Genomic DNA, 115,343 nt, shown 5'->3' on the forward strand with positions numbered 1-115,343 from the left:
TACTGCAAACGCGGGAGAGTAGGTAGCCGCCGGTTTTTTAAAAGAGAAAGCTTTGTATAGGATTATACAAGGCTTTTTTTGTTTTTGATTGGGTTGTTTTTTTTGATAACCTTCTTTTTACCTGTTTATTACCATCTTCTTATTTATTAATTTCAAAAACTATCCTGGAAGCGGTTTTTTTATTTATATATTTGTTACTATAATAATAAATAAATGGATAAAGCTTTTCAATACCAAATAGAAAATAAACAAAGATATTTAGACGAATTATTTGATTTATTACGAATCCCATCTATCAGCGCGGATTCAGCATATGCTAATGACATATTAAAATGTGCCAATAGTATTTCTAATAATTTAAAAGAATCCGAATTTGAGAATGTTGAAATATGTAAAACACAAGGGAATCCGGTAGTTTATGCCGATAAAATTATTAGCTCCGATTTACCAACAGTTTTAATTTATGGTCATTACGATGTACAACCTGCAGATCCATTAAATCTTTGGGAAACCGATCCTTTCGATCCTGTAATAAGAAAATCAAACATACATCCGGAAGGTGCAATTTATGCTCGAGGATCTGCTGATGATAAAGGTCAATTCTTTATGCATGTAAAGGCTATTGAGTCTCTTATAAAAACAAATACTTTACCATGTAATGTAAAATTAATTATTGAAGGAGAAGAAGAAATAGGTTCAGTCAATTTGGGGAATTTTTTAAAAGAAAATTTGAGCAAACTTTCATGTGATGTTATATTGATATCAGACACACATATTTTTTCAAATCAAGTTCCGACCGTTACAACCGGATTAAGAGGTCTAAGTTATGTAGAAGTTGAAGTAGAAGGGCCTAATCGAGATTTACACTCCGGTTTATATGGTGGTGCAGTTCCTAATCCTATTAACGTGCTTTCTGATATGATCGCTTCGTTAATTGATAAAGACGGCAAAATTACTGTTAAAGGATTCTATGATAAGGTAATAGAAATATCTCCTGAAGATCGGGCAGAATTAAATAAAATTCCTTTTAATGAAGAAGAGTTTAAAAAATCAATCGGTTTAAAAGGGACGCAAGGGGAAAAAGGATATAACTCGTTAGAGAGAACATCTATACGACCTACCTTAGATGTAAATGGTATTTGGGGAGGTTATACAGGAGAAGGAGCTAAAACTGTTATTCCATCAAAAGCTTATGCTAAAATATCCATGAGGTTAGTTCCTGACCAAAATCCTGAGGAAATAACTGAATTGTTTACAAAACATTTTTTATCCATTGCTCCGGAAAGTGTTAAAGTAAAAGTCACCCCTCATCACGGTGGAAATGCATACGTTTTACCATCCTCAGATCCCGGATATAAAGCAGCTAAACTGGCTATGGAAAAAACCTTTAATAAAGAAGTTTTACCCTACAGAACCGGGGGGAGTATTCCCATTGTTTCTATATTTGAAGAATTATTGGGAGCAAAATCCGTTTTAATGGGATTTGGATTGGATAGTGATGCTATTCATTCTCCTAATGAACACTATGGTTTATTTAACTTTTATAAAGGAATTGAAACCATTCCCTATTTTCTCAAATTTTATACAGAAAACTTACGAAGTAAAAAATAATATTTAAAACGTAAGTAGAACTTGATTTTTCAAACATCCTTTTTTGTACTATTATATTTATGATTGAAATATTTTTGGTTTTACTATTTAGTATCATTTTTTTATTAATAGGAATATATATCGGAAAAAAAATTAAAGATTCATCCATTAATTCCGAAAAAATTCTTTTAAATGAAAAGATAAAAGTTTTACATGCCGGTTTAAGTAAAAGTGAAGAACTAAAAGAAAAAGAGTTGTTTGAAAAGGAAAAAATAAAAAAGGAAAGAGAACAATTATTGCTTGAATTAGCTCGTAAAGATGCCGATTTTGAAAACCTAATGCATAAAAATAAAGAGCAAAAATTGGAGATTGAAGAAATTCAAGATAATTTTAGGAAAGAATTTGAGATAATAGCAAGTAAAATACTGGAACAAAAAACTGAAAAATTTACAGAACAAAACAGGCATAATATAAAAACACTTTTAGATCCCTTACAAGAGAAAATTTCCGTTTTTGAAAAGAGAGTGGAAGAAAGCCAAAAAGAAAATATAGGGATCTATGCATCTTTAAAAGAACAATTACATTATTTACAAAACCAAAATTTAAGAATCTCTAAGGAGGCTGAAAATCTCACTAAAGCTCTTAAAGGAGATACAAAAATTCAAGGAAATTGGGGAGAATTAGTTTTAGAAAGGGTTTTAGAAAAATCGGGATTAGAAAAAGGAAGAGAATATTTTATACAAGAACGCTTATGTTCTGAAGATGGAAAACGGTATATTCCCGATGTAGTCATATATCTTCCTGATAATAAAAAGATGATTATAGATTCCAAAGTTTCTTTAATAGCCTATGAACGTTACATAAACAATGATAATGAAGAAGAAAAAAAACTTCATTTAAAAGATCATATAAATTCTATTAAAAAACATGTTAATCAACTTTCATCGAAAAATTACCAGGGGTTACATGCAGAAAATTCATTAGATTTTATATTACTTTTCATCCCCATTGAAACGGCTTTTTCTTTAGCTTTAAATTATGAATCATCTTTATATAACAAAGCCTTCGAAGAAAATATTGTTATAGTTACTCCATCTACTCTTTTAGCAACCTTGAAAACTATTGATAGTATGTGGAATAACCAAAAGCAACAAAGAAATGCATATGAAATAGCTAAAACTGCCGGTAATTTATACGATAAATTTGAAGGATTTCTACAAGATTTGTTACGTATAGGGAAAAAAATGGATGAGGTTAAAAATGAATATGGAAACGCTATGAATAAGCTGGTAGAAGGGCGAGGTAATATTGTCTCTCAAATACATAATTTAAAAAAAATGGGTGCAAAAGCTAAGAAAACTTTGCCTGAAGATCTTATATCAAAAGCTGAAATTTTTGAAAGTGAATCTTAATTTTCAAAAACACTCTAAAAAAAATTTATAAATAAATTGAATGAATTCTCTAAGTAATAAACAATAAAATAAATGAAAAGCAAAAAATTATTTTTGATTGTAGCACATTTTTTATCATTAACATTAATTTTTGCCGGTACCAATGAGCCTGTAGAAGAAGAGAATGAAGAAAAAAACAACAAAGAATTCAGGGCCGTATGGGTGGCAACATTTTTAAATATAGATTGGCCTTCAAAACCCGGTTTACCTGCTGAACAACAAAAAGAAGAATTTATAACCTTATTGGAGAATGTTAAAAAATGGAAAATGAATGCCATTATTGTTCAGGTAAAACCCGCATCTGATGCATTATATCCATCTAAATTAAGTCCCTGGTCGGGTTATTTGTCAGGAACGCAGGGTGTTGATCCGGGATACGATCCCCTTGAATTTATGGTTAAAGAAGCACATAAAAGAGATATAGAAATACACGCTTGGTTTAATCCTTTTAGACTTTCTGCAGCCAATGCCAATTGGAGCTCATTGGCTACTGATAATATTGCATTCAAGCATCCCAATTGGGTGGTTAGATATGCCAATCAATTATATCTAAATCCGGGTCTTCCGAAAGTACGCGATTATGTAATACAGTCCATTATGGAAGTAGTTAATAATTATGAAGTAGATGGTATTCATTTGGATGACTATTTTTATCCCTATAAAGTAGGTAAACTCGATTATCCTGATTTTACGGCTTACACTAAATATGGGGTAACTTTTGCCAGTAAAGCAGATTGGAGAAGAGACAACATTAATACTTTTGTACAAAAATTATATAAGAGCATTAAATCCAAAAATAAAGATATAGAATTTGGCATTAGCCCATTTGGTGTTTGGAGAAATCAAAATAATGATCCTTTAGGATCGAAAACCAAAGCATTACAAAATTATGACGATTTGTACGCTGATGTTTTACTTTGGATGAGAAAAGGGTGGTTAAACTATATAGCTCCTCAATTATATTGGCATCGAGGACATAATCTTGCCGATTATGCCACTTTAGTGGAATGGTGGAGCAGCATGGCTAAAGAAACAGACACCAAACTGTATATAGGAATGGCGGCCTATAGAGTCAATCAATGGAAAAATCCGAATGAACTTGTTGAGCAAGTATATTATAATCGTGAGTTTCCAGAAGTTAAAGGAAGTATATTTTTCAGTTATAAATCACTAGTAAATGATCCTAAAGGGGTTCTTACCAATCTAATATCCGGACCTTTTGCAGAATAAATTCTTTAAAGTATTAAAGTGTAGGTTTCGATAAAATCTTAATTTGAGTTGAGCAGTTTACATATCATTTATAAATCTATATAATTTGACGATAATTATGAACGAAATATATTCAAAAGCTTGGTGTTGGCAGCATAGAGGAGAACCGGAAGATTTAATTTGTAAAGAATATAAAATCAGAGAAGTTGAAGATGATGAAGTACTCATTAAAAATACTGTCATAGGACTTAATCCGGTTGATTGGAAACTGATATCATCCGGCAATCCTTCATGGGTAAAAGATCAGATTCCCGGAGTAGATGGAGCCGGTATTGTTATTAAAACAGGAAAGAAAATGAAGCGTATACAAATCGGAGCAAGAGTATGTTATCATTCTGATCTTACCCAAGCAGGCAGTTTTTCCACTCATACTATTCTTAAAGGAAACCGCATTATGCATATTCCTGAAAAACTTAGTGATTATGAAGCTGCAGCATTTCCTTGTCCCTCCTTAACCGCTTGGCAGGCTATGCAGAAAATTCCGGATATACGTAATAAAAATGTACTAATAAGTGGAGCAGGAGGATCGGTAGGATATTTTCTTACCCAATTAATTCTGAATGCAGGAGCTAAGGTTTATATAACTGCCGATCTCCAACATCATAACGAATTTTATAAGATGGGAGTTAGTAAAGCAGTCGACTATAAAAATGATGATTGGAAAAATGAAATAAAAGAGGCTCTACCCGGAAGTAACTTTGATGTTATTTTTGACACGGTTAGTGGAAATCATGCTTCTCAACTTTTAGATCTAGCAGCCTATTATGGACATATAGTTGCCATACAAGGAAGAGTAGATACTAATCCTTTACCTCCATTTTCAACTTGTGTTTCCTTACATGAAATCGCTTTGGGAGCATTTCACCGATTTGCATCGGAAAAACAAACGGTTCAATTAATGACTGATGGTGAGAACCTTTTACAACAAATCAGTACAGGTAAATTAAAGTTGAGAGATCAAAAAATCAGCAGTTTTGACCGTTTACCTTCTCATCCGGCCGAAATGAAACATACTAATTCCAGTTATAAATATCTTATTGAAGTATAGATAATTTTTTATAATAAAATAGTGTAATAAAGGATGCACACCTATTGATAAGAATATATGACAAACTATTGGTGATTATTAATAAATTATATCTTCAAGAAATATTTATTATATATAATTTCATGTTTTTATAAATATTAAGCATGTAAATTTAAATATGTCTACTATGAATTATTGCTATAAATTGTCTATAAACTATAAATAATACATCGTAAAAAGAATACGTCATCATATTTGTGTTAATTGAAGCAGGATAAAAAGTTACACATTTAAGGGAAATGCCTAAATTTGTACATTCACTAGTAATTAAAAACAATGAACCTAAAGTCTTATATAAAAGAACAAAGTATACAAGCAATTGAAAATTTATTTCAACAGAAAGTTAAAGATGTTGAAATACAAATAACTAAAGATGAATTTGAAGGAGATTATACTTTAGTGGTTTTTCCCTTTGTTAAGCTAGTGAAACAGAAACCGGAGGAAATAGCCAATAAAATAGGATCATATCTTACAGCTAAGGAAGAATTTATTGCTTTTAATGTAGTTAAAGGCTTTCTTAACCTCTCTTTAAATCCGACCGTCTTTACTAAACTATTAAAAGAAAAATATTCAGTTAAAGATTTTAAGCTTACGAAAAAGCATACTGAAAAAATAATGGTTGAGTATTCCTCTCCGAATACCAATAAACCAATTCATTTAGGACATATAAGAAATAATTTATTAGGATTTTCAATTAGTAACATATTAAAAGCAGCAGGAAATGAGGTGTTGAGAGGACAAATAATTAATGATAGGGGCATTCATATTTGCAAGTCCATGTTGGCATGGAAAAAATATGGAAATGGTGAAACTCCACAAACAACAGGAATCAAAGGAGATCATTTGGTAGGAAAATATTATGTTATTTTCGATCAAAAATACAAAGAAGAAATACAATCTTTAATTTCCTCGGGAATGGATGCAGATGAAGCTAAGAAAAAAGCTCCCATTCTTTTAGAAGCTCAAGAAATGTTGAAAAAGTGGGAAGACGGCGATGCGGAAATAAAAGCTTTGTGGAAAGAGATGAACAGTTGGGTGTATTCAGGTTTCGAGAAAACATATCAAAGATTAGGAGTGTCTTTTGATTTAGTCCAATATGAAAGTGACACCTATTTGCTGGGAAAAGATGTTATTGAAGAAGGACTTAAAAAAGGAATTTTATTTAAAAAAGAAGATGGATCTGTTTGGGCAGACTTAACAGAAGAGGGATTAGATCAAAAATTATTGTTGAGAGGAGACGGAACCTCTGTCTATATCACACAAGACTTAGGAACAGCCGTTGAAAGATTTACCCGTTATCATCTTAATGAATTAATCTATACAGTAGGAAATGAACAAGATTATCATTTTCAGGTATTGTTTCTAATTTTAAAAAAATTAGGGTATCAATGGGCAGATAAATTATATCATCTTTCCTACGGAATGGTAGATTTACCAAGTGGAAAGATGAAATCAAGAGAAGGTACGGTGGTTGATGCAGATGAATTAATGGAAGAAATGCATCAAGAAGCAGTTAAAAAAACTTCCGAATTAGGAAAATTAGAAGGCTACACCGAAAATGAAAAAGAACAAGTGAATGAACTTATTGGCTTAGGCGCATTAAAATATTTTATATTGAAAGTTGATCCTAAGAAACGAATTTTATTCGACCCTAATGAAAGTATCGAGTTCAATGGAAATACCGGTCCGTTTATCCAATATACATATGCCCGGACTTGTTCCGTGCTTAGAAAAGCCGCAAAGCAAACCTTAGAAATTAAAGATAAAGAATTAAATAAGGCAGAACAAAAATTAATCATACTTTTATCCTCTTATGAGGAACTGATTGAAAAATCTGCTGCAGATTTAAATCCCGCATTAATAGCCAACTATATATACGAAGTCTCTAAAGAATATAACTCTTTCTATCAAAGTAATCGTATCTTGGATGCCGAAAATGAATCAGAGCAACAACTGCGTTTGGCAATAACTCAATGGACCGGAAATGTGATTAGACACGGGTTAAGTTTATTGGGTATCGGGGCACCGGAAAGAATGTAGTATGTTGTATGATTTAGAAAACATATTAAAACAAAAAGATATAAATCCCACAGCCATGCGTTTATTGGTTTTAGATTATTTTCTAAAACAAAATACCGCTTTATCCTTATCGGATTTGGAGTCTGGTTTTGATTATTCTGACCGAACTACTCTATTCAGGACTTTAAAGACTTTTGAAAAAAAAGGATTATTGCATACTATAAATGATGGGCATATAACTGTTTATGCCTTATGTATGGATAATTGTTCTGAGGAGCAACATGCTGATAGCCATATGCATTTTTGTTGCAAAAATTGTAAAAAAATATACTGTATGCGGACTGTAAAAACGCCGAACATAAATATTCCTGAAGGATTTATCGCCGAAAAATTAGATATTGTTATTCATGGATTATGTAACGATTGTGCAGAGAAACCTATCTAAAAATTAACAGAAAAAGCAGAAAATTAGTAACTTTGTACACTCATGGAAAACTTTGTAGTTTCAGCCCGAAAATATAGACCTTTAGAATTTGATGCTGTTGTAGGGCAAAGTCACATAACCAATACTTTGGAACATGCCATTGATAATAATCAATTAGCTCAGGCATTGCTTTTCTGTGGACCTAGAGGAGTAGGTAAAACTACATGTGCCCGTATTTTAGCTAGAAAAATTAATGAAAAATACGGAGAGACTGATGAGAATGATTTTGCATTCAATATATTTGAATTAGATGCAGCTTCCAATAATTCTGTAGACGATATACGGAATCTGATTGAACAAGTGCGTTACGCTCCTCAGGTAGGAAAGTATAAAGTATATATTATTGATGAGGTGCACATGCTGTCTAATGCTGCTTTTAATGCTTTTTTGAAAACATTGGAAGAGCCACCTGCACATGCCATTTTTATTTTGGCAACAACAGAAAAGCAAAAGATTATTCCTACCATTCTTTCAAGATGTCAGATTTACGACTTCAAGAGAATTGAAGTTAACGATATAAACAATCATTTAAAAAAAATAGCTCAAGAAGAAGGCATTCAATATGAAGAAGATGCTTTGTATATTATCGCCCAAAAAGCAGATGGGGGATTACGCGATGCTCTTTCTATGTTTGACCGACTCGTTACTTTTACTCAAAAAAACTTAACAGTTGCATCCGTTACAGAAAACCTAAGCATTCTTGATTATGAATATTATTTTAAAATTACGGATTTAGCTTTAAAAAATGATATACCCGGATTACTATTAGCTTTTAATGATATTATAAAAAAAGGATTTGATCCACAATTATTTATTTCAGGATTAGGAAGTCATTTTAGAGATTTAATGGTAGCACAGAATCCTCAAACAATTTCCCTGTTGGAAGTAGGAGACAATACCAAGCAAAAATATTTGGAACAAGCTCAAAATTGCTCATCCAGATTTTTGATAGACGCTATTGAAATTTGCCATCAGGCTGATATAAATTTTAGGAATAGTAAAAGTCCTAAACTATCCATTGAAATAGCCTTAATGCAATTGGCATCTTTAACAGCTGGTGAATCTCCTACAACTAAAAAAAAAAGTTTAGGATAATACCACCACCTAATCATCTTCCTGCTAAGCAGGAAAATAAATTATCACCCCAAACCATAAAATCCGAGGAAAAGAAACAGATAGAAAAAGTTGGTAATTCTCAGGTGAAAGTTGAAAATAATTTACCTTCAAAACCAATTGTAAAAAGTGGAATACCTCTGGGAAATCAAACTAAAAAAGGATCATTTCTTTCAATAAAGGGATCACTTCACACGGCTTCTCAAAAAGAAGAAAAGGTAGCTAATTTAGATTTTTCCGAAAGAGATAAAGATGATTTTACTGAAGATCAAGTAAAGACTTTTTGGAATACCTATTTGGAAACTTTAAAAAACCAACCGGTTTTATATAGTGTTTTAAATACGACCCAATGCAGTGTTAAGCCGCATCATACTATTTTTTTTGAATTTCCTTCGAATTCTGCTTATGATGAATTTGAACACTTACGTGAAGATATTTTTCAAAAACTGAAAAAAGAGGTGAATAATTATTCCATTAATTTTAAATATCGAGTTAAAGAAACTCAAAGAACGATCCTTTTAACAGATAAAGATAAATATGAAAAAATGGTAAAGGAAAATCCATTATTAGAGAAATTAAGAAATGATTTTCGATTAGATTTTTAAAATTACTAAAAAATATAATGAACAATACTTATTTATAAGATTTTTACCTATTAAAAAAGAATAAATTCTTTTTTATGGAATATTAACTAAAATTTATATTCGTGTTTCAATAAATTATCGGATATTTGCAGGGTACTTATAATATTGGAAAAAATAATTTAAAAGTTATATTATTCAGTATAAAAATTAGAAGGTCAATAATAAAAATAATTAATTTTAAACGAATGAAAAAAAATAAAATCGTTACATTATTAGGTATAGTTTGCTCATTATCACTCTCTGCACAAGATAAAATTGAATTAAAAACAGATAAAGAAAAATTATCGTATTCTTTAGCGTATAATATTGTTCAAAGTTTAAAGCAACAAGATATGTTAGAAGATATAGATATTAATATATTTAATCGGGCATTTAGGGATGAATTAGCCGGTAAACCATCGATTTATCCTATGGATTCTGTAAATTCCTTTATGCAGAAATATTTTTTTAAAAAAAGACAAGAACTAGAAAATAGAAGAAAAGAACAGGGAGAAGTTAATAAAACTCAAGGCTTGGCTTTTTTAGAAAAAAATAAAAAGAAAAAAGGAGTAATTACAACTGCTTCAGGGCTACAATATGAGGTTATAGAAAAAAGCAAATCCACTGAAAAGCCCAACGAAAATGATATGGTAAAAGTTAAGTATACCGGTAAACTTCTTGACGGAAAAATATTTGATTCGACTGATAAAAATAATTCTGGTAACCCAATTGAATTTCAATTAAACAGAGTAATTAAAGGTTGGACTGAAGGAGTATCCTTAATGACCAAAGGTTCAAAATATAGATTTTTTATCCCTTCCGAACTTGCTTATGGAGAAAATGGAGCGGGTATGGATATAGGACCTAATTCTGTATTGATTTTTGATATTGAATTAGTGGACTTTAAAAAACCGGAAGATAATACAGAAAACTCAGCCAATTAAAAAAATTATATATAATTATTTAACACAATGATAAAGAAAACAATTTTGCTGGCATTAGCAGGTATCAGCCTTGTTGCATGTAATAAGGAAGCACGAAGAGTTACAAAATTAAATACCGATGATGAAAAAGCAGCCTATGCAATTGGCTTAGATCTTGCTCGTAATTTTAAAATTCAAGGGTTTGATAAAGATTTAAATGTAAATATTATTAAACAAGCCATGGAAGACAAATTTGAGGGTAAACAATTATTATTCTCAGAAGATTCCATACAATCTTTTATGACTGTTTATGTTCCTAAACATTTGGAAAAAATAGCTAAAAGAAATGCAGAAGAAAGTAAAAAATTCCTAGAAGAAAATAAAAAGAAAGAAGGCGTTAAAACAACAGCTTCAGGACTACAATATAAAGTTGAAAAAGAAGGAAACGGAGCAAAGCCAACCGATGAAGATATGGTATCCGTAAATTATGTATTGAAAACAACCGATGGTTCCGTGATTGAAGATTCTAAAAAACAAACTGAAGGTAAACCGGCTGATATTCCTTTAGCAAGAGTGGTACCCGGATGGAAAGAAGGGGTTAAATTGATGTCTAAAGGAGCCAAATATATATTATATGTACCTTCAGACTTAGCCTATGGGGAAAATGGTCCTGCGGGTCCTAATCAAGCTCTAATATTTGAAGTGGAATTGGTAGATTTTAAACCAATGCCTAAAGATATAAAAAATGAAGTGCCTATGCAGATTTCACCTCAACAAATAGATCAAATTAAAGAACAAACCCAACAGAAACAAAAGTAAATTACTCTTATAAAATAGTAGATGAGGTAGAAAAACTCTTATTTTTAATAAGAGTTTTTCTTTTTATAGAAGCGGCATTACAAATTCATTTAGTAAATTTGTGTTCAAAATTTTACATATGAAGAAAATTCAAATGGTGGATTTAATCAACCAATACCAGCATATAAAACCTACTGTAGATAAAGGATTTGAAGAAGTATTGAACACCGCTTCTTTTATCAATGGACCGCAAGTCAATTCATTTGCTCAAAATTTAGAAAAATATTTAGATGTAAAACATGTTATTCCTTGCGGTAATGGTACAGAAGCATTACAAATAGCTCTAATGGCTCTGAATCTACAACCCGGTGATGAAGTCATAACCGCTGATTTTACTTTTGCAGCAACCGTGGAAGTAATTAGCTTGTTAAAGCTAAATTCTGTTTTAGTAGATGTAGATTATGATACTTTTACTATAAGTCCGGATGCCATAAGAAAAGCCATTACACCTAAAACAAAAGCTATTATTCCTGTGCATTTATTCGGGCAATGTGCAAATATGGAAGAAATTATACAGATTGCAAATGAACACAATTTATATGTTATTGAAGATAATGCCCAAGCTATAGGTTCAGAATATACTTTTAAAAACGGAACTCGTAAAAAATCAGGAACAATGGGGATTATAGGAACCACTTCCTTTTTTCCATCTAAAAATTTAGGTTGTTACGGCGACGGAGGTGCCCTTTTTACAGATAATGATGAATTAGCACATAAAATACGCGGAATTGTTAATCATGGAATGTACAAAAGATATTACCATGATGAAATTGGGGTAAATTCACGATTGGATAGTTTACAGGCTGTGGTCTTGAACGCAAAATTACGTTTATTGGATTCCTATAATGAAAAGAGAAGAAAGGCTGCTGACTATTACGATCAAGCTTTTTCCAATCACCCTAATTTAGTTATTCCTGTAAGAATGGAAAATTATTCCACCCATGTGTTTCATCAATACACGTTAAAAGTGGTTAATTCAGATAGAGATGCTTTACAGCAATATCTTTCAGAAAGAGAAGTTCCTGCAATGATATACTATCCTGTACCTTTAAGAAAACAAAAAGCTTACGATAACGGAAATTATAAAGATGAAGATTTTCCGGCAACCAACAAGCTAATCAATGAAGTAATTTCTTTACCTATGCATACGGAATTGCAAGATGATCAGCTAAAATATATTACAGAAACGGTCTTAAGTTTTTTTAAATAAAAACGGTAAAGATCCTAAAAATAGAAAAAGCCTGAGAATATTCTCAGGCTTTTATATTATAATAATTTTTTATTGTTTAAACTTATAATATCTGGCACCCAGTAATACAGGATTTTCATGTTCAATACTTTCCAACATATATTCATTTTTAGGCGCAAGTACAGATGTTTTTAATTCTTTTTTATATAAAGCATGATAAGTATCCATATCAATAGCCTGAGTATGTTCTAATGTTTCAAACAAGTGAAGCTTTTCAGATTGAGTTTTCCATTCCTTTTCAATCATACCTTCAAACGCCTTCGATTTTGAACCGCTACCATAGGCTAAAAAGCCAAATTTTTCTCCGATAATTTCGGAATTGTTTTTTACATGATAATACAAGGTAGATAATAATCCCATAAAAATTGATCCGGTATACATATTTCCAATATTGGAAGATGCAACTTCGGCAGGAGCAAACTTTTCTTGTACAAAAGATTTATATTCCGGAGTTTTACTTATTTCCTTGAGTTTATCGGTGTATTCCTTTTCTTGAGTGGGTAAAGATTCTTTTAAATCGGAATCTAAGGCATATATTTCAGAAAACATTCTTCTCCCTTGAAAAGAATAAGGAGAATGCACAATTATATTTTTCCACTGTTGATAAAGAGTGGTTTCAATGCCTAATAATTTTTTAAGATGAAAATAGGCACCTTTTAGTCTATTCTGATAACAGGTATTCGAATATTGACCGTCAAAAATAGGTTGTTCCTTAAAAAGATTGATTTCGTCTTCTTCTATTCCGAACCAAATCGGATTATTATCTTTTTCAGTGACTTCTTTTTTAGATAAGCTTCTTTTAGGCTTAAAAAAGTCAAAAACCCCTTTTGTACTAATTCCAATTTTATTTTTAATAGAAATAATTCTTGGATTTGCAGACAATAATAAAGCTACTGCACCTGCTCCTTGTGTATATTCTCCGGTAGAATTCAGGTCATATTTTGCATAATCCGTACCTATGACTATCGCTTTTTTATCAGGATTCACTCGAATATAATCTAATGAATTATGTAGGGCATCTACCCCTCCAATACAGGCAAAAGTAAGGTCTACCACATCGCAATGCTCAAAAGAACCTTCCCCATAAAGATCTTCCATTAGGGATACCAGAAAAGAGCCGATAGGTTTGGAAGAATCAATACCGCTTTCTGTACCTATATAAATTCGGCTAATTTCTTCCGGGCGCAATCCTTCTTGCTCCAATAACTTTTTTAGAGCGTTAGCGGCAAAAACTATTACGTCTTGATGAACATCAGGAAGCGACATTTTAAGTAAACCTAAACCCTTTTCAAGCTTTGCAGGTTCAATGTCCCTAGCAATTGCTAATTCTTTTATAGGTAAATATATTTTCGGGATATCAAAAGAAAACGCGTCAATACCCACTTTTACATCATAATTCATAATATCAATAAATTCTTCACAAAAGTAGTAAAAACAAATGTATTTTAGGTTGGTATAAAGTTTTATCAAAAGGAAAAGTAACGAGTGTTTATACTGTTTAAGTTGAAAAATTTAAATTTATAAATCTTAAATATTTTCATAAAGTACCTATACAGAATAATTTATTTAAAACTATAATAAAATATCTTAAAAATATTGTATAAGAAAAGATATACAAAAAAAATAAAGTTGAATCGTCTTGGTGATATTTATCATATAATAATAACCAAAAATCAGAATAATAAAAAGAATTTTTTAAGTAATAATTATTAAAAATTTACCATTTACAAGCTGCAATATATTCCGTATTTTTGCGTGTAAAAATCATTGAGAAATGGGTAAATTACAAGAGGATTTTTTTAAATATCAAGCAAAAACAACTTTTTATGCCTCAGGTTTTGAAGTAGACAAAGCAGTAGGAAATTATATTTACGGAAAAGATGGCAAGGCATATCTGGACTTTGTAGCGGGAGTTTCGGCAAATACTTTAGGTCATTCCCACCCGAAAGTTATTCAAGCGATTAAAGATCAGGCGGATAAATACTTACACGTAATGGTATATGGAGAATATGCCATGGAAAAGCCGGTGCAGATATGTAAAATGTTATCGGAAAATTTACCGGATCCGCTCCATACAACCTATTTGGTCAATTCCGGAACGGAAGCCATAGAAGCATCCATGAAGTTAGCTAAACGATATACAGGCAGGCAAGAAATCATATCGTTTATTGATGCTTATCACGGAAACTCGCAAGGTTCCTTGAGTTTAGCAGGTAGGGATACTAATAAAAAGCCTTTTGAACCTTTATTGCCTCAAATTAATTTTATACGTTTTAATAAAGAAGAAGATTTAGCTAAAATAACCGAAAAAACAGCGGGAGTAGTAGTTGAAACCATTCAAGGGGCGGCAGGATTTATAACCCCTGAAAACAATTATTTGAAAAAATTAAAAAATAGATGTGAAGAAGTTGGAGCATTACTAATATTAGACGAGATACAACCCGGATTTGGCAGAACAGGTAAGTTATTCGCTTTTCAGTGGTATGACCTGGTTCCCGACATCTTGGCCATGGGAAAAGGTATGGCCGGAGGAATTCCGATAGGAGCCTTTATGGCTTCGGCTGAAATGATGGATACTTTAGCAGATCATCCTAAACTAGGCCATGTAACCACTTTCGGTGGTAATCCTATTCCGGCTGCAGCAGCTTGTGCGGTTATGGAAGAATTATTGACAACCGATTTGATGGATCAAGTTCACAGCAAAGAAAAATTATACAGAGAAAAATTAAAACATAAGGAAATTCTCTCCATTAACGGAAGAGGTCTAATGTTGGCTGTGCAACTGAGATCACCTGAATTTAGCTTAAAAGTTGCTGAAAGATGTATGCATAAAGGATTAATCGTTTTTTGGCAATTATACAGAAATGAATTCTTACGAATTTCGCCTCCATTAACCATTACTCCGGAAGAGATTATTAAAGGATGTGATATTATTTTAGAATCCATCGATGAAGTAGCTAAAGAATTTTAAATGGTACTAAGTTCTAAACGAATAATAATTCAAGTTTTAATTAAACAAATAACTAATCAAGTAAAGATAGTATTCTTATCTTTACTTCACAAAAAAACTAAAATTAAATAATATGGCAACTGCACACATTCAGGCAGAATTCGGAGAAATTGCAAAAACAGTATTGATGCCCGGAGATCCATTAAGGGCTAAATATATAGTGGATAAATATTTAGAAAATCCAATACAATTTAATTCTGTCAGGAACATGTTTGGATATACCGGTCTTTATAAAGGAAAAAAAATATCTATTATGGGATCCGGTATGGGAATGCCAAGTATAGGTATCTATTCTTATGAGCTATTCTCTCAGTACGGAGTTGACACTATTATACGAATTGGTTCAGCAGGTTCGTATGTTGAAGACATTAAAATATATGACGTAGTATTAGGAAATAGCGCATATAGTGAATCCTCTTATGCAAAAGTTCAGTCAGGATACGACAAAGATAAAACCTATCCGTCAGAAGAATTAAATGTATTTATTGCAAAGAAAGCAATTGAATTGAAAATCTCAATTCATGAAGCTTGTATACATTCCAGTGATGTTTTTTATGTAGAAGGAGGAACTGATTATAAAAAATTAATTCAAGATCATGGTTGCGGTTGCGTAGAAATGGAGAGTTTTGCTCTATTCCATAATGCCCAAGTTTTAGGTAAGAATGCAGCTTGTTTATTGACCATCTCTGATTCATTCATTACAAAAGAAAATATATCAGCACAGGAGAGACAATCCTCCTTTGATACCATGATGGTTCTAGCTTTGGAATCAGCTATCGGTTTTCAATAAAAATTCATGATAAATAAAGTTAAAGGCAAGTAATTTTTACTTGCCTTTTTTATGAATAGATTATAATACATTTATAAATTTAGTTAGTAGGGCCACCAACTTATCGAAGGCATACAGAGAAACTTCTATATCGTATATATCATGATATCCGCTTTTTCCCCCTAAAGTATAAATATAAAAAGAAGGAATTCCTTTTTCATAAAAAGGGCAATGATCGCTATTACAGGCACTTCCTCTGATTTTAACCTGTTTTAAATAATTATACATGTAACTTATATTGTCAAGCTTAGTAAATTGCTTAAAATACTCTTTACCGTTTACAACTTGAATTCCATCTTCTCCCGTACCTACCATATCAAAATTTATTAAAAATTTAATTTTCTTTAGATCGAACAAAGGATAATCTACAAAATATTGAGAACCTTTTAATCCTGCCTCTTCTCCGGCAAAAGCGATAAATACTATATCAAAATTGGGTTTATTTTTTTCAAAAACTTTAGCCATTGAAAGTAGCAGAGCAACACCACTGGCATTATCATTTGCACCGGGAAATATAACGTCATTAATTTTACCCAGATGATCATAATGAGCAGTTAATACAATAAGGCTGTCTGAACGTTTGCCTTTTATATAACCTACTACATTATTAGCTTCAAAATTAGGTTCAAAATGGGTTTTTATATCTAAAGTGATGGATGAAATAGTATCAGATACGGATTGATTATTAATAAATAAATTAACGGTTTTAGTCTGTTTAGGACTTAAAGAATGTATAAATTTTGATGAAGTTTGCTGTATTACCAATGGAACTGAAATATCCCAAACTTCATTGCAAATAAGTTGCGGAATCTCACGATATAATTGATTAGCCGATTCCTCCTGTAAAATCAGGTTATCCGGGAAAATTTTATTCGGAAAAACCACTGAACGGGTATTTATTTTTTCCAATTCTTTATCAATATAAGAACGGTCATTCCACTCAAATAAGCTGTCAATTACCCCCGTATTAAATATAACAGGAGAAAATGTTCCCTTTAAAGATGGCGAACCGGCACCAACCAAATAATCTGAACCTAATTTCAGTTCTTTGCCATTCACAGAAACAAAACTTTTGTCTATGATATTAATTGGATAAGAAAAGGATTGGAAATACGAATTATGAATTTTAGATAAACCAATTTTTTCAAATTGTGCAGCAATTTCTTCCGATGTTTTTTTCATTCCGTCTTCAACATAGCCTCGACCGGCAAATTCGGAAGATGTTAGTTTTTTTATCACTTGTTCCGCATATACTTTAGGCGTTTGCGCTATGGATAAATTAAAGAAAAAAATAATTAAAACAATATAACTTTTTGAAATCAGCTTGTTAGTTATTGGCATCTTGAATATAAGGTTTTGATTGATTGGATGGTATTTCAAAATTAACTCGTAAAGTATAATAAGAACGAACATGCTTTTTATTTAATATGGCCGAATTCCATCTGGCTTGTGTTTTCTTTAAAACACGAATAATTTCATCGGCACATCCGTATCCTATATCTTTTAAAATTTCAAAATTAGTAATTGTGCCGTTTTTTTCAATAACAAATTTCACAATCACTTTTCCTTGAATATGGTTGTTAATGGCTTTAACAGGATATTCAAGATTGGAAGATAAAATTTTGAGTAATTGCTTTCGTCCTCCTTCATATTCTCCTTTTATTTGAACCTGATACGGTTCATAAATGTTACTTTTAGGTAACGATGGTTTTTCTTGAGCAGAAACAGTATTATAAAATAAAATAATGACAATAAATGATAGAAACGTGTGTATGTTTTTTTTTAACATAAAAAGTGGTTTTGTTAAAATTTAAACGTATTAAATATTTATACGAGGTAAATTGGTAATAATTTTTCAAATATACGGGATAATTTTTTTTAGGTTTAAATAATTTCAAAATTTAAATTCAATCGGTGGAGAGATTTTTTGTTAACTTCTGGATCATAGGTTCATTTAGATGAATAAGCCTGATTTTTTTATCCTAAATTTATAATGAATGTAAATAATATTTTACTATAGAATTCATTATTCTATGAATGAAATTCAATATCTGACCAATGACTTTGTCACTAAAGACAGAATAAACTAGTAAGCAAACAACTATTCATATTCATTACCAATTTAAACACCATAAATAAAATTTAACTTAATTAAGTGTTAAAAGAATCTAAATAAAAATGAAATTCTTATTTTTGAGAAAGATTACTATATCATAATACATAAAGATGATTATTTAAAATTTCCCATGAAAAAAATAGCAGTAACAGCAGCCCTACTATTCACGCTCTTATCCCATTCACAGAATTATCCTAAAAATTTTGCATCCCCTTTAACAATCCCTATTTATTTATCTGCTAATTATGGAGAACTACGAAAAAACCATTTTCATTCCGGTTTGGATATGAAAACCCAACAGAGAACAGGATTATCTGTGTTGGCTTCTCAAGATGGTTATATTTCTAGAATTAATATTTCACCCTATGGATATGGTAAAGCAATTTATATAGATCATCCCAATGGATACACAACCGTGTATGGTCATTTAAGCGAATTGAAAGGAGCCATTGAAGAAAGAGCACGTAAAGAACAATATAAAAATAAAAGTTTTACAGTTGATTTTTATTTGAAACCGGGAGAACTTCTGGTTAAAAAAGGAGAAATTATCGCACTTTCAGGAAACACCGGAGGATCCGGGGGGCCTCATTTACATTTTGAAGTTAGAGATACCAAAACAGAAGAAATATTAAATCCGTTTTTATTCGGATACGATGTTAAAGATCAAATAAAACCTTTACTAAGAGGCACCTGGATTTATCCCGTAAAAGGACAGGTAAACGGTAGCAATTCTAAAATTATAGCGTCTGAAGGTGGAAGTTATAATGTATCAGGAGAAATTGGTTTCGGTGTAAAAGCATACGATCAACAAAGCGGATCTCAAAATTTAAACGGAGTTTATTTTATTAAAACTTGGGTTAACGGTCAGATTCTATCCATATTTCAAGCGGATAAGCATTCTTTTAGTGAAACCCGTTCTATTAATGCTTCCGTGGATTATCCCGAATTATTGGCTAACAACAGTTGGATATATCGTACTTATTTATTGCCGGGTAATTCTTTGCAGATGTATGAACAAAAGTTTAATCGAGGAATTTTAAAAGTAGAAGCAGGAAAAACGTATCAAGTTAAAATAGAAGTGGGAGACTATGCCGGTAATGTTACCGCACGAAGTTTCACCATGAATGGTATTGCTTATAAAAATACAAATGATGCGGAAAAAATAAAATCAGGAAATGAACTTTTAAACATAAATTTTAAAAATCCATATTCATTTAAACAGGACGGATTGTTTGTAAACTTTGAAAAAGGATCTTTTTATGAAGATTTCATTTTTAATTATAAAAAAATCGGAAGTAATCAATATCAAGTGCATCAATCATCAGTTCCTATTAACAAAAAATATGAAATCACCATAACACCCGATTGGAGCAATTTGGATAAATCTAAAGCAGATAAATATGTTATTATCAGAGAATCTAATTACGGTCCATTAAAAAAAGAATATTTAGACACCTCTTATGAAAACGGAATATATAAAGCAACTCCTAAAGATTTTGGAAAATTCTATCTGGCCTTAGATGAATCAATACCTACAATTAGCTGTCCGATGCTCACAAAATCAAAAAAAATAGGAAATAAATTATCATTTAAAATTAAAGACACAGGATCGGGAATTAAAACCTTTGATGTTTTTATCGATGGAAAATGGGTACTTGCTGAATATGAATATAAGCAAAACAGCCTTTTTATTTCTAACTTAGAAAAAGAAGGAATTCGATCAGGTAAGCATCAAGTTGAGGTAATAGTTACCGATAAAGTAAATAATAAAAAGATATATACGAGCGACTTTGAAAAATTATAAAATTCTAACATTTCTAGTCTTATGGACGATCTCCTATAGTGTATGGGGGCAGACCATAACTATTTCGGGTAAAATACAAGATAATCACGGTAAGCCAATATCCGAAGCTAAGATTTATGCAAATCCGGAACCATTTTCCATATCTTATAGAAATGGAAATTATGGATTACAAGTACCTTCCCACACTACTATAACTTTAACCGTTGAACATAAGGGGTATTTATCAGATACAAAAACTTTTATAACGTCTGATCAAGATATCAAGATGGATTTTAATCTTATGCTCGATAATGAAAAAGAAATTCCTGAAGTTGTGTTTAAAGGAACTCGAAAAAAAACGGCTGATATAACTATGCAGCAGATTGATGTACACAATCTTGATAATACACCTACTCTTTCCGGAGGAGTAGAAGAAATTTTAAATACGGTTTTTGTAAGTACGGCCAGTGAGTTAAGTTCACTTTATAGAGTTAGAGGTGGAAATTACGATGAAAATTTAGTCTATATAAATGGAGTAGAAATATATAAGCCCTTAACCGTGCGAAGCGGACAACAAGAAGGAATGAGTATCATAAATCCGGATATGGTTTCTTCCATTAATTTTTCTGCCGGAGGATTTGAGTCTCGATACGGAGATAAAATGTCGAGCGTGTTGGATATTCAATACAGGAAACCTCGAAAATTTGAATCTAGTCTGGAAGCAAGTTTATTAGGGGGCGGAGCAACTGTTGGGTATGCAGACAAAAAAAATAAATTTTCGGGAATTGTAGGTGTAAGATATAGAAATACGGATCTCATTTTAAATACTTTTGATGGAGATACGGATTTCAACCCGCAATATTTTGATGTACAAAGTTATCTTCAGTATACCTGGACTCCTCAATGGAAATTGTCATTTTTAGGAAATTATGCTTCCAATGATTATACAATGGAACCCAAAAATAGAGAAGTAGAATTTGGAACTTTACAACAGCCTATCAAGCTAAATGTTGCCTATAATGGGAATGAAAAAGATAAATATAGAACGGCTAACGGAACGGTCTCTTTAGAATTTAAACCTTCAAATAAACTAGCCTTTAATTTAGATGGATATGCTTTTCATTCTAAAGAACAGGAATATTTTGATATTTCAGCCGGATATAGGTTACAAGAAGCAGATCAGGATACAGGCGATTTCTTGCCTTCCTTCAATTCAGGAGGACAAATAAATCACGGGAGAAACAATTTGGATATGTTGGTATTAGGTACACAATTGAAGGCTAAATATAATTTAAACGTAAATTCAGCATTTGAAGCGGGTTTTCAATACCAACATGAAGATATAAGAAACCTTAAAAACGAATGGCAGCTCATTGATTCGGCAGGATATGCCATACCAAGACCTTTAGTACCGCCGGGAAATTTAGATGAATCCGATTTGATTTTAATAAATCATGTATCAGCTAATAATAAGTTAAAATCCAATCGAGTTAATGGATACTTGCAATATTCAACTAAATTCATGTGGAATACCACTCGTGTATTAATTAATGGAGGAGTTCGAGCAACCCATTGGGATTTCAATGGAGAAACCAATGTGAGTCCTCGAGCACAAATTGCTTTAAAGCCGGATTGGAAGATAGATATGCTTTTTCGTTTTGCTACGGGTTTCTACTATCAACCCCCTTTTTATAAAGAAGCTTTACGGTTAGACGGTACACTTAATGATAAAATTAAATCGCAACGTTCCATACATTTTATTTTAGGTAATGACTTTGAGTTTAAAATGCTCAACAAACATCCATTTAAATTAACAACGGAAATTTATTACAAGAAATTAAATGATTTAATTCCCTATTTTGTAGATAATGTAAGGATAATTTATACCGGAGAAAATAATTCCAAAGGGTATGCCTATGGAATAGATGCCCGATTGAATGGTGAATTTGTAGAGGGTGCCGAATCGTGGTTATCGATTTCTTACGGTAAAACCGAAGAGAATATTGACGGAAGAGGTTATATACCGCGTCCGACAGATCCGAGATTTAAAATTGGATTATTTTTTCAGGATTATATGAAGAAATATCCTCGATTTAAAGCCAATGTAAATTTAGTCTATGCATCCGGTCTTCCCAACGGAGCCCCTTTATATTCAGATCCGTATAACTATCAAACCACCTTATCGGATTATAAACGAGCCGATGTTGGCTTGACTTATGTTTTTGTGGATCAAAAAAAGAATAAAGCTCGTATCGGTACCGCTTGGGATAAGTTTAAGGAGTTGTCGTTGGGGTTAGAAATATTTAATGTTTTTGATGTCAGAAATACGGTCAGTAATGATTGGATCAGAGATGTCAATTCAACTTCTTATTATGCAGTACCTAATAAACTAACGGGAAGGTTTTTTAATGTAAAATTAAATGTAAAATTATAGACTAGAATCTCCTAATCAGGAAACCTATGATCTGTTGCTATTTTAGGTACTAAGTTAAACAAGTTATAATGTTGAATTATTATTATACGATTATTGATATAAAATATATATATTTGGAATTAAGTATTTAAATTTTAATCAGATGGAAAGTAAACATACATATAAAAAAATAAATTCAGATATAGAAATAGCTCGTTCCATAAAACTGAAACCTATATACGAAATAGCGGAAAACATAAATATTCCTGAAAAGGAAATAATACCCTTTGGAAAATATATAGCAAAAGTTCCCCTTGAGCTGGAATCCAAAGAGAAAATAAACAAATCCAATTTAATTTTAGTAACTTCCATAACGCCAACTAAAGCAGGAATAGGAAAAACAACAGTATCCATAGGTTTGGCTTTAGGGCTCAATAAAATTGGTAAAAAAGCAATAGTTGCTTTAAGAGAACCTTCTTTAGGACCTTGTTTTGGCATGAAAGGAGGAGCTGCAGGAGGAGGATATGCACAAGTGCTACCCATGGAAAATATCAATCTTCATTTTACAGGAGATTTTCATGCTATAACCTCAGCTCATAATATGATCACGGCATTATTGGATAATTATAATTATCAAAACAGAGGCACTACGGAGGTATTAAAAGAAGTGGTTTGGAAGAGAGTATTAGATGTTAATGATCGAAATCTACGCAATATAGTTTCCGGATTGGGAGGGAATGCTAACGGCGTGATTCAAGAATCGGGATTTGATATAACCCCTGCTTCAGAAATTATGGCTATACTGTGCTTGGCAACGGATATAGATGATTTACGAAGAAGGATTGAAAATATTTTACTGGGCTACAAAACAGATGGTAGCATTTTTACTGTAAAAGATTTGGGTGTTGCAGGAGCTATTACGGTTTTATTAAAGGATGCCCTTCTTCCTAACTTAGTACAAACCACTGAAAATACAGCCGCTTTTGTACATGGAGGTCCTTTTGCCAATATAGCTCATGGGTGCAATTCCGTACTGGCAACAAAAATGGCTATGAGTCATGGAGAATATGTAATTACAGAAGCGGGTTTTGGTGCTGATTTGGGTGCTGAAAAATTTTATGATATAAAGTGCAGAAAATCAGGGTTAGAACCTAAACTCACAGTTCTCGTGGCAACGGCTCAAGGATTGAAAATGCACGGAGGAGTTCCTATATCTCATATAAAGGAAGAAAATGTTGACGGAATCGCTCAAGGGCTTCAAAATTTGGAAAAGCATATCGATAATATTAAATCATACGGACAAACCGTATTAGTTGTTTTTAATAAATATTCAAATGATACAGAGAAAGAAATATCTTTAGTAAAAGAATTTTGTCAAAAAAGAGGGGTTGGCTTTGCGATAAATAATGCATTTACAGAGGGAGGAAAAGGAGCAGTAGACCTGGCAGAATTAGTAGTAGAAACGATAGAAAATAGTCCTTCCGAAAAATTGAAATTTGTATACAAAAATGAAGATTCAATTAAAGTAAAAATTGAAAAAGTAGCTAAAAAAATATACGGAGCTTCATCGGTAAGTTTTAGTAAACAAGCATCTCAAAAAATAAAAAAACTGGAAGATAGCGATATGAGTAAATTTCCCGTTTGCATCGCAAAAACTCAATTTTCATTTTCTGCAAATCCTACGGCTTACGGAGTTATTAAAGACTTTGATTTGGAGATTAGGGATTTGGTAATAAACCGAGGAGCGGAATTTATAGTAGTAATTGCAGGAGATATCATGCGTATGCCCGGTTTGCCAAAAAATCCTGCAGCCATGCATATAAATTTGGTTAATGGCTTAGTAGAAGGTTTAAGTTAAAAATACAATCATCCAATAAATTAAATAAAAATAAATTGGAATAAAGAGATGTATCGTAAAGTGCATACTACCAATATTTAGACATATAAAATAATTTTTATTTTTAATTATCATTAAAAGAATGATGAATATAAACCAACTGTTCTCAGAAAAAAGAACAGGTATACAATATATATCCACGGATAAACAGACAGATGCAAGAAGTGAGTATCAAAGAGATTTTGATCGGGTTATATTTTCAACCTCTTTCAGAAGATTGCAAAATAAAACACAAGTTTTTCCATTGCCGGGAAGTGTCTTTGTACATAATCGGTTGACGCATTCATTAGAAGTGGCTTCAGTGGGCAGATCTCTAGGAAGCGATATTGGAAACTTTATAGCAACAGCCTATGCTTCGGAGCTAACAGAACAAAATAAAGAATTATACAGGCATAGTCTTTACAACGTAATTTCAACAGCTTGTTTATGCCATGATATTGGTAATCCTGCATTTGGACATTCCGGAGAAGATGCAATTGCCAGTTATTTTCAACGAAATGCATCTCAATTAAAAGATAAATTTTCAGCATTAGAATGGAGCGATTTTTTAAATTTTGAGGGAAATGCTAATGCCATACGCATCTTGACACAAAAACAAAACGGTAAGTCCGAAGGAGGAGCTATGCTTACGTATTCAACTTTAGCGTCGATTGCTAAATATCCCTGTGAATCCATAGCAAAAGATAAAAATGTAATAGAAAGAAAAAAATTTGGTTTTTTTCAATCCGAGAAAAATACGTTTAAAGACATAGCTCACGAAACGTCTATGATTTTGGTACAAGAAAATCCCTTGTGCTATCATAGACATCCCTTTGTTTGGATTGTAGAGGCTGCCGATGATATTTGCTATAACATTATTGATTTGGAAGATGCCCAACGATTAGGATTTATAAATGCTCAAATATGTGAAGAACTTTTGCAACAAATTATTGAAGAAATACACGGTAATAATAAATGGAGCAGAGTGAAGAAAAAATTGGATAGTATTGAAGATAAAAACGATCGAATTTCTTTTCTCCGCGCAGTATCAATCGGTGCATTAATTTCCAGATCAGTGGAATTGTATAAAAAATACTTTGAAGAAATTATTAAAGGTACTTTGCAAACTTCCATATATGACCTAATTCAGCAGGAATGCAAAGCAATTCAAACAATCAAAGAATTTTCCAAAACCCATATATATAATCATCGATCGGTAGTTGAAATTGAAAATGCAGGATATAATGTGATGTATGAATTACTGGATCATTTTATACCGTCAATTTTAAAATCAGAAAAAGAACGTTTAGGATATGAAAAAAGAGCGGTACAACTCATCCCTAAACAGTTTCTATATGAAAACAGAGGAGATTATGAAAAAGTTTTGGGTATTATTGATTTTGTATCGGGAATGACCGATAATTACGCTACAGATTTATACAGAAAAATTAAGGGAATTGATATAGGCATGACTTTGTAACTCGATATTTAAGCAAAATTTAGGTTTAATTCAAAGTGAAGTTTATCGAAGAGTAAATATAGAAGAAGAAAAAAGCCTTATTTTTGTATACGTATTATATACAGTACAAAGGATACTATGCAGATATCAGAAGATACGTTAAAAGAATTAGAATTTCAGAAGATTATTGATGAAATAATACCCTTTTGTTATTCAGAAAAGTCAAAGGATTTAGTTGCTAAGCTCAAACCTCTTAAAAAAGAAAGAATTAAAGAAAGTCTTCACTGTGTCAATGAATATTTAGGAAGCTTTTCTAATGAAAATTATATTCCGTTCAGGGAATATGATGATATTGAAACTGAATTAAAAATGCTTCTTATAGAAAATTTTACGTTAGAAGCAAAATCCTTTCATAAAATTAGAAATTTATCTCAATTAGTGAATTCACTAATTGTTCATTTTGAAAAATTTAAAAATTATTTTCCTATTCTACATAAAAATCTCTCACATATTGAATATACCAAAGAGATTATTTTAATGGTAAATAAAATATTTAATCGTTTTGGTGAAGTTAAGAATGATGCAACCGTTACCCTGCAAAATATAAGAGAGCATATCCAGATAGTCAGGAAAACTATACAGGAAAATTTTGATAAGACAGTCACTCATTTTTCTCAAACAGGAGTTTTAGATGAAATCAGGGAAAGTGTTATTGATGACCAACGAGTGTTGGCTGTAAAATCTTCTTTTAAAAAATCAGTCAAAGGCAGAGTATTAAGTTTTTCTAAAACCGGTTCGATCTGTTTTATCCTACCGGAATCTGTGATTCAACCCAATATACGATTATTGGAATTAATCAATCAGGAAAAAAAGGAAATAGAAAAAATTCTTTTTAACCTGACTCAACAAATGGTTGAATTTTATCCGTTATTAGAAAAATATCAACACTATATATATAAATTAGATGTAATACAGGCAAAAGCTCGATATGCGGAAGCATTAGATGCAGTATTGCCTGAAATTACTGATCAAGCGGAAGTTCATCTGATCAATGCTTATCATCCAATTCTTTTTCTTACAAATAAAAAAGAGAAAAAAACAACGATTCCACAGACACTTACCCTGGACAAAAACATTCGGATCATATGTATTTCAGGTCCAAATGCCGGAGGTAAAAGTATTACTCTGAAAACAGTTGGATTGTTGCAGCTTATGATACAAAGTGGTATTTTAATTCCGGTGCATCCCAAATCTAAAGTAGGATTTTTTAATAAAATACTTACCGATATAGGAGATAATCAATCGATTGAAAATCAGTTAAGTACTTATAGTTCTCGATTAAGGAAAATGCAACAAATCATTAAACAAGCCGATGCACATACCTTATTATTGATTGATGAATTTGGAACCGGATCTGATCCTGAATTAGGGGGAGCATTGGCAGAAGCATTTTTGGAATATTTTTATCATAAAAAATCATTCGGTATTATTACGACTCATTATACCAATATCAAATTGAAGATAGAAGAATTAAATCATACCAAAAATGCGTCTATGTTATTCAACGAGAAAACTTTGCAACCTATATATAAGTTGGAAGTAGGACAGGTGGGAAGTTCATTTACGTTTGAAGTGGCAGAAAAAAATAAAATACCTAAAGAAATTATTCAAGTTGCCAAGCAAAAAATTGAAAAAGATAAGGTTAATTTAGATAAAACTATAGTACGTTTACAGCAGGAAAAATATCAAGTTGAAAAATTAAAAGGCGATTTAAATAAGAAAATTGATCATTCAGAAGAGAAGAAAAGACAATTGACCGATACGATCAATAATTATAAGCAAAAACTGATAAATTTTCAGAAGCTGTATGACGAAGAATCTAAGTTAAATCAACTGGGTCAAAAATTTGAAAAATATATAGACGCATATTCAAGTGGTAAGAAAAAAAGAGATATTATAAAAGACTTTACTAAAATACTGGAACAAGAAAAATATAAAAAAACACAAGTTACTGAAGTTGAAAAAATTCAAACTAAGAAGCAACGAAACAAAGTTAAGACCGAGTTAAAAAAAGAAGAAATAAAAAAGCAATTAGAAGAAACAAAGGCTGAAGAAGTACGAACAACTGCAGATAGAGCAAAAAAATGGATGAAAGAAGGGAAAAGAGTTCGAATTAAAGGCAGCTCCAGTGTTGCTACTATAGATAAAATTGAAGGAGAAACCGCATTTCTAAATTACGGACTGTTTACAACTAAAATTTCGGTTTATGAAATTGAAAAAGTATAATATTAATTTTTATAAAAATTAATGTAAGTAACCTAGAAATATCTATCCGAAATTTTAAATAAATTTTCTTTTATTTTCAGGAGTAGGAACCATGCAGCTATCTTTTTTTCCGAATAAATGATATCGATATTTGGATATTAAAGAATAAATCCAATCTCTTATAAAAGAAGGGATCAATAGAAAAACAGATAAGAGATTATAGGGGAAACCAAGGTTCTGTGCTATTTTTAAAGCAGCTGTACTTTTAGTATAGTACGCTACCTCGGGTTCATATAAAATTATTGATTTAAAATCGGAAGAATCAAGATTTCTTTCCTTTAAAAAATTTTGTCCATATTCGGATTGTAGAGAGGAAAATTTAAATTGATTATGTTTATCTCTTTTAATAATAAATTGAACCGTAGAATTGCAAAGATTACAAACGCCGTCAAATAAAACAATGTATGTTTTCATAAACGATGAGTATGGTTTTGCAAAATTAAAACTTCGTATTCCGGCATTAACTTTATAATAAATTTTTTACAATAAGATTGAAGTTGAGGGAAAAAATCAAGAAAATGCCTTTCAATTTTTTTTTCTTGTAAATATATCTCCTTAATTGAATTACCCATATCAGCAATGCTTTGATTAAATTTGGATTTTTTGGTTAGATGATGCAGCGTCCATTCAATACCTTCATAAGTACTGTATTTTTCAAACCAATCATCTTCAATTAAAGATTTTAAAATGGTATCTAATTTTTTCGGAAACAAAAGTTCCGTACTTTGAACTAAATCATAACATGAATTTTTGAAATGCTCAAAATCCTCTTCATAAAAAAGATGCCAATTTTTTATTAAGAAATAATCATAGATAACATCGGTGATTATAGGGGCAAATTTTCCATACGATTTATGGAAAATACTAGTTGTTTCTTTAACAATAGGATGAGAATCCGTAAATGAATCGATATGCCGATGTAAAAGAATGCCGGTAGCTATAGACTGAGGATAATTTTGATAATCTTTACCCCGAACAACTTCACCCAACACATTACCTAATTGTATATCAGGAATTTGATACGATAGCAATTGATGGGCTACAATGTTCATTGAATATTATCAATTATTCTTTATGGTTTTTATTAATAAATAGGTTTTAAATAATGCCGGGATTTTTATATTTAATTGAGTTATCCCTAAGTAAAATTGAGTATTTTTCCTGCATTTCTTGTTTAATGGAAGGATTCAATTTTAGTGCCATTTTTAAAAATTTTTCACTCTTTTCATAATTCTTCAATAAGAAATAGCAGTTGCTTAGTTGATAGTAGAGTTCTGCTCTATGAAAATTCTTAAAACTTTTATGCAATAGTAATGCGGCCTTACTATAATCCCCCAAACTGATGAGTAATTCGGAAAAAGCCAACCAATTATAAAAATGATTGGGTTCAAGCTCAATAATTATTTCAAACGAATCAGAAGCTTCTTCATATTTTCCAAGCTGAATGTTGAGGTAAGCATATTTTTTCCAATAATTAACCTCTTTAGATTCTATATCCAGAGCTTTTTTTATGTAGTGAAGAGCTTCTTCATTATTACCTAAAGAATCATAGATGTCAGAGATTTCATACCAAGCTTTATCAAATTGAGGATCTTCTTTTACTGCTTTTTGAAAAGAGGTAAGCGCTTGTATGGGTTTACGAAGCTTATTATAAGCCTGTCCAATCTTAAAAAGAGTAAAAGCAGCCGTATCGTCAAAATCTAAAGACTCGTTATAAACACTTATCGCTTTTTCCCATTGGTTTAATTTTTCATAGCAAAAGGCTTTTTGTGTATATCCGGCAATGCTCTTAGGGTTAATTATAACTGTATAATCAAAAGCAAATAAAGCTTTTTCATACCAATTCAGATTTAAGTATTGTAATCCCAATTGAAACCAGGCTTCATCGGAATAAGGATTAACATCAATGAATTGATTTAAAAAAATTATACATTCTTTATGCTGATTTAAAATTTCGTAACAATGTATGCAAGAAAATAAGGAATACTCATCGTTTTTGTTATATTCTAATGCTTTTTTGTATGAATTTAGAGCATACGTGGGCTCCTTAATTTCAAGATATTCATTGCCTAAGCAATTATAAATATAATCTTCATCTTCTTCATTTTTTAATGCCGCCTTGTAGAAATCAATAGATTTATAAGGAAGTTTACGCAAAGACCAATATTTTGCAGTAGCAATTAAGTAATCAGTATCAGCAAAACATAGTTCCTTAAGTTCATCGATTAAATCGGAAGCATTATGTAAATCTTCGGTTCCAACAAAATATTCGAGCTGTTTAACTTTGATATCAATATTGTTAGGGTAAAGAGAAAAAGCAATGTCAAGAGCTTTTATAGCATATTCAAAATCATAAATATCCAAGTAGAAAGAAATAATTTCGCAAAACTCATCCGCTTCAAAATAAACGGATTTATTTTCTTCTAACATTTCTTCAAACATATTTACCAGCTCATTGTCAAAAAAATCTTCCACTTAGTTTTTACTTTATTTTTAAATTTATGTAAATATAATTAAAAAAAAAGTAATTTAACTATTAAAAAAAAAATATTATTCACAAGTATTAAACAAAATTTAAACAATTTAATATAAAAATTCGATTTCTTTGATTCTAAATCTCATAATTCCCTTATTTTCAATTCTAACCTCTAAAAGTCCATCTTCTTCAACTTTTTGAATAATTCCGTTTTTAATGGAGTCGCCTATTTTAAAAGCCAGTACTTTTCCTCTACCAAACAGATATTCATTATAATTGGAAAGAAGATACAAGGGATCATCAAGTAAATGGAAATTATTTTCAAAATCTTTCATTAAACCATGTACTATTTCCGTTAAGTTATAATTTTGAGAAGAAAAAGAAAGTAAAGAAGAAGCATGAGGAATTCCCGAGAATTCTTTTTGAAGAACATTGATGCCAATTCCTACAATAAACGTATTTCCTGATTTTTCAATTAAAATTCCACAGACCTTTTTTTTATTAATTAAAATATCATTAGGCCATTTAATTAAAACATCAGTTTTTGTGATTTTTTTTATGAATAAACATACTCGAATAGCCACCCAAAAACTAAGATAATTGTTAGGAAGGGAAGGGGTGGTAAGACAAAATGTCATAGCAATATTTTTACTGGGTTCGGACATCCATTGATGGCCATTAACGCCTCTTCCTTTCGTTTGATTAAAAGAAAATACACCGTGGAAATTTGTTGAATATTGCTTTATATTTTCTCTGACAAAATCGTTAGTAGAACCAATTCTATCAAAATATTCTAATGGCATAAGATTTGACAAATATAATTAAATGATAAAATTATTAAATTATAATTAATATAAGTGATAAATTGATTATTTTTGCATAAATTCATTACATTTTATAAAAGACACATTATACTAGAAATAGATTAGATGACTGATACACAGATCGAAAAAAAAGAATTATTAGAAAATATTATAAAAGGGATAGAAGAAGTTAAAGGATACGATATAACTATTTTGAACTTTACCAAATTAGAAAATACAATTACAGATTATTTTGTCATATGCACGGGGGGAACTAATACTCAAGTTTCCGCAATTTCCAATTCTGTGGAAAGATTCGTAAGAAAAAATACTAAAGACAAACCTTGGCATATTGAAGGAGTTGATAATCAACAATGGGTTTTAATGGATTACGTATCTATAGTTGTTCATATTTTTCAGCCCGAATACAGAGAATATTATGATTTAGAAAATTTATGGGGTGATGTGGAAATAACCAGAATTCCTAATCCGGACAAATAAGATCTTATAAACTTATAAATATACATAATCCGATAATTATAAAAAATCAGACTTAATTTTGGAAACAAATAATAAAAATAATAAAAAGAAAAAAGATAACAAACCATTTTCGTTTAATTGGTTTTATGGTATACTTATCATATTTGCTATACTACTAGTATCTCAAGAATTTTTAAATTCCGGAAAAGACGTAAAAATAGATTCTACTAAATTTTTCAGCTACTTGGAAAAAGGTTACGTTAAAAATGTAGTATTTGTTAACGGCTCTTCTGAGGTAAAAGTATATTTGACACAGGAAGCAATGAAGAATCCTGAAGTTTATAACATGGACAATCAAGGATTCAGTCCATTTAAACAACTTTCTGATTCTCCACAATTCTCATTCATAGCAGGAGATAAACAACTTTTTGAAAAAAGATTCAACGAAGACAAAGCAAATTATAATTTAAATACCAACTTAGAATTTGAAAACCCTAGTCAATGGGGAGATGTATTTATTCAATTATTATTACCAATTCTTTTCTTTGCACTAATATGGTTTTTCTTATTTCGTAAGATGGCCGGAGGAAGTGCCGGAGGAGGAGGGCAAATCTTTAATATCGGTCGCTCCAAAGCAAAACTTTTTGATGAAAACGATAATGTTCGAGTTACATTTAAAGATGTAGCAGGATTGGAAGGAGCAAAAGAGGAAGTAGAAGAAATAGTGGATTTTTTAAAAAATCCTCAAAAATATACCAAATTAGGAGGTAAAATACCTAAAGGTGCTTTATTAGTAGGGCCTCCGGGAACCGGTAAAACCTTATTAGCTAAAGCGGTAGCCGGAGAAGCTAAAGTTCCCTTTTTCTCTTTATCAGGCTCAGACTTCGTAGAAATGTTTGTGGGGGTTGGAGCTTCCAGGGTAAGAGATTTGTTCAGACAAGCTAAGGAAAAATCACCATCAATAATATTTATAGATGAAATTGATGCTATCGGTAGAGCCAGAGGTAAAAACAATATTACCGGATCTAACGATGAAAGAGAAAACACGTTAAATCAATTATTAACGGAAATGGATGGTTTTGGAACAAATACCAGTGTTATCGTATTAGCAGCAACCAACCGAGCAGATATCTTAGACAAGGCATTAATGCGTCCGGGCCGTTTTGACAGATCCATTTATGTTGATTTACCGGATTTAAATGAAAGAAAAGAGATTTTTCAAGTTCATTTGAAACCTTTAAAATTAGATGAGGATCTAGATGTCGATTTCTTGGCTAAACAAACTCCCGGATTTAGTGGAGCAGATATTGCCAATGTTTGTAACGAAGCGGCTTTAATAGCAGCACGTAAAGGAAAAGAAAGTGTAGGAAAGCAGGATTTCTTAGATTCTGTGGATAGAATTATCGGAGGTTTAGAAAAAAAGAATAAAGTAATTAAGCCTCATGAGAAAAAGAGAGTTGCTTTTCACGAAGCTGGACATGCTACCATCAGCTGGATGGTTGAACATGCAGCTCCTTTATTAAAAGTAACTATTGTTCCAAGAGGACGCTCATTAGGAGCAGCTTGGTATCTTCCTGAAGAAAGGCAGTTAACAACCACGGAACAAATGTTAGATGAAATATGTGCTACTTTAGGGGGAAGAGCTGCAGAAGAGGTGATATTTAATAATATATCGACCGGAGCTTTGTCCGATTTAGAACGCGTAACAAAGCAAGCCAATGCGATGGTAACCATTTACGGATTAAGCGATCAAATAGGGAATATTTCTTATTATGATAGCTCAGGTAACGAATATGGTTTTACAAAGCCTTACTCAGAAGTTACTGCTGAAACTATTGACAAAGAAATATCAAAGATCATTGAATCGCAATATAAAAGAGCTGTTCAGATCTTATCAGATAACAAAGATAAATTAACTAGATTAGCTAATAAATTATTAGAAAAAGAAGTAATATTTAAAGAAGATTTAGAAGAAATTTTCGGTAAAAGAAAATTTGATGAAGAAACTTTTTCAGAAGAAATAGAAGAGGAAAGCCTTAAAGAAAATGATCAAAATAGTGAATCAAAATCCGAATAATGGCAAGTATTTTGATAAATTCTAAACAACATATAAAATAAAAAGTTTTTTATATATTTGATTTGATAATAATTTTGATATTTAAGTGTTAAAAAGTGAATGGGATTTCTTAACAAAATATTTGGTAAAAAAAACAAAGAAGAAACTACTAATCTGGATTTTTACAATGAAGGAGAAGAAGAGGATGTAGCATTTGCTAGGAAATTTAAAGCAGGAGGAGGGATGTTCTTCTACTGTGAAAATCAGGAAGAATCTTTACATTATTTACACGAAATACTTAAGAATGAAGATATTAGTGAAGTCCTATGTGTAGAACCTAAACTAATATCTATGATTAATCAATTAGATTGCAATTATTCAACACAAAGTACAGGTGATCAAGATATTGCCCTCATTAATTGTGAGTATTTAGTAGCTTTGGATGGTTCCATAATGATTTCTTCTGATCAAACCTATCACTTAAAAAAAACGGATTTACCCAAAAAAATTATTGTTTGGGCTACTCCGGGTCAAATCATCTCTTCCTCCAGTGTAGGATTAGCTAAGATAAGATATGCTAAAAAGAATAATATTCCTTCCAATATTACTTCAATACATGGCAATCAAGTACAAGGATTTAGTAGTATATCTACAGCTAAAAAATTATATTTACTTTTAGTTGAAGAATAATTTTTAAAACTGGTGAAAACAATATTTGTCCGTGCCTTATCAGGTCTTGTCTATGTGCTGATTATTTTTTTATGCACCACTCATTTTCTATCCGATATACTTTATATTTACTTTGACTTAAAAATAAATTCCTCCTATTTATTATATGCTTTGCTTACCTTATTTTTATTAGGGTGCAGTTTTGAAACTGTAAAGCTTTTAAAATATTCAAATTTCATATATAAACTTTTAACCTTTGTCTTAATAGGAATTGTATATTATACTTTCACTCAAAATTTTTTTAACAGCAGTTTCAGTTTACGGTTACTCTATTGGAGATATATTCTTATTTTAGTTTTGTTTTACTTATCCATTATAACTCTATTTTATTTTTCTGATGAGCTCTATACGGACAGTGCAAAACTAATATTTACTACAGCATATATAAGTATCCCTTTTGGGTTGAGTTTAGCTATACCACGGAGTACCAATCATTTAACTCCCGAAATATTTTATGTCTTTTTATTACTTTGGATAAGTGACAGCTTTGCTTATCTAATTGGCAGTAAATTCGGTAAACGGAAATTAGCTCCCAAGATTTCACCCAATAAATCAGTTGAAGGGTTAATTGGAGGAATAGTGTCTACTATAATAGCAGGATTAGTTATCGAATATCTGGAGCCGGGTTTACGTGGTAATTGGATTGTAATAAGTATAATTATAGCTATATTTGCACCAATAGGTGATCTGGCCGAATCTAAGCTGAAAAGAAAATTTAAAGTTAAAGATTCCGGAAATTTAATTCCCGGACATGGCGGAGTATTGGATCGATTAGATAGTTTTATCTTTTGCATCCCTGCTATATTTGCCTATTATTTAATAAATACTATTGTATGAGGTTACACAAAGAAGGTAAAACCATTATAGGTATTAGTTTAATAGTAAGCATACTAATAAGTATCCTTTCCATTTATTTTCTTAACTATTGGGGACTTATAATAGCGGTACCGGTTCTGGTATTATCATTTTTTATTATTTGGTTTTTCAGAAATCCGATAAGAAGCTATGAAGCAAAGACAAATGAAATTATTGCGCCTGTAGATGGAAAGGTGGTAATTGTGAAAGAAGTTTATGAAAAAGAATTTCTTAAAACCAATTGCATTCAAGTATCTATTTTTATGTCTCCTTTAAATGTACACGTTTGCAGATATCCTGTAAGCGGAAAAGTTATATTTAAGAAATACCATCCGGGTAAATTTTTAGTTGCTTGGCATGAAAAATCTTCAGAATTAAACGAACGAACTACAGTTGCTGTAGAAACGGAACAAAAACAAAAAATTCTTTTTAGACAAATTGCAGGAGCAATGGCTCGAAGGATAGTAATTTATTCTCAAATAGGAGATACAGCTCAAGCAGGTAAAGATTTCGGCTTTATAAAATTCGGCTCTAGAATGGATGTGTTTCTTCCTTTAGGAATTGAAATTTTAGTTAAAGTAGGAGATATAATACCTGATGGAGGAGAACGGGTAATTGCCAGATTAAAAGGGTAGTATTACTTACTAATCTTCTTACTTAATTTCATAAGCGAATTTTTTTACAATATTTTTAAAAACCTGTATAATCATATAGTTTAATAATTTAATTATACTATAATAATTAAATTATTTTTATCTAAATTACTATTACTTGTATATAAATAAAAAATTTTTGATTAAGAAATCAGATAAAAACAATTGATATAATACCGATCATTTAGAAGTTAATTTTTACATTTGTATCACTTTTAAAATTAAAAATATGGCTAAAATATTGGACGGAATTAAATTATCTAAGCAAATAAAACAAGAAATTAAAGAAGAAGTAATCCAATATGTAAACCAAGGGCATCGTCAACCTCACTTATTAGCTGTTCTTGTGGGCGAAAATGCTGCAAGTGTAACCTATGTAAACAATAAAATTAAAGATTGTCAAGCAGTAGGATTTAAATCTTCCTTATTAAAACTTAAAAGTACTGTAACAGAAGATGAATTACTTGAGGAAGTAAAAAAACTTAATGAAACGGAAGGATTGGACGGATTTATAGTTCAATTACCTCTTCCCAAACATATAAATCAAGAAAAAATTATAACGGCTATAAATCCCGATAAAGACGTTGATGGTTTTCATCCCGTAAATTTTGGAAAAATGGCCTTAGAAATTGAAAGTTTTTTACCCGCAACTCCTTACGGAATTATGGAAATGCTGTCCAGATATAACATTCCAACCGAGGGCAAAGAAGTGGTTGTCATTGGCAGAAGCAGGATAGTTGGGCGTCCGATGAGTATTCTTCTAAGTCGAAAAGGAAATCCCGGGGATTCGACGGTTACTTTAGTACATTCTAAAACAGTTGATATATCTAAACATATTAGAAATGCAGATATTGTTATAACCGCTTTAGGAGTTCCCCACTTTTTAAAAGCAGACATGATTAAACAAGGAGCGGTAATTGTTGATGTTGGAATTACTAAAGTTGAGGATACCACACACGAAAAAGGGTACTATTTAGCCGGAGATGTTGATTTTGAAGAAGTATCAAAAAAAGCATCTTGGATAACTCCGGTTCCCGGAGGTGTAGGGCCTATGACCAGAGCCATGCTCTTGAAAAATACCCTGTATGCTTACAGCAAAGAAATAAATAATAAAAATAAATAAAAAAACAGGTTGTTGAAAAACCAACAACCTGTAAATAAAGAGCAATTAATTAGTGAGTAATTTGTATTCGAATTTCGGATATCCTCTTCGTCCATCCTTATCCGTCATATTTAAAAATTTGAGTTTAAATAAATTGCCTTTAGAATCTTTAAGAACATAAAACCGATCCGTAAATACCTTAGCCCCTCCATACGTTGTTCTCCAACTGGCCCCGATAACTCTGTGATCGTTATAAACAAATTTTGTATAATCTACTTTTTCCTTAGCAAAATCTTCGTAACTTCCCACATCAGATATATTTGCTTGATAGGCTCCGGTGTTATTCATCGTATTTATGGTTACAAAATCAGAAAAAGTATACGTACCATGTCCTTTATTTTCATTGATGAAAACTGTAAAGCATAGATCCCACAAGTTTTTGGCAGGCTGAACTTTGACGATGCCAGAGGATAAGCTTAAATAAGAAAAATGATACTCTTTATCTTTTTTAACTATCATTTCATGATGCGTTGTATCATTTATATCTGCAAATTGAATTTTATAACTGTTAGAATCATTACGAAGAACCCTAATCTTTTTCCATCCTCTGTGTTTTCCTACAACCGTTAAATCATTCGTATTACCGCTAAACACAGAATATCCCATATTAACAAGATACACATGGTTTTCTTCATCTTTTTCGCTTATTTCATCAATGGCGGTGCGCTCCAAATAATTTCCCATAATATCATCAACATACTGCACATTATCTGCTTGAAAATTACCTACCGTTACTACCGATTTCATAGAGGCGATATCAGATTCTTTCACTTCATCTATCGAAGTAGAATTCAATTTACCTGCAGCCATTAATGTGGAATTATTTAAAATAACACGAAATTTATCCCCACCATAAAATCCAAAATCCCAAGAATCCCTTTGATTTACATTCATTCGGTTTTGATCCAGATCAACCCAAACTTGATTAGGTTCGGTAGGTCCTCCAACGGGAACATCTAAAGTAGCTCCCGGTTGAGGAACCACGATAGGACTATCATCTTCTTTACAATTTAAAAGAACAACAAAAGAAATGAGTATAGGTAAAAAATATTTTTTCATCATTTATATATTAAAATTAAAACCAAGTTTAGCGAAGTATGATCTACCATAAAATAAATTGATACTTTTTACAGGTCCGTCGTGAGCTCCTGCTTGTGCAGCAGTAGTATTTACTTTCTTAACATCAAAAATATTTCTTACTCCTGCCGTAAGTTCTATAAATTTGTTAAACAATGATTTCCTAACCGAAAAATCTAATAAATTAAAATCATCTTGTTTTCCCAAGTAATAAGAATCAGTTTTAGAATCTAATACATAAGAAGATTCTTTTCCGTTATATTTATAAAAAAGAGAAAAAGTAGTATCCCATTTCTTAATTGTATAGTTAACATTGGAGTTTAGTTGGAAGGTATACAAATAATCATTATCAGGAGTTGTAATAGGAATGCCGTTGATATTGTCTTCTAACGTTCGAGAAACTCCAAAATAAGAAGCATTCAGGTTAAAATGAAAATTTTGAATTCTCATATTTGAATTGAATTGTACTCCCCATGTTTTGAACTTATCCACATTCAAATATTTATATTCTAACGGTTGCATATTAACCGTTGCAAGTTCAATTTTGTCTTTTAAATTAATATACAACGTACTTAGCGTGATATCACCTTTAAAATTATCTTTAGATTTAAATTTCTGATTCCAATAAATGGAACTGGAATATCCTTTTTCGGGAACTAAATTTTCATTTCCCTGGACATTATGATTAGTATCTACAAAATACGTATACAATTCGTCAAAATTTGGAGTTCGATTGGTAGAAGTAACTTCCGTACGAAAATTAGAATTAGGAGATAATTGATATTTCATAGCCAGTGAATAAGAATACTGATTATCAAATTTTGTATTAAAACTGGCTCGGAATCCGGGTTTTAAATATAGGTCCGGGTTCGCTTTGATTTCAGCAGATCCAAATACATCATAATTGTCTAAATGTTTTTTCAAATCTTCTTGAAAGCCGGAAGTGTTCATTCCTCCAATCGAACTGGAATTCGCAGACCTTAATCCTTCAATAAAATTAAATTCATAGCCAATTTGATAAGATAATATTTTATTTAGGGAAGGAGAACTAAAAGTTCCGCGAGTGTACCAGGCATCAGTTCCGGCATATTTTTTATAGGCATCTTTCTTTCCAAAAACCTCTCTCATACCAATATCGTACGTATAATCTCTGCTTTTTCTACTTTGTTTTTGATAAGAAAAATCTCCGTTATAAGTTAGATAATTGAAAAGTTTGGCACTTAAAAAAAGATGATGAAGCCAACGATCTGTTTTAAAATTTCGATCCTTAGAAGCATAAGTAAAAAGACCACCTTCCGACAATGCCCTGTAATCAACGATAGGATTATAATAATTAGTCAACTCATTTAAGAATTGTAAATTATAAAAAGCATTAAAATCAGTAGTTTTATAATGAATAAGAGCATTGGAATTCCATTGTTCCTTAGGAAGCCATTCATATCCTCTATTACCATCATTTTCATAATATCTCTTACCCTTTTTGTTTCCGAAAAAACCTTTAAAATCATTACGATTTGCTCCTAAAGATAAGAACCATTTATCTGATAAAGAATGAGAAATATCTAATGACTGAATATGTCTTCCCTGTTCTTTCCAATCATACTCTTTACCCACCGTTTCCTCTTGTACATAACCGGAAACTTTCCATTGAGAATTGATTTTTTTACGTGTTATAATATTGACAATTCCAGTCAGTGAATTAGAACCGTAATCCGTACCCATACTTCCTCTCACAATCTCGATCCGTTCCACATTATCTAAATTAATTTTGGTTAAATCAACATTGGAGCCCATTCCATAATCACTCACCATTGGAATGTTATCTATTAATACTTTAAAATATTGACCATCCAAACCGAAAAGAGAAGCTTCAGAATCCCCGTTTTTACTGTTGGGTAGAGTATTAAAATTAAGATAATAACTTAAAATGTCCGATATATTGGATGCTGCCCTGTTTTTAATATCTTCTTGGGATATGATCTCAACTTGATATATGGATTTATCAACACTTTGTTGATGATATTGACCTGTTACCACAATTTCATCAATATCCTTTACTTTATTTTTTTTGTCATTAGTCTCTTGAGAATAAGATAAATTGCTTAAAATCAGAGATATATATAATAAAAAGAACTTATTGGAGCTATTCTTTTTCATAGTTTTTTTAGCAAAAGTAAAAATAATTTAGAATAAATCTAAATATTATTGAGAATAAATCTAAATAATAATTATATTTGCCCTAAATAAAAATAGAATAAAAACTTAAATCTATTGATTATGAAAAGGACTATACTGCTTATGGTATGGTTTATGGTACAAGTTACCGTACATGCTCAAGAAAAAAATATCGCTCTTTCCTTAGGCTCTTCTTATACCCAACAAGTATATTTTCAATTGGGTTCTAATAATCAAATTACCCTTCCCACAACAGATTGGGACTTAGCTTTTCTAAGAAAAGATGCCAGAAGTTTTGCTACTCGTGTGAATGATGCACGCATTAAAGTTTATGAAGCAGCAAATGCAGCTTCAGATTGGAATAGCATTGATGTATCTAAGAAACAACAATGGAAAAAATTATATAATAGCGAGATTAAATGGGAAAAAGGAGCGTTCGATAACGGTTCGGCGACCTACGGATGGGGAGAATATTTTATGCCCACCCATCATGTAGTGGGTTCTATCATATTTGTATTAGAATATGACGATGGAACTCTTATGAAATTTATGATTGAAGATTATTTTAAAGGATATACTTGTAAATATGCCATTTGGGAAGGAACATCATGGAGTTCAGATCAATCCTTTACTATCTTAAATTCTACAGGTGAAGGAAAAATGTTTAACTATTATTCATTGAAAAATAATAAATTGGTAGATACAATTCCCTTAGATGCAGATTGGGATTTGCTTTTTACAAAATATACTTCGTTCTATAAAAACATAGATTATGTTTCTGTAACAGGAGCATTACATAATACTCACGTTGCCGTTGCTAAAAAACTAGAAGGCGACCAAACTGAACTCCAAAATGAAAATTTTAAAAAAGATATAAATACCATAGGAGACCGATGGAAGGAACTATCCGGTTATTCATACGTGATTCCAAAAAATAAATATTACGTTAAAACAGAAAAAGATCATACAACGAGCTTATATGAATTATGGTTTACGGATTTTGGAGGAGCAGCTACAGGAACTATCAATTTCACTTATAAAAAAATAAATAACTTAGGAATAGAAGAATTGACAGATCATTCTTCCTTTACGGTTTATCCTAATCCAATAGTAAATAAAACGGCTACCTTACTATATGATATTAAAAATTCCAATGCAAATAAGGCAGAATTATCCATATATAGCTTAAGTGGTAAGAAAATGTACGAAGATAAAATCTTGGGGCAAGCCGGTTTTTATTCAAAAGAATTGAATTTATCTGCCTTAACACCCGGGATTTATATTCTCGTATTCAAAGTAGGTGATCATAAAGCGACTAAAAAAATCATTGTCAAATAAACGTTTATCAAAGAAAAATCAGGCTTACATAAATATTATGAAAATGAAAAAAAAGAAGCTCTTATTGAGTATAATAGTGTGTCTATTAGTATTACTAATGGCAAGTTGGATCATTTGGAATAAAACTGCCTCACCAACAAAAGTAGCTTTAGTAAACTTTCAAAAATTTCAAACCACCAGTCTTATTCAATCCAATAAAGACCCCTTCATTCAATACGAAGAAGTCTCTTTAGAAGATTTGTCTAAATTAAAGAAGTACGACTTTATTTTAGGATTCGGTATGGGAATGAAAGCATCCGCGGAAGAAAGGGAGCAGTTAAAAAAAATTATGCAAGACGGTAAACCCTTTTATATATACCGCGCAACCAATCCTGAAAATAATCTGTGTAATTTAGACAGCACCCGGATGAAAGCGGTAGAAGCATTTATGGATAGTGGAAACAAAAAAAATTATCAAAGCCTTGCCAGATATATTCGTAAAAATATAGATAAAAAGATATTTTTTGTTACGGAGCCAAGTCCTATAGTTGAGACTGCAGAAGATGTTTTGTATCATTTAGATGAAGACTTGGCATTTAAAAATGTTAGTGAATACGAAAATTACTTAAAGAAAAATAATTTTTATGTAGAGGGCGCGCCTAAAGTTGTCATTTTGGGTGGATTAAATGATCCCTATAGTGGAAATAGAGATAACTTAGACAGCTTACTCGTTTCTTTACAAAAGAAAGGATTTAACGTTTATCCCATATCCTCCACATTTGAGAGGTTGGAATTTTTAAAGGAAATACAACCGGATGCAGTTATACATTTCGCACACGGAAGACTAGCATTAGGAAAAGCAGAAGAAGCAGTAAACTGGTTAAAACAAAGAAATATTCCCGTATTTACGCCACTTACTATACTAAAAACTAAAGAAGAATGGCTTAAAGATACCATGGGAATGATGGGAGGTTTCCTCTCACAAAGTGTAGTTATGCCTGAATTGGACGGATCTATATATCCATACGTTTTAAATACCCAAGAATTAACAGATAACAATCTTTATTTATTTAAAACAGTGCCCGAAAGACTCCAAAATTTTGTTCAAATCATTCACAATTTTGTAGAGTTAAAACATAAAAAAAATGAAGATAAAAAAATAGCCGTCTACTATTATAAAGGACCGGGTAAAGAATCCTTAACCGCACAAGGACTGGAAACCGTTCCTTCACTTTATAATTTTTTAAAACGATTAAAAAAGGAAGGATATAAAGTAGATAATTTACCCGAAAATGTACGAGATTTTGAAAAAATCTTGATGACTCAAGGTTCTGTAATGAGTACTTACGCCCAAGGAGCTTTTGATGAATACTTGAAAAATGGCAATCCCGAATTGATTGATAAAACAACGTATGAAAACTGGGCAAAAAAAACACTTACCCCCGAAAAATATGCCGAAGTTACAGCGGTTTACGGCGAAGCTCCGGGTAATTACATGAGTAAAAATATAGGTGAAAAATCGTATTTAGCGATTTCACGAGTTCAATTCGGAAATATTGTACTATTACCTCAACCTATGGCAGGATTGGGAGATGATACCTTTGCCATTATCCATGGAGCAAAAACAGCTCCTCCTCATACCTATATTGGGTCCTATCTTTGGGTACAGCACGGATTCCAAGCCGATGCATTGATTCATTTTGGGACACACGGAAGTCTTGAGTTTACCCCTCAAAAACAAATTGCTCTGAGCAATGAAGATTGGCCGGACAGACTAGTAGGAACCTTGCCACATTTTTATTATTATACCATTGGAAATATCGGAGAAAGTATGATGGCTAAAAGACGTTCCTACGCCACCTTACTATCTTATTTAACTCCTGCATTTATGGAGAGCCAAACCCGTTCTCAATTTAAAGAATTGCAAGATAAGATACAATATTACTATAAATCTGAAGAATCCAATCAGCCATTAGCATCCCTAGAAGTAAAGAAAATAGCGGTAAAAATGGGATTGCACAGAGATTTACGTTTAGATAGTATAGCAACCAAACCCTATAATTTAGAGGAGATAGAAATAATAGAAAATTTTGCCGAAGAAATTTCCAATGAGAAAATGTCCGGGCATCTTTATACTTCCGGTATACCTTATACTAATGATAAAATCATTTCAACCGTTCAGGCAATGAGTACAGATCCGATTGCTTATAGTCTGGCCGCCTTGGATAAACAAAGAGGAAAAGTAACCCAAAAACAACTCAAAAATAAAGTATACTTTAAACAAAGATATTTAGACGTAGCCAAAAATATAGTTAATCAAATCTTATCAGGAAAAGAAGCGAGTCCTGCATTTATTTGCAGCGTTGCCGGAATTGATGAAAAAGAATTGGAACAATCTAAAATGATTATTTCTCCTCCAAAAAGAACGTTTAAAAAAAGTACTAAAAGTACCGCAGGTAAACCTTCTAAAATGGAAAATTCTCCAGGTCATTCCAAAAATACCTCTTCGCAACAAGTTGCACATACAGCTCCAAAGGAATCAGAGAAAAAGACTATGCATGGAATGGCAGGTAAAAAGATAACTTATACCAAAGAGCAAAAATCAAGAGCGAGAGCCATTGTTGAAATTGAAAGAACTATAACCAACATAAAGAAATATGAAAAAAGTTTAGAAGAAAGTCCGGAGTTGGAATTTAAAGCATTAGTCAATGCACTATCCGGAGGCTATATTGAGCCTTCTTCAGGAGGAGATGCTGTGGCGAATCCGAACGGAGTTCCGACAGGTAGAAATTTGTATTCCATTAATGCAGAGTCCACCCCTACCGAAATAGCATGGGACAGAGGAAAGGAACTTGTTAATGCAACTTTGGCACAATACAAAGCAAAGCATGGAACGTATCCTAAAAAAGTGAATTATACCTTTTGGAGCAGTGAATTCATTGAAAGCGAAGGAACAACCATAGCGCAAGTTTTATATATGCTGGGAGTTGAACCGGTTCGTGATGCCTTCGGAAGAGTATCCGATTTACAACTAATTGAATCCAAAGATTTAGGAAGACCGAGAATTGACGTAGTGGTGCAAACTTCAGGACAATTTAGAGATCTGGCAGCCTCCCGTTTGGCATTACTATCCAGAGCAGTGGAAATGGCCGCATCTGCAAAAGATTCCAACTATGAAAATCTAGTAGCTCAAAGCACTCTGGATATAGAAAAAAGTTTAGTCGATGAAGGAGTACCTCCTCAAGAAGCCCGTCAGATTTCAACACAACGAATATTCGGAGGAGTTAACGGAATGTACGGAACAGGAATTCAAGAAATGGTAACCAGCGGAGATAAATGGGAAGATGAAAAAGAAATTGCAGAAACCTATATCAATAATATGGGGGCAATATATGGCAGTGATAAAAATTGGGGTGATTTTCACAAGGGATTGCTAAAAGCTGTACTAAAAAATACAGATATGGTTGTCCATCCAAGACAAAGCAATACTTGGGGAGCTTTAAGTCTGGATCATGTATACGAGTTTATGGGAGGAATGAATTTAGCCATTCGCAATGTTACAGGCAAAGATCCCGATGCCTATTTTGCAGACTACAGAAATCATACTAATTTCAAAATGCAAGAATTGAAAGAAGCTATAGGAGTAGAAGCTCGTACCACCATCTTCAATCCGGCCTATATTAAAGAGAAGATGAAAGGGGGAGCATCCAGCGCCGCCGATATAACAGAGGTTATAACCAATACCTACGGTTGGAATGTAATGAAGCCCGATGTGATCGATAATGAAATGTGGGATCAGATTTATGATACCTATGTAACTGATAAAACTAATTTAGGAACCAAAGAATTTTTCAAAAAAGTTAGTCCGGCAGCATTAGAAGAAATTACAGCGATCATGCTCGAAACCTCAAGAAAAGGGATGTGGAAAGCTACTGAAGAGCAAATAAAACAAACGGCTCTCGTACATACACAAGTTGTGAAAGAATTTGGACATTCAGGAGCAGGATTTTCCGGAAATAATAAAAAACTCCAGGATTATATTTCAAACCAAGTTACCCCTCAGCAATCTACAGAATATAAACAACAAGTAACTAAAATGAAAATAGGAGAATCTTCATCAGATTCTAAAGAGGGGATGGTTTTGAAAAAAGAAGAAGTTTCCAAAGGAGTTAATAAATCAGAAAAAACAGCAGTCAACGGAGTAATTATAGTTACGGTTATCAGCATTGTTGCCCTTTCACTACTACTGTATATAAGGAAAAGAAGAAAAAACAGCTAAGATAAAAGAATAGTACTTTATGGAACTCATCATACATTTATTAATGGCTCTAATCCTAGTAAATAGTATTATTAAGCTAAGTTTTTGGAAAAGAGGGCAAATAGCCTTAATGATGCTAGTATACACAGTCTATATACTTTTAATTTATCCCTTAGCCATTAAGCAATCTAAAACACAGATAGAAGATTTTTTAGCTGATCATGTGATGATGCAAAACATGTCCGTAGTAGTTACGGTAGAATCGGCGGTATGTTTTGCTTTCTGTTTTGCAGCACTATTGGGACGGTTTGGAAGTAAAAAACATAAGATAGTTCGATTAATATTAAAATATTATCCGGGAATATTACTTTTTTTAGTTTTATTTTATGGATTGACTCAAGCCGCATTTACCTTTACCGGTTTCCACTTTTTAACCATGGCAATCCTTTATGCATCAATCGTTATCTTATGTATGGTTTTAGCTGTCATAGCTCTTAAAAAACTGATTCCGGAATTTGATTTAAGACTTGAAATACATTTTATGATGAGTTTAATCATTTGTATACTAGGACTCATAACCACCGTTGATGGAAAAATAGTATATAAATCCTCAGAGGAAACCATAAATGTTAACTATATACTTTTATCGATGGGACTATTCATTTTCTTTTTTCTAATAGGATTTTTAGGAAATAAAATTAAATGGAGATTAACTAAATGGAAAAATTGTTAAACACTAAAAGAAACAATTAAAATAACTAATAAATATGGAAATTATATCAAAAGTATTATTTTGGGTAGCGAATAGTTTATTAATTCCCGATATCATCATCTTACTAATATTATTCGCTCGTTCATTGCTTCTTTTAGGAAGCTTTTACAATCAATTTATCGTTAAAAGAAATAACGATAAAAAGATAAATCCGGTTATCGAAAACCTTACTCAAGAAAAATTAAAAGATTTACAAGCATCCTTGCCTTCAAAAAACAATTCTTTATATATAAAATATTTAAGGACATTATTGGAAAATACCACCCATGAAGCCTATGCCGATTATACCATTTCCAATTTTGAAAATGAAGTAGATAAAGACCTTTCCTTATCAAAAATGCTTGCAAAACTCGGACCTGTCTTAGGATTAATCGGTACTCTGATAGCCATGAGTCCTGCACTGGTTGGACTGTCTTCGGGGGATATTTCCGGTATGGCGTATAACATGCAAGTAGTTTTTGCAACAACTGTGGTGGGATTGGTAGTAAGCGCAATCGGATTAGTAACTTTACAAGTTAAACAACGATGGTATGCAAAAGAAGTTAACAATTTAGATTATGTAGCAAGAGTAGTAACGGGTAATGTAAATTAAGAATGAAAAGGCGAAGAAGAATTAACAGATTTCTAAAAGAAGAAGATACCGATCCGCTTAGTGTCATCGTAAACCTATTTGATGTAGCTATGGTTTTTGCCGTTGCTCTTATGGTTGCCATGGTTATGAATTTAAATATGGGTGAAGTATTTTCCAATGAAGATTTTACCGTTGTTAAAAATCCGGGAAAAGAAGATATGGAAATAATAACCAAAGAAGGAAATAAAATAAACAAGTATACCCCGTCCCAAGAGAAATCCACAGGTAAAAAAGGGAAAAAAGTGGGGATAGCTTATGAACTGGAAAATGGAGAAATAATATACGTACCCGAGAAATAGTTCCGACATTATATGATATTTTAAAATAATAGAGTACATTTATCAGAAAAAAATATTTTACTTTATCAAGGAATATGACAAAATAACCGATAAGTAAAGTGGCATGATAAATGCAAGATTCAAATCGTAAAATATTAATATATAGAACAGTAAGTCATACATGGACGAAAATTTTTCACAACAAGTAAAAGATGTAATAAGCTTCAGCAATGAAGAAGTATTACGATTAGGTAATGACCATATAGGGACGGAACATCTTGTACTGGGTATCTTACGTGAAGGTAACAGCAAAGCTATTACCATACTTCAAAGTTTAAATGTTGATTTAGGTGACTTAAGGAGAAAAATTGAAAATCTTAATAAACCTGAAATAAGTATAAAAGTAGACAGGAATCGCATCCCGTTTACTAAAGCTGCCGAAAGAGCTTTAAAAACAAGCTTTTTAGAAGCTAAGCTTTTTAGAAGCCCGGAAATAGAAACCATACATTTATTGATATGTATCTTGAGGATAGAAAGCGATCCGGTAACCCAACTTTTCAAAAAGTATAATATCGATGCTAACATCCTTAAAGAAGAATATAGATTTCAGTTTCAAGAAGATTTTACAGAACAACCCACCAATGAATTTTCTGAAGAAGAAGGAATTAGTGAAGGAAATCAATACGAAGCACCTAAAGGAAGCAGATCCAATCCTTCGAAAAGTAGAACACCGGTATTAGATAATTTCGGTAGAGATTTAACCACCGCTGCACTCGAAGGTCGTTTAGATCCGGTAGTAGGAAGGGAAAAAGAAATTGAAAGAGTTTCTCAGATATTAAGCAGAAGAAAAAAGAATAATCCTTTGTTAATAGGAGAGCCCGGAGTCGGTAAATCAGCCATTGCAGAAGGACTCGCTTTACGAATTGTTCAAAAAAAGGTCTCTCGAGTTTTATACAACAAACGAGTAGTTACCTTAGATGTAGCCGGACTGGTTGCAGGTACTAAATATAGAGGACAATTTGAAGAAAGAATGAAAGCCATCATGAATGAGCTTGAGAAAAACTCGGATATTATTCTCTTTATTGATGAAATCCATACCATAGTAGGAGCCGGAGGTGCCACAGGCTCTTTAGATGCTTCCAATATGTTCAAACCGGCATTAGCAAGAGGAGAGATACAATGCATCGGAGCGACTACTTTGGATGAATATAGGCAATATATTGAAAAAGACGGCGCCCTAGAAAGACGATTTCAAAAAGTAATGGTAGAACAAACTTCTCCGGAAGAAACCATTATTATATTAAATCAAATTAAAGATAAATACGAAGAACATCATAATGTAACTTATACCGAGGAGGCAATTAAAGCTTGTGTAAATCTTACTACAAGATATATTACCGACCGATATTTACCGGACAAAGCGATTGATGCGCTCGATGAAGCGGGATCAAGAGTCCATATTAAAAATATCAAAGTTCCAAAGGAAATAGTTAACTATGAGAAAGAATTAGAAAAAATCAGAGCTGAAAAGACTAAGGTAATTAAAAGCCAAAAGTATGAAGAAGCTGCAAAATTAAGAGATACCGAAAAAGAGATTGAAACTAAATTAGCGAATGCACAAAGAGAATGGGAGAAATCTTCAAGAGAACATCGGGAGATTGTTACCGAAGATAATGTTGCAGAGGTAGTTTCAATGATGAGCGGTGTACCTGTACAAAGAGTTGCAGAAGGAGAGCTTAAAAAACTTGCTCAAATGAAAGATCTGATGAAAGGAAAAATAATCGGTCAGGACGAAGCGGTCAACAAAGTAGTAAAAGCCATTCAGAGAAACCGTGCCGGATTAAAAGATCCTAACAGGCCTATAGGTACATTTATATTCTTAGGAGCAACCGGAGTTGGAAAAACTCAATTAGCAAAAGTTATTGCCAGAGAATTATTTGATTCAGATGATGCTCTCATTAGAATAGATATGAGTGAATATATGGAAAAATTTGCCGTATCTAGATTAGTTGGAGCTCCTCCGGGATATGTAGGATATGAAGAAGGAGGGCAATTGACAGAATCCGTAAGAAGAAAACCTTATGCTGTAATCCTCTTAGACGAAATTGAAAAAGCACATCCGGATGTATTTAATATCCTTTTGCAAATTTTAGATGACGGACATGTTACGGATAGTTTGGGAAGAAAAATAGATTTTAGAAATACAATAATCATTTTAACTTCCAATATCGGAACTCGTGAACTCAAAGAATTCGGTGACGGTGTTGGATTTGGAACTTCTGCCAAAAAATCATCTTCCGATATAAGAGCAAAATCTACTTTAGAAAACGCTTTAAAGAGAACTTTTGCGCCTGAATTCCTTAATAGGATCGATGATGTTATCATCTTTAATAATTTGGAAAAGGAAGATATATCTAAAATTATAGATTTAGAATTGAAAAATGTGTACGATAGGATTGCTAAAATTGGATATGAAGTAGAATTATCTCCGGAAGCTAAAGAATTCATCATTGAAAAAGGATGGGACAAAAATTTCGGTGCACGTCAGCTTAAACGAGCGATCCAGAAATATGTGGAAGATGTGATCGCTGAAGAAATTATTAATTCATCGATACATGACGGAGACCATCTCTATATTGGATTAAATAAAGAAAAAGACAGTACGGAAATTAAAATACGGGAGGTGGAAAAAGAATCCCCGACAAAAGATTAAAAAGATAATTAATGAAGAGCCTGTTTGATTGAATCAAGCAGGTTTTTTTTATTTTATAAATACCGGAGTAGTTAATAAATAGATACAATCCATAAAAAATCCGAGAGAATTAACAATGATATACAAAAAACATTTGCCCAGAATGGCCGTAACCCTTTTATTTTTTTTCTTTGGAGGCAGTTCCGCGACTTGGGCTTCACGAATTCCAACGATTAAATTATCGATGAATGTTTCCGATTCCAATTGGGGATTGGTTTTACTATTTTTATCCATCGGAACACTTATTACGTTACCTTTTGCGGGTAATTTAATAAAAAAGCTGGGAAGCAAAAAATCAACTCTTACATTTATCATTCTTTACTTTATATTTTTAATCGGGATTGGATTTTGCGGTGAATTATGGCAATTGAAACTCAATTTAATAGCCTACGGGGCCATAGGTAATTTAACCAATATAGCTATAAATACACAAGCTGTTAATGTGTCAAAATCCTATAAAGGCCAAATAATAGGCTCCATGCACGGTACTTGGAGCATTGGAGGTTTTTTTGCTTCTTGGTTAGGAGCAGTAATGATTGCTAAAAATATTCCACCCTCAGAGCATTTTATTTTATATTCTTCCATAGGAATTCTGGTTTCCCTTTGGTTATTCAGATACTTGTTGCCGGATGAAGCCAAAGAAGAACCAATGGAATTACCGAAAAAATCAAAATTTATCAGAGTTGATAAAAATCTTATTGTATTGGGATTTCTTGCTTTTTTTGCTATGGTTTCTGAAGGAACGATGACCGATTGGTCCAATGAATATATGAGGAATATAGTGAAAGCCGATAAAAAATATATCGGATATGGATTGACTGCCTATATGGCAGCCATGGCTTGCGGACGATTCATTTCTGATTTTGTAGTTCGAAAATTCGGTTCAAAAGTTACGTTGATCATCAGCGGATCTTTAATTTTTATAGGTATGATCTGTGCTGTTCTATTTCCAACATTACTAACTACACTTCTTTCGTTCGTTATTGTTGGACTGGGAATATCTGCAGTCGTACCCTTAGTATATACCTTAGCGGGAAATTCAAAAACAGCTTCGCCCGAACAAGCGCTTACAGTTATTACCAGCATTGGTTTTATCGGTTTTTTTCTAGGCCCTCCTTGCATTGGTTTTTTAGCTGAAAAATTTTCATTACAAATATCTTTTACTTTCATTTCCTTGTTTGGAATAGGAATAATTTTCTTGGTAAGATTTTTTAAGATAAAGTAAATTTATTTCTTTATCTTAGAGGTAAAATAATATAATATAAAATTATTTTATTATGAAAATTATGGTATATTTACATCACTTATCAAGAAAGGTGGAGGGACTGGCCCTGTGAAACCTTGGCAACCGGCCTGCTTAGGCTTGGTGCTAATTCCAGCCCTGAGGGGAAAGATGAGTGATTCGCGAGTTGTGAGTGTGTTGAGTTGTGAATAATTTCTTTTTTCCTTTCCGGTTTTTCTTGATACAGTTTTAATAAATATAATTTACTAACTGTAAGAAAGATAATGAAAAAAGTTTCTTTGTTAATGGTAAGTTTAATTTTAGAATTTACCAATTATGTGGATGCTCAAGAAAAACGGGCCGTAGATTCCCTTGATCTTGAAGAGATTGTTGTAGTCGGTGGCAGAAGTTCAGAACGAACCAAAGTAAATTCTCCCGTTGCCATAGACGTAATAGATGTCAGGAAAATAGAAAAGGCATCTCCTCAGTTAACCGTTAACGACTTATTAAATTATTTAGTACCTTCATTCAATTCAGTTCGCCAATCTTCTTCCGATGGAACGGAACATATTGATCCGGCTACCTTGAGAGGTATGGGTCCCGATCAGGTTCTGGTATTAGTGAATGGAAAAAGACGGCATACTACCTCATTAGTCAACTATCAAAATACGGTAGGTAACGGATCTGTGGGTACAGATTTAAGTGCCATACCCGTTTCAGCAATAGAAAAAATAGAGGTTTTGAGAGATGGTGCTGCAGCTCAATACGGTTCGGATGCCATTGCCGGTGTAATTAATATTATTTTAAAAAAGAATGAGGGCGGCTCGGCATCCATCACCTATGGATTAACCAATAGAAATGACGGGGAAACTTACAATTTTAGCGGAAATTACGGTGCTAAATTAGGAGATAAAGGAGGAAGTATCAATCTTTCTTTTGTAGTCAGCCAAAGAAATAAAACCAATCGTTCATATGATAATAATCTGGACAAGTTTGGTGATAATTTTGCCTATGATTTTGCACCGGATCCCGATCAGGCCAGAATAAACGATGAAAAAATTATGGCAGAAATGGGTTTAACCCAAAAAGACTTCCGTTTCAGGGCAGGAGATGCTCAAATTAAAAATCAACAGTTTTTTATAAATTCCATTTATCCATTATCCGAAAAGTATGAGTTCTATTCATTCGGCGGAGCAAGTTTAAGACAAGGAGAAGGAGCTGAATTCCGAAGACTTCCCAGTGAAAAAACTAATGTAGTTAAAGAACTTTATCCGATAGGATTTCAACCTTTATTAAAATCCACTATTTATGATATTTCTAACTCTACGGGAATAAGATATATGCATAATAATTGGATGGTAGATATAAGTAATACCTTTGGAGAAAACCTCTTTAATTATAAGGCTACGCATACAAACAATGCTTCGTTGGGTATACATTCTCCAACGGAATTTAAAGCCGGGGGACATGAGTTTATGCAAAATACTATCAATCTGGATATTTCTAAAAAAATAAATACACTTCTTTCTATTGCCTTCGGAGGAGAATTTAAATACGAACAGTATAGAATAAAGGCCGGAGAAGAAGGCTCATGGATGCGTTACGATAAATTTGGTAATCCGGCAACAGCATCTACTCTTCCCACCGATATACTGGGAGAGGGGGGAGCACAAGGTTTTATAGGATTTTCTTCTGAAAATGCGTTAAAGGAGGACAGAAATAATGCCTCCGGTTATGCGGATGTAGCATTTAAAAAAGGAAAATTTTCCGGTGATTTGGCAGGAAGATATGAGCATTATTCCGATTTTGGTAATTCTTGGATAGGAAAGTTGGCGGTGCGTTATGAATATGTAAACGGATTTGCTGTAAGGGGAGCTTTCAGTAATGGATTCAGAGCCCCTTCTCTGCAACAGCAATATTTCAATAATTCTTTTTCCAGTATCTCATCGTCGGGATCAGGAGTTGTTTCTAAAGGTATATTTAGAAATGACAGTCCTTTGGCAAAAGCTTTAGGTATTGATAAACTTAAAGAAGAAAAATCTATAAATGCGAGTGCCGGTTTAACATTTAAACCTTCTAAAAAAATATATGTAACGGCTGATGCTTACTATATCAAAGTTAAAGATCGTATTGTACTCACGAGTGAATTTGTTAATGCAAAAGTAGAATCTTATGGAGTGGAAGGAGCACGATTTTTTACTAATGCTGTGGATACGGAAACGAAAGGTATTGATATAGTGGCCACATATAAAGTTGGTTTAGGAAAGGGAAATCTGGATATAAGTTTATCAGGAAACTATACAGAAACAGAAATTGTTGATTATCATTTTCCCAAAGTTTTTGAAGGAGACAGAAATGAATATTTCGGTCCCGATCAAACCAATATTATTGAATCTTTAAGTCCGAAAGCAAAGGCAACTTTAGGCTTCAATTATTCAGTTTCGAAATGGAATTTATTAGTAAGAAATACCTATTTCGGTAAAGTTACGAGAGATGGTTATCCCTACGGTTCGGTACAACATCATGATCCAAAATTAGTAACCGATTTTAGTATCAGTTATTCCATACGAAAAGATTTAATACTAACGATGGGCGGAAATAATATTTTTGATGTATTTCCGGATAAGCAAATCTATGAAAATTCTTATTATAATGTTTTCAAGTATGCACCGGTACAGATGGGTACAACCGGAGCTAATTGGTTTACTAAGCTTTCTATGAATTTCTAAATTTAGACTTATATATTTAATATAAATATGAAAAAAATAGGCTGGAAGACAGCAACTGCCATAGTCATATCCAATATGGTAGGAACGGGAGTGTTTACAAGTTTAGGATATCAAGTTCCGGAATTACACAATACGTTTACCATTATTCTTTTATGGACAATCGGGGGAATACTGGCTTTAATAGGTGCTTTTATCTACGCGGAATTGGGAGCTCATTTTAAGCAATCGGGAGGAGATTATATTTATCTTTCTCGAACTTATCATCCCATCATGGGATACATCACCAGTTGGGTATCGCTTATTGTTGGTTTCTCCGGGCCAATTGCTTTAGCAGCATTGGCTATGGCTAAATATTTGGGTTTTGAAAATGAAAGAAGTACAGCTATTCTCATTATCATTATTATTGCTGTATTTCAATGTTTCAGCTTAAAGGTAAGCAGTCGTTTTCAAAATATATTTGCCGTTCTTAAGGTAGCATTCATTGTAGTACTGATTTTAATTGGAATTTCGATAAGTCCGTCTCCTAACAATGCATTATTATGGGATAATTCTTGGACTCATGAAATTATCGTTCCGGCTTTTGCCAGTTCGTTAGTGTTTGTTACCTACGCTTATACCGGTTGGAATTCTGCCTCATATATTGTTGAAGAAATTGAAAAGCCTAAAGTTAATCTTCCCAAAGCGTTGATAATAGGAACTGTTTTTGTAACAGTAAGTTATGTATTGGTAAATTTTGTTTTTTTAAAACATGCTTCAATCGAGCAAATGGAAGGAAAAGAAGACATTGCCAATATCGCATTTACAAATATTTTAGGCGTTCGGGGAGTAAAATGGATAAGTTATTTGATTGCATTGCAATTAGTTTCAACAATTAGTGGCTATTTGTGGGTTGGATCGAGAGTAACCCAGGCAACAGCAAAAGAAAATCATCTTTGGAGTTATTTAGGTAAAGAAAATAAAAACCGAATACCTATTTGGGCTGTAGTTGCTCATACTCTTATCGGTATACTAATAATATTGAGTGGTAAATTTGAAGAAATTTTTATTTACACAGCATTTGTACTTCAACTTCTTTCAACGGCTGCCGTGAGTACTTCTTTATTTATTAAGAAAAGAGATCGGGTACTTTTCAAAGGAAATATTTTTTTACTAATGCCCGTTATCTTTTTACTTTTCAGCTTTTATATTTTGTATTTTACTTTTGTCAACCATCCTCGGGAGAGTATTATTGGATTAGGAATCATAGGAGCAGGTATGACTCTTTATTTTTTTGATAAAAAAAGAGTTGATTGATAATTTCAGTTTAATGAATATAAAAAAACCGAAAGATTTGTCTTTCGGTTTTTTTAATTAATAATTAAAACTTAATTTTTAATGAATCTGAAATTTCTTCCTTGAATTTGTAAATAATACTGATTTGGAGATAAATCTGAGACATTGATAGGAATTATATCATCAACCTTTGTTTGCAAATTTTTAACTATTCGTCCACTACTATCAAGAATAGTAAAAGATGTAAATTTTTCTTTATCTTTATTAATTCCTTTAATATTTAATACATCATGGACAGGGTTAGGATATAATATTATAGAATCTTCATTATTATGTATATCAAGATTATTTTTTAATGGATAAAAATTAACAATTAGATTATAACAGCTTATTGGATCAAATTCACCATCTTTTCCATAAATATATACGTAATAGATTCCTTTATCCAAATTTAAAATATTTATTTCTTCTTTGGCATCACCAATATTTAGACTGCTTCCTATTTCTTCTTTTAAAGAATTATATATTTTAATATCATAATTTTTTGTGAGGTTATCTAACTTAACTAAAATATCTCCTTTTTCACTTAAATTAAATTTATAGTAATCCAGATCGTTATGAGTACCAATTGCAGCTTCATATTTTGTGTTTGTATTAATAAGAACTGCTCCTTCAAATGTATTATTTGGTTCAAAATTACCTACACATGACGGTATAGGGTGAGTAGTATTAGTAGGTTTAAAATTTACTGTTAAATCATAACATTTACCAGGAGCAAAAGCACCATTAGATCCGTATACATATACATAATAAACACCTCTTTCTACATTATATACATTTATAACTTCTTTATTGGTACCACTATTTGAACTTCTTCCTATTTCTTGTTTTGAAGAATTATACAATTTAAGATCGTAATTTTCTGGAAGATTATCTAATACAACTTCAATATCAGCTTTTACACCAATAAATATTTTGTAATAATCATCATCTGTAGGAGAGCTAATATCAGAAGAATATGTTAAAATATTTCTAATAGGATATGCTGTATCTATGCTATTGTTAGGTTCATAATTTGAAGCACAAATGCTTGATGTAATTACTTCAAGGTTGTAACATTGACTTGTATCGAATACACCATCTTTTCCATATATATATATATAATAGGTTCCAGCTGGTAAACTTTCTATCTCAATTTTTTCACTTTTATTTCCTATATTTATACTTCTATCAATTTCATTATTAGAATTGTCATAAAGAATTAAATCATAATTTTTTGGGAGATTTTGAAGTAAGATTTTAACATCAGAAGTCTCATTTAATATAAACTTATAATAATCCTTATCGTTAGAAGAACCTATACCTGCTTCATATATTGTATTTAGTTCTATAGAAGTTGCCTCTTGAAAAGTATCATTAGGTTCAAAATTATTTATACAAGGAGGTATAGAAAGGTTTGTTTCAACAAATAAACTATAACATTTGCTATTATTAAATACTCCGTTGATACCTTGTATTAGTATATAATAGGTACCAGGTTCAAGGTCGTTAATATTTATAATCTCATCACTTTGATCTTCATTATACTTACTTCCTATTTCAGTTTTATTTGAATTATATAATTTTAATTCATATTTTTCACCTATATTTTGTAGTACAACATTAACATTAGATTTTTTATCTAAAGTAAATTTATAATAATCTTGATCATATGCAAAACCGATACTAGCAGTATATGGATAATCTGTTTTAATTTCTACAGCACTTTCAAAGGTATCATTTACTTCGTAATTAAAATTGCATGAATATTTATCTATAACAGTATCAATGGTCAAACTATAACATGAAGTAGGATGATATTTACCGGTTATATGAATGTAATATTTGCCAGCAGCAAGATTTTTTACACTAATTAATTTACTATTGGGACTATCTAATTTACCTCTTTCAATTAAATTTTTTGAAGAATCATAAAGATTAAAATCGTAATCATAGTAAATATCTTGCAGAATAATATTTATATTTGAATCAGAATCTAAAGTAAATGTATAATAATCTTGATCTCTAGCGGTAGCTATACTTGCGAAATAAGTAGTATGTGTATCAATAGGATAGGCCTCTTCAAAACTATTATTTGGCTCATAATTATTGCTGCATGAAGGTATAGATGTTGTTGCGTGAATTTCTAATTCATAGCATTGAGATTCATCAAATGCTTCCTTATATCCATATACTTCTATATAATATGTACCAGGTAAAACGTTTTTTATTAAGATTTTTTCATCTGTGGTATTTGCAGCTTCGCTCTGACCTATTTCAAACTTGCCACTATTAAATAGTTTTATGTCATAATCTTTGGGAAGTTTTTGAAGACGAATCACTATATCTGAATTTTTTGATATAAAGAATTTAAAATAATCCTTATCCCCATGTGATTGTATGCCTGCATAATAGACAGAATCTGGTTTAATTAAATAAGCATCATCAAATGTATCATTTGGTTCAAAATTATTAATACATGAAGCTAATGAAGGGCTAGAATGAGAAGTCGTATTAAAATTAACTTCAGTAAAATTGCTAGATTTACCATTATCACAGTTAGATTTAATCCTAGCCGTGTACGATGTGTTTGGACTTAAATTTGATAAAGTATATGAAGATCCTCTAATATCATTACCAACTATAGTCCAATCGTTATCCGTATCTGCTTTAATTTGAATGGTATAATTTAAATTTTGATTAGCGTTCCAATTAAGAGTAGCACTCTGAAAAGTAATATCCGAACTTGAAAATCCTGAAGGAATTTCACAATTTAGATTTGAAGAATAGGTTGAAGGATAAATATTGATGATTGCAATTTGGCTTGAAGAATATCCTCTGAGTTCATCTATCCAATAATATCCGTTTGAAGTTCCTCCCCATCCAAAATTAAGATGAATTAGATTTTGAGAGTCATATCCATCAACTATATAAGCATGTTCAGCATCGGGATATTGACCAGATAAATAAACTGGTAATCCTTTTGAAACCTGAGATTTAAATACATTTAGCCATTCATCATCAGATTCAAAATCAGTTCTATCTATTAGTTGAATGTCTGAGCTATATTTAAAATATTTTTTAAGGGCTTGAGGAACATTAGTACTAAAAGCACCTGAACCAATCGGCCCATACATAGTTTTGATTGAAATACCTGCATGAGATATTAATTTAGCAACTGCATCTATTTGTTCAGCTGAAGAATTTTTAGAGAGGTAAACAGGCATTTTATCCCATAAATAGGTAGTATTTTGAAAATTAGCTGATAATTTTTTCCATTTCCAATCGTAATTATAATAATAATACTTATTAGGTATGAAATATGTCATAGAATCACTACCATTTGTTGGGAAATTCCAAAATTTCATAATTTGAGCCATGGCGATAGAAGCAGATCCTGCATATGTTGGCACATTTTCATAAGTATTAGGAGTAAATTTATTATATAAGGGAGATTGATCCCAAATAGTTTTTATTAATGGATCTACAGTTAAAGGATTATTAAAAGATTTAGATAATGCTTTATTGCTTATTTCTTGAGAATTAGGTAATTGTTGATCATTGAGTAAAGCTTCCCATTCTTTTTTAATTAATTCATTTTTTTTATCGAATGATCTTTTTTGAATTTTTTTCCTAAGATTATTATTATAATATTCAAAACTATTTAAAATATTTAAAAATCCAGGTGAACAATTAGTTGATGCTGGTATTGTAGAATTTGTTGAATAAGCTAAAATTGGATGATTTGCACTTTCAGATGAAACTATACAAAATCCATTACCGTTTTTAATAGTAAAAATGTAAAAACCATTATATTCTTTATTAATTTGGTGAGTAATGTTGGTTATTTTTAAATTTTCATTTGATTTTTTTAATGCATGATTTAATTTAATTTTCAAAAAGTTATTAGCTACTTTTCTTGCAGTGCTCTCTGAAATATCTTGTCCATAGAAGATAAAAGATATTAAAAATGTTGTTATTGATATAAAAGACTTAAAATTTATCATATATATTATTATTTAAATTTATAAATTAAAATAGTTACTAAGATAATAAACGATTATTCTATTAAATCAAAATATTAATTAAATAGAATATAACATGTCAAAACGTCCTTAATTATTAAAATCAAAGATTTAATATTCTTATTAATAAGTATTTATGTGTATTTAATTATTTGCCTCATAAATGCATTTTTTATTTAATTTTTGGACAAATATATATAAAATTTTTTTTATTATAATAATATACCATAAAAAATATCATTAATTATGACAATACATATAAATTACCGATACTTTTATTTGTTTATTAAATTTTTATTTAATTATATAATGCTTTATATATTTGCAAATAAGATATAAAAATATAATTATTTATAAAAAAATGATTATAATAAATTTTAATAATTTTTGAATTTAAATATAGTTAAATTGTATTATTAATATTTTTAATATTATATGATAAAATGAAATTATATATTAATCAATACGTAATTATATCTTTATAAATAAATTATTATAAAATTATTATTTGATATTATAATAATCTGACATTTAGATTTTGTAAAATTAAACAATGATTTAAATATTTTAATTGTTATATAATAACTATATCAATAACATATAAAAATAATGATATTTAAACTATTTTATTATTTAAACTAAAGTAAAAAGTTAATGGGATTGTTTAATTACTATATAAATTAGTTAATGATTAGAAAAATTAATGATAAAATAAGTTAATATGATTGTATTCAATAATAACTAATGTAATAATTATTTAAGTATAAAAAAATATTTTGTAATTTCATTAGTAGTATGTTATAATTGGATTAATATAAATATAATAATAATTAGAGTAACTTTGAAAAAGAACAGAATGATTAACCTAATTAATTTAAAATATTTATAATATTTTCGTCTAAATATTACTTAGCAATATTATATTAATCTTTAATAAAAAAGATATAATAAAAATTTTTTTATTTTGATTTCTAGTTTGGTTGACACACCCTTATATTTGAAGAGGAGAAACCAGATTTAGTGTTTTTTGCCATAATTACATTGACGTTTACATTGCCGTTTTATGTAATTATACACTTGAAGTAGTTTATTAAAAAACTCCAAAGCTGTTGTAGGAGTGCTTTGGAGCTTAGGGTGGCCAATGGGTCTCGAACCCACGACCTTCGGAACCACAATCCGACGCTCTAACCAACTGAGCTATGGCCACCGTTTTGGGAATGCAAATATATGAATAGATTTCATATTATCAAACAAAATTTTCAAAATCTTTCAGACCAATCCATTTTTGAGAAGTAAAGCCTTCACCTGCATCACAGCCTATTAACCTACCCAAATTTTCAGCTCTGTATATAATACTTTTTTTAAAATTAATGGAGGTGATAGGAGTATTAGGTTCTAACGAATTAGGATCGTAAAACTGTGTTTTATAGGCCATACAAGCTTCTATTTTTTTATCTAAAAAATGAGATATATCAATTATAAAATCCGGTTTTTCTTCATTCCATTGAATATAATTAAATATATGTTTAGGTCTCCAAGTATCTTGTGTAACCCCATTATAACTTGTTTGTATTTTTAATAATCCGGAGAGAAAACAGGCATCATATACAAGCTTAGCAGCTTTACCGTGATCTGGGTGTCTATCGTTTACTGCATTAGCTAAAACAATATCAGGTTTATATTTTCTTATTATTTTAATTAATTCGATTTGATGAGTATCATCATTTTTAAAAAAACCATCTCTGAATTTTAAGTTTTCACGATAAGCAATCGAAAGTATTTTACCGGCTTCTTCGGATTCATATTTTCTGGTAAGAGCTGTTCCCCTTGTCCCTAATTCACCTTCCGTCAGGTCTAATATTCCTACTTTTTTATTTTCAGAAATCATTTTGGCCAGAGTTCCTCCACAACCGAGTTCAACATCATCAGGATGGGCGCCTATGGCTAATATATCTAATTTCATTGGTCAAATTTTAAGTTAAAAAAACTCCAGTAAGTCATTACTGAAGTTTTTAAGTTTGGTATATAAAATTTTTTTACAGTTCAGATTTTACTTTGGACATAAGTTTTTCAATTCTTGCCTTTATATCTGTATTATCAGAAATTTGCCAGGCACTTATGGTAAATGTATTCCCTTTTGTTCTGATCATAAGACCATAATCAGGATTATTTGAAGTCCAAATTCCGGGTGAAGAAGCAGAGCCAAATTCTTGTTGGATCAGAGCTTCCACTTTCTGTACTTTTTCATTGGTAGATTGTATTTCTTCTCTATATTTATATTTTTCTTGAGAATAACCAAATATAGAAGAAAAGGTCATTATTACTAATAAAATTAAAATTTTAGCATTCATAATATGTTGTTTTATTAAGGCAGAAACCTAAATTACTATTCTTTCCATCAATATTTATGCCAAAAAGATAAAAAAATATACCCATGGTATTACTACTATGGGTATATTTAATTTTTATAATAGTATTACTATATTACTTTTTATAATTTTTGTATTTGTTAAAGAATTTATCAACTCTACCTGCAGTATCAACCAATTTAACTTTTCCTGTATAAAAAGGGTGAGAAGAACTTGAAATCTCCATCTTAACTAAAGGATATTCTACTCCTTCATATTCAATTGTATCTTTTGTTTCTGCAGTAGATTTACATAAAAATACCTCGTCGTTGCTCATATCTTTAAAAACAACTAATCTATAGTTATCCGGATGAATGTCTTTTTTCATTTCTCTAAAAATTTGAGTTGCAAAATTACAATTTTATTTCTAAATAATCAAGAATACATAGCAAAAAAATATGAGATTCTTCATATTAGAAAAATATGTTAATATTTAGTCACACAAGTAGTTGTTTAATAAGATAATTATATTTGTGTGACAGATTAAAAATACTTGATTATTTAACTAATTTATTTTTTAACCCTTTGTCAATAGCATCTAGAAAATCTTCAGTATTAAGATAATCTTCTCTGGTCATTTGTTTACCTTTTACTAATAAAGCAAGGTCTTTGGTCATTTTACCTCCTTCAACAGTTTCAATACAAACCTTTTCCAGTGTTTCTGCAAAATTGACAACATCCGGAGTATGATCTAATTTACCACGATGCATTAAGCCTCTGGTCCACGCAAAGATAGAAGCTATGGGATTAGTAGAAGTTTCTTTACCTTCTTGATAGAATCTATAATGTCGGGTAACAGTACCATGAGCCGCCTCTGCTTCAACGGTTTTGCCATCCGGCGTAACCAAAACAGAAGTCATCAAGCCTAAAGAACCAAAACCTTGAGCAACAGTGTCTGACTGCACGTCACCATCATAATTTTTACAAGCCCATACAAAGCCTCCGTTCCATTTCATGGCACAAGCTACCATGTCATCGATTAGACGATGTTCATAAGTAATTCCCAGTTCTTCAAATTTGGATTGATAATGATCTTCATATATTTTCTGAAAGATATCTTTAAATCTTCCGTCATAAGCTTTTAAAATGGTGTTTTTAGTGGATAGATATAAAGGCCATTTTTTGGTTAATGCCATTTGAAATGAAGAATGCGCAAACCCTTCAATAGATTCATCGGTGTTATACATGGACATTGCAACTCCGTCATCTTTAAAATCAAATACTTCCCAAGTTTGAGGTTCACCGTTTTCAGGAGTAAAAGTCATGGTTAATTTACCCGGACCTTTAGTTACCACATCCGTAGCTTTATATTGGTCTCCAAAAGCATGGCGGCCAATTACAATAGGTTGCGTCCATCCTTGCACATATCTGGGAACGTTATTCATAATAATAGGTTCTCTAAAAACTGTTCCTCCAACAATATTACGAATGGTGCCATTAGGCGATTTCCACATTTTTTTTAAGTTAAATTCTTTAACACGAGCTTCATCAGGAGTAATAGTAGCACATTTTACGGCAACATTATATTTTTTAGTTGCTTCTGCAGAGTCTATAGTAACTTGATCGTTAGTTTTATCTCTGTTTTCAATACCTAAATCAAAGTATTTCAGATCTATATCTAAATAGGGGAGAATGAGTTTGTCCTTAATGAACTTCCATATAATTCTTGTCATTTCATCTCCGTCCATTTCAACAACCGGATTAAGTACTTTTATTTTTTGCATGATAACTATTGATTTGTATCAAATATAACAATACTTACCTCAGTAAAACAAATATTTAACCTAATTTTAGTTTAATACAATGAATAAAAAACCTTATGGTATACTTATGCTTAATCGAAGAGTTTGGTAAGGATCTTTAAAAGCAAAGATTAAAAATAAAAAAGGTTAATAATTACCATTTATTAACCTTTTTATTTTACTAAAAAAATAGATTTTTAAACACTTATAAATTTTCTACAAATTGTTGTCTGATTAGTTTTTTATTTAATTTTCCCACACTGGTTTTTGGAATTTCTGAAACAAATTTTATATTTTGAGGTATAGCCCATTTACTCAATATTCCGGATTCCGTATATTGTTTTAAATAATCTTTTAATTCATCATGAGTTAACGTCATATTCGGTTTTAAAACGATAAATGCACAAGGCTTTTCACTCCATTTTTCATCCGGAATTCCAATTACGGCGGTTTCAGCCACAGATTCATGTCCGGTAATAATATTTTCTAATTGAACAGAAGAAATCCACTCACCTCCACTTTTGATAATATCTTTTATTCTATCTGTAATATTTATAGAATTATTGGAATTTATGGTAGCTACGTCTCCTGTATGTAAATATTGTTCATTCCATAATTCGTTTCCTCTTTCTTCGTCTTTAAAATAACCTTGAGTAAGCCAAGGCGCTCGAATAATGATTTCTCCTTGTTCAACGTCATTATTTTGGATATGGTTTCCTTGTTCATTGATAATTTTTACAGTTGTAAATAGAACAGGAGTTCCGGTTCTGATTCTCATTTCAGATTGTTCATCTATATCTAAATTTTTATATTTAGGATCTATATGAGTTAACGTTATAATTGGACAAGTTTCGGACATCCCGTATCCCGACATGATATCAATATTTTTTTCCAGGGCATTCTTTGCTAACTTTTTGGTTAAAGAAGCTCCACCAATAATAACTTTCCATCCGTTAAAATCAATATCTTTAGTTTCATTGCTCTCTAAAATCATTTGCAAAATAGTAGGTACACAATGAGAGAATGTTGGTTTTTCTTTTGTGAAAATATCAATAAATCCGGTTAAATTAAATTTTCCGGGATATATTTGCTTTAATGAAAAGGTGGTTGCAAGATAAGGAAATCCCCATGCATGAACATGAAACATCGGAGTTAACGGTAAATACACATCATTGGAATTTAAACGACACGCAATTGAACCGGAAAATCCAAAACTGGCTGCCGTATTGTAGGTATGAAGTACCAATTGTCTATGGGTAAAATATACGCCTTTAGGATTGCCCGTTGTTCCTGTAGTATAAAATGTTGTGGCAACCGCATCTTCATCAAACTCTTCGAATTCATATGAATCAGAAGCTTCAGCCATCAATTGTTCGTATTCTCCGGTAATACTTAAATTTTCAGAAGTTATTATAGCATCATCATCTTTACAAATGATTAAATATTTTAAAGAGGGCATATCTTCTGCAAATTTTTCCAAAATAGGAAGAAAATCTGCGTGAGCAATGATAACTAAATCTTCAGCATGATTAATAGTATAATGAATTTGTTCAGCTGACAATCTCCAATTAATCATATGAAGAACATTTCCGGTCATAGGAATAGCAAAATAAGATTCGAGATATCGATGACTGTCATAATCCATTACTGCAATGGTTTCGCCTCCGTCTATCCCAAGATTTCTTAACATATTGGCATATCGTTGAACTCGTTTTTTGAATTCTCGATAATTATATCTGGAAATATCTTTGTAAATTATTTCATTATCAGGATTTAAAGTAGTACAATAATCATATAATCCTTTAATGAGCAGAGGAGATTTGTAGGCATTTTTTACAGAGTTAATTTTTTTAAATATCATCTTAAATTATTAAATATGCGCTAATTTACAAAATATAATATTTTATGCTAATGGTTTTTATTATAAATCATATTAATGCTGTTTTAGTAGTAGTATTAAAGCACAATTTCTAATTAAGATAAATATTTGAGCTTCTATATAGATATTGCTGGATGAATTAATAATTATAATTAATTTATTGGATTACATATCTATTTGGTATAGGAGTAATAAAGCAGAGTAACTAAATACGTTATTATTATGCTGGTTTATATATTTTATAAAAGAAAGTAAACTTTGGTATTAATATATTTAACAAAAATATACAGACAAGTATGTCTATATTTGAAAATTTATTTTATCTTTGTTGAATGGAATTAAAAAATAAGCCTCCCAGAGAAAGAATAGTGTACGTAGCATCACAATTATTTCATCAGCAAGGATACAATGCTACAGGAATCAATGAAATCATTGAAAAAGCCAAGGTTGCAAAAGCCAGTTTTTATCAACATTTTAAATCAAAAGAAAATTTAGCTCTGGAATATTTAGAAGTACGTCATAAAACCTGGTTTGAAGGATTAAAACATTTTACTGAAGAAAAAACAACCCCGAAAGGAAAAGTACTATCAGCTTTTGATTATATAGAACAAATGAATGAAAAAGAAAATTTTCGTGGTTGTTGCTTTCTGAACATGCTGTCAGAAATACAACCGGATAATGTTCGCATTTTAAGTGTGATACAAAAACATAAAACAGAATTGCAGAATTTTTTTATTGATATATTAAGAGAGGAAAACGATGCCTTCATTATTTATATGTTTTTTGAAGCATGTTTGATCGATAGTCAAGTATATAGAACACAGAATCTTATAGAGAAAACTAAAAATAACGTCAAAAATTTAATGAAATGAATAGTAAAAAATATCTATCAAAATTTATAAGTAGAGAACGAAGTCCTCTTAAAGTTGATTTTAATTTTTCAATTTTATCGGGAATTGGAGGGTGTTTAGCAATTATGTGTATAGCCTTATTAACAAAATCAACCTCAATTCCTTTTATTATGGCACCATTCGGCGCAACCTGTGTATTGGCATTTGGTGTACCTGAAAGTCCATTGTCTCAACCTAGAAATATTATTGGTGGACATATTTTATCTTCAATTATGGGTTTAATTGTGTCGGTGGTACTAAAAAATGAATGGTATTCCCTATCACTGGGAGTTGGATTAGCTATATTTGTTATGCAAATAACGAAGACTACACATCCGCCGGCAGGTGCAGATCCGCTAATTATTATTACCGGAGGAGTAAAGTGGAACTTTTTAATTAATCCGGTTTTATCAGGAGCAATAGTATTAGTGATTATTGCATTACTATTCAACAATCTGAGCAAAAAAAGAAAATATCCTAAATTTTGGATTTAATTAATTTATATAATGATTTAGTAGTAGATAAGTTCGTAAATGATATTTAAAATTTATTTTAAGAGCTGATAAGCAAGTAAAGCGACTAAATAGGCTATGCCCGTCATAAAAAATAATTGAATAGCCGGCCATCTCCACGAATTCGTTTCTTTTCTAACAACAGCTAAGGTACTGACGCATTGCATGGCAAAAGCATAAAATAATAAAATGGAAATACCTGTCGCTAAATTAAATGTAGGCTTCATCGTATTATGGTTTATATCCTTTCTCATTAATTCTTTTAATTTAAGATTTTCACTGCCATCATCTTCCAAACTGTATATGGAAGCAATGGTTCCGACAAAAACCTCTCTAGCAGCAAATGAAGAAAGAATACCAATATCAATTTTCCAGTCATACCCTAAAGGTTTAAAAACCGGTTCAATTACTTTTCCGAAATTTCCTAAATAAGAATTTTCTAAAGGAACATCTGCCAGATAATTTGTTTTACCATTTTCGGCTGTCTTTCCAAATTTTCCTAAGGCCCAAAGTATGACACTGACAGCAACGATGATTTTACCGGCATTAGCTATAAAGCTCAATGATTTTTCAAATAAACCGTAAAATACATTTCTCCAAAAAGGAACTTTATAATTCGGCATATCCAAAATAAGATAGCTTTTATAGTTAGATTTTATTAATTTGTTGGCAATGGATGCACTTATAAAAACCATTATGACTCCCAATAAGTACATAATCATCATAACAATGCCCTGTAAATTAAAGATTCCATTTCCTTTAGGAATTACTAAAGCGATGATGATGGAATATACCGGAAGGCGAGCCGAGCAAGTTATAAATGGTGTAACCAAAATTGTAATTAATCGTTCCTTTGAATTTTCAATATTTCGTGCCGACATTATTGCAGGAATAGCACAAGCGGCACCGGATAATAAAGGAACAACACTTTTCCCGTTTAGTCCAACAGGTCGGAACCATCGATCCATCAAAAATACAACTCTAGCCATATAACCGCTTTCTTCCATAATCAACAGAAAGAAAAATAAAATTGCAATTTGAGGGACAAATACAGCAACTCCACTAATTCCGGGAATTATACCTTGCGTAATGAGCTCCGATAGTGGTCCGTTCGGTAAATAAGCTTCAAGAATTTCACTAGTATTGGAAAAAAGAGTTTCAATCCAATCTTGAGGATAACCTGACAAAAAAAATAAAGCTTGAAAAATTAAAAATAGGATTGAAAAAAATAAAAAATATCCCCAAAAATGATGTGTTGCAATTTTATCGAATTTGTTCGTGAAAGTCTGATAGTTTGGGTCTTTATAGACAACTTTTTCTACAAGATCATCAATTTGGCGATGCCTTAAAATAGTTTCTTTAAGTTGAAGCCTTTTAGGAATCAACTTATACTTATTTATAATTTCCGATACATTTTCACGATACGCACTCGGGATGTTGTTCGTTTTTGTTTGAGCCAAGAAAAGCCAAGCGAGATAATCATCAATTTCAAATTTATTGGATAATTCTCTTACCGGTTTTTCAAATTCTTTAGGATATTGAAAAGTTTCGAACGATTCATTGACAAAACCATTATTTATAATTTCTTTTAATTCATCAATACCTTTACCTTTTCTGGAACTAACAAGCACAACAGGAGTAGAAAAATTATCGGCTAAATTTTTGTCTCGAATTAGAATTCCTTCTTTTTCAATATTGTCAATCTGATTAATAACTAAAATAGTAGGAATTTTTAAATCTTTGATTTGTTCATACAGAAATAAACTTCTTTTCATATTATGAACATCGGCTACTACTATAATAATATCAGGATAGTAAGGATTATCAGGATTGGCAAGAATTGTTAATACCACCTCTTCATCAGCAGAAGAAGGACAAAGACTGTATATCCCGGGAAGGTCAATTAGCCTATAGTCAGTATCTTTATAGGTAAATTTACCTTCTTTTTTTTCAACGGTAATACCCGGATAATTTCCGGTTTTTTGATGTAATCCGCTTAGTTGATTAAAAAGTGTTGTTTTTCCGGCATTTGGATTTCCTATGAGAGCAATAGTTTTAATACTCATTGTTTTTTTCTATTGCATTTCAATCAATATACAATCTGCTTCTTCCTTACGCAACATTACCGTGCTTTTCTCTTTACCGTATTCAATAAAAAGAGGACCGTTCCAAGGAGCTTGACGTTTTAATTTAACAAAAACACCGGGAACTATTCCCATTTCTAAAATCTTTGTGGGTATATCTTCTTCAGAAAATCCTATAACTTTTGCTTGTTGTGCTGGTTTTAAAAATGAAAGGGATTTATGGGTAAGCATGATTTTTATAACTAAACACCTTTTTAATATTCTCAAGCAAATATATGAATTATTTGTATTTAATCTAAATAAAATCAAAAATTATTTAATAGATTAGATACCAAAAGATTTGTATAATAGGGATAAAATAAAAACTTAAGGTATGTTATCAAATTAAAAATTGAACTTATAGAAATTTATTAATTTAGTAAAAATCCTATAGTTTTGCTACACTATGACATTTATAATGATGAGAAAAGCAGTATTTATGTTCTTTATTATGACATCTATTATAATGCAAGGAGGAGGGTTTAGAGTTTCACTTCAAGGAGCGAGACAAGCAGCTATGGCACATACCAGTGCCCACACCAGAGATGCAAGTGTTGCTTTCTTCAATCCGGCAGGTATATCATTTATACCCTCAAAATTAAGCATTGCAGCGGGAACTTTCATAATAATGGGAAAAGCTGATTTTCAAAATAAGCCTACTTTATATAAAACAAAAACAGATAATCCGGTAAGTACGCCTTCTCTGTTTAATATAGCCTATAAAGCCACTGATAAACTATCCGTTGCTTTTAGCTTTACTACTCCTTTCGGAAGCAGCGTCGATTGGGGACAAAATTGGGAAGGTAAAGATTTAATTACTAAAATTACTATTCGGTCGTATTTCTTTCAACCGACTGTAGCCTATCGTCTAAATGATTGGTTTAGCGTGGGTGCCGGATATATATATGCATTAGGAAGCGTTAATCTGCAAAAAGCTATATCTTCAATAGACGGAAGAATGAAACTGGTTGATAAAAATGCAACCGGTAATGGGTATAATGTAGGTATGTATATCAGACCGATTAAAGATTTGGATGTCAGTATAGCCTATCGTTCCAATATCGATATTCATGCGGTCAATGGAAAAGCCCGATTCTACCTTCCAAAATCATTAGTTGGAAGTGAATCATTTCCTACAGAAAATGACCGATTTAATGCAAAGTTACCCCTAACCTCTGAAATCACACTGGGATTAACCTATAGGCTTTTGCCCCAGTGGACGATTTCCACCGATTTGAATATTTCAGGATGGAATAAATACAAAGCTTTGACAATTGATTTCAATCAAAATAAGGTAGGCAATGATCCCAACGATCCAACGATATCCACATCGCCTAAAAATTTACATAACACTCATACATTTAGAGTGGGTTCAGAATATTCCGTATCTGATAAGTTGGATGTTCGTTTAGGATATTACTACGATCCTTCACCGATCAGTAAGGACTATTGGAGTCCGGAAATGCCAAGTACAGATAATAATGCCATAACAGGAGGTATTGGTTATAAATTCTTAAAAGATAAATTAATGCTTGATATGACAGGGATGTATTATGTTGGTAATTCAAGAAAAGTAGTAAATAAATTTTATAATTTCAAAGGAGATGTCAAGATGCATAGCTTTATGTTCGGGCTGGGATTAGCTTGGAATCCTTTTTAAAATATTAGAAATGAGTAAGAATATACTAATGCTTTGGTTAGGAATGTTTATTTTTTTCCTTTCATGCAATAATGACTTTAATGAAGATATACATACGGTATTTAGTTCGGGAGATGCAAATTTTTCTAAATATATAGCCTTAGGAGATTCGTTTACTGCAGGTTTTAGAGATAATGCACTGTATATATCAGGACAAAAGGAATCCTTTCCGTTAATGATTGCCGAGCAAATGAAGCGTTCAGGCTGCCAAAAATTTAATATTCCTTTTATGGCAGATGAATTAGGAGGAATTCCGAGTGCGAAAGTGGATAATAAAAAAATATTGGTAGTAGCCGAGGGTTCTCTTGCTCCGGTTACCAGTAAGGGTGTAGGAACAACTACACTGGCAAGTATTTATTCAAAAGATGGATATCAAAATATGGGTATACCGGGAGCTAAATCATTTCATTTGCTTGCGGCGGGATTTGGAAATCCGACTCATTTAGCTTCCAAAAAATCCAATCCTTATTTTGTACGATTTGCTTCTAAGCCCAATGCAACGGTGGTAGAAGATGTAATGGAACAAAATCCTACCTTTTTTTCTTTGTGGATTGGAATTAATGATATTTTAAGCTATGCCACTTCCGGAGGAGATGGATCTGCTGTGATTACAGATATTTTAACTTTTCAGAATGCTTATAGTACATTGGTACAAACACTTACCTCAAATTCGGCAAAAGGAGTGGTAGCTACAATTCCGGACGTTACCGATTTTCCTTTTTTCAATAAAGTTTCATCCTTACCTTTTAAAGCCAATCAATTTACACTGCAGCAAATAAAAAATTTAAATGCTTCCTATCAAAAGTATAATTCCGGTTTGGATCAAGCAAAAGCAAAAAATTTAATTACAGAGGAAGAAGCCGCAAGTAGAAAAATTGTTTTTATTGAAGATAAAGCTAATGGAGCAGTAATTATAGATAAGAATTTAACAAATTTAGATGCGATGGGACTTCCTTCTATAAGGATGTCTACATCAAAAGATTTATTTCTATTGTCAGTATCTTCCATTTTAAAAACGGGTGGAGGAACTTCAAAACCTATAGAGGATCAATATGTTTTGACCGATAAGGAGATTCTAATCATCAAAGAAGCAACTCAAGCATTTAATGAGAGTATTGAAACTTTAGCAAAACAGTATAATCTGGCAATCACAGATATAAGTTCACTAATTAAAAATTTAAAAACAAAAGAAGGTATTCTTTACAACGGAGTAAGTTATACCAATGAATTTATAACAGGAGGATTTTTTTCATTAGATGGTATACATCCAACCGGAAGAGGGTATGCCATTATAGCTAATGAATTTATTAAAAGTATAAACTTTAAATTTAAATCGAATCTTCCTTCCGTTAATCCTAATCTATATCAAGCAGTTAAGTTTCCTTAAAGATAAAGTAAATATTTAATAAAACTGAACAAATTTTGTTCAGTTTTATTATGGTATGATTAAAAAAATCATAAATTTGCAGTACTCGTTTTCAGAAAATATTTTTAACACATATAAATGATTCAACCAGTCCATATTTTCTCGACTAGAGAAAGTGTTTCTTTAGCAGAAAAAATATCACAAAGTTATGGAATGCCCCTAGGGAAAATGAGTTTCTTTGATTTTAGTGATGGTGAATACCAACCCTGTTTAGAAGAATCGGTAAGAGGTTCCAGAGTCTTTATTATAGGGTCAACATTTCCACCGGCAGATAATTTGATGGAAATGTTGTTAATGATAGATGCAGCCAAAAGAGCATCTGCAGATAAGATAACAGCTGTAATTCCCTATTTTGGTTTAGCGCGTCAAGACAGAAAAGATAAACCTCGTGTTCCGATAGGAGCAAAATTGGTAGCCAATTTATTGACTGCTGCCGGTGCAACGCGTGTTATGACTATGGATTTACATGCTGATCAAATTCAAGGATTTTTCGAAATTCCGGTTGATCATCTATTTGCGTCTGCAATATTTATTAATTATGTAAAATCACTAAATCTAGACAACTTAACCATTGCATCTCCGGATATGGGAGGAGCAAAAAGAGCAAGAACCTATGCGGGATATTTAGATGCTGATGTGGTTATTTGTTATAAAGAAAGAAAAAAAGCCAATAATGTCGATTTTATGACTTTAATCGGTGATGTTAGAGGAAGGAATGTGATTTTAGTAGACGATATGATTGATACTGCAGGGACTTTAACTAAAGCGGCTGATATATTAATGGATGCAGGAGCAACCAGTGTACGAGCCATGGCAACACATGCTATTTTTTCAGGTGCTGCTTATGATAGAATCAACGATTCTAAATTGGAGGAAGTGATTGTAACTGATTCAATTCCTTTAAAAAATACTTTGGTAAGTAAAATAAAAGTGTTATCTTGCGCCCCTTTGTTTGGAGAAGTGATGAACTTGGTACATAACAGAGAATCAATAAGTAAAAAATTTATAATGTAAATATTATATGAAATCAATTACAATTCAAGGAGAAAAAAGAGAAAGCGTAGGTAAAAATTCTTCAAAAGCCTTACGTAATGCTGAAAAAGTTCCTTGTGTTGTTTATGGAGAAAAAAATGTAATCCATTTTTCTACTAAAGAAAGAAGCTTTACTGATTTAGTTTATACTCCTGAAGCACACACAGTTACTTTGGAAATAGATGGAGAAAAAATAGATGCTATTTTGCAAGACCTACAATTTCATCCGGTAACAGATAAGATAATCCATGCAGATTTTTATCAAATAAATCCGGAAAAATATGTTACTATGGAAGTACCTGTGGTAATAACCGGTAGAGCAAAAGGAGTTGTTAGAGGAGGTGTATTACGTGTTAACTTAAGAAAACTTAGAGTTAAAGCCCTTCCTGCAAATTTACCGGATGAGATTGTTATAGATGTAACTTCTCTAGATGTTGGTAATAAATTTGAAGTATCTAAAGTTGAATTAAAAGATTACCAAATATTGCATCCGGCTAATACTGTAATTGCAGCTGTGAAAACATCTAGAAATGTTAAGGCTGCTTCTGCAGATGACGAATCAGAAAACTAATATCCATAAAGTTTTCGAAATTAATTTAGAATCTATTGTATTCTATATAAATCAAAATAAAAGCTGTTCAAAACGAACAGCTTTTTTATTTTTTATAAAATATAATTAATTTGTTATAATTAAAAAGTTTATCACTTTTTTAATTTTAAATTATTGTTTTTTCTTTATTCCTTGTGAGCATAATTATTGAAATGATTCCCATTATAATCATTAAAACCATTTGTAGACTGTGAGCAAGTATTGCATAAGAATAGCCAATATTTTTACCTTCATCTAGAGATTTTCCGGATTGTAAATATAAAGCCGAAAACCCGATCATCATTGCAAGGTGAAAAGCACCTATGCCTCCCGAGGCAGGTACTAACATGCCTAAAGTTCCTACGGCTAAAATATAAAAGCCTGTTTGGACAGGTAGAGAAGAAGTTTCTGGCAAGGCAAAAACTACAAGGTAAGAAGCAAAAAAATAACATATCCATATTCCGAAGGACAATAAAATAAACTTCACTCTTTGTTTTAATTTAAAAACTGAAACTAAACCGTCAATAATTCCTTTTATGAAAAATACTATTTTTTTAATAATTGATAATTGAAGCAATTTTTTTCTAAATACATACATTAGAATACAGCATAATAAAATTACGACAAGTATAGAAATATAAAGTGTATAATTTTTTTCATCAGGATTATTCGTTTTATTCTTACTTAGTAATTCAAAAAAAGACAGTAATGTTGAATAATTAAAAACTAAAGCTAAAAGAATAAAAAATAGCATAAAAAATAAATCGATAATTCTTTCAGTAACGATTGTCCCAAATGAATTGGTAAAAGGTACTTTTTCTACGGTTTGTAAAGCAGTTGCTCTTCCTATTTCTCCCATTCTTGGAATTCCTAAGTTTAAAAAATACCCAAATGAAAGAGCCCATAAAGCATTCGAATTTTTAATTTTATAGCCCATGGGTTCTAAAAGTAAATTCCATCGGACAGCTCTGATCCAATAAGCTCCTAAACCGAAGATAGCAGCCATGCTTATCCAAAAATAGTTTGCTTTTTTTGCAGTTGATATGGTTTTTTCTATAAAATCACCACCTAAGCTTTTAGAAACTAAAAACATTAGTCCACCGGCAATTATAACAGATATACAAACCGTAAGGGTATTTTTTAATTTTTTACTCATGTATTCAATGTATTATTCAGACCAAAATAATAATTAATCGTATAATCTCCAAAATCAAAAAAAACTTAAAAATAGTTAAAATATAAATAGTTAAAAAAATGTAATAATTAAACATAAATCTAATAAATTTATAATTAATGTATTATAATTTAAATAAATAGTTAAGATTATAAGATATAATATTATTTAAATAAAGATAAAGTATATATAATTTATAAATAAATACTGTAATAGTTTTTTAATGGTCTGTAATGATATAATTTATTTTACTCTTTATCTTATTTGAATATTATCAATCAAACGGATTTCTCCGGCATGGACTGCTATAAAAGCCCTATAGTGTTTAGAGGGATCAAAAGACTGAGCCGTTTGTAATGATTCTTCTTCAGTTATAGTAAAATATTCCAACTTTAAATCTGAATTGAGATACAATTTTTCAATTTTGCAAATCACATTTTCAGGAGCATAATGGGAAGATAATTCTTTAGCTTTAAGTAATGATTGATATATAAATAATGATTTTTTCTTAAATTCCTCAGTAAGCCTCATATTACGCGAACTCATAGCTAAACCGTTGGATTCACGAATGATTGGCATTCCTAAAATCTCGACAGGCAATTGTAAAGTTTTGACCATTTGGCGGATAATTTGTAACTGTTGAAAATCCTTTTCACCAAAATAGGCTTTGGTAGGCTGAACTTGTAATAACAAACGCTTTACAACCGTTGCCATACCTTGGAAATGACCTGGGCGAAAAGCTCCTTCCATAACAACATCCAATCCGTTCATATCTATTGATTCACATTCCAATCCATTTGGGTATAAATCTTCAACGCTTGGTAAGTATAATGCGTCGCAACCGACACTTTCCAATTTTGCAATGTCTGCTTCTTCCGTGCGAGGGTATTTAATCAAATCCGCTTGATTATTAAATTGCGTAGGATTTACAAAAATGCTGCCTATAGTATATTGATTATCTTCAATAGCTTTTTTAAAAAGAGAAAGGTGGCCTTCGTGAAGTGCACCCATAGTAGGAACAAATCCTAAAGTTAATTTTTTAGCGTGGATATATTGAATGAAATCAAATAATTCATTTCTGGTTTTTAATAATAACATACTTTAGATTTAAATGACGAATGTCATGGTTTAAAATGCAAACTTACTACAGTTTGATTAATTTTTTGTAACTTTGTTAAATTATAATCAGCCTTCAATTTATAATGAGTTCAAAAAGAATACTTCACGTTACTTCAGAATTAGTACCATACTTTGACGAAAATCCGATTTCATCAGGAGTTTACAATTTAGCCAAACAAATGTTTGCACAAGGAAATGATGTTAGAATCTTTATGCCTAGGTTCGGGCAAATAAATGAAAGAAGATTTCAGCTTCACGAGGTAATCAGGCTATCAGGTATGAATTTGATTATAAATGACCTAGATCAGCCATTGGTTATTAAAGTTGCTTCTCTTCCGGGAGAAAGGATGCAAGTTTATTTCATTGAAAATCATGAATATTTCAAAAGAAAATCTCCCTATAAAGATGAAGCAAATGAATGGTTTGAAGATAATGATGAAAGGGCTGTTTTCTTTACCAAAGGTGTTTTAGAAACAATAAAAAAATTAAATTGGATACCCGATATCATTCATTTACATGGATGGATGGCCAGCTTTTTACCAATTTATTTGAAAACTAATTATGCTAATGATGCATTCTTCAGTGATATAAAAGTGATCACATCGGTTTATAACCAAGGAAGTAACGGGATTTTCAGCAATAATCTTAAAGATATTTTGGAATTTGATAATATAGATACAAGTAAATTAAATTACTTAACTGATAACAAATACGTAAGTATTATCAAGGAAGCCATGAAAGGATCCGACACTATTGTAAAAGGCGAAGAAGTTTTAATTGACGAATTGGAAGACATGTTTAAACAATCAAGCAATCCTAAATTTGATTTTATTCAAAATGAAGATGTCAAAGAAATTTATCACGTCACCAGCGAAATAAAGATCCAAGAGTAAAACAACTATGAAAATATTTAAGTCTCAAGTAAAGTTATTAGCTCTAACTTTACTTTCAACCTTTTTTTTATTAAGTTGTGAAAACGATACAACAGATATTGGAGCTAACCTAATACCTGATAAATTAGAAGGAAATAAAACATTTGTTGATCTGGTTGCGTATAATATTTCTAACAACGATACTATTCGAGCAGATTATAACACTCTAGGAAGTGGATTAATCGGTATTTATGAAGATAATACTTTTGGGAAATCAAAAGCCTCTTTTAATATTCAAGTAAGACTAAGTACAGCCGATGAAATCAAAGGGACTATCCAACAAGTCGATTCTGTTGTGTTAAGCCTCAATCCGGCATTCAATTCCTCTTCTTACAAAGAAAAGAAAATCATTTTAAATCCCGGAAGTACCAGTGGTGTCGATACTATAAAATACGTTAAAAAATATACATTAGCTTCCTATTTAGGTAAAGCAGGTAATTCCATGGAAGTTAATGTAAATAGGATTAATACATTTTTGGAATCAACCTCTTCTAAGTTTTATTCCAATAAAACAGTTGATGTTGGCGATAAATTAGGAAATGCACTGTTAGGTGATTCATTGACCAGTATATCGGTAAAAACAAGTGATGGAAAAGTTATTTCAGAACCTACTGCTGCCGGATATAGAATAAAATTAGATACCGATTATTTCTACCAATATTTTTTCAGTAAAAAAGGAAGCGCAGATATTAGTGATAATTCACGATTTATTCAGTATTTTAAAGGAATTAAAATACAACCGGTCGATGAAAATTCTAAATTCATGTTCAATTTCCCGGTAAGCAAAATGACCTTAATTGCTTATTATAGATATAAAGATCAATCATCAGATAATTTTACACCTGCAACTTATTCATTTACCATGAATTCGGCCTATAATTCAATGGTAGGAGAATATAACTTTTATAATCGTAATACTGCCAGTTCCCAATTTAAGCAGCAAATGCAGAATCCGGATAAGCTGTCAGGTGAATCCATTTTATTTTTACAAGGTATGGGAGGGCCTTCCATTCATCTTAAATTAGATGATTCACAATTAGAAGCTATAAAAGATTCGGTTCAAAATCACAATTGGGCTATTACAGGAGCAAAATTGAAATTTTATCTTACAGGAAACGTACAGTCAAAACCTGATTATATATACGGATATAATTATACACAAAGGAAGTTTTTGCCTGATTTAACTTTTTATTCCGGTCTAGCGGGTTATTTCTTTAATCCAAAGTACGATTTTGAAACTAATCCCCAATATTATACACTGAACGTTACCAAACAAATCAAAGATATTGTAGAAAAAAATAAACCTAATGATGAAATACTTGTAGAAATGGGTAATTTTATAACCCGTTCTACCAACAGTAACGAATATTTAGGCTATTCAAAGACGACAAGAGCTTATGAACCTTTCCGATTAACTTTTTATGGTAATAAAAATTCAGGAGATAAGAAGTTAAGATTAGAAATATTGTATACTAAAAATTAAATTTATATTTAATATAAAAAAATCTAAAAAACATTAAATTATGTGTGGAATAACTGGATATATTGGAAATAAAAAAGCCTTACCCATCATATTAAACGGTTTAAAAAGGTTAGAATATAGAGGTTATGATAGTGCGGGCATAGTTTTAAATGAAAACGGAGCCTTTGAATTAAGAAAAACAAAAGGTTCAGTATCCGATTTAATAGCTAAATGTAAAGATTTAAATTCAGAAGCAACCGTAGGAATAGGACATACAAGATGGGCCACCCATGGGGTTCCTAGTGATATAAATGCACATCCTCATATATCAAATAATGGAAAATTAGCAATTATTCACAACGGTATTATTGAGAATTATGGAACTTTAAAAATAATGCTGACCTCTAAAGGATATACTTTTAAAAGTGAAACCGATACAGAAGTATTAGTGAACTTGATACAGTTTATGCAAGAGACACAAAACGTGGATTTATCAACAGCTGTCAGATATGCTTTAAATGAAGTTGTAGGTGCTTATTCCATAGCAGTTATGGAAGTAGACCAACCGCAAGAAATCGTAGTAGCAAGATTAAGTAGCCCTTTAGCAATTGGTATAGGTGAAAATGAATACTTCATAGCTTCAGATGCTTCTCCTTTCATTGAGTTTACCAATGAAGTTGTTTATCTTGAAGACGGAGAAATGGCGACTATAACTCTAAAAGGAGTAGATGTATATAAAATAAAAGATAACTCAAAAGTGAATCCCCAAATTCATGAACTAAAAACGAGTTTAGAAAAAATTGAAAAAGGAGGTTATGAGCATTTCATGCTAAAAGAAATCCACGAACAACCCAGATCTATTATGGATACTATGCGGGGAAGGTTATTAGTAAATGAAGACATAATTCAAATGGCGGGAATTTGGGATTATCAAGAAAAATTTTTAAATGCAGAAAGAATTATAATTATTTCATGTGGAACTTCTTGGCATGCCGGGTTAGTAGGAGAATATCTTATTGAAGATTTAGCCAGAATACCGGTTGAAGTAGAGTATGCCTCTGAATTTAGATATAGAAACCCGATAATAACAGATAAAGATATCGTTATTGCAATATCTCAATCAGGAGAAACAGCAGATTCTATTGCAGCATTAAAATTAGCAAAAGAAAAAGGAGCATTTATTTACGGTATTTGTAATGTTATCGACTCTTCAATAGCACGTTTAACTGATGCCGGTTCTTATACTCATGCAGGTCCGGAAATTGGTGTTGCTTCCACTAAAGCATTTACTGCTCAACTTGCCCTATTGGCAATGATAGCACTTAAATTAGCTAAACACAAAGGTACCATAAGTAAAGAACGATTCAACAGTCTAATCATAGAGTTGGAAACTATACCAGAAAGGGTAGCAGAAGTGATCAAAAATACAGAAAATCAAATTAAAAAGATAGCTGAGCAATATGTTGGAGCAGAAAACTTCTTATATTTAGGTAGAGGTTATAATTATCCTATCGCCTTAGAAGGTGCTTTAAAATTAAAAGAAATATCCTATATTCATGCAGAAGGATATCCAGCAGCAGAAATGAAACACGGGCCTATAGCATTAATTGATGAAAATATGCCGGTTGTTGTCATTGCACCTAAAAAAGGGTATTATGAAAAGATTGTAAGTAATATACAGGAAATTAATTCAAGAAAAGGTAAAGTAATTGCAATTGTTACCCAAGGCGATACCGTAGTTAAAGATATGGTAACCGAAGCCATTGAAATTCCTGATGTTTCAGAATGCTTTACTCCGCTATTATCCGTTATACCTTTACAATTGTTAGCATATTACATAGCTGTATTACGAGGGGTTAATGTAGATCAGCCTAGAAATTTAGCAAAATCTGTTACCGTTGAATAAACGCTAGATCATGAATTATTAAATATATAAAAGACTTGATTGCCAAGTCTTTTTTTATTAGAAAAAAGAATGGATTATCGATATCTATTCAATAAAAATCATAAAAATTCAGTAACTTTAAAATTAAAAATACGCATAAAAATAGATTAATTTTACAAAAAAATAATAAATTATGAATAAAAAAGTAATCTTAATGATTCTGGATGGATGGGGAATAGCCACAGATAAAAGTGTATCTGCTATTGACCATGCTCATACACCTTTTATGGACAGCTGTTTTCGAAAATATTCCAATACCACTTTAGTAACTTATGGATTGGATGTTGGATTACCTAAAGGACAAATGGGAAATTCAGAAGTTGGGCATATGAATTTAGGTGCAGGAAGAGTGGTTTATCAAAATTTGACGAAGATTAATTTAGCCGTAGAAAACGGAACCTTAGGAAATGAAGAAGAATTAAAAAAAGCATTTGAGTATGCTAAACAAAATAATAAACCGGTACACTTCATCGGGTTAGTATCCAACGGAGGTGTTCACTCACATATAAGCCATTTAAAAGCACTAGTAGAAGCGGCAAACTCTTCGAATGTACCTAATGTTTTTGTACACGCTTTTACCGATGGGAGAGATTGCGATCCGCAAAGTGGTAAAGGTTTTATAAAAGATACGATCGAATTTTGCAAAGATAACAATGCAAAATTAGCTTCCATTGTAGGCAGATACTATGCTATGGATAGAGACAAACGTTGGGAAAGAGTTAAAATAGCATATGATGTAATGGTAAATGCTGAAGGAAATAAAACAGAAGATCCTTTACAAGCTATACAGCAATCGTATGAAGACGGAATTACTGATGAGTTTCTAATGCCTATCGTTGTAACTGAAAATAATAATCCGGTAGCCAAAATACAAGAAGGAGATGTGGTGATCTGTTTTAATTTCCGTACCGACAGACCGAGAGAAATAGTGGATGTTTTATCTCAACATGACCATCCGGAAGTTGGAATTAAAAAATTGGATTTATATTTTGTTACTATGACGGAATATGATGAAACATTCAAAAACATTCATGTCATATTCAAAGAAGATACGATTAAAAATACAATCGGTGAAGTGATAGCAAATGCTGCTCTAAAACAAATCAGAATTGCCGAAACCGAAAAGTATCCACATGTGACATTCTTTTTTTCAGGAGGAGAAGAAAAAGTATTTGAAAATGAAAAAAGAATTTTAGCCCCATCTCCTAAAGATGTGCCAACATATGATTTAAAACCACAAATGGCTGCATATGATATAAGAGATGCTATTATTCCCGAATTAGAAAAAAAAGAAGTGGATTTTGTATGCCTCAATTTTGCTAATGCGGATATGGTAGGTCATACCGGAGTATTTGAAGCAGCAGTTAAAGCAGCAGAAGTAGTTGATGAATGTGCCGGAGATATTTGTAAAGCAGCGTTAGAAAACGGATATACAACTCTGATTATTGCAGATCACGGAAATTCTGATAAAATGAAGAACGAAGACGGCTCACCTAATACTCAACATACTACTAATTTAGTACCTTTAATTCTAGTTGATAATCAAAAATACAATTTAAAACAAGGTAAACTGGGAGATATAGCACCTACTATTCTAACATTAATGGGCTTACCGATTCCTTCAGAAATGACAGGAAATGTTTTAATTGAGAAATAATTAGGAAAAATTTAAATTATAAAAAAAAGAGATATTTATAATATCTCTTTTTTTATTGTTATAAATTGTTGCTAAAATATAGAACAGTATGAAAAATAATTTCCGTTTATTTTTATTATATAGAGATAAAGTTTATCAAAATAGGGCTATTTATTTTTAACAAGCATTTAACTAATGGAAAAATACTATCTACCTTCAAATACGTAAATTTGTAAAATTTGAAAAATTCACTAAAAATCATTATTATTATGTCATTTAGAGCACGATTAGAGGTAGCCGGAAGAAAATATAATATTATCAATGTAAATTATTCATTAGCGCAAGAAACAGATCCAACCGGGCGACCATCAGCACAAATTAGAGGAGGAAGAATTGAGATAACTCTAAGATCAACTAATGAAACTCGTTTTTTTGAATGGATGACTAATAGCTATGAAAAGAAAAATGGCAAAGTAGTCTTTACAAAAAAGGATTCTAACACTCCCTTAAAAGAATTAAATTTTACAGACGGTTATGTAGTAAAATATAAAGAAAAATTTGATTCCTTAGGATTAGGTAGATCCTCGATTACAGAAACATTTACCATATCAGCAAAGACTATAAGTATGGGATTAGGAGAACATGTCAATGAATGGATAGGATAAAATCCATGCTTATTTTATATATATACAAATAAAAAAAGCAAATCAATAAGCCGGATTTTGTCATTTTCATTACTGAAAAGCCTTGTTATTTATCTAGAATAAGAATTACTCCTTATTTCAATCTGCTTACCCCCCGGCATCGGACGGATAGCCCTTATAAATCCGGTATACATAGCATTGCACCTCACAGAGTTTACCTGATTTCACTACAGCCGAACTGTACTTCCTTTCTGTTGCACTGGTCCTCATCTTACGATGGACGGGCATTACCCGCTGTGATATCCTTTGGTGTCCGGACTTTCCTCTTCTATAAAAAATAGAAGCAACAAGGTTGATTTGCTTTTTGCAAAATTACAATATTTTTCAATATTCAAAAATGGACTTAAAATATTAGTTGATTATATTTGCTTTTAAATTTAGGAATGAATGGATTTAGACGAATTACTGGAAGGTAAAATATTTTTAATAGATAAGCCGTTAGATTGGACTTCATTTGATATAGTAAATAAAATTAAATGGAAAATAAAAAAGCAATTTAATTTAAAGAAAATCAAAGTAGGTCATGCGGGAACATTAGATCCCAAAGCAACCGGTTTATTGATTGTATGCGTTGGTAAAGCAACCAAACAAATACAACAAATTCAAGATGCATCCAAGATCTATTCCGGAGAAATTAAATTAGGAGTAGAAACTCTTTCCTATGACCTAGAAACAGAAGAGTTTAATTCCAAAGAATACAATCATTTACAAATTAAAGATATTGAAAAGGCAGTACAGGATTTCATTGGGGATTCCATTAGTCAAAAACCTCCGGTATTTTCTGCTTTAAAAAAAGATGGGAAAAGATTGTATGAATTTGCAAGGAAAGGAATAGCTATTGAAGTTCCCTCTCGTGAAATTTCCATTTACGATTTTAAAATCACTAACATTAATCTGCCTTATGTGGAATTTTTAGTCCATTGCAGTAAAGGGACCTATATCCGTTCATTAGCTCATGATTTTGGACAAAGCTTAGGAGTTGGAGGGTATTTGACTAAATTGAGAAGGGAGAAAATTGGAGATTATGATATCAAAGATTCAGATAATTCCATAATAATTTAACTTAACTTTTTGATAGTAAAGCCGGTTTATTTTATCGTGCAATAACAACTTCAATACCTAAATCTTCGAATCTTTCAACATCTCTTTTTTTAATGCCTTCATCGGTAATTAAAACATGTATTTTATCCAAATCAGTTATTTTGCCAAATCCTCTTTTACTAATTTTGGTAGAATCTGCTAAAACAATAACCTTTTCTGAATTTTGAATCATCAATTGATTCATTTTAGCCTCCATAGTACTTGAAGTGGAAAGGCCAAAATCAAAATCGACCCCATCGCCGCCAATAAAAAGTTTACTGCAAGAATAATTACTGATCATTAATTCAGCATAAGGCCCCATAACAGACCCTGACTTGGTTCGAACGTCTCCTCCCAGTTGTATTACATCAAAATTTGGATTGCCGTATAATAGCATAGCCGATTTTAAAGAAGAGGTAAGAATGGTTAACTTAGTATAATTATTTTCAATTACCTGAGCAACCATCTGTGTGGTAGTTCCTGATGAAATCGTAATAAAATCATTATCTTCAATAAAATTAAGAGCCGCTTTGGCTATTTTCGATTTCTCTTCAACCTGTAGCGTTTCCTTTTTATTAACATGTCTTTCCTTAACAATAAAAGATTCTCGAGTTGCTCCGCCGTGGGTTCTGTATAATTTACCGATCTTCTCCAGATGAGTCAAATCTTTTCTAATGGTAACGGCAGACACATTTAATTTTTTACAAAGGTCTGTTACAGAAACATAATGATTGAAATTTAATTCTTCTAAAATTTCCTGTTGTCTTATATTATTTATGTTATTGTTCTTCATAGGTTGATATATAATGACATGGACGAAATTAAACGTAATGCTTTATGCATCAAATTTACGAAAATATTTAAATTGTCAGAAGAGGGTAATGTAATTAGTTTCGATTTGGAAAATAGTTAAACTTATATATAAATATTTGTCAATCAACAACAAAGATAATAAATTAATTCTTTTTAATCTATTTTTATGCTAAAATAATTTTAATATTTATAAAAAAAAATTTTGTTTTATTATTGTTTAGTTTCGATTTAGTAAATACATTTGTTACGTTTTAATTATGTAAAACAAAAATTCAATAAAATTAAATTACAAATCAAAACTAAAATTAAAGATTATGGATTCAGTCGTTGCAACAAAATTTATAGGAGAATTACTAGGTTCTTTTTCATTAATAGCCTTAGGATGTGGGATAAGCATGAACCTTACTTTAGACAAATCATACGGAGAAGGTAATAAGGCAGCCTTAAGCGGGCCACTTGGCTGGGGTTTTGCTGTAGCTATGTCGGTAATTATTTCTTCTCCATTTGATACGGGTGGGCATTTCAATCCGGCAGTTACCATAGCACAATGGGCTGCAGGTGTTTTAGATCCTAAATTTGTTCTTCCGTATATAACAGCGCAATTTATCGGTTGTTTTTTAGGGGCTCTACTTGTTTCTTTTGTATATAGAGGTCATTTAACTGCTACTTCTTCAGATCCAAGTAAACTTTTAAGCGTTTTTGCAACCAATGCATCTATTAGAAAAAATAACTCAATTCAGAATTTCTCGTCTGAAGCTATAGGTACTTTTTTCTTAGTATTTATTGGGCTATCCATGAGTGCCAATCATGGAGGAGTAATTATTGAAAATTCAACAGGAATTCCTCAATTTACTCATTCGATGGTAGGATTCGGATCTTTAGGAGCATTACCTGCCGGATTTATGATATTTGCAATCGGTATGGCTTACGGAGGGGTTACCGGATGGTCTTTAAATCCTGCCAGAGATCTAATGCCTAGATTAGTTCATCAAATCCTCCCTTTAAAAGGCAAAGGAGATAGTGATTGGGGATATGGAATTGTGTACGCTTCCATTGCTCCAATAGTAGGGGGATTACTTGCTGCAGGACTATACTTATTAGTTAAAGGTTATTTTAATTAAAATAAAAACCGGACAATATGTTTTAAAACAATCAAATCAATTATAAAACCATAAAAAATAAAAAAATGAAATTTTTCATTGATACAGCAGATTTAGAGCAAATTAAAAAAGCTCAAGATCTAGGAGTTCTTGATGGAGTTACCACAAATCCCTCCATTATGGCAAAAGTTGGAATAACCGGAAAGGACAGCATATATGCTCATTATAAAGCAATATGTGAAATCGTAAATGGAGATGTAAGTGCAGAAGTACTTTCAACCGATTACGAAGGAATCATTAAAGAAGGAAAAGAATTAGCAGAAATTGATAAGCAAATAACTGTTAAAGTTCCTATGATCCATGATGGGATAAGAGCCATTAAATATTTTTCAAGTAAAGGAATTAAAACTAATTGTACCTTAGTTTTCTCACCCGGTCAGGCACTTCTTGCGGCAAAAGCAGGAGCTACCTATGTTTCTCCTTTTATAGGAAGATTAGATGATACATCAACAGACGGTTTAAATCTGATAGCTGAAATAAGAGAAATATACGATAACTACGGTTATTCTACCCAAATACTAGCCGCATCCATACGATCTTCCATGCACATTATCAATTGTGCGAAAATAGGAGCTGATGTAATTACTTCTCCTTTAGCTCCCATACTTGATTTACTAAAACACCCATTAACTGATATTGGATTAGCCAAGTTTTTAGAAGACTCTAAAAAACTTTAAACTTAATAAGAGACCATATCAATCACAAACCACAAAAAATAAAAAATAAAATGTCTAAAGAAAGCATTAAATCAGCTTTAAAACAAGCTACTGAAACAAAGTTTCTAGAAATAGAATCCAATATCTTAAAGGATGTACCGCAAATATTTAAGGAACAATTTCCCGGAAAAAAAGCAATTATTATAGCAGATCCTAATACCTATAGAGTAGCAGGAAAAAAAGTTCATGAAGCATTACAAAAAGCCGGATTGGAAGGAGAAGAACCGTATATTTTAGATGATCCTAATTTATATGCAGATTATATATTTGTAGAGAAAATAAGAGATTATTTAAAAGATAAAGACGTAACACCTATTGCGGTTGGTTCAGGAGTTATAAACGATCTTACGAAACGAGCAAGCTCCGAACTAAAACGACCGTATATGTGTGTTGCTACTGCCGCATCCATGGATGGATATTCTTCGGCAGGAGCATCCATAACCAACAAAGGAGCAAAAATCACTCATGCCTGTGAAGCTCCCAAAGTCTTAGTAGCTGATATTGATATTATTGCTGCTGCTCCCCCTTTGATGACTGCTTCCGGATATGCCGATTTATATGCTAAAGTAGTATCCGGAGCAGATTGGATTTTAGCTGCAGAATTAGCCGATCCCAATCACCCAAAAAAAGGCATTGAGCCCATGACAAGTGCATGGAATATAGTACAAGATGGACTGGCTGAGGCATTGCAAGATCCTGCAGGTGCAAAAAATGGAAATCCAAAAGCTATAGAATTATTAACAGAAGGATTAATGTTAGGCGGTTTCGCTATGCAATCCATGGAATCATGGGGGGCAGGGGTAAGCCGTCCGGCATCCGGTTCTGAACATCAATTCAGCCATCTTTGGGATATGGAGCATCACACCTTCAAAGGAGAAATGGCCAAAAAATTCGGTTTATATCCTAATCAAGATGAACAAGCCCCATCGCATGGATTTAAAGTAGGTATTGGCACATTGGCAATTACCGCTTTGTATGAAGTAATGTTAAAAGAATCTATAGACCGGCTTGATGTTGAAGCGGCAGTTGAAAAATGGCCGACCCTGGAAGCTCAATTAAAAGAGATAGATGAAATGTTTGCAGGGACTGAAATACATCCCTTTGCTGTGGCCCAAACTACAGATAAATACGTTACCAAAGAGGAATTAAGGGAACAATTAAATAAAATTAAAAAGAATTGGCCGCAATTAAAAGAAAAACTAAGAAATCAAGTTATACCTTTTGAGGAAACAAAAAAACGATTGGCAGCCGTAGGAGCACCTGTTGAACCGGAAGAAATCGGTATTACCAGAAAAAGACTCAAAGATAGTTTTTACAGAGCACATAAGATCCGAAGCAGATATACAATTTTAGATTTTGCTTACAGAGCAGGATATTTTGATCAATGGATTGAAGAATTATTCAGCGAAAAAGGAGCATTAAAAGGAAAATAAATTAAAAGGATATTCATGTAATAGAAAAATTACATGCTTATCATTTATATCTTTTAAATATAAATTGTATGAATAATTATATCACAGATATAAAAAAGACTTCAAATGTTCTTTTAGAAAAAGTAAAAAAGCTGAAGCATGTAGCTCTTGATATGGATGGAACTATTTACAATGGCTCAACCCTATTTCCCTATACAGTAAGCTTTTTAAATCAGCTTAAAAGATTAGGCATAAGCTATTCATTTCTTACCAATAATCCGTCTAAAAGTATTTCAGACTACCTGCAAAAATTAGAAGGATTAGGAATTGATGCTTCAGAAGAAGAAATGTACTCATCCGCAGTAGCAACTATTGATTATTTAAAAGCCAAACATCCCCAAATAAAAAAATTATTCATATTGGGAACCCCCAGTATGATCAAGCAATTCAATAAGGCAGGATATATATCTACAGAAGACTCAGCACAAGATGAGCCCGATGCGTTAATTGTTGCTTTTGATATGACTTTAAATTATGAAAGATTATGCAGAGCAGCTTGGTGGGCAAAACAAGGAAAAATTTATATAGCAACCAATCCCGATAAAGTTTGTCCGACCGACAAACCGGTAGTTTTAGTTGATTGTGCTTCCATATGTTCATCTATAGAAACCGCAACGGGAAGAAAACCGGATATAGTGTTGGGTAAACCACAAAAAGAAATGTTAGACGGAATATTGTCAGCGAAAAATTTAGAGCCGGATGAAGTGGCTATGGTAGGAGATCGCATTTACACAGATATGATGATGGCTCATAATGCCGGAGCTTTCGGAGTATTGGTACTAACCGGAGAAGCTACGTTGGAAGATGCAGAAAAAGCTGATCCTGAATTGGATATTGTCTTGCCGAGCATAGAGGTATTAGGCAACCTGATAGAATATTCACATATAAAATAAAGCTATGAAAAAATATGCTCAAATAAAAGAAGAAGCATTCGAAGGAAATAAATTATTACCCCAATTGAATTTAGTTTTATTTACCTGGGGTAACGTAAGTGTCGCAGATCACAATCAAGGAGTTTTTGCTATTAAACCTAGCGGAGTGCCCTATGATAAGTTAAAGGTCGATGACATGGTACTGGTTGATTTTGACGGTAAAGTGGTCGAAGGTAAACTAAGACCTTCATCTGACACACCCACCCATGCCGTTTTATATAAACATTGGAAAGACGTTAATTCAATTGTTCACACGCACAGTACGTATGCTACCGCTTGGGCGCAATCTTTATTGGATATTCCCATATTCGGTACAACCCATGCAGATCATACCATTTCTGATATACCTTGTGCTCCGCCTATGAGTGATGAGATGATCCAAGGAGACTATGAATACCAAACAGGTTTCCAGATTCTCAATATTCTTAAAGAAAAAAAATTAAGTCATAAAGAGATGGAAATGGTATTGGTAGGAAGCCATGCGCCTTTCACCTGGGGTAAAACAGCTGAAAAAGCAGTTTACAACAGTGCGGTGTTAGAAAATGTAGCTAAAATGGCTTATTTAACAAGGCAAATAAATCCCCAAGCCCCAAGATTGAAAGAAGCATTGATCCATAAACATTACGAAAGAAAACATGGATCGAATGCTTATTATGGACAAGAAAAAAACAAATAATTACTATAAACCAACTGAATAAACAAAAAAATGATGAGCATTTCAAACAATTTAGTAATCGGTGTTGATTACGGAACTGATTCAGCAAGAGCCATATTAATGGATGCTGAAACCGGCGAAGAATTAGCACTCTCAGTAAAAGAATATCCGAGATGGAAAAAAGGTATGTACTGCGATCCGGTGAATTACCAATTCAGGCACCATCCCTTAGACTATGTTGAAGTTTTAGAATATATAATTAATGAAGTAGTTAGAACAGTTCCGGTAGCAAAAGAAAGAGTTAAAGCATTGGCAATAGATGTTACCTGCTCTACTCCGGTAGTAGTAGATAAAGAAGGTACCCCCTTAGCTTTACGAGAAGACTTTTTAGATGATCCCAATGGGATGTTTATCTTATGGAAAGATCATACAGGAATAAAAGATTGCGAGCATATCAACGAATTTTCCAAAAAATGGCATACCGATTATACCCGATATTCAGGAGGAGGTGGAAATTACTCTGCAGAGCATTTTTGGGCTAAAGCACTTCACATATTCAGAGAAGATCCCAAAATAAAAGAAATCGGGCATTCTTTTGTAGATGCTTGTGATTGGCTTTCCAATTTAATTATAGGGGTAAAAAAACCGGAAGATTTAAAAAGAAATATATGTACAGCCGGATTTAAAGTGTTGTGGAATAAAGAATGGGGAGGATATCCACCTAATGAATTCTTTAAAGAATTAGATCCCGTTTTAGATGGAATTGTAGACACCTTTTCAAAAAAAGTGTATACCTGTGTAGAAACGATAGGAAATTTATCAGAAGAATGGGCTAACCGATTAGGATTAACCACAGCAGTTAAAGTAGCTGCCGGAAACATAGATGCTCATGCAGGAGGAATTGGTGCAGGAGTAAAAAATAAAGCTATTGTTCAAATTATCGGGACATCCACATGCGATATTATTGTAGGGCCTAAAAGTGAAAATAACCCGTTAATTCCGGGCATATCCGGCCAGGCAGATGATTCCATAATTCCCGGAATGGTTGGTTATGAAGCAGGACAATCCGTTTACGGAGATTATTATGCTTGGTTTAAAAGGGTATTAATGTGGCCCTTGCGAGAAATATTTGCAAAAATTGAATACATAGATAAAGAAACCAAAGATAAAGTAATTCAGGAAGTTTATGATAAAATGATTCCTGAATTGGCTAGACAAGCAAAACTCATACCGGCAAAAGACAGTCATATTATAGCCACTGATTGGATTAACGGAAGAAGGACGCCCAATGTTGACTATGAATTGAAAGGGACTATCACAGGATTGGCATTATCCAGCAATACTCCTTTACTATATAAATCCATAGTAGAAGCAACCGCATACGGTTCAAGAGCTATTGTAGAACAATTTATAAACAATGGAATTGAAATTGAGGAAATCATCGCAGTAGGAGGAATTTCTCAAAAGTCTCCTTATGTAATGCAAATTTTATCAGATGTTTTAGGCAAGCCTATAAAAGTTATCGCAACCAGGGAAGCATGTGCCTTAGGAGTGGCGATGTGTGCAGCTGTAACCGCCGGAATTTATTCTAAATTGGAACATGCTCAAGAAAAAATGGGAATGGGAATTTCAACAATTTACTATCCTAACGAACAAAATCACCAACATTACAATGTTGAATATGAAAAATACAAACGGTTAGAAAAAGTAAAAGAGCTAACCGGAAAACCATAATATTTCGGAGATGGAGGATAGTAAAAAAAAATAATGATCGCCGTCTCCAATCAAACAAAACTTCAAACTAAACCCAAAAAAATGCAATTATCCAATAATTTAGTAATAGGATTAGATTATGGTACAGATTCCGGAAGAGCAATTTTAATGGATGCAGAAACCGGAAAAGAATTAGCCTTATCAATCAAAGAATATCCAAGATGGAAAAAAGGATTATATTGTAATCCTATAAAGACCCAATTTAGACAACACCCTTTAGATTATCTCGAAGTTCTCGAATATATCGTTAAAGATGTTTTATATAAAGTGCCGGGAGCAGCCGCTCGCGTGAAAGCCATCAGTACGGATATGACCGGTTCAACACCGGTAGCGGTAAATAAAGAAGGTACCCCTTTGTCTCTGTTGCCGGAATTTGCCGAAAATCCTGATGCCATGTTTATTTTATGGAAAGATCACACAGGGCAAAAAGAAAATGAATATCTGAATGACTTTGCAAAAAAATGGCATATAGACTATACTAAGTCTGCCGGTTGTGGAGATTATTCCACAGAACACTTTTGGACCAAAGCTTTACATATATTTAAGATCCCCGAAATTAGACAAGCTGCCTATTCTTTCGTTGAGTCCAGTGATTGGCTGCCTGCCTTACTTTGTGGGTTATCTAAGCCGGAAGAAATAAAAAGAGGAATGGGTATAGCCGGATCTCGAGTGATGTGGAATAAAGAATGGGGAGGATATCCTCCCAATGAATTCTTTAAATCATTGGATCCGTCTTTAGATGGCTTAGTAGATACTTTTAACAAAGAAGCATATACTTGCGACCAAGTCGCGGGAACGATCACCAAAGAGTGGGCTAATAAATTAGGTCTTCCGGAACATGTACTTATTGCCGTTGGTAATTTGGATTGTCATGCAGGTGCAGTTGGTGCGGGAGTAAAAGATAAAGCAATGGTTGAGATTGTGGGAACTTCCACTTGTGCCATTACCGTAGGACCTAAGAGCTTAGGGAATAAATTAGTTCCGGGAATTCCTCAACAAGCAGATGACATTATTCTTCCCGGTATGGTAGGATTTGAAGCAGGTCAATCGGCTTTTGGAGATTTATATGCCTGGTTTAAGAGATTGCTAATGTGGCCTTTAGATAATATAATGCTAAAATCGAATATCGGAGATCCGGAGACACGGCAAAGTTTAAGAGATGAAGTATATGCTGAAATGATTCCTAATTTGGCCAGACAAGCGAAAATCATACCTCCCAAAGACAGTCAGATTGTATCTACCGATTGGATCAATGGCAGAAGATCTCCTAATGTAGATTACGAATTAAAAGGAACGATAACAGGAATAGCTTTATCCAGTGTAGCTCCTTTAGTTTATAAATCCTTAGTGGAAGCAACTGCTTACGGTGCTAAAAATATTATTGACCGATTTATTGACAACGGAATAAAACTTAAAGAAATTATTGCCGTTGGTGGAATATCTCAAAAATCACCATACGTAATGCAAGTCATGTCGGATGTTATCGGAATGCCTATTAAAGTTATTGCAACCCGTGAGGCATGTGCTTTGGGAGTAGCCATGTGTGCTGCTGTGGTTGCGGGAGTGTATAAAAATTTACCCGAAGCACAGAGCAAAATGGGAATGGAAATTTCAAATATCTATTATCCTAACCAAGAATATAATAAACATTACAATCAAGAATTTAATAAATATTTGAGTTTAGAAAATATAAAAGAGATCATATAAATTAGTTTTCAAGGGTATTGGAGCATCTGTCTCTGTGAACAGATAGAGACAGAACTCGCCCTTTTGAAAATTATATAAAAGAAGAATAATAATTTAATAATCAAATTTTTCACAATATTGCTCTGAATAATTGAAGTAAGTGTAATTAAAGCGTAAATTTGAAATCCAAAATTTTATAAAGTACAATGACTGATATTAAAACATTAAATAGAGCAGCAGACAATATTAGAATATTAGCTGCATCAATGGTAGAAAAAGCAAAATCAGGCCATCCGGGAGGAGCCATGGGGGGAGCTGATTTCATTAATATATTATATTCGGAGTTTTTGGAATATGATCCCAAAAATCCTAGATGGGAAGGGAGAGACCGATTTTTTATGGATCCGGGACATATGTCGCCCATGTTATATTCAGTTCTGGCACTGGCCGGAAAATACTCGATGGATGACCTTAAGAATTTTCGTCAATGGGGAAGTGTTACTCCGGGACATCCTGAGTTAGATGTTGAAAGAGGAGTTGAAAATACTTCCGGACCTTTAGGACAAGGTCATGCTTATGCCGTGGGAGCGGCAATAGCTGCAAAGTTTTTGAAAGCTCGATTAGGAAATTTCATGAATCAAACCATCTATGCCTTTATTTCTGACGGAGGAATACAAGAAGAAGTATCTCAAGGAGCAGGAAGGATAGCCGGACATTTAGGGTTGGATAATCTGATTATGTTTTATGATTCCAACGGAATACAACTTTCTACTCAAGTAAAAGAAGTTAATCAAGAAAATGTAGCTGCAAAATATGAAGCCTGGGGTTGGAAAGTAATTACTATAAAAGGAAATGATCCTTCAGAAATACGTAAAGCCTTACATGAAGCAAAAGCAGTTAACGACAGGCCTACTCTTATTATAGGAAATACTATTATGGGAAAAGGAGCAGTCGATGCTAATGGGCAATCCTTTGAAAATAAAGTATCCACACACGGTCAACCATTAGGGGAAGCCGGAGGTAGCTTAGCAAAAACCATTGAAAATTTAGGAGGTGATCCGAATAACCCATTTATAATTTTTCCTGAAGTTCAGTCATTATATGCAAATAGAGCCAAAGAATTAGAAGAAATAGTAAAAAATAAAAAAGAAATAAAAGAACAATGGGTAAAAGAAAATCCTGAATTAGCCGAAAAAATGGAAAAATGGTTTTCAGGTGCTGCACCAAATATCAATTGGTCTGAAATTACACAAAAACCCAATGCTGCTACAAGAGCAGCATCTTCAACGGTGTTGGAAACTTTAGCTAAACAAGTTGATAACATGATTGTATCTTCTGCCGACTTGTCAAATTCAGATAAAACGGATGGCTTCTTAAAGCATACCCGTCCATTTATCAAAAACGATTTTTCAGGTGCATTTTTACAAGCAGGGGTAGCTGAATTTACTATGGCTTGTTTATGTGTGGGAATGAGTCTTCATGGAGGAGTAATTCCTGCGTGTGCCACCTTTTTCGTTTTTTCTGATTATATGAAACCTGTAGTTAGGGTTGCTGCATTAATGGAACAGCCGGTTAAATTCATTTGGACGCACGATGCATTCAGAGTGGGAGAGGATGGACCCACTCATGAGCCTGTGGAGCAAGAAGCACAAATACGTTTAATGGAAAAACTGCAAAACCATAAAGGTAAAAATTCTATGTTAGTCTTAAGACCGGCTGATGTTCAAGAAACAACTGTTTCTTGGAAATTAGCAATGGAAAATACACATACTCCAACAGCTTTGATTTTGTCTAGACAAAATATTAAGGATTTACCGACTAAACAAGATCGATTTAATGAATCCTTACAAACTTCTAAGGGAGCTTACATAATACAGGAAGATGAGGGGTATGAAATAATATTACTGGCTTCCGGTTCAGAAGTTTCTACATTAGTGGAGGGGGCTGAATTACTAAAAAAAGACGGTATAAAAACAAGAGTTGTTTCTGTACCATCAGAAGGATTATTCAGATCACAACCTAAAGACTATCAAGAGTTGGTTTTACCTAAAAATAAAAAGAAATTCGGTTTAACTGCGGGACTTCCCGTTACTCTTGAAGGATTGGTCGGAGAAAATGGGAAAATCTGGGGAATGAATTCTTTTGGATATTCTGCTCCGGCTGCAGTTTTAGATCAAAAACTAGGTTTTACCCCTGAAAATGTGTATAAACAAGTGAAAGAAATTTTGGGTTAATTAGGTTATTGGTTACCTATGTTGTATTCATACTAACTCTATGAATTAAAGAAAGGAGAATTAAAATTTTAATTCTCCTTTTTTTATATAAAAAAAATCAGAGTAATTTATGTATACAGGTTAAATATTATATTTTAAGTATTATAATAGAACAAAATAAATTAAAATATATATTATAATAAAATAATTATCTTCTTTTTTACGTTATTATAATTATATTTATTTTTTAATTTTATTATCTTGATATGAAAAGATATATATTTTGAGTGCTTTTTATTGTTTTATGAATTTTAGAAATGATTTTATGTAAATATTTTTAATCAAGATATCAGCTATTTATGAAAAAATAATATTAATAAATAATCTAAAATTATAAAAAATGATTTTTAAAAAACGTTTATTATCCGGTATTCTTTCCGGGTTTATGCTAAGTAGTATTTTTTATTCATGTAGCAGTGATGATAATGCTGATTCAAATATTAATTTTTTTCGTCCCGTACGATTTCTTTATGAGTCAGATAAGGAAATATCTGCAAAGCCTACAGGTAATACGGGCGTGGATGAAAATGGTGTTCCACGTAAGGAATATGAAGTTATTATTCGTCGTTCCAATGAGTTTTCAACAGCGGATTTAATGAAAGAAGCTACTATTGAAAAAGCTATTTTATATCCCGGATCTTTACTTAGGGGAGAGTCCTTTATTAAAGGTAACTATGAGCCATTAAACCTAACGAATTCATATAATCCGGTTACATTATATCTTTCGATCAATGGGGTTAATGTTAGTATAAAAAAAGATGTTTTACCTAAAGGAGGTGAAGTCTCACAAACTCTGACCGAATTAAAAACAAATAATTCCGGTTATTTTCCTGATAATTATATTCCTGCTAATTACACATATGATAGTGAGCAAGTTACTACAGAAGAAAGTTTTAAGAAAATTATCAATTTACATGTAAAATCTAATTTTTCAACCCTTGTAAATTCCTCTTTTGATTATGATTATAATAACTCCGGTGTAAAGTCATCCAGCTATGTTTTAGTAAAACTAAAACAAACAGTTTACTCAGCAGGTATTGATGTCGCCAATTGGTCTAATTGGGTAGAAGGTAATATAAAAGGCTCGGAAGTTGGTTTGTATGAACCGGTATATATCAGCAACATAGATTATGGTAGGGTAGCTTATTTATTAATTGAGACTAATAAAACAGCGAAGGAAGCCGGTAAAATGGTAAAAGGTGCAGTTGATTACAAGATAGGAAATTTAACATCAGGAGAAAACTATATAAAAAATGAGGAATTAAGAAAACTATTTAATTCAAAAAAAATCAATGTCTCCGTGTTGGGGGGGGCTTCCAAAACAGTTACTACTTATGACGAATTTATTAATTATATGAATTTATATGGAAAAGATGCTATCATTTCTTCTTCCGCGCCAATCTCATATACCATTCGTCGTTTGAAAGATAATACAAAAGTTGAAATTGTGAACACTTACGAAGAAGTCAGAAAAGAGCTCCGATAAAAATAGTGCTTATCTATATCTAAATTTTAGCTTCAATACCTTTTCTGGTATTGAAGCTTAATGTTTTAATAAGGGAAATTGGCTTGTTATAAAATGAATATGTACTGTAATTACGTTTTGAATTTTGCTTAAGTATTATGCTTTAAATGTTATCCAAATGTCAGATGCGATATTAAAATTCTCTTTCTAATATAAATAATTTTAGGATTTAATATTTAGTAAATATATTAAATTAATTAGTATTTGTTGCGTTAATAGAACAAAAATATATTAATTTTAGTTAATTATAAAATAATAAATTAAATTTTACGTTAATAAAGTATTAATAAAAAAATCTAAACTATACTATGAAAAAATTAATACTGTTATTCTTGCTATATATTGGTATCAATTCCTGTAGCGATTCCGATGATAATAATTTAAATCAAACTATAGATCAAACTCTAATTGAAAATCCAACATTCTCATTAAAATTTGTCAGAACATCCCGTGGATCAACCATTAATAATCTTCAAGTTGGAGATTCACTTGTAATAGCTTATAAAATTACTGGTGTCACTATTAAATCGGATGAAGCACTTGCCATCATGCCTCAACTCGGAGGTCCTGTTTCGCATCAAATTTTAGGAGAAGATTATGATCTTTATTATAAAAATAAGAAGGTTGATAAAATTAATACGCTAGAAAAGCAAGGTAAATTTACCCTTTATATCAAAAAGGCAGGTAATTTTAGTCATGCCTATACTGCTTTTATTGTAAATACTGAAAACAATGAAATTCCTCATAAACTAATTTCAAAAAGTGATCTGTATTTTAATTCAGTGAGAATTGTTGCTTACAATTATGAAATCAGGCTTAGAAAATCATCGACATGGCAACATTCCTTGAGAGGAGTATTTCATAAACTTTATATTGACACAGGTAATGAAGAATACGATAAATATCTTGAGAATCTTACCTATAACGTATATTATAATTCGCGAAGTTTTGAGCAATCTAATTTTCGCAATAAACAGAATAGAGATTTTTATGAAGTACAAAGAGTGGAAGGAGGAAAAAATGCATATACGGTAAACACAATTGATAAAATTGTTTTCAAAAAAGAAGTAAATGGGGTAACCACCAATATCGAATACAAAAATATTCCCGTAGTTTTCTATGGAAGGAAAGATGATTGGGGAACAGAAGGAAATAATAATCTTTAATTATAATAATCTAAAACTATACAGAAATGACTTTGAAAAAAAATTTAGTATCCGTTCTGATTTTCGGATTTATCTTTGGTAGTGTGTTTAGCTCTTGCGGTAGCGACGATGATGCGGTTTCCGGTAATAGAGGTTTGCGTGAAGTGAAATTTCATTCCGAACCGGATATGGAAATCTCTACAAAATTTACTGGAAATACAAGTATAGATGCTGATGGTGTTCCTCGTAAAGAATACGAAATCGTTATGCGTCGGTACAACGAATTTTCGGTTGCAGATCTTATGAGTGAAGCAAATATTGAAAAAACAATCTTATATCCGGGAAGCATACTTAGAGGGGAATCGTTTTTAAATGGAAAGTATGATCCGGTAGTGCTTCATAATTCTTTTAATCCGGTTACTTTGTTTCTAACAATTAATGGATCTAACAGAGAAATTAAAAAAAATGTCATTCCTAAAGGTAGTGAGGTTTTTCAAGCATTGACGGACTTAACATTAGGTAACTCAGCCTTTTTCTCGTCTAAATATATTCCGGCAAATTATACGTATGAAAGTGAAAAAGTTACAACGGAGGAAAGTTTTAAAAAAACAATCAATCTACATGTAAAAGCAAGTTTTGCCGGTATAGCAAATTCCTCTTTTGATTATGATTATAATAAGTCAAATGTAAAATCATCCAGTTATATTTTGGTTAAGTTAAGACAGACCGTATATTCTGCAGGAATAGATCCGGTGCACTGGTCAAATTGGGTACAAGGTGATATTAGCGTTTTAGATAGCGGCCCTTACGAACCGGTATATATCAGCAGTATAGATTATGGTAGAGTGGCCTATTTGCTGATTGAAACTAAAAAGTCATCACAAGAAACCGGTAATATGGTTAAAGGGGCTGTAGACTTTAAAATTGGTAGAATTTCAGCTGGCGGGAATTATCAAAAGAATGAAGAATTTAAAAAGTTGTTTAATTCCAATAAAATAAAAGTTTCTGTGTTGGGTGGTCCTTCTAAAATAGTTACTAATTATGATCAATTCATGGATTATATGGAGCTATTTGGAGAAGAAAATGCAATTGCTTCATCTGCGCCTATTTCATACACCATCCGACGTTTAAAAGACAATACTCAAGTGGATATTGTAAATACATACGAAGAGGTTAAAAAAGAATACAGATAAATTAATTTATTCACATTTAAATTTAGCTTCAATACCCTAAACAGTATTGAAGCTAAAATTTTTATAAAAGCATTTTATCTAATTCAAATGAAAATTACCTATTTAAAAATTTTCTTCATTCTTCTTTAATCTATTTAATCTATTGATAATTATTTCACTAAAAAAGAAGCATATTGCTTAAAAGATATAACATAGATAAACCTCTATTTTTTTACATCTTTTCCGATAAATTATATAATTTAAAAACCTTTGTTAAATTTATAGCTAAAAATCATTTTAATAGATTTAAAATCCATATAAAAGAAATTTTATTGAAATTAAATTTATTATTAATTTAATTGATAAATTTTTTTATATTTGAAAACAAGATATAAATAATAAATATGATTAGGATTTATTACGATAATTTTAATAAATTGATTTAATTTATAGATTTAATTATATTAAATTAATGGTAATCTATGTTCCTTTACTTTAAATAATAACAAAATTGATAAAATATTGGATGTAAAGCTACAATATCTATAATATAAATACATAATACATATAAAATTATCTTTATTTTGTAACCAATTTTTTGAACTATATACACCATATGAAAATAAAAAAAATTACTCTCACATTGCTGACTTTGATGACCCTGTATGGATCATTAGAAGCACAAAATAGAACACAGGTAGAAAGACCCAAGTTAGTAGTTGGTATTATTGTAGACCAAATGCGATGGGATTACCTATATCGATTGTATGACAGATATGGAAATGCAGGTTTTAAAAGACTTTTAAATGAAGGATTTTCATTTGAGAATTGCATGGTAAATTATGTTCCTTCATTTACAGCCATAGGACACAGTACGGTTTATACAGGATCAGTTCCTTCTATTCATGGAATTGCAGGAAATGATTATATAGAGCAAAATAGCGGCAGGAGCATTTATTGCACAGAAGACTCCAAAGTGAAAGGGGTAGGATTAGATGATCCGGAAAACAAAGTAGGGAAAATGTCTCCGTATAATTTAAAAGTATCAACAGTTACCGATCAACTTAAATATGCTACCAATTCTAGATCAAAAGTAATAGGTATCTCTTTAAAAGACAGAGGAAGTATATTACCAGCAGGACATGCAGCGGATGCTGCCTATTGGTTTGATGCAAAAAGCGGAAGATGGATAACCAGTACCTACTATATGAAAGAATTACCGAAATGGTTAAAAGAATATAATTCTAAAAATATGCCGGAAAAATATTTAAGTAAAGATTGGAATCCAACGTATCCCATTTCAACTTACATACAAAGTCCGGATATCAAAATGCTGGGTAAATATGAAGTAGGATTTAAAGGATATGAAACTCCTTCTTTTCCAATGAAGACTTCCCAAATGATGAAAACATTAGGTGTAAGCTTGATTCAATACACACCCTATGGAAACACGACCACGACAGATATAGCTAAGTTGGCGATTGATCATGAGAATTTAGGAAATAACAAAACAGGAGATACCGATTTTTTAGCTATAAGTTATTCTTCTCCCGATAAAATGGCTCACCATTATTCAATCAATTCAATACTAACGGAGGATTCCTATATAAAATTGGATCAAGAATTAGCAGATTTGTTTAGCCATTTAGACAGTAAAGTAGGAAAAGGAAATTACCTGGTTTTTCTAAGTGCCGATCATGCAGGAATACCTAATGCAAATTTTATGAATGACAATAAAATGGCCGGTGCACTTCGAAGATTAACTCCTTATGAAAAGAAAATCAATGATTATTTGAAATCAAAATACGGAAGAGACGATTTAGTTAGAAGTTTTAATAACTATCAAGTAAATTTCAACTATACTGCAATTAAACAAGCCTCAATAAATTTAGAAGATATTAAACAAACCTGTATTGATTATCTTCAAACCCTGGAAGGGGTCTTATATGCCGTTGATATGAAAAAAGCATCTATAGCAACAGTTCCTCAATATATTAAAGAAAAAATCATTAACGGGTATAACAGAGAATATTCCGGAGAAATACAGATTATTTTAGATGGAGGATCTTATGATTTTGAATACTATGATCCAACCAAAGGAGGTACGCATGGTACTTGGGGACCGGATGATGCGCACATACCTTTTATTTTAATGGGCTGGAAAATTCCTCACGGAAGCACTACAGAAGAAGTTTATATGACAGATATTGCTCCTACCATATCTGCATTATTAAAAATACAAATGCCTAACGGTGCCATAGGTAAACCCGTTGATTACATAATGAAGTAATATTAATTAAGTTTATTTCCTCTGAATTAATTAAACAATCTAAAAATGTTCAGAGGAAATATTTTGAAGTTCTTGCAATTATGAATAGAAAAAATTTAATTGGTCTGTTATTTCTTATCGTTTTAGTTAGTTCTGTTAAAGCTCAAACACTCGAAATAAAAACAGGAACGAATACTGAGGATAATATAAAAATAACCATGGGAGGTCGAATAGCTTTTGACGGAGCTGTTTATTTTGATGATAAAACTCCATTGGGTAATGGAATGACTATATCTGATGTGCGATTAACCTCCAAAATGCGATATAAAAAATGGGATGCAAAAATAGATTTTGGTTTTTCAGATAAAAAAGTAAATACCAAAGACATCCATTTAATTTATAATATAAATGAAAACTCATGGGTTAAGTTGGGATATGCCGGAGAGCAACTCGGATTGGAAAACTGGGAAAGTTCTGCATGGCTTAAATTTATGACAGCGGCAGCTAGTTCACAAGTTTTTGGTTCGGGTCGACAGCTGGGTTTTACCTATGTTAAATGGAATAAAAGAATATATTATAGCGGTGGCTTTTATACAGATAGCGATGCAATAACCAACAGCAAAGAAGGAAATCAGGGATATGCTTTTGTAGGAAAATTTTCAGTTGATCCTGTCAGTACTAATGATAAATTAGTTCATATAGGAATATCGGGAGAATATAGAAACGGTAATCGTGATGGTTTGGATGATAATAAAAAAACCAAAAGGATTATGAGTTACTCCGGAAATTTAAATACAAATGTTGAAAAAAAGAAACCCTTAGACATAACCATCACTAACGTAAAAGATCAGTACAGATGGGTGACGGAATTATTAGCGACTGCCGGCCCTGCTTTTTTGCAAGGCGAATATTATTCGATTCATATCAATAGAAAAGCAAATAATCATTCGTATAACGCCGATGGTTTTTATGTGCAAACGGGTTTTTTAATACTTGGAGACAAAACCTATAAATATAATTTAGGAGACAGACGATTGAAAAAACCGGGAGATCATACTTTGGAAATGGCTATTAGATATGATTATACAGATCTTAATGACGGGATCTATAATACGGAAATTTTAAAAGGGGGGAGAATGAGTGATTTATCATTAGCGGTGAATTACTATCTCAATAAATACATAGGTTTTAAAATTAATTATTCCTACCTAAATTTAGGACCTTATAACAATTATGGAACCAATAAAGAAAACATTAACTTAATACAAGGAAGGGTTATGGTTGTGTTTTAAATGTTTCCTAAAAACTATCAGATAATGCTGTGATTGAATATATTGATATAATCATAACCTTGAAGGTTTCCAATATATTTAATATTAATTGAAACAAATCAATCTATAAATATATATACTTTAGATAAAATAGTATCAGTATAAAATAAAGTATAAAGCTAACTAGTAAATGCCACAAAAAAAAGCAATTACTATCATAATGAGAATGAATGAATTAAGCTTTATCCAACTTTATAAGTTGGCAATAATTATAGATTCTAAATCTTTTTCATTAAGTAATTGCTCTTTAAATAAAATTTTACTTCCATTCTTATAAAAAACGGTTGCAGGTATACTTCCTTCCCATAGTGGATCAATAGCAGGAATCCATTTATCCATATTTTCAGGATCATTTAGAAGATAAACTTCGGTTGAAATGGAATATTTACGTATAAACTTTTTAACAAATTCAATATTTTTAACAGGATTTAAATTTATTAAGATCATTTTATAACCGACGTTATCCTTAAACCTTTCATTTACTTTCATAAAGGAAGGAATTTCAACAACGCAAGGCATACACCATGTAGCCCAAAAGTTAACGACTAAAAATTTATCATTCTCTTTCTCAATAATATTTTCAAAATCTGAAAAAGTGATTACCTTAATATCCTTGATTATTTGAGTCGAGGTGGTAGGCTGGGCTTTACCAATAATCGTAAAAACTGGTAAAAATAAGCAGATATATATTTTTTTTATCATAAATTTATTAGAAAAGACGTAACATATCTTTTACAAATTTAATTATATCTGCATTCAGTACGTTACTTACTTATTCATTTCATCATATTGAGATTCATGAATAGGAAGAGACATGGGATTAGTTTCATCATAATAAATAGACAAAGAATCACCTATCTTACTTTTATCTTCAGGCATTTTCTTTATAATGGTTGAATGTAAATTACCTTTGTCATCTCTGTAAACGATATTCCAAACATTAATTTTTTTATTAGCAATGGATACACCGCTTTGTTCTCCGGTAATTTCTGCCTTAGCTTTTTTTGAAGCAGCAACATTCATTACATTTTCAGGTGCAATAATAGTTGCCGATTCTTTTTTGTTTAATTTTGAACAGCTGTAACAAGCTAATAGAATTAAAATAATAGTAAAATAACTGATTTTTTTCATTTTTTGTGATCATTTAATTATTCAATTTCAAAAGTTGTTCCTTCTTTTCCATCTTTAAGATTAATACCGGCTTCCGACAAACGATTACGAATCTCGTCAGAAAGAGCCCAGTCCTTCTCAAGTCTTGCTTTATTTCTTAAATCAATAAGAACTTTCATAGCTTGATCCAGTTTACCGGTATCTTTCATAGTGTCAGATAAAAGTTCCAATCCTAGAATATCATAGAAGAAAACATGAATGGCAGTATTTAACTTTTTTAAATCAGTAGCAGTTAGTGTTTCTTTTTTTAAATCTAAATTATTTATAAGTTTAACTATATCAAATAAATGTGAAATTAATACCGGAGTATTAAAATCATCGTTTAATGCTTCATAACAAGTATCAATCCATTCCTGAATGTTATAACTTGAAGTTTCAGAAGCAGCAATATGTGGGAGTTTTTCAATTGCGGAAGTTAAGCGGAAATATCCTTTTTCGGCAGCAATAATAGCATCGTTGGATAAATCTAAGACACTTCTATAATGAGCTTGTAAAAAGAAAAAACGAACAATGATCGGATGAAAAGGTTTTTCAATAAAACTATTTTCACCGCTAAATAATTCTTCAGGTAAAATGGTATTGCCCGTAGATTTACTCATTTTTTGTCCGTTTAAAGTAAGCATATTTGTATGAACCCAATAATTTACAGGTTCTTCACCAAAAGATCCTTTAGCTTGAGCGATTTCACATTCATGATGCGGAAATTTAAGATCCATACCCCCTCCATGAATATCAAACTTTTTACCTAAATATTTGGTACTCATTGCTGTACACTCCAAATGCCAACCCGGAAATCCGTTTCCCCAAGGAGAAGGCCATCTCATGATATGTTCAGGAGACGCATTTTTCCACAAAGCAAAATCTTGAGGATTCCTTTTTTCTCCTTGTCCGTCTAAATCACGAGTATTGGCAATCATATCTTCTATTTTTCTGCCGCTTAATTCACCGTAATTGCCTCCTTCTAAATCAAATTTATTTACATCGAAATAAACAGAGCCGTTAACTTCATAAGCCAGACCTTTATGCAATAGTTTCTTAATTAGCTCTATTTGCTCTACAATATGGCCGGTAGCTGTAGGCTCGATATCGGGAGGGAGCATATTAAATAGATCTAAAACCTTATGAAAATTAAGGGAATATTTTTGTACGACTTCCATGGGCTCTATTCTTTCCAGGCGAGCCCGCGTTGAAATTTTATCTTCAGAATTATCATCGGTAAGATGTCCGGCATCGGTAATATTACGAACGTATCTTACTTTATATCCTAAATGACGCAAGTATCTGTTGATAACATCAAAAGATAAAAAAGTTCGGCAATTACCCAAATGCACTTTGTTATATACTGTTGGACCGCACACATACATTCCTACAAAACCTTCATGCAAAGGGGTAAATACTTCTTTTTTACCGTGTAAAGAATTATATAATTTTATTTGATTGTTCAGATAGCTGCGCATATTTAAATTTTGAAATGGGAGTCAATACCAATATAATGTAAAAATTCTTTTCTTGTTGTAGGATTGTTTAAAAACAAGCCACTTAATTCAGCAGTAACCGTACTGCTTTCCGTATCTTGTATGCCTCTCGAATTAACACATAAATGTTTAGCGTCAATCACACAAGCAACATCATTAGTATTTAATACTTCTTTAATAGCTTCAACAATTTGTCTGGTGAGCCGTTCTTGAACTTGAGGCCTTCTTGAATAATAATTTACGATTCGGTTAATTTTAGACAGTCCGATAACTTTTCCATTTGAAAAGTAAGCAACGTGTGCCCTTCCGATTATAGGCAGGAAGTGATGTTCACAAGTTGAATAAACCGTAATATCTTTTTCAATCAGCATTTGACGATACTTGTAACTATTTTTGAAAGTAGACACTTCCGGTTTATTTTCGGGAAGAAGTCCTCCAAAAATCTCATTTACATACATTTTAGCAACCCGTTTAGGAGTATCTTTTAAACTATCATCATTCAAATCTAATCCAAGAATATGCATAATTTTAGTAAAATGCTCTTGAATCGCTTTTTGTTTCTCTTCAGGAGATAAAACAAAGGCATCCGATCGAATAGGAGTATATTCTGTATGTGTGAAATGGTCTAGTTCTTCGTCTTCTTTATTAAACATAATAAAAAACATCTAAATTTCTACAAAAATAAGTTTTTTTTAGTTGAAAACCATTACAATATTCAAAAGCAAATAATCATTTATAAAAGAATATTTTAAAATAAAATTGTATCTTCGCATAGAATTAATCTAAATAGTTAACTAGTTGTGAATATTTATCTTCAATATGCGTTTATAGCCTTAACTTTACTAGTAGCTGTCTGGTATTTGATTAAATTATTTAGGGAAACTTTTTTTTCCAAAAAGAAAAAATGTGGAGGAGGTGTCAATTGCAAATGCGGCAGAGAGTGATATTTGGAATAGAAATTGAAATTAGCTAATCAATCAAGTATAAAAAAAATGAAAGTAAAACATTTGGTAGGTGCAGTATCTAAAGATAAATCATTTATTTCCAAAATTCCTGTTTTATTTAGAATGTTAAGGGCTTCTCTAAAGGGACAATATAAACCGGGAATTAAAAATCTTTTTATTTTCACCTTTTTAATTATTTATGTGCTATCTCCCATTGACCTTATACCAGACTTTTTAGTAGGCATAGGTTTTCTTGATGATTTAACTATTGCCTTTTTTGCATTTTCCAAATTATTCAAAGAAGTTGATAAGTATGTAGCATGGGAAAAGCAAAAACGTAATACTATTGTCATTGAATAAAAATTCGAAAATTTTATGGTCTATAGTAGGGCCTACAGGAATAGGAAAGACGGCTTTATCTATTGAATTGGCTCAAAATTTAAAAACAGAGATAGTATCTTGTGACAGCAGACAATTCTACAAAGAATTAAAGATTGGAACTGCTGCTCCTTCATTCGAAGAATTATCTTTAGTTCCTCATCATTTTATAGGAAATTTAAGTATTGCTCAAGATTATTCAGTAGGCGATTTTGGAAAAGACGCTTTAAGAAAGATAAACGAGCTTTTTAATAAATATGATCAACTCATTATGGTAGGAGGGTCCGGTCTTTATGAAAAAGCGGTTAATGAAGGTTTAGATAATTTTCCCGATATAGATACTAAAGTCAGAGAAGATTTAATGGTTGAAATACAGGAAAAGGGACTATCCTATTTACAAGAAGAACTAAAAAAGAACGATCCCGAATATTATTCTCAAGTGGATTACAATAATCCGCAGCGAGTAATGAGAGCGTTGGAAATTTTTAGAGGAACCGGAAAACCTTACAGTTCATTTAGAAAAAATCTGGTAGAAAAAAGAAATTTTACATCCGTAAAAATCGGTTTAACAGCTTCTCGTGATCTTATTTACGATAGGATTAATAAACGAGTGGACTTAATGATGGAAAAAGGATTATTGGAGGAAGTTATTTCTTTGCAATCATATAGACATAAAAACGCGTTACAGACCGTTGGTTATAAAGAACTTTTTGACTATCTCGATGGAAATTCTTCCTTAGAATTTGCCGTAAATGAAATCAAAAAGAATTCACGCAGATATGCTAAAAGACAATTAACTTGGTATCGAAGAGATGAGTCAGTTAACTGGTTCGATTATCAGAGCACTCGGGAAATTGTAGATTTTGTTACGGAAAAGATTAGGTAATAATCATACGCTATCAAGTTTATAATAAATATAATTTTTAAGCAATAAAAAATCAGGATAGTTTCCTATCCTGATTTATAAGACGGAGTTCTAAATTAATTTTCTATTTTCTTAATTCTAATATTTTCTTAACCTCTTGGGATTTAATATTTTGATGTTCACCCAATTGCCAACCTCTTTTTTCTATTCGTTCAGAAATTCGGTTTATAGCTTCCTCTCCTAAATTATAATCAGAAAGTCTGGTTTTACAATTCATGCTATGGAAAAAGGATTCAACCGCACTAATAGTATCTTTGATCAATTCGTCGACAGAATCGGCTTGTAAAGAAAAAACCTCTCTTCCCAATCGAAGAATTTTATCTTTTTTCTCTTCTTTTAATACTTCCATTACTCCGGGAAGTACAATTGCCAGTGTTTGCGCATGATCTATTTCGTAGAAAGCGGTTAATTCATGTCCTATCATATGAGTAGACCAATCCTGTGGTACACCGCAAGCAATCCAACCATTTAAAGCCCAAGTTGAAGCCCACATCAGATTAGCTCGAACATCATAATTTTTAGGATCTTTTAAAGCTTTAGGTCCTTCAATGATTAAAGTCTTTAGAATGGATTCAGACATGAAATCTTGTAATAAACCGTTTACAGGATATGTTAGATATTGTTCAATAACATGCACAAAGGCATCGATAACCCCATTACTAGTTTGAACCGGAGGTAAACTATAGGTTACACTTGGATCTAATACAGAAAATTTTGGATAGACTATTGGTGAGCTGAAAGATAATTTTTCCTGGGTTTCATTTTTTGTAATGACAGAATAGGTATTCATTTCAGATCCGGTGGCAGAAATAGTCAAAATAGTACCAAAAGGAAGTGCTTTTTTTATAACCACATTAGGATCTGCAAGTATTCGCCAAGGATCTCCCTCATCGAAACAAGCTGCTGCAACAATAAATTTGGTTGCATCAATAACCGAACCGCCTCCCACAGCTAATACATATTCAATATTTTTCTGTTTAATAAATTCAACGGCACGCATACAAGTTTCATAGTGAGGATTCGGTTCAATGCCTGAAAATTCAAACCATTGGTACCCTTTTAATGCATTCGTTACTTGTTCATATACTCCATTTTTTTTGATGCTCCCTCCCCCATAGATGACTAATATGTTAGTTTGTAAAGGTATATCTTTAGTAATTTCGGAAATCATACCTTTTCCGAATAAAATTTTTACAGGATTTACAAAGGCAAAATTATTCATTATTTGATTTTTTAATAGGTTTAATTATGCTTTTTATCCCTCAAAATTTGAACCAAAACCGGATAAAAATAAAAAAGGTTACGTTTATAGTAACCTTTTTATATAGATTATAATTTTAAAATCTTAATTTTCTAAGGCTTGAGCTCCACTAACAATTTCAATTAATTCATTGGTTATGGATGCTTGACGAGCTTTATTATACGATATGGATAGTTGATTTTTTAATGCTTTAGCATTATCTGTGGCAGCCTGCATAGCAGACATTCTTGCTCCATGTTCTGCAGCATTTGAATCCAATATCGCTTTAAACAGCTGAGTTTTTAATGATGTAGGAATAAGATGTGTTAAAATACTTTCCTTAGAGGGTTCATAAATATAATCGCTAACTAAGGAAGAATCATTGATATTTTTAGAAAGTTCAATTGGTAGAAATTGCTCGACTTGTAAAAGCTGAACTACCGCATTTTTAAATCGATTATATACCAATTCAATTTGATCATATTCACCATTTAAAAACAACTGCATAAGTTCTTCAGATATTTTAGAAGAATTTTCATAAGTTGGCGCATCCCATAGCGAACTGCAATTTTTATATATGGATACAGATTTTTTTAAATTTTCATATCCATTTTTTCCTATTGTTAAAAGGTCAACTTGAGTATTTTTATAGTCATTTTCCAATAGATTTTTAACAGCTTTAACAATAGTAGAGTTAAAGGCCCCGGCAAGTCCTTTATTGGAGGTAATGACAACTAATAAAACCTTTTTAAGTTCTCTCTTTTTAGCATATTCTGCACCACCGGAATCAGAGTCAAGAAAAGGACTAACATTTGATAATAATTCTTGCATTTTTTCTGAATAGGGGCGTAATCTTACAATAGCATCTTGCGCTCTTTTCAGTTTAGATGAAGAAACCATCATCATTGCACTTGTAATTTGCATAGTCGAATTTACAGAGGCAATTCGGTTTCGTATTTCTTTTAATGTTGCCATTTTCTAGAATATTCTTTTTTATTTATGAATAATTTTTTACAACTCCGGCTATTATCGTATCTAAAGAAGAAGTAATGGAATCATCTATTTTACCTTCTTTTAAACTTTTTAATAAATCGGCATGTTGAGTTCGTAATGTTTCCGTTAAATTTCTTTTAAAATCCTGAACTTTATTGACAGGAACTTCACGTAATAAATTTTGAGTTCCTGCATATATAATAACAATTTGTTCTTCAACAGGCATGGGTGAGTTAACGGACTGTTTTAATATTTCAACGTTTCTCTCTCCTTTTGCAATAACAGCGGCAGTAGCCGGATCTAAATCGGAACCAAATTTTGCAAATGCTTCCAATTCGCGGAATTGCGCTTGGTCAATCTTAAGTGTACCGGATACCTTTTTCATAGGTTTAATCTGAGCAGCTCCACCTACACGTGATACAGAAATACCAACGTTGATCGCAGGTCTTACTCCTGAATTAAATAAATCCGATTCTAAAAATATTTGTCCGTCTGTAATAGATATTACATTAGTAGGAATATACGCAGAAACGTCTCCTGCTTGAGTTTCAATGATTGGCAGAGCTGTTAATGATCCGCCCCCTTTAACTTTACTTTTTAAAGATTCCGGTAAATCGTTCATAGTTGAAGCAACCTCATCATTATCAATAATTTTAGCGGCTCTTTCTAACAAACGGGAATGCAAATAAAATACGTCACCCGGATACGCTTCACGTCCCGGAGGTCTTCTTAATAATAAGGAAACCTCACGATAAGCAACTGCTTGTTTAGATAGATCGTCGTAAATAATTAATGCAGATCTACCGGTATCGCGTAAAAATTCTCCGATGGAAGCTCCGGCAAATGGAGCATAAACCTGCATAGGAGCAGGGTCAGAAGCGTTAGCGGCAACCACAACCGTATAAGCCATTGCTCCTTTATCTTCTAATGTTTTAACAATTTGCGCAACTGTAGATGCTTTTTGGGCAATAGCTACGTAAATACAATATACGGGTTTGCCTTGATCATAAAATTCTCTTTGATTTAGAATAGTGTCAATGGCTACTGTAGATTTTCCGGTCTGACGGTCACCAATAATTAATTCCCTTTGGCCTCTACCGATAGGAATCATAGAGTCTATTGCTATAATACCGGTTTGCAAAGGTTCATTTACGGGTTGGCGAAATAATACACCGGGTGCTTTTCTTTCCAAAGGCATTCTGTATAATTCTCCGGAAATCGGACCTTTACCGTCTATTGGAGCACCTAAAGTATCGACAACTCTTCCTATCATTCCTTCACCCACATCGATAGATGCAATCGTTTTAGTTCTTTTAACGATATCTCCTTCTTTAATGCCATTGGATTTACCCAAAAGAATTACACCTACATTATCTTCTTCTAAATTTTGAACCATTCCTTCCAATCCATTGGAAAACTTTACAAGCTCTCCTTGTTCTGCATTACTTAGTCCATATATACGGGCAATACCATCTCCAACCTGTAAAACAGTCCCCACTTCTTCTAAGGAAATATTTTGATCGAAATTTGATAATTGCTGTTTTAAAATTGCAGAAACTTCTGCTGGTTTTATATCTGCCATTGTGGTCTTTTTATTTATAAGTTATAGCTAAAAAATTAAAATATTTTATTACTTAATTTTTTTTGAATATTAGTTAGTTCGGATTTTACGCTTGCATCGATTTGTTGATCACCCATACGTAAAATATATCCTCCAATAAGAGATGCATCAATTTTATTTTCAATAATTGCTTTTTCTTGGTTAATTTTTGGGAATGAATTTAAAATTTTGCTTACGGTTTCTTGATCTAATGGTATAGCAGAAATAATTTCTACGCGTTGTATGCCATTATATACATCGTATAATTCCAAGACTTGTTGTGCTATTTCCAATAAATCATTTTCTCTCTTATGCCTTACTACTAAAGTAATAAAATTACGAGAAGTAGGAGAGAAGGATTTGAAAATTTCGTTTACAATATTAATTTTTTTATGGGTTTCAATTATAGGGGATTTTAAAAAGAATTGAAAATCTTTATTTTGATTGATTATATCAATTAAAGATTTCATTTCTTTAACGATAGTTTCACTTTCATGTAAAGACAGGGCATACTCCCATAAACCCGTTGCATAGCGCTTAGCAAGTCTAACTACTGACATTTTAGTTTAATTTTGCTTGGTTTACTAATGAATCAATAAGCTTTTTTTGTTCTTCAGGAGAAGATAGTTCTTTTTGAAGAACTTTTTTTGCGATATCAACGGATAAATCTGCCACTTCACTTTTTATTTGATTGATCGCAGATATTCTTTCCGCATTAATGGTTTCTTTAGCTGATTGAATAATTTTATTGCTTTCTGCAGTAGCAGCATCTTTGGCATCGTTGATAATTTTATCTTTAATTTCACGGGCTTCTTTAAGAATGGCTTCGCGCTCCATACGAGCTTCTTTTAAAATTTGCTCATTTTGAGAGGTTAATTTAGCCATCGCCTCCCGTGCATTTTTAGCTTCATCTAAAGATTTCTGTATTGAGTTTTCTCTATTTTCTAAAGCTTTTAAAATAGGTTTCCAGGCATATTTTCCTAAGATTATTAATAAAACTATAAAGGAAATAGTCATCCAAAATATTAAACCAATTGAAGGAGTTAATAAATCCATATTTTATATCTTTTTTAACTTTTTATAATAAGAGTTTAAATAAATGCTTTTTTAATTAAAAGAAAACTCGAATAACCAACCGTTATCATTTCGAGTTTTCTGTTATTTTTCTTCTTATTTAATCAAAGATACCACAATTGCAAATAAAGCAACTGCTTCAACTAATGCAGCTAAGATTAATGCAGAAGCCTGAATTTTTCCTTGAGCTTCAGGTTGTCTTGCAATAGCCTCCATCGCTTTTCCACCGATAAGACCGATTCCAATTCCTGCTCCAATAGCAGCTAAACCTGCTCCAATTACTGACATTCCCATGTTTACTATATATTAAAAATTAATGTTCTTCGTGATTATCTTCTGTTGCCATACCGAAATATAGTGCAGAAAGAGTTGTAAATATATATGCTTGTAAGGCAGTTACTAAAATTTCAATTACACTTATAAAGACTACTGCAATTATAGATACAGGAGCTACAAAATAAGATTTAAATATAAAAATTAATGAAACTAAACTGATAATAATAATGTGTCCGGCGGTTATATTAGCAAATAATCGAACCATTAATGAAAAGGGTTTGGTAAAAATACCGATAACTTCAATGGGTGCTAAGAATAATTTCATCGGGACAGGTACGCCGGGAGTCCAAAATATATGTTTCCAGTAATTTTTATTTCCACTAATATTAGTAATTATAAAAGTGATAACAGCCAATGTAAAAGTAACAGCTATATTTCCAGTCAGATTAGCTCCAAATGGAAAAAATGGAATTAACCCCATAACATTGTTCAACCATATAAAGAAAAATACAGTTAACAAATAAGGCATATATTTTTTATATTTTTTTTCTCCGATATTTGGTATAGCTATTTCATCTCTTACAAATACAATCAAAGGTTCAACAACGGCAGCTACTCCTTTAGGAACTCCGGTATAAGATTTTGATTTATAATATCTGGCTGCTGAAATAAATACAATTAATAAAATTCCAAGGGAAAGCCACATAGAAAATATATTTTTAGTAATTGAAAAATCCCAAGGAGCTTTATTGATAGGATGATGTTGATCGTCCAAATGAACAATTTGGGATGATTCTGTTATATATTCCCCCGATGCATTTTTTTTGGTATTAGCATAATATATTTTTTCATGAAATTTAATAAATCTCATTCCATTTTTCTCTACTACTACTTCACCATCATCATTTCCTTTAAATTCTTTAGAAGAAAACAGTACTAATCCATTATCAGTCCAAAGGATTACAGGTAAATAGAGTGTGACATCATCGCCCCATATTTCAAATTGATGAGAATCCTTAACATGGTGCATGGCAGTTTCAGTAGGATTAAATGTTTCTGAATCATTACTTTTAGTAGTACCCTCAGCAAAAGTGAAATTAAAGGTAAAAATTAAGACTAAAAAGCTAAATGCAAATTTTATCATATTTTTCTGATTCATGTATATGGTATATGCAAATATAAATATTTTTAAAACACATTCCATGTGTATGATTTTTATCATATTTTAATGTTTGCTACCCAAGAAAATATGATTTATATTATTTTTGTTTTCTTGATACTTGGCGTATTATATTGATGAGTCCGATTCCTATTCCTAATAAGCTGAAAATTATAATAAATAAAGGTTTCATAGAAAGATATTTTTCATCTAGATAATAACCAATTCCCGTGAAAATTAATATGGTTACCATGAGTTGAAAACCTAACCCTGAATAAAATGCATAATCTTTCATTGATAATTATTCTCTAACAAATTTATAAATTTTCAAAAGAATAATTATAAATATATACTAATAATAAATAAATTAGATAAATTTATTTTTATATACATTATATGGCAGTTTTACTAAATATCTTACATCCAATTAAAAAAAAATTAAAAATTTGTAGTTTTAATAACTAATACTTAACTTTGCAAACCATATTTATGGAAAGGTTACGCAATTATGATATTTTATTTTCATCATTAAAGCTTGGAAGCCATAGCTTTAAGATGAGTATTGAGCAGCCATTTTTTGAATTGTTTGATTTCATA

At 31.8% G+C, this 115,343-nt stretch carries 93 protein-coding genes, 1 tRNA gene, 1 other RNA gene and 1 riboswitch (1 of these 96 running past the window's edge); of the genes, 61 read left to right on the top strand and 34 right to left on the bottom strand.

The window, feature by feature from the left end; genetic code table 11:
• Positions 1-213 precede the first annotated feature (213 nt).
• The 11 genes from GFV00_RS09070 to GFV00_RS09120 all read left to right on the top strand — a co-directional run bounded on the left by GFV00_RS09070 (position 214) and on the right by GFV00_RS09120 (position 12,627).
• Positions 214-1,611, top strand: coding sequence for a dipeptidase (locus GFV00_RS09070; RefSeq protein ID WP_160557816.1), 1,398 nt, complete (start codon positions 214-216; stop codon positions 1,609-1,611).
• 59 nt (positions 1,612-1,670) lie between these two features.
• Complete coding sequence (locus tag GFV00_RS09075; RefSeq protein ID WP_160557817.1) at positions 1,671-3,002, top strand: DNA recombination protein RmuC; 1,332 nt, start codon at positions 1,671-1,673, stop codon at positions 3,000-3,002.
• A 72-nt stretch (positions 3,003-3,074) separates the two neighbouring features.
• Positions 3,075-4,271, top strand: a complete 1,197-nt coding sequence (locus tag GFV00_RS09080; RefSeq protein ID WP_160557818.1) for a glycoside hydrolase family 10 protein — start codon at positions 3,075-3,077, stop codon at positions 4,269-4,271.
• A gap of 97 nt (positions 4,272-4,368) precedes the next feature.
• Positions 4,369-5,358, top strand: coding sequence for a zinc-binding dehydrogenase (locus GFV00_RS09085; protein WP_160557819.1), 990 nt, complete (start codon positions 4,369-4,371; stop codon positions 5,356-5,358).
• A gap of 315 nt (positions 5,359-5,673) precedes the next feature.
• Positions 5,674-7,437 carry an arginine--tRNA ligase gene (gene argS, locus GFV00_RS09090; protein WP_160557820.1) on the top strand — a complete coding sequence of 588 codons (1,764 nt, stop codon included), beginning with the start codon at positions 5,674-5,676 and terminating at the stop codon, positions 7,435-7,437.
• 1 nt (position 7,438) lies between these two features.
• On the top strand, positions 7,439-7,861 hold the full coding sequence (locus tag GFV00_RS09095; protein WP_160557821.1) for a Fur family transcriptional regulator: 423 nt from the start codon (positions 7,439-7,441) through the stop codon (positions 7,859-7,861).
• Positions 7,862-7,903: 42 nt separating this feature from the next.
• Positions 7,904-8,995 (top strand): DNA polymerase III subunit gamma/tau, encoded by a 1,092-nt coding sequence (gene dnaX / locus GFV00_RS09100; RefSeq protein WP_160557822.1) that lies wholly within the window; start codon positions 7,904-7,906, stop codon positions 8,993-8,995.
• Between the two features lie 104 nt (positions 8,996-9,099).
• Positions 9,100-9,618 carry a hypothetical protein gene (locus tag GFV00_RS09105; protein ID WP_160557823.1) on the top strand — a complete coding sequence of 173 codons (519 nt, stop codon included), beginning with the start codon at positions 9,100-9,102 and terminating at the stop codon, positions 9,616-9,618.
• 224 nt (positions 9,619-9,842) lie between these two features.
• Positions 9,843-10,580 carry an FKBP-type peptidyl-prolyl cis-trans isomerase gene (locus tag GFV00_RS09110; protein WP_160557824.1) on the top strand — a complete coding sequence of 246 codons (738 nt, stop codon included), beginning with the start codon at positions 9,843-9,845 and terminating at the stop codon, positions 10,578-10,580.
• Positions 10,581-10,607: 27 nt separating this feature from the next.
• Positions 10,608-11,378, top strand: a complete 771-nt coding sequence (locus GFV00_RS09115; protein WP_160557825.1) for an FKBP-type peptidyl-prolyl cis-trans isomerase — start codon at positions 10,608-10,610, stop codon at positions 11,376-11,378.
• Positions 11,379-11,496: 118 nt separating this feature from the next.
• Positions 11,497-12,627, top strand: a complete 1,131-nt coding sequence (locus GFV00_RS09120) for a DegT/DnrJ/EryC1/StrS aminotransferase family protein (protein WP_160557826.1) — start codon at positions 11,497-11,499, stop codon at positions 12,625-12,627.
• Between the two features lie 69 nt (positions 12,628-12,696).
• Here the strand turns inward: GFV00_RS09120 and GFV00_RS09125 are convergent, their stop codons facing one another.
• Entirely contained in the window at positions 12,697-14,067 is a 1,371-nt protein-coding gene (locus tag GFV00_RS09125) for a hydroxymethylglutaryl-CoA synthase family protein (RefSeq protein ID WP_160557827.1), read from the bottom strand.
• A 373-nt stretch (positions 14,068-14,440) separates the two neighbouring features.
• Here GFV00_RS09125 and GFV00_RS09130 point away from each other — a divergent pair, with 373 nt between their 5' ends.
• Together GFV00_RS09130 and deoD are read left to right on the top strand one after the other, a co-directional pair.
• Positions 14,441-15,637 carry an aspartate aminotransferase family protein gene (locus GFV00_RS09130; RefSeq protein ID WP_160557828.1) on the top strand — a complete coding sequence of 399 codons (1,197 nt, stop codon included), beginning with the start codon at positions 14,441-14,443 and terminating at the stop codon, positions 15,635-15,637.
• A 112-nt stretch (positions 15,638-15,749) separates the two neighbouring features.
• Positions 15,750-16,466, top strand: coding sequence for a purine-nucleoside phosphorylase (gene deoD, locus GFV00_RS09135; RefSeq protein WP_160557829.1), 717 nt, complete (start codon positions 15,750-15,752; stop codon positions 16,464-16,466).
• Positions 16,467-16,526: 60 nt separating this feature from the next.
• Here the strand turns inward: deoD and GFV00_RS09140 are convergent, their stop codons facing one another.
• Both GFV00_RS09140 and GFV00_RS09145 read right to left on the bottom strand, forming a co-directional pair.
• The gene (locus GFV00_RS09140) at positions 16,527-17,846 is read right to left on the bottom strand and encodes a M28 family metallopeptidase (RefSeq protein WP_160557830.1); all 1,320 of its coding nucleotides are present in this window, start codon (positions 17,844-17,846) and stop codon (positions 16,527-16,529) included.
• Positions 17,833-18,294 (bottom strand): energy transducer TonB, encoded by a 462-nt coding sequence (locus GFV00_RS09145; RefSeq protein WP_160557831.1) that lies wholly within the window; start codon positions 18,292-18,294, stop codon positions 17,833-17,835. Before GFV00_RS09145 ends, GFV00_RS09140 begins: the two co-directional genes overlap by 14 nt.
• A gap of 457 nt (positions 18,295-18,751) precedes the next feature.
• Here GFV00_RS09145 and GFV00_RS09150 point away from each other — a divergent pair, with 457 nt between their 5' ends.
• The 5 genes from GFV00_RS09150 (at position 18,752) to GFV00_RS09170 (ending at position 28,438) form a co-directional block, all read left to right on the top strand.
• Positions 18,752-20,425, top strand: coding sequence for a M23 family metallopeptidase (locus GFV00_RS09150; RefSeq protein WP_160557832.1), 1,674 nt, complete (start codon positions 18,752-18,754; stop codon positions 20,423-20,425).
• Positions 20,412-22,838 carry a TonB-dependent receptor gene (locus GFV00_RS09155; RefSeq protein WP_255448851.1) on the top strand — a complete coding sequence of 809 codons (2,427 nt, stop codon included), beginning with the start codon at positions 20,412-20,414 and terminating at the stop codon, positions 22,836-22,838. The genes GFV00_RS09150 and GFV00_RS09155 overlap by 14 nt, the downstream gene beginning before the upstream one ends.
• 142 nt (positions 22,839-22,980) lie before the next feature.
• Positions 22,981-24,675 (top strand): formate--tetrahydrofolate ligase, encoded by a 1,695-nt coding sequence (locus tag GFV00_RS09160; protein WP_185150015.1) that lies wholly within the window; start codon positions 22,981-22,983, stop codon positions 24,673-24,675.
• Between the two features lie 124 nt (positions 24,676-24,799).
• Positions 24,800-26,173, top strand: a complete 1,374-nt coding sequence (gene dgt / locus GFV00_RS09165; protein WP_160557900.1) for a dGTP triphosphohydrolase — start codon at positions 24,800-24,802, stop codon at positions 26,171-26,173.
• A gap of 117 nt (positions 26,174-26,290) precedes the next feature.
• Positions 26,291-28,438, top strand: a complete 2,148-nt coding sequence (locus GFV00_RS09170) for a DNA mismatch repair protein MutS (RefSeq protein WP_160557833.1) — start codon at positions 26,291-26,293, stop codon at positions 28,436-28,438.
• 54 nt (positions 28,439-28,492) lie between these two features.
• Here the strand turns inward: GFV00_RS09170 and GFV00_RS09175 are convergent, their stop codons facing one another.
• From GFV00_RS09175 to GFV00_RS09190, 4 genes are all read right to left on the bottom strand, one after another.
• Positions 28,493-28,891 (bottom strand): thiol-disulfide oxidoreductase DCC family protein, encoded by a 399-nt coding sequence (locus GFV00_RS09175; RefSeq protein WP_160557834.1) that lies wholly within the window; start codon positions 28,889-28,891, stop codon positions 28,493-28,495.
• Positions 28,888-29,529, bottom strand: a complete 642-nt coding sequence (locus GFV00_RS09180) for an ACP phosphodiesterase (RefSeq protein WP_160543016.1) — start codon at positions 29,527-29,529, stop codon at positions 28,888-28,890. The genes GFV00_RS09175 and GFV00_RS09180 overlap by 4 nt, the downstream gene beginning before the upstream one ends.
• A 46-nt stretch (positions 29,530-29,575) precedes the next feature.
• Complete coding sequence (locus GFV00_RS09185) at positions 29,576-30,952, bottom strand: tetratricopeptide repeat protein (protein ID WP_160557835.1); 1,377 nt, start codon at positions 30,950-30,952, stop codon at positions 29,576-29,578.
• A gap of 108 nt (positions 30,953-31,060) precedes the next feature.
• On the bottom strand, positions 31,061-31,756 hold the full coding sequence (locus GFV00_RS09190; protein ID WP_160557836.1) for a biotin--[acetyl-CoA-carboxylase] ligase: 696 nt from the start codon (positions 31,754-31,756) through the stop codon (positions 31,061-31,063).
• 126 nt (positions 31,757-31,882) lie between these two features.
• Between GFV00_RS09190 and rsfS the strand changes: the two genes are divergently transcribed.
• The 6 genes from rsfS (at position 31,883) to GFV00_RS09220 (ending at position 37,652) form a co-directional block, all read left to right on the top strand.
• Entirely contained in the window at positions 31,883-32,257 is a 375-nt protein-coding gene (gene rsfS / locus GFV00_RS09195) for a ribosome silencing factor (protein ID WP_105296916.1), read from the top strand.
• 58 nt (positions 32,258-32,315) lie between these two features.
• The gene (gene ftsH, locus GFV00_RS09200; RefSeq protein ID WP_185150016.1) at positions 32,316-34,313 is read left to right on the top strand and encodes an ATP-dependent zinc metalloprotease FtsH; all 1,998 of its coding nucleotides are present in this window, start codon (positions 32,316-32,318) and stop codon (positions 34,311-34,313) included.
• Positions 34,314-34,412: 99 nt separating this feature from the next.
• A complete protein-coding gene (locus tag GFV00_RS09205) occupies positions 34,413-34,982 on the top strand; it encodes a hypothetical protein (RefSeq protein WP_160557837.1) in 570 nt (189 codons plus the stop codon).
• Positions 34,983-34,994: 12 nt separating this feature from the next.
• Entirely contained in the window at positions 34,995-35,858 is an 864-nt protein-coding gene (locus GFV00_RS09210; RefSeq protein WP_160557838.1) for a phosphatidate cytidylyltransferase, read from the top strand.
• Positions 35,855-36,511 (top strand): phosphatidylserine decarboxylase family protein, encoded by a 657-nt coding sequence (locus GFV00_RS09215; protein WP_160557839.1) that lies wholly within the window; start codon positions 35,855-35,857, stop codon positions 36,509-36,511. The genes GFV00_RS09210 and GFV00_RS09215 overlap by 4 nt, the downstream gene beginning before the upstream one ends.
• A 247-nt stretch (positions 36,512-36,758) precedes the next feature.
• Positions 36,759-37,652 (top strand): bifunctional 5,10-methylenetetrahydrofolate dehydrogenase/5,10-methenyltetrahydrofolate cyclohydrolase, encoded by an 894-nt coding sequence (locus GFV00_RS09220; protein WP_160557840.1) that lies wholly within the window; start codon positions 36,759-36,761, stop codon positions 37,650-37,652.
• A 45-nt stretch (positions 37,653-37,697) separates the two neighbouring features.
• Here GFV00_RS09220 and GFV00_RS09225 read toward each other — a convergent pair whose 3' ends face one another.
• Both GFV00_RS09225 and GFV00_RS09230 read right to left on the bottom strand, forming a co-directional pair.
• Positions 37,698-38,750 carry an HmuY family protein gene (locus tag GFV00_RS09225; RefSeq protein ID WP_160557841.1) on the bottom strand — a complete coding sequence of 351 codons (1,053 nt, stop codon included), beginning with the start codon at positions 38,748-38,750 and terminating at the stop codon, positions 37,698-37,700.
• 3 nt (positions 38,751-38,753) lie between these two features.
• Complete coding sequence (locus tag GFV00_RS09230) at positions 38,754-40,925, bottom strand: TonB-dependent siderophore receptor (RefSeq protein ID WP_160557842.1); 2,172 nt, start codon at positions 40,923-40,925, stop codon at positions 38,754-38,756.
• Between the two features lie 120 nt (positions 40,926-41,045).
• Between GFV00_RS09230 and GFV00_RS09235 the strand changes: the two genes are divergently transcribed.
• The 9 genes from GFV00_RS09235 (at position 41,046) to GFV00_RS09275 (ending at position 56,195) form a co-directional block, all read left to right on the top strand.
• Positions 41,046-42,281 (top strand): T9SS type A sorting domain-containing protein, encoded by a 1,236-nt coding sequence (locus GFV00_RS09235; protein WP_160557843.1) that lies wholly within the window; start codon positions 41,046-41,048, stop codon positions 42,279-42,281.
• Between the two features lie 43 nt (positions 42,282-42,324).
• Positions 42,325-46,539, top strand: a complete 4,215-nt coding sequence (locus GFV00_RS09240; RefSeq protein ID WP_160557844.1) for a cobaltochelatase subunit CobN — start codon at positions 42,325-42,327, stop codon at positions 46,537-46,539.
• A gap of 19 nt (positions 46,540-46,558) precedes the next feature.
• Complete coding sequence (locus GFV00_RS09245) at positions 46,559-47,251, top strand: hypothetical protein (protein ID WP_160557845.1); 693 nt, start codon at positions 46,559-46,561, stop codon at positions 47,249-47,251.
• 34 nt (positions 47,252-47,285) lie between these two features.
• Positions 47,286-47,882, top strand: coding sequence for a MotA/TolQ/ExbB proton channel family protein (locus GFV00_RS09250; RefSeq protein WP_105296925.1), 597 nt, complete (start codon positions 47,286-47,288; stop codon positions 47,880-47,882).
• A gap of 2 nt (positions 47,883-47,884) precedes the next feature.
• Entirely contained in the window at positions 47,885-48,220 is a 336-nt protein-coding gene (locus tag GFV00_RS09255; protein ID WP_105296926.1) for a DUF2149 domain-containing protein, read from the top strand.
• Between the two features lie 160 nt (positions 48,221-48,380).
• The gene (locus GFV00_RS09260; protein ID WP_160557846.1) at positions 48,381-50,912 is read left to right on the top strand and encodes an ATP-dependent Clp protease ATP-binding subunit; all 2,532 of its coding nucleotides are present in this window, start codon (positions 48,381-48,383) and stop codon (positions 50,910-50,912) included.
• Positions 50,913-51,027: 115 nt separating this feature from the next.
• Entirely contained in the window at positions 51,028-52,176 is a 1,149-nt protein-coding gene (locus GFV00_RS09265) for an MFS transporter (protein WP_160557847.1), read from the top strand.
• A gap of 76 nt (positions 52,177-52,252) precedes the next feature.
• A riboswitch (SAM riboswitch) is annotated at positions 52,253-52,351 on the top strand.
• 106 nt (positions 52,352-52,457) lie between these two features.
• On the top strand, positions 52,458-54,902 hold the full coding sequence (locus tag GFV00_RS09270; RefSeq protein ID WP_160557848.1) for a TonB-dependent siderophore receptor: 2,445 nt from the start codon (positions 52,458-52,460) through the stop codon (positions 54,900-54,902).
• A gap of 27 nt (positions 54,903-54,929) precedes the next feature.
• On the top strand, positions 54,930-56,195 hold the full coding sequence (locus GFV00_RS09275) for an APC family permease (protein ID WP_160557849.1): 1,266 nt from the start codon (positions 54,930-54,932) through the stop codon (positions 56,193-56,195).
• Positions 56,196-56,266: 71 nt separating this feature from the next.
• Here the strand turns inward: GFV00_RS09275 and GFV00_RS09280 are convergent, their stop codons facing one another.
• The 7 genes from GFV00_RS09280 to GFV00_RS09310 all read right to left on the bottom strand — a co-directional run bounded on the left by GFV00_RS09280 (position 56,267) and on the right by GFV00_RS09310 (position 66,249).
• Positions 56,267-60,220 carry a C10 family peptidase gene (locus GFV00_RS09280; protein WP_160557850.1) on the bottom strand — a complete coding sequence of 1,318 codons (3,954 nt, stop codon included), beginning with the start codon at positions 60,218-60,220 and terminating at the stop codon, positions 56,267-56,269.
• A 1,151-nt stretch (positions 60,221-61,371) separates the two neighbouring features.
• A tRNA-His gene (locus GFV00_RS09285) sits at positions 61,372-61,445 on the bottom strand.
• A gap of 39 nt (positions 61,446-61,484) precedes the next feature.
• Entirely contained in the window at positions 61,485-62,201 is a 717-nt protein-coding gene (gene bshB1 / locus GFV00_RS09290) for a bacillithiol biosynthesis deacetylase BshB1 (protein ID WP_160557851.1), read from the bottom strand.
• 73 nt (positions 62,202-62,274) lie between these two features.
• A complete protein-coding gene (locus tag GFV00_RS09295) occupies positions 62,275-62,589 on the bottom strand; it encodes a hypothetical protein (protein ID WP_160557852.1) in 315 nt (104 codons plus the stop codon).
• 133 nt (positions 62,590-62,722) lie between these two features.
• Positions 62,723-62,974, bottom strand: a complete 252-nt coding sequence (locus tag GFV00_RS09300) for a type B 50S ribosomal protein L31 (protein WP_105296935.1) — start codon at positions 62,972-62,974, stop codon at positions 62,723-62,725.
• 169 nt (positions 62,975-63,143) lie between these two features.
• Positions 63,144-64,370, bottom strand: coding sequence for an isocitrate dehydrogenase (NADP(+)) (locus tag GFV00_RS09305; RefSeq protein WP_160557853.1), 1,227 nt, complete (start codon positions 64,368-64,370; stop codon positions 63,144-63,146).
• Between the two features lie 223 nt (positions 64,371-64,593).
• The gene (locus GFV00_RS09310) at positions 64,594-66,249 is read right to left on the bottom strand and encodes a fatty acid--CoA ligase (RefSeq protein WP_160557854.1); all 1,656 of its coding nucleotides are present in this window, start codon (positions 66,247-66,249) and stop codon (positions 64,594-64,596) included.
• 350 nt (positions 66,250-66,599) lie between these two features.
• Here GFV00_RS09310 and GFV00_RS09315 point away from each other — a divergent pair, with 350 nt between their 5' ends.
• The gene (locus tag GFV00_RS09315) at positions 66,600-67,139 is read left to right on the top strand and encodes a TetR/AcrR family transcriptional regulator (protein ID WP_160557855.1); all 540 of its coding nucleotides are present in this window, start codon (positions 66,600-66,602) and stop codon (positions 67,137-67,139) included.
• Positions 67,136-67,651: an HPP family protein gene (locus GFV00_RS09320; RefSeq protein WP_160557856.1), complete on the top strand. Its 516-nt coding sequence runs from the start codon at positions 67,136-67,138 to the stop codon at positions 67,649-67,651. Before GFV00_RS09315 ends, GFV00_RS09320 begins: the two co-directional genes overlap by 4 nt.
• A 53-nt stretch (positions 67,652-67,704) precedes the next feature.
• Here the strand turns inward: GFV00_RS09320 and feoB are convergent, their stop codons facing one another.
• Positions 67,705-69,735 carry a ferrous iron transport protein B gene (gene feoB, locus GFV00_RS09325; protein WP_160557857.1) on the bottom strand — a complete coding sequence of 677 codons (2,031 nt, stop codon included), beginning with the start codon at positions 69,733-69,735 and terminating at the stop codon, positions 67,705-67,707.
• Between the two features lie 9 nt (positions 69,736-69,744).
• Positions 69,745-69,984 (bottom strand): FeoA family protein, encoded by a 240-nt coding sequence (locus GFV00_RS09330; protein WP_105296941.1) that lies wholly within the window; start codon positions 69,982-69,984, stop codon positions 69,745-69,747.
• A 259-nt stretch (positions 69,985-70,243) separates the two neighbouring features.
• On the opposite strand from GFV00_RS09330, the gene GFV00_RS09335 reads away from it, so the two are divergent.
• From GFV00_RS09335 to GFV00_RS09350, 4 genes are all read left to right on the top strand, one after another.
• Positions 70,244-71,452, top strand: coding sequence for an OmpP1/FadL family transporter (locus GFV00_RS09335; protein WP_255448855.1), 1,209 nt, complete (start codon positions 70,244-70,246; stop codon positions 71,450-71,452).
• Positions 71,453-71,462: 10 nt separating this feature from the next.
• The gene (locus GFV00_RS09340; RefSeq protein ID WP_160557859.1) at positions 71,463-72,878 is read left to right on the top strand and encodes an SGNH/GDSL hydrolase family protein; all 1,416 of its coding nucleotides are present in this window, start codon (positions 71,463-71,465) and stop codon (positions 72,876-72,878) included.
• 117 nt (positions 72,879-72,995) lie between these two features.
• Entirely contained in the window at positions 72,996-73,931 is a 936-nt protein-coding gene (locus GFV00_RS09345) for a ribose-phosphate pyrophosphokinase (protein WP_105296944.1), read from the top strand.
• 7 nt (positions 73,932-73,938) lie between these two features.
• On the top strand, positions 73,939-74,520 hold the full coding sequence (locus GFV00_RS09350; protein WP_105296945.1) for a 50S ribosomal protein L25/general stress protein Ctc: 582 nt from the start codon (positions 73,939-73,941) through the stop codon (positions 74,518-74,520).
• A 145-nt stretch (positions 74,521-74,665) separates the two neighbouring features.
• Here the strand turns inward: GFV00_RS09350 and GFV00_RS09355 are convergent, their stop codons facing one another.
• On the bottom strand, positions 74,666-75,694 hold the full coding sequence (locus GFV00_RS09355) for a lysylphosphatidylglycerol synthase transmembrane domain-containing protein (protein WP_160557860.1): 1,029 nt from the start codon (positions 75,692-75,694) through the stop codon (positions 74,666-74,668).
• Between the two features lie 273 nt (positions 75,695-75,967).
• Positions 75,968-76,810: a pantoate--beta-alanine ligase gene (panC, locus tag GFV00_RS09360; protein WP_160557861.1), complete on the bottom strand. Its 843-nt coding sequence runs from the start codon at positions 76,808-76,810 to the stop codon at positions 75,968-75,970.
• Between the two features lie 104 nt (positions 76,811-76,914).
• On the opposite strand from panC, the gene GFV00_RS09365 reads away from it, so the two are divergent.
• From GFV00_RS09365 to tssD, 5 genes are all read left to right on the top strand, one after another.
• Positions 76,915-77,724, top strand: a complete 810-nt coding sequence (locus GFV00_RS09365; protein WP_160543046.1) for a glycogen/starch synthase — start codon at positions 76,915-76,917, stop codon at positions 77,722-77,724.
• Positions 77,725-77,731: 7 nt separating this feature from the next.
• On the top strand, positions 77,732-79,246 hold the full coding sequence (locus tag GFV00_RS09370) for a DUF4270 family protein (RefSeq protein WP_160557862.1): 1,515 nt from the start codon (positions 77,732-77,734) through the stop codon (positions 79,244-79,246).
• 40 nt (positions 79,247-79,286) lie between these two features.
• Positions 79,287-81,131 carry a glutamine--fructose-6-phosphate transaminase (isomerizing) gene (gene glmS / locus GFV00_RS09375; RefSeq protein ID WP_160557863.1) on the top strand — a complete coding sequence of 615 codons (1,845 nt, stop codon included), beginning with the start codon at positions 79,287-79,289 and terminating at the stop codon, positions 81,129-81,131.
• Positions 81,132-81,303: 172 nt separating this feature from the next.
• Positions 81,304-82,827, top strand: a complete 1,524-nt coding sequence (gene gpmI, locus GFV00_RS09380) for a 2,3-bisphosphoglycerate-independent phosphoglycerate mutase (protein ID WP_160557864.1) — start codon at positions 81,304-81,306, stop codon at positions 82,825-82,827.
• A 248-nt stretch (positions 82,828-83,075) separates the two neighbouring features.
• Complete coding sequence (tssD, locus tag GFV00_RS09385) at positions 83,076-83,471, top strand: type VI secretion system tube protein TssD (RefSeq protein WP_160557865.1); 396 nt, start codon at positions 83,076-83,078, stop codon at positions 83,469-83,471.
• 30 nt (positions 83,472-83,501) lie between these two features.
• Here the strand turns inward: tssD and rnpB are convergent.
• Positions 83,502-83,814, bottom strand: an RNA gene (rnpB, locus tag GFV00_RS09390) — RNase P RNA component class A.
• 83 nt (positions 83,815-83,897) lie between these two features.
• Between rnpB and truB the strand changes: the two genes are divergently transcribed.
• Positions 83,898-84,572, top strand: a complete 675-nt coding sequence (gene truB, locus GFV00_RS09395) for a tRNA pseudouridine(55) synthase TruB (protein ID WP_160557866.1) — start codon at positions 83,898-83,900, stop codon at positions 84,570-84,572.
• A gap of 31 nt (positions 84,573-84,603) precedes the next feature.
• Here truB and GFV00_RS09400 read toward each other — a convergent pair whose 3' ends face one another.
• On the bottom strand, positions 84,604-85,383 hold the full coding sequence (locus GFV00_RS09400; RefSeq protein WP_160557867.1) for a DeoR/GlpR family DNA-binding transcription regulator: 780 nt from the start codon (positions 85,381-85,383) through the stop codon (positions 84,604-84,606).
• A gap of 334 nt (positions 85,384-85,717) precedes the next feature.
• Here GFV00_RS09400 and GFV00_RS09405 point away from each other — a divergent pair, with 334 nt between their 5' ends.
• From GFV00_RS09405 to GFV00_RS09465, 13 genes are all read left to right on the top strand, one after another.
• Positions 85,718-86,524 carry an MIP/aquaporin family protein gene (locus GFV00_RS09405; RefSeq protein WP_160557868.1) on the top strand — a complete coding sequence of 269 codons (807 nt, stop codon included), beginning with the start codon at positions 85,718-85,720 and terminating at the stop codon, positions 86,522-86,524.
• Positions 86,525-86,589: 65 nt separating this feature from the next.
• Positions 86,590-87,240 (top strand): fructose-6-phosphate aldolase, encoded by a 651-nt coding sequence (gene fsa, locus GFV00_RS09410; protein ID WP_160557869.1) that lies wholly within the window; start codon positions 86,590-86,592, stop codon positions 87,238-87,240.
• Between the two features lie 50 nt (positions 87,241-87,290).
• A complete protein-coding gene (locus GFV00_RS09415) occupies positions 87,291-88,712 on the top strand; it encodes a sn-glycerol-1-phosphate dehydrogenase (protein WP_160557870.1) in 1,422 nt (473 codons plus the stop codon).
• A gap of 68 nt (positions 88,713-88,780) precedes the next feature.
• Positions 88,781-89,644 (top strand): HAD-IIA family hydrolase, encoded by an 864-nt coding sequence (locus GFV00_RS09420; RefSeq protein ID WP_160543054.1) that lies wholly within the window; start codon positions 88,781-88,783, stop codon positions 89,642-89,644.
• A 4-nt stretch (positions 89,645-89,648) separates the two neighbouring features.
• Positions 89,649-90,359, top strand: coding sequence for an L-ribulose-5-phosphate 4-epimerase (locus tag GFV00_RS09425; protein WP_160557871.1), 711 nt, complete (start codon positions 89,649-89,651; stop codon positions 90,357-90,359).
• 33 nt (positions 90,360-90,392) lie between these two features.
• Positions 90,393-92,072: a ribulokinase gene (locus GFV00_RS09430; RefSeq protein WP_160557872.1), complete on the top strand. Its 1,680-nt coding sequence runs from the start codon at positions 90,393-90,395 to the stop codon at positions 92,070-92,072.
• Between the two features lie 33 nt (positions 92,073-92,105).
• Entirely contained in the window at positions 92,106-93,818 is a 1,713-nt protein-coding gene (locus tag GFV00_RS09435) for a ribulokinase (RefSeq protein WP_221411027.1), read from the top strand.
• Between the two features lie 185 nt (positions 93,819-94,003).
• On the top strand, positions 94,004-96,031 hold the full coding sequence (locus tag GFV00_RS09440; protein ID WP_160557873.1) for a transketolase: 2,028 nt from the start codon (positions 94,004-94,006) through the stop codon (positions 96,029-96,031).
• Positions 96,032-96,410: 379 nt separating this feature from the next.
• Positions 96,411-97,556: a thiol-activated cytolysin family protein gene (locus GFV00_RS09445; RefSeq protein WP_160557874.1), complete on the top strand. Its 1,146-nt coding sequence runs from the start codon at positions 96,411-96,413 to the stop codon at positions 97,554-97,556.
• Between the two features lie 347 nt (positions 97,557-97,903).
• Positions 97,904-98,761, top strand: coding sequence for a hypothetical protein (locus GFV00_RS09450; protein WP_160557875.1), 858 nt, complete (start codon positions 97,904-97,906; stop codon positions 98,759-98,761).
• A 26-nt stretch (positions 98,762-98,787) separates the two neighbouring features.
• The gene (locus GFV00_RS09455; RefSeq protein ID WP_160557876.1) at positions 98,788-99,933 is read left to right on the top strand and encodes a thiol-activated cytolysin family protein; all 1,146 of its coding nucleotides are present in this window, start codon (positions 98,788-98,790) and stop codon (positions 99,931-99,933) included.
• Positions 99,934-100,528: 595 nt separating this feature from the next.
• Entirely contained in the window at positions 100,529-102,202 is a 1,674-nt protein-coding gene (gene pafA / locus GFV00_RS09460; RefSeq protein ID WP_160557877.1) for an alkaline phosphatase PafA, read from the top strand.
• An 80-nt stretch (positions 102,203-102,282) separates the two neighbouring features.
• A complete protein-coding gene (locus GFV00_RS09465; protein ID WP_160557878.1) occupies positions 102,283-103,473 on the top strand; it encodes an OprO/OprP family phosphate-selective porin in 1,191 nt (396 codons plus the stop codon).
• A 231-nt stretch (positions 103,474-103,704) separates the two neighbouring features.
• Here the strand turns inward: GFV00_RS09465 and GFV00_RS09470 are convergent, their stop codons facing one another.
• The 4 genes from GFV00_RS09470 to folE form a co-directional block, all read right to left on the bottom strand.
• Positions 103,705-104,214, bottom strand: a complete 510-nt coding sequence (locus GFV00_RS09470; protein ID WP_160557879.1) for a TlpA disulfide reductase family protein — start codon at positions 104,212-104,214, stop codon at positions 103,705-103,707.
• Positions 104,215-104,280: 66 nt separating this feature from the next.
• On the bottom strand, positions 104,281-104,643 hold the full coding sequence (locus GFV00_RS09475; RefSeq protein ID WP_160557880.1) for a hypothetical protein: 363 nt from the start codon (positions 104,641-104,643) through the stop codon (positions 104,281-104,283).
• Positions 104,644-104,660: 17 nt separating this feature from the next.
• The gene (gene cysS / locus GFV00_RS09480) at positions 104,661-106,139 is read right to left on the bottom strand and encodes a cysteine--tRNA ligase (protein ID WP_160557881.1); all 1,479 of its coding nucleotides are present in this window, start codon (positions 106,137-106,139) and stop codon (positions 104,661-104,663) included.
• Between the two features lie 2 nt (positions 106,140-106,141).
• Entirely contained in the window at positions 106,142-106,810 is a 669-nt protein-coding gene (folE, locus tag GFV00_RS09485; RefSeq protein ID WP_160557882.1) for a GTP cyclohydrolase I FolE, read from the bottom strand.
• 339 nt (positions 106,811-107,149) lie between these two features.
• Between folE and GFV00_RS09495 the strand changes: the two genes are divergently transcribed.
• Positions 107,150-107,461 carry a YkvA family protein gene (locus GFV00_RS09495; protein ID WP_160557883.1) on the top strand — a complete coding sequence of 104 codons (312 nt, stop codon included), beginning with the start codon at positions 107,150-107,152 and terminating at the stop codon, positions 107,459-107,461.
• On the top strand, positions 107,448-108,365 hold the full coding sequence (miaA, locus tag GFV00_RS09500; RefSeq protein WP_255448858.1) for a tRNA (adenosine(37)-N6)-dimethylallyltransferase MiaA: 918 nt from the start codon (positions 107,448-107,450) through the stop codon (positions 108,363-108,365). The genes GFV00_RS09495 and miaA overlap by 14 nt, the downstream gene beginning before the upstream one ends.
• Positions 108,366-108,468: 103 nt before the next feature.
• Here the strand turns inward: miaA and GFV00_RS09505 are convergent, their stop codons facing one another.
• The 8 genes from GFV00_RS09505 to GFV00_RS09540 all read right to left on the bottom strand — a co-directional run bounded on the left by GFV00_RS09505 (position 108,469) and on the right by GFV00_RS09540 (position 115,041).
• Positions 108,469-109,626 (bottom strand): iron-containing alcohol dehydrogenase, encoded by a 1,158-nt coding sequence (locus GFV00_RS09505; RefSeq protein ID WP_160557884.1) that lies wholly within the window; start codon positions 109,624-109,626, stop codon positions 108,469-108,471.
• A 123-nt stretch (positions 109,627-109,749) separates the two neighbouring features.
• Entirely contained in the window at positions 109,750-110,619 is an 870-nt protein-coding gene (gene atpG / locus GFV00_RS09510) for an ATP synthase F1 subunit gamma (RefSeq protein ID WP_160557885.1), read from the bottom strand.
• Between the two features lie 22 nt (positions 110,620-110,641).
• Positions 110,642-112,219, bottom strand: a complete 1,578-nt coding sequence (atpA, locus tag GFV00_RS09515; protein WP_160557886.1) for a F0F1 ATP synthase subunit alpha — start codon at positions 112,217-112,219, stop codon at positions 110,642-110,644.
• A 35-nt stretch (positions 112,220-112,254) separates the two neighbouring features.
• Complete coding sequence (gene atpH, locus GFV00_RS09520) at positions 112,255-112,797, bottom strand: ATP synthase F1 subunit delta (protein WP_160557887.1); 543 nt, start codon at positions 112,795-112,797, stop codon at positions 112,255-112,257.
• Position 112,798: 1 nt separating this feature from the next.
• The gene (locus tag GFV00_RS09525; RefSeq protein WP_105296978.1) at positions 112,799-113,293 is read right to left on the bottom strand and encodes a F0F1 ATP synthase subunit B; all 495 of its coding nucleotides are present in this window, start codon (positions 113,291-113,293) and stop codon (positions 112,799-112,801) included.
• A 114-nt stretch (positions 113,294-113,407) separates the two neighbouring features.
• Positions 113,408-113,605 (bottom strand): ATP synthase F0 subunit C, encoded by a 198-nt coding sequence (gene atpE / locus GFV00_RS09530; RefSeq protein ID WP_055425716.1) that lies wholly within the window; start codon positions 113,603-113,605, stop codon positions 113,408-113,410.
• A 19-nt stretch (positions 113,606-113,624) separates the two neighbouring features.
• Entirely contained in the window at positions 113,625-114,731 is a 1,107-nt protein-coding gene (gene atpB / locus GFV00_RS09535; RefSeq protein WP_160557888.1) for a F0F1 ATP synthase subunit A, read from the bottom strand.
• 115 nt (positions 114,732-114,846) lie between these two features.
• Positions 114,847-115,041: an AtpZ/AtpI family protein gene (locus GFV00_RS09540; RefSeq protein WP_105296980.1), complete on the bottom strand. Its 195-nt coding sequence runs from the start codon at positions 115,039-115,041 to the stop codon at positions 114,847-114,849.
• Positions 115,042-115,235: 194 nt separating this feature from the next.
• On the opposite strand from GFV00_RS09540, the gene GFV00_RS09545 reads away from it, so the two are divergent.
• Positions 115,236-115,343 carry the 5' portion of a DUF177 domain-containing protein gene (locus tag GFV00_RS09545; RefSeq protein ID WP_160557889.1) on the top strand. 372 nt of this gene lie beyond the right edge of the window, so 108 of the gene's 480 nt are visible here — the first part of the coding sequence; the start codon lies at positions 115,236-115,238; its stop codon lies off the right edge, out of view.

The organism is Apibacter sp. B3935 (assembly GCF_009827705.1).
In the GTDB taxonomy this organism is placed as follows: domain Bacteria; phylum Bacteroidota; class Bacteroidia; order Flavobacteriales; family Weeksellaceae; genus Apibacter.

Bases quoted from the DNA above. Each gene is read 5' to 3' on its own strand.
- folE (WP_160557882.1), bottom strand. From the start codon at position 106,810: ATGTTTAATAAAGAAGACGAAGAACTAGACCATTTCACACATACAGAA.
- GFV00_RS09140 (WP_160557830.1), bottom strand. From the start codon at position 17,846: ATGCCAATAACTAACAAGCTGATTTCAAAAAGTTATATTGTTTTAATT.
- GFV00_RS09440 (WP_160557873.1), top strand. From the start codon at position 94,004: ATGACTGATATTAAAACATTAAATAGAGCAGCAGACAATATTAGAATA.
- GFV00_RS09220 (WP_160557840.1), top strand. From the start codon at position 36,759: ATGGCTAAAATATTGGACGGAATTAAATTATCTAAGCAAATAAAACAA.
- GFV00_RS09300 (WP_105296935.1), bottom strand. From the start codon at position 62,974: ATGAAAAAAGACATTCATCCGGATAACTATAGATTAGTTGTTTTTAAA.
- GFV00_RS09170 (WP_160557833.1), top strand. From the start codon at position 26,291: ATGCAGATATCAGAAGATACGTTAAAAGAATTAGAATTTCAGAAGATT.
- GFV00_RS09160 (WP_185150015.1), top strand. From the start codon at position 22,981: ATGGAAAGTAAACATACATATAAAAAAATAAATTCAGATATAGAAATA.
- panC (WP_160557861.1), bottom strand. From the start codon at position 76,810: ATGTTATTATTAAAAACCAGAAATGAATTATTTGATTTCATTCAATAT.
- cysS (WP_160557881.1), bottom strand. From the start codon at position 106,139: ATGCGCAGCTATCTGAACAATCAAATAAAATTATATAATTCTTTACAC.
- GFV00_RS09505 (WP_160557884.1), bottom strand. From the start codon at position 109,626: ATGAATAATTTTGCCTTTGTAAATCCTGTAAAAATTTTATTCGGAAAA.
- GFV00_RS09495 (WP_160557883.1), top strand. From the start codon at position 107,150: ATGAAAGTAAAACATTTGGTAGGTGCAGTATCTAAAGATAAATCATTT.
- GFV00_RS09355 (WP_160557860.1), bottom strand. From the start codon at position 75,694: ATGAGTAAAAAATTAAAAAATACCCTTACGGTTTGTATATCTGTTATA.
- deoD (WP_160557829.1), top strand. From the start codon at position 15,750: ATGGCAACTGCACACATTCAGGCAGAATTCGGAGAAATTGCAAAAACA.
- atpB (WP_160557888.1), bottom strand. From the start codon at position 114,731: ATGATAAAATTTGCATTTAGCTTTTTAGTCTTAATTTTTACCTTTAAT.
- GFV00_RS09335 (WP_255448855.1), top strand. From the start codon at position 70,244: ATGACATCTATTATAATGCAAGGAGGAGGGTTTAGAGTTTCACTTCAA.
- GFV00_RS09265 (WP_160557847.1), top strand. From the start codon at position 51,028: ATGATATACAAAAAACATTTGCCCAGAATGGCCGTAACCCTTTTATTT.
- GFV00_RS09120 (WP_160557826.1), top strand. From the start codon at position 11,497: ATGAAGAAAATTCAAATGGTGGATTTAATCAACCAATACCAGCATATA.
- GFV00_RS09080 (WP_160557818.1), top strand. From the start codon at position 3,075: ATGAAAAGCAAAAAATTATTTTTGATTGTAGCACATTTTTTATCATTA.
- dnaX (WP_160557822.1), top strand. From the start codon at position 7,904: ATGGAAAACTTTGTAGTTTCAGCCCGAAAATATAGACCTTTAGAATTT.
- GFV00_RS09150 (WP_160557832.1), top strand. From the start codon at position 18,752: ATGAAAAAAATAGCAGTAACAGCAGCCCTACTATTCACGCTCTTATCC.
- GFV00_RS09430 (WP_160557872.1), top strand. From the start codon at position 90,393: ATGAGCATTTCAAACAATTTAGTAATCGGTGTTGATTACGGAACTGAT.
- GFV00_RS09310 (WP_160557854.1), bottom strand. From the start codon at position 66,249: ATGATATTTAAAAAAATTAACTCTGTAAAAAATGCCTACAAATCTCCT.
- glmS (WP_160557863.1), top strand. From the start codon at position 79,287: ATGTGTGGAATAACTGGATATATTGGAAATAAAAAAGCCTTACCCATC.
- GFV00_RS09340 (WP_160557859.1), top strand. From the start codon at position 71,463: ATGAGTAAGAATATACTAATGCTTTGGTTAGGAATGTTTATTTTTTTC.
- GFV00_RS09405 (WP_160557868.1), top strand. From the start codon at position 85,718: ATGGATTCAGTCGTTGCAACAAAATTTATAGGAGAATTACTAGGTTCT.
- GFV00_RS09095 (WP_160557821.1), top strand. From the start codon at position 7,439: ATGTTGTATGATTTAGAAAACATATTAAAACAAAAAGATATAAATCCC.
- GFV00_RS09125 (WP_160557827.1), bottom strand. From the start codon at position 14,067: ATGAATTATGATGTAAAAGTGGGTATTGACGCGTTTTCTTTTGATATC.
- GFV00_RS09475 (WP_160557880.1), bottom strand. From the start codon at position 104,643: ATGAAAAAAATCAGTTATTTTACTATTATTTTAATTCTATTAGCTTGT.
- GFV00_RS09275 (WP_160557849.1), top strand. From the start codon at position 54,930: ATGAAAAAAATAGGCTGGAAGACAGCAACTGCCATAGTCATATCCAAT.
- GFV00_RS09115 (WP_160557825.1), top strand. From the start codon at position 10,608: ATGATAAAGAAAACAATTTTGCTGGCATTAGCAGGTATCAGCCTTGTT.
- bshB1 (WP_160557851.1), bottom strand. From the start codon at position 62,201: ATGAAATTAGATATATTAGCCATAGGCGCCCATCCTGATGATGTTGAA.
- GFV00_RS09465 (WP_160557878.1), top strand. From the start codon at position 102,283: ATGAATAGAAAAAATTTAATTGGTCTGTTATTTCTTATCGTTTTAGTT.
- GFV00_RS09435 (WP_221411027.1), top strand. From the start codon at position 92,106: ATGATCGCCGTCTCCAATCAAACAAAACTTCAAACTAAACCCAAAAAA.
- GFV00_RS09345 (WP_105296944.1), top strand. From the start codon at position 72,996: ATGATTCAACCAGTCCATATTTTCTCGACTAGAGAAAGTGTTTCTTTA.
- GFV00_RS09270 (WP_160557848.1), top strand. From the start codon at position 52,458: ATGAAAAAAGTTTCTTTGTTAATGGTAAGTTTAATTTTAGAATTTACC.
- GFV00_RS09365 (WP_160543046.1), top strand. From the start codon at position 76,915: ATGAGTTCAAAAAGAATACTTCACGTTACTTCAGAATTAGTACCATAC.
- GFV00_RS09330 (WP_105296941.1), bottom strand. From the start codon at position 69,984: ATGCTTACCCATAAATCCCTTTCATTTTTAAAACCAGCACAACAAGCA.
- GFV00_RS09245 (WP_160557845.1), top strand. From the start codon at position 46,559: ATGGAACTCATCATACATTTATTAATGGCTCTAATCCTAGTAAATAGT.
- GFV00_RS09425 (WP_160557871.1), top strand. From the start codon at position 89,649: ATGAAAAAATATGCTCAAATAAAAGAAGAAGCATTCGAAGGAAATAAA.
- GFV00_RS09250 (WP_105296925.1), top strand. From the start codon at position 47,286: ATGGAAATTATATCAAAAGTATTATTTTGGGTAGCGAATAGTTTATTA.
- GFV00_RS09280 (WP_160557850.1), bottom strand. From the start codon at position 60,220: ATGATAAATTTTAAGTCTTTTATATCAATAACAACATTTTTAATATCT.
- GFV00_RS09400 (WP_160557867.1), bottom strand. From the start codon at position 85,383: ATGAAGAACAATAACATAAATAATATAAGACAACAGGAAATTTTAGAA.
- GFV00_RS09320 (WP_160557856.1), top strand. From the start codon at position 67,136: ATGAATAGTAAAAAATATCTATCAAAATTTATAAGTAGAGAACGAAGT.
- GFV00_RS09260 (WP_160557846.1), top strand. From the start codon at position 48,381: ATGGACGAAAATTTTTCACAACAAGTAAAAGATGTAATAAGCTTCAGC.
- GFV00_RS09350 (WP_105296945.1), top strand. From the start codon at position 73,939: ATGAAATCAATTACAATTCAAGGAGAAAAAAGAGAAAGCGTAGGTAAA.
- GFV00_RS09230 (WP_160557842.1), bottom strand. From the start codon at position 40,925: ATGAAAAAGAATAGCTCCAATAAGTTCTTTTTATTATATATATCTCTG.
- GFV00_RS09180 (WP_160543016.1), bottom strand. From the start codon at position 29,529: ATGAACATTGTAGCCCATCAATTGCTATCGTATCAAATTCCTGATATA.
- feoB (WP_160557857.1), bottom strand. From the start codon at position 69,735: ATGAGTATTAAAACTATTGCTCTCATAGGAAATCCAAATGCCGGAAAA.
- atpG (WP_160557885.1), bottom strand. From the start codon at position 110,619: ATGGCAACATTAAAAGAAATACGAAACCGAATTGCCTCTGTAAATTCG.
- GFV00_RS09225 (WP_160557841.1), bottom strand. From the start codon at position 38,750: ATGAAAAAATATTTTTTACCTATACTCATTTCTTTTGTTGTTCTTTTA.
- argS (WP_160557820.1), top strand. From the start codon at position 5,674: ATGAACCTAAAGTCTTATATAAAAGAACAAAGTATACAAGCAATTGAA.
- GFV00_RS09470 (WP_160557879.1), bottom strand. From the start codon at position 104,214: ATGATAAAAAAAATATATATCTGCTTATTTTTACCAGTTTTTACGATT.
- GFV00_RS09295 (WP_160557852.1), bottom strand. From the start codon at position 62,589: ATGAATGCTAAAATTTTAATTTTATTAGTAATAATGACCTTTTCTTCT.
- GFV00_RS09450 (WP_160557875.1), top strand. From the start codon at position 97,904: ATGAAAAAATTAATACTGTTATTCTTGCTATATATTGGTATCAATTCC.
- GFV00_RS09085 (WP_160557819.1), top strand. From the start codon at position 4,369: ATGAACGAAATATATTCAAAAGCTTGGTGTTGGCAGCATAGAGGAGAA.
- GFV00_RS09235 (WP_160557843.1), top strand. From the start codon at position 41,046: ATGAAAAGGACTATACTGCTTATGGTATGGTTTATGGTACAAGTTACC.
- GFV00_RS09305 (WP_160557853.1), bottom strand. From the start codon at position 64,370: ATGCAAAAAATAAAAGTACTTAATCCGGTTGTTGAAATGGACGGAGAT.
- atpE (WP_055425716.1), bottom strand. From the start codon at position 113,605: ATGGGAATGTCAGTAATTGGAGCAGGTTTAGCTGCTATTGGAGCAGGA.
- GFV00_RS09205 (WP_160557837.1), top strand. From the start codon at position 34,413: ATGGGATTTCTTAACAAAATATTTGGTAAAAAAAACAAAGAAGAAACT.
- GFV00_RS09110 (WP_160557824.1), top strand. From the start codon at position 9,843: ATGAAAAAAAATAAAATCGTTACATTATTAGGTATAGTTTGCTCATTA.
- GFV00_RS09415 (WP_160557870.1), top strand. From the start codon at position 87,291: ATGTCTAAAGAAAGCATTAAATCAGCTTTAAAACAAGCTACTGAAACA.
- fsa (WP_160557869.1), top strand. From the start codon at position 86,590: ATGAAATTTTTCATTGATACAGCAGATTTAGAGCAAATTAAAAAAGCT.
- rsfS (WP_105296916.1), top strand. From the start codon at position 31,883: ATGACTGATACACAGATCGAAAAAAAAGAATTATTAGAAAATATTATA.
- GFV00_RS09540 (WP_105296980.1), bottom strand. From the start codon at position 115,041: ATGAAAGATTATGCATTTTATTCAGGGTTAGGTTTTCAACTCATGGTA.
- gpmI (WP_160557864.1), top strand. From the start codon at position 81,304: ATGAATAAAAAAGTAATCTTAATGATTCTGGATGGATGGGGAATAGCC.
- GFV00_RS09525 (WP_105296978.1), bottom strand. From the start codon at position 113,293: ATGGATTTATTAACTCCTTCAATTGGTTTAATATTTTGGATGACTATT.
- GFV00_RS09455 (WP_160557876.1), top strand. From the start codon at position 98,788: ATGACTTTGAAAAAAAATTTAGTATCCGTTCTGATTTTCGGATTTATC.
- GFV00_RS09130 (WP_160557828.1), top strand. From the start codon at position 14,441: ATGGGTAAATTACAAGAGGATTTTTTTAAATATCAAGCAAAAACAACT.
- GFV00_RS09255 (WP_105296926.1), top strand. From the start codon at position 47,885: ATGAAAAGGCGAAGAAGAATTAACAGATTTCTAAAAGAAGAAGATACC.
- GFV00_RS09145 (WP_160557831.1), bottom strand. From the start codon at position 18,294: ATGTTAAAAAAAAACATACACACGTTTCTATCATTTATTGTCATTATT.
- dgt (WP_160557900.1), top strand. From the start codon at position 24,800: ATGAATATAAACCAACTGTTCTCAGAAAAAAGAACAGGTATACAATAT.
- GFV00_RS09315 (WP_160557855.1), top strand. From the start codon at position 66,600: ATGGAATTAAAAAATAAGCCTCCCAGAGAAAGAATAGTGTACGTAGCA.
- tssD (WP_160557865.1), top strand. From the start codon at position 83,076: ATGTCATTTAGAGCACGATTAGAGGTAGCCGGAAGAAAATATAATATT.
- GFV00_RS09445 (WP_160557874.1), top strand. From the start codon at position 96,411: ATGATTTTTAAAAAACGTTTATTATCCGGTATTCTTTCCGGGTTTATG.
- GFV00_RS09215 (WP_160557839.1), top strand. From the start codon at position 35,855: ATGAGGTTACACAAAGAAGGTAAAACCATTATAGGTATTAGTTTAATA.
- GFV00_RS09070 (WP_160557816.1), top strand. From the start codon at position 214: ATGGATAAAGCTTTTCAATACCAAATAGAAAATAAACAAAGATATTTA.
- truB (WP_160557866.1), top strand. From the start codon at position 83,898: ATGGATTTAGACGAATTACTGGAAGGTAAAATATTTTTAATAGATAAG.
- GFV00_RS09190 (WP_160557836.1), bottom strand. From the start codon at position 31,756: ATGCCATTAGAATATTTTGATAGAATTGGTTCTACTAACGATTTTGTC.
- GFV00_RS09370 (WP_160557862.1), top strand. From the start codon at position 77,732: ATGAAAATATTTAAGTCTCAAGTAAAGTTATTAGCTCTAACTTTACTT.
- GFV00_RS09175 (WP_160557834.1), bottom strand. From the start codon at position 28,891: ATGAAAACATACATTGTTTTATTTGACGGCGTTTGTAATCTTTGCAAT.
- GFV00_RS09075 (WP_160557817.1), top strand. From the start codon at position 1,671: ATGATTGAAATATTTTTGGTTTTACTATTTAGTATCATTTTTTTATTA.
- pafA (WP_160557877.1), top strand. From the start codon at position 100,529: ATGAAAATAAAAAAAATTACTCTCACATTGCTGACTTTGATGACCCTG.
- atpA (WP_160557886.1), bottom strand. From the start codon at position 112,219: ATGGCAGATATAAAACCAGCAGAAGTTTCTGCAATTTTAAAACAGCAA.
- atpH (WP_160557887.1), bottom strand. From the start codon at position 112,797: ATGTCAGTAGTTAGACTTGCTAAGCGCTATGCAACGGGTTTATGGGAG.
- GFV00_RS09240 (WP_160557844.1), top strand. From the start codon at position 42,325: ATGAAAAAAAAGAAGCTCTTATTGAGTATAATAGTGTGTCTATTAGTA.
- GFV00_RS09420 (WP_160543054.1), top strand. From the start codon at position 88,781: ATGAATAATTATATCACAGATATAAAAAAGACTTCAAATGTTCTTTTA.